Genomic DNA, 113,097 nt, shown 5'->3' with positions numbered 1-113,097 from the left:
GGCGAAATCGCCCGCCCGCGCCCGCTCACTCACCCATTCCGCGATCGGCTGCGGCAGCGGGCCGAAGGAACCGGCCAGCCCCAGCAGGCTCTGTCGCAGGGTATAGCGCACGCGGCCCGAAGGGCTGGCCTGCTCCTTGATCTCCTGCACCTGCCCGCCGGGCAGCACCACGCCCAGCGATGACCGAAATCGGATCACCTCTGCCGCGGCATCATTGCCGCTGGCCGGGGGTACGAAGCCGCGCGCATGGGCGCGCGCCGCCTTGCGCGCAGCATCCAGTTCCAGGATGCGGACCGCCTGGAGCGCCTCGAACCGGCCGGGATCGGCCAGCAGCTGGCGGATCAGAGAACGTTTCGCGCGCCAACCCGGGCCGGCCATGTCTTCCACACTCCATCACGCTGGCGGCTTTTCAGCACCAGCTGGGTAAAACTGTTGATCCCGGCATAAAGCGCCAGGAAATGCTCCAGCACAGTGGCCAGCAGAAAGGCGCTGCTGCCGATGAACTGGGTTTCATCCAGGGTCAGCGTCACCTCCGTCCCGCGCACAAAACCGCGCCAGGCCTCACTGCCGATACGGCGCACCAGCGGCCGGGCCGACAGGCTGTAAAGCCCCGCCGCCTGCTGCTGCACCTCTGCCCCGCCGCCATGGCCATAAAGGATCAGGATTTCGCGCAGCGCCCGCAGCGATGCATCCGGTGCGGTCGCATCACCCAGGGAGAGCTGGTTCAGCGACAGGGAGGAGACCAGCTGCCACAAAGTCTCCCCCTGCTGCGGGGCGGCGATCTGCCGGGTGGGCCGGTTCAGGCAGCTGACCCGCGCCACCGGGGCATCCACCTCCAGATTCAGCAGGGTGCCGGGGGCCAGCTGTTCCGCCATGCCCCGGCTGGTGCAGAGCGTATGGGCATAGAGCGTCTGGGAAGGCGGCTGGCCGGGATCGAGTTTCAAATCCACCAGCGACAGCCAGATATCGCTGCCCGGCATATCGGCCCGCACCGCCGGTCGGCGGCGGGCGATCCAGAAACAATCCGCCCCGGCACGGGCGGCGTTATGGTCATAGGAGAAGAAGGGCCGCACCAGCCGGCTGTCATCACCGGGATTGCTGACACTGGACAGTTTGGTGATGGAATGCACCTCGCACGACCGTTCCCAGCGGCTGTCCGGTGTCAGCTTATATTCCACCTGGGTCTGGTCCAGCCGCACCGGCTCGCTGGTTTTCGGAAACAGGTTGATGATGGGGGTGCAATTGGTGCGCACCTGGATACGGTCCAGCCGCTCGGCCCGGTCGGGCACCCGGTCCAGCAGGAACAGCAGTTCCGCCTCCTGCCCCGCCGGCCAGCCCGACAGGCCCGCCACATCGATGAACTGGAATTTCTGCGGAAAGCAGAAATATTCCCGGATCAGCCGATAGGCCTGATGGCTGTGGCCGGGGAACGGCAACACATCCTCATCCTCCGCGAACCCGACCGGCCGTATCGCATCAGCCGGCAGCCGGGTGATGGCGGCCGCATCCCCCGGTGCCTTCAGCACCACGCTGTGGCAATTATTCAGCAGCAATTCATAGAGGATGCCGGCCAGCATCGGCTCCCCATCCAGATAGAAACGCAGCCTGTCCGGCTGCATCTCGGCAAAGGTCAGGGTGCCCAAGGCCCGCAGCCGCAGGCGCAGCACCCCCGCCGTCGCCCCCAGCCGGGCCAGGGTGGGGAACCGTTCGGGCATCTGCAAATCCATCCCCGCCACCTCCACCGGCCAGAGCCGGAGCGGATAGCAGCTGCGGAAATGGCAGGTCAGGCCTTCCTGCGTGCTCTGCGCGAACAGGGCGATATTGTCGGGCAGCTGGAAGCCCAGGGCGGCACGGGCCTGCCCGGCATCCACCTCAAACCGGGCAATTGCCATGCTGGGCACCGGCGCCACCAGCTGGGGATATGTCGCCTCCAGCAAGGCCGCCGGGATCAGCGGGAAATCGGCATCCAGCGTGCGCTGGATGCGCGCCGTCAGAAAGGCGAAGCTTTCCAGCAGCCGCTCAGTATGCGGGTCGCGGCTTTCATGGCCGTTGAAATCCAGCCGGCCGGCCACCTTGGGATAGGTGGCGGCGAATTCCGCCCCTTCATTGCGCAGGTAGAGCAGTTCGCGCTCATAGGCCTCGAACAAGGCGTCGGCCTCCTCACGCGGCATCGCTGCCTCCCATGCCGTCACGGATGATGACGGGAAAATCCACCGGTTCAATGCGGCCGTCCAGCCGGATCTGTCCGCTGATCTCCACCAGCAGCGACTGGCGGTCATGGCTTTCCGGCAGCACGCTGAACCAGCCGCCCAGCCGGCGCAGCTGCTGGTTGGGGGTCAGCCGTGCCGCCCGTTCCGACCATTCGCGCATAAAGGCGGCGCGGCGCGCCCCATCCAGCCGGTACAGCCGGACCTTTGGCGCGATCAGCCTTGGTTCAAACGCGGCAATCGCCACCGCCAGTTCCCCCACCAGCTCGGTTTCCCGTTCATTGTCAAAGGGCTGGAAGGCGGACAGGTCGGGCACGCCATAATCCAGCACGGTGCGGGCACGGCCCCCCAGGGCCGCGCGGGCGCGCGGCAGGCGGGTGTTCAGCAGCGACGATATCTCCGCCGCGATGGACAGGATCAGCCCGTCGCGGTCCAGCGAGGGCACGCTGCCATCGCCATCGGCGATACCATCAACCAGCCGATCGAAGAGGGGCACCGGGGCGCCGGGAAGAAGTCTGGGTCCGCTCATGCCGGGCCTTCAGCAGGGGGGCGGATGGCGGGCACGCATGACCTGCCATCCGCCCGCCGCGCCTTATACTCTGTTGCCTTGATCAGAACCTATCGGCCCTGATCAAGGCCCTCAATCGCCGGCGCCAACATCCGTTGGCTTGGCTTCACGCGGCACGGGCCGCGCGGCGGCAGTCGCCGCCGTACCAACGGTCATGAATTATGACCGTTGATATTACGACACTTCCTGCTTGATCAGGTCGTGCTTGACCGGCTGGGCACCTTCGCCCGTACCGTCATCTTCCTTCTGCGGAATGTACTTATATTCGACGATGGCATAGCTCAGCGTGATGGTTTCAACCGGGATGTCACCCGTGCCGCCACCGATGGAAACATTGGAGACGATGATCTTCTCCATGGTGATTTCCAGATATTTCACCGGCTTATTGTCACCATTGGCACGGTAGGCACAGAAGACGCCCTTGGCGATGTGCTTGCCGCTCCAGCACATTTTCAGCAGATCGTCGCTGGAGGCGTCGATATATTTGGTGAAGCTGAAATCGGAATGGTTGGCCTGCTCCACCGTGCCGCCACCGGCACTGCTGCGGGTCGGCGGGGTGGGCTGGTTGAAGGAATGGCTCCAGGACAGAACCTGGATTTCTTCCTTATGCGAACTGTCGGTGCACTCACCCTTGATATCCGGGGTGGTGAGCTTCAGGAACATATTGCCGGCCATGGCAATTCTCCGTCTGAAAGGGTCGCGCTGCGATCAGGGATAGGCCCGGCCACCGGGATCAGCGGCCGGGTGATGGCCATGGATCAGGCCGCCGGGGCCGCCGGCAGTTCCGCCACCAGACGGATGGAAGCGGTCAGCTCCTCAAGCTGGAAATGCGGGCGCAGGAACACGGTGGCGCGATAGCAGCCGGGCTTGCCCGGCACGTCATAAACATCCACACGGGCTTCGCGCAGCGGGTATTTCGCCTTCAGCTCGTGCCCGGCATCATCCTTGCCCAGCACATAATCCATGATCCAGGTATTGAGGAAGCCCTGCACCTCCTCCTTGGTCATGAAGCTGCCGATCTTGTCGCGCATGATCACCTTGATATAGTGGGCAAAGCGCGAGGCGTTCAGCACATAGGGCAGCATCGCGGAGATGCGGCTGTTGGCATTGGCACTGTCGGTATTGTACTGGCGCGGCTTGTTGGCGGTCTGCCCGCCGAAAAAGGCGGCGTAATCCGTGCCCTTGCAATGAACCAGGGAGATGAAGCCCAGGTCATTCAGCTCCTTCTCCCGCCGGTCGGTGATGGCGATCTCCGTCGGGCATTTCAGCGCCACGTCGCCTTCATCGGTGCGGAACGTGTGGGTCGGCAGGCCATCGACCTTGCCGCCGCCTTCCACGCCGCGGATGGCGGCCGTCCAGCCATATTTGGCATAGGCATCGGTGATGCGCTGGGCCAGGGCATAGGCGGCATTGCCCCACAGATATTTCTTGTGGTCGCGGCCGTCCGTATCCTCCACAAAATCAACGCCTTCCACCGGCACCGTGTTGGGGCCATAGGGCAGGCGCAGCAGCATGTGTGGCAGCACCAGGGAGACATAGCGGCTGTCTTCGCTGTTGCGGAAGGACCGCCACTTCACCAGTTCCAGGCTCTCGAAAATCTTCGACAGGTCGCGCGGCACCCCCAGCTCGGTGAAGCTGTCCATATCGAACAGGCGCGGGCTGGCCCCGGCGATGAACGGCGCATGGGCCGCCGCCGCCACGTTGGAGATCAGTTCCAACAGCTTGGTATCGGCCGGGTGGCGACCGAATTCATAATCGCCCACCAGCATGGAATAGGGCTGGCCGCCAAACGTGCCATATTCCTCTTCATAGATCTTCTTGAACAGGGCGGACTGGTCGAACTCCACCGCCTTTTCCAGATCCTTCAGCAGGTCGGCCTTACTGATATTCAGCAGGCGCAGCTTCAGCTTGGTGCCGGTTTCGGTGTTGAACACCAGATAGCCCAGGCCGCGCCAGGCGGCTTCCAGCTTCTGGAATTCCTCATGATGCAGGATTTCGTTCAGCTGGTCGGAGAGAAGATCGTCAATCTGGGCGATCTTGTCATTGATCATGGCAACGACATCATTGCCGACGCTGCCACCCTCGGCCAGCACGGAATTGACGAATTCCGCCACCAAATCGCGGGCAAAGCCGCGCTGGCTTTCATCGCGCGCCAGCTTGCCTTCCACGATGATCTTGTCGAGCAGGGTTACCGACGCGGTCTCGGCAACAGCCGCGTTTTCCTCAGTCTCAGCCATTTTTTAGCCTCACGGGGAATGGGTCGGGTGCCGGATCGGGCACCTTATGGCGTTTTCTTTGGGGGACTGGGGTGCCTTAACCGGCGCTGCCCAGCTGCTTTTTCAAGGTGGACTGGTCCTCGGTGTTGCGGACCACCTGGTTCAGCAGGCTGTCCAGCTCATCATTGCCATCCAGCTTGGTCAGCAGGTCGCGCAGACGCTTGCGGGCATCCAGCAGCGCCTTCAGCGCTGGCACCTGCCCCATCACCTCCACCGGGGAGAAATCATCCAGGTGGGAGAAGGTCAGTTCCACCGCCAGCTGTTCGTCGCTGTCCTTCACCAGCTTGTTCGGCACGCGCAGCGCCAGACGCGGCGTGGCGGCCGAGAGAACCTCGTTGAAATTATCACTATCGATTTCAACGAATTTACGATCCTTCACCGGCGGCAGCGGTGCCGCCGGCTTGCCCGACAAATCGGCCATGATGCCGACAATGAAGGGCAGTTCCTTCTTATCGACTGTACCGCCATTTTCAACATCATAGGTGATCTGGACGCGCGGCGGGCGAACCCGGCTGAGCTTCTGCTGTGTACTGTCGGCCATTTATTTGCTCCTTCCGTTGAGGGGCCGGGTTGACACCGCGCCCGCGACTTTCAGGGAGATGATTGGAACATAACAACTAAAAATTACATTACCATATGACATACGCAATCGTATGCCATTTCCGCCCGGCTTTACCCTTCTTCAGGCAGGCCGAGAAGCTCAAAAATGGCAGCGACATCGCGGCGCCCCCGGCTGAGTTCCAGCAGCAGGGCCGGCAGCGGCAGGTCGCGCCATTGCACGATGCGGTGCAGCAGATAGGGGGTGGGGCTGTGCGGCTCCGTCTTGGCCAGAAAATCCGCAATCTCCGATAATTGGCGATAGGCATCGCGCCGGTTGGCAATGCCCCTGGCCGGCGACAGGGCGGCGGGGGCAGCCGCCGGCGCCGCCCGATCCTCCCCGTCTTCCATGTTCAGCACCTCCGTCGGCATGGCGTCGGGTTCCAGCGCCTCCAGCATGGCCGGTTCTTCCCCCCGTTCGCGCAGGGTGACCAGCACCCATTGCGCCATTTCATGCAGCCGTTGCGACAGGTCATGCAGGGACGGCGCCTGATCGCCCAGGGCCCCGTTCAAGGCAATTTTCAACTGGTCCAGCGCTGCCAGCGCCGCCATCAGCCCCTGATAAAGTTCCCGGTAAAAGCCGGCGGGCGTGGCGCGTGCCGTGGCGTTGAACAGCTGCAATGTCACCGGCAGCTGGCCGCCGCGCGGTGCCGGCCGGCTCTCCCGCCCTGCCAGTGTCTGCAGGCGCTGGCTGTTGAGGAAATCGCCGAAGGTCAGCCCCATCTCCCGGTCGGCCGGCGGATTGGTCACCTGCAGGGTCAGCAGCAGCACGACCAGCCGTTCATTCAGCCACTCAAAAATCAGGGCGCGGCGGGAAAGGTCGCCATCTTCATCCGGCCGAGGATGGCAATCATGGCCGAAACCATTCAACAGATGGGCCGGCAGCAGCAGGCCGGCGATCAGTCCCGGCACCCCATGGCGGGCCAGCATCGCCTCGCACAGCCAGGCCGCCACCTGCAGATCCTTGGAGCGGTCGGCCAGCACGGCGCTGGCAAGGCGGATCACCTCCGCCCAGTCGGCCCGCTTGCGGTCGGCCTTCCATACACCCTGCGGCAAGTCGATCTCCTCCCGCCGGGCTTCCTTGATCAGGTCATATTCGCCGCCATAGCGGATATCCTCCCCACTGGGATCGCCACCGGGAATGGGGGCCAGCAGCGCATCCATATCCAGCAGGCTGTTGGCATCGCGGATGCTGACCATCACATATCCCCCCCTTGAATGCCGGCCGGCGTCGGCGCCTTGGCCGGAAAGGTTGGCAGCACGTGCCGGCGGCGCACCGCCGGCTTGCCAGGTTCCGCCGCCGGCGTATCGGAACTGAGCGCCACGCGGACGAAAATCCGCGCCTCCCCTGTCGGCTGGCCGGGGCGCGGCCCGCCCGGCAGATCACGCACCACCATGGGTGCCGTCGGCACATCGAAGCGCAGCGTATGCGGCTGGCGGTCGCCGCCCTGGCCAAAATCCTGGAAACTGGCCCGGTGGCTTTGCAGCAGACGCAGCAGCGCCCACCGCCCCTCATAGGCAAAGGTCGCCGTCAGCCCATCGACATAGGGCTGGTCGCCGGCCGGTTGCGGCAGCACCGATCCATCGCGGGCCCAGCGCAGGCGCAGGCTGACCGGATCGCCGGGACGCCAGCCGATGCTGCCGGCCTCATCACCGGTTTGCAGTTCCTGCACGCCGATGCGCAGGGCCCATTCGATGATCTGGTTGGCCTCCACCTCGCGCGGGCGGTTGACGCGGAATTCCGCCGCCACCTTGTAGATGCCCGCCCCCTCCAGCGTCGGCACCAGGGGGGCCAGGAAGGCCTGCACCTGATCCATCTGGGCCAGAAACTCCACCACCGGCGCCAGTTGCCGGTCGCGCTGTGCCCGGTTGGCCATCGCCTTGCGCAGACGCTCCCCATTGGCAGCGTAATCGCGCAGGAAGCGCACAACATCATCCGGATCGGCTTCCGGCAGGTCGTCATCCAGTCGCTCACTGCCGGTGACAAAGGGGTAATGGCCGGCCAGGGTGCGGTTGAACGTTTCCGCCAGCCCGGCATAATCGGTATTCACCGACTGCCCCTGCAAGGTGCGGCAGCGGTCCAGCAGCGCCGCGCGGATCGCAGCAGCCCGCTGCTGGAAGAAGTCACCCGGACCGCCGCTGCTACCGGCCAGTTTCTCTTCACATTCATCCAGCCGCAGCTTGGGCAAATCCACGCGCAGCAGGCTTTCCAGATTTGTCAGGCTGTTGCCCGGTGCCTTGGCGGCATAACGCTGCAGCCCCTGGCCGATGGATTGCCAATAGAACAGGGTCGCCCCGTCCTGCCAGCCGCTGCCCAGTTCATTCCGGCTAATCATATCCACCAGCGGGGCCGCCAGATTATTCCAGAGATGCTCCAGCCGGCCGCGCATATTGTCCAGATACTGGGCCATGGCAACATCGTCGGCGGCATAAAAACCGGCCTCCGCAGCACTGCCATGCCCATCCCAGTTGGCGAACCCGTCCACCGGCTCGTAAAAGCTCTCCATGGTGGTCAGCTCGTCCAGTTCCGTCAGCAGGCCCCCGGCATGGGCACGCATGACCCGGCGCAACTCGTCATGCAGATCATCCAGCCGGTTCTGCGACAGGACGGACAGGATGGCGATCAGCTGTTCGGAGACTTGGCGCAGATCGGTCACCTCTGCCGTCAGGGCCGACTCCCCGAAATCCTGGAAGCGCTCGCTGCTGCGGTCGATCTTCTGGGCGGCGACCAGATGGTTGCGCAGACTGTCTTCCAGACGCTGCCGCCCCATCCGGTCCACCGCACTCTGGAAATCGGCGGGAATGCGCGGCAGGTCGACGGCGCGGAACTCCTCATAGCTGCGATAGGTCTTCAGCACCTCCGCCAGGGCCAGCGGATCCCAGCTCATCACCTGTCCTGACCCGGCCGCCAGCGGCATGGACAGGGAGACACGCGGATGTTCGCGCATGAAGGGTCGGTTCAGGGCAGGCTGGAAATGGTCCGACAGGGCATGGAGATGATCATTGAGGCGGAAGCCGGCACCGCTGCCGGAGCGCACCAGAATGCGTTCGCCATCCCCATCGGAAAATTCCAGCAACTGCCTTACCAGGGCCTTATGGGCATCCCGGATGCCGGCGGCAAACTGGTTGCGCACCTCCGCCCCCACGGAATCCGTAGCCATCATGGCCATCAGATCGGTAATGGCGGGGCTGGTGGTGATATCGTCGCTGGCCAGCCACAGCAGGCCGGGATCGTCCAGCATCCGCCGCACATCAACCAGACTGGCAGCCAGATCCTGCATCCGCTGGCCAATATCCTGGCCTTTGCGCGGCTGCTTGACATCGGCCACCGCGTCGGCCAGCCGGCGCACGCGTTCAACAATGTCCCCTTCCGAGCCGATGCGGCGGGTCAACCCCTCCGCCATGACGCCCAGGGTGGATTTCACCTGCCGGGCATGGTCGGGCGACAGTGGCGGGATATGTACCTGATGCAGACCGCGCAGATAAAGACCGGCATTATGGGCAAAATTGCCATCCAGCCGGGTGCCGAACAGGCTGTTGGACAAATTGGCCAGCTTCTCCACCGATCCCTTGTTGGCAGCGGCATATTCCGCCGCCAGCCGGTCCAGCCCCTCCACCTTGCGCAGATAGGCGGCCATCGCCTCCACATCCGGCGCACCCGACAGATGGTGGTTATTATTCTCTGACAGAGGGGCGATGGGCGGCGCATCACGCAGCAAGGTGTAACGACGCTCCAGCTCCGCCCGCAGCGCCTTCAGCACCAGATGATCCAATCCCTGGCCGAAACTGCGGGAGACGGCGGCATCGGTGCGGCCATCCCAGGAAGAGGGGATGAAGGGGAAGATCAGCCAGGAACGGCCGATGGCCTCAAAATCGGTCAACAGGCGGTGGGCCGCTTCGCTGCGGAAGGCATTATCACCCCCATGCGCCTGCTGGGCCAGTTCCTGACGGATCAGGGCCAAGGGCGGCTCCACCTCTGCCACGGTGCGTTGCAGCCACTGGTCAGCGATGAACAGCCCCACCGCCAGAACCAGGGTTGTGCCCACCAAGGCCGACTGGGCGATCAGGCTGGTGCGGGTCCGGGCGACCAGCCCGGTGCGGGCCGGCTGAGCCAACCCCTTCTCTGCAAATACCTTTTCAGCCAGCAGATCGGTGACGAACAGCAGGCGGGGGGCGGCGCTGGCAATCGCAGCATGGCTCCCGGCCGTGGTGACCAGACCGGGCGTACCCGGCCGCAGCGCCGTCAAGGCGTTGGAAAGCGGGCTGCCCCCCGCCGCCGGCACCGCCAGCAGGTCGCCCGCTTCCAAGGGCTCAGATGCCCCGGTGAACCAGATACCCCGCAGGAAATGGGTTTCCTGGAAAGCCGCCGCCCGCAGGGCCCGCGACAGGAAGGTCTTCAGCGGGGCGGCCAGAACCGGGAACTCCCCGGGGAACCGGAACATGCCATCGGGATCAGCCGGATTGTCCAGGCCGGCCGCCGCATCGACATAATGGTTCCACAGGGCGGCCGAGACATCGGCAATGGCCTGATCAACATCGGCGGCATCGAACATATGGTCGGTGGCGCGCGGGGTGGCCCAGCCCAACATGGTGCCGGTGCCACCTGCCGGAGCGGCCTGCCAAAAGGCGGCAAAACCCGGAATATGGTCGCACTGGGTGACCACGACATAGATCGGCAGGCGCAAGCCCACCCGGCGCTGCAGATCCCATAATTGGGCCTGAAAGGCATCGCCCTTGATGGCCAGCATTTCCGTGCCCAGGGCCTGCGCCCCCATCAGATCGCTGGCGGAAATGGCCAGGATCACCCCGTCCAGCCCGCGCTGCGGCCGGTACCATTGCAGGGCGCGCATCAGCCGGCGCCATTGATCATTGACCGCCGGCCGGCCATCGGGGCTGAGCGCTGCGCGGCCGGCCGCATCAATCAGGATGCCATTTTCATAGCAATGCAGCGTGGCATCTTCCCCAGCCGGGGTATCGCTTTCCGGCAACAGCCTTGGCATGGCGGCGGCACGGGCCAGCGTCGTTTTCCCCGCCCCCCGATCACCCAGCAGCAGCACCCAGGGCAGCGTGTAGGGGGAGCGCACCCCCGCCTGATCGGCCAGACGTTTCAAGCTGGTGCGGAAAGCCAGCATGGTGGGCTGGGCCGACCCGCCATTGACCAGCGCCCCGTCAACCGCCCCCGGCTCCAGCAAAGGCTGCTGCTGGACCAGCCGCCGCGCCTCACGCAGGCTGCGTTGCAGGGCCAGCAGCATCAGTGCCAGCACCAGCAAGGCCACTAGCAACAGGCCCGCCGCCACCCATCCGGCATGTGCGATCAGCCAGCCCGCCATCAGCGCGCCCCCGCGGCCGGGCTGGGAGAAACCGCCTGCGTGGGGGCGGTCTTGACCGGTTGTGTCGTCACCGGCTCCGGCACGGTCAGCGCATCCAGCCGGGCCGTCCGTTCCATCCACAGGCCATGCGCCAGCAATGTATAAAGCGCCAGCAACACCCCAAAGCCGACAATATAGGGGCGCAGATGCGGCAGCTTCACCGCCACATCCCGCGCCACCGTGGCCGTATAGGCGGTGGGGCAGAGCCGGGGCAATGTGGCGGGTTCCTGCCGACGCCCCTCCCCCCGCGCATCTTCCAGCCGTTCGGACAGCACCGCCCGATAATGGCGCAGCTGCTGGTTATCCTGCGGGCGCCAATACCGCCCCCGGAAACCCAGCGACAGAACGCAGAGATAAAGCGCCAGCATTTCCGGATCGGGCATCGGGTCGGCCAGCAGACGATCCAAATTCTGGAACACCCGCTCGCCCGCCACGCGGCTGCCGAACAGGGAGAGTTCCAGCAGATTATCCATCCAATATTCCCGCCCCTGCCACTCCTTCTCCTGCAACAGGATCTCATCGGCCAGGGCGGCCATCAGATATTGCGCCTCGCGGTAATGCATGGCGGCAAAGCTGCCGCCACCGCGCTGGGCGCTGGCCGCCTGACCATCCAGCACCCGGTGCAGGCGGCGATTGATGCGCACCGCCAGATCAGCCGGCTGCGGCCCCGGCTGGCCTTCCCCGGCCAGCCGGTCACTCAGCGCCAGGGCGTCACGCACGCCCGAGAGTTCAGCATGAAAAACGCGGAACTGGTCCAACAGGGTGGGGCCACCCGCCGGGGGCGGCCGCCTCTCCTCGGTCCGGTTCAGCATCATGCGGTTCATCATGTGCCCGGCCCGTTGGGGATGAACAGCAGAATATCGGCCGGGCGCCGCAGCCCGGCGCGATCCAGCGGATTGACGATGAAGAGGGGTTCGCCAGCGGCAACAAAATCATCGCAGGCGACGGCATAGAGCATGACATCGCGGCTGGCGGCGAAGGCGCTCGCCTCCTCCGTCGACAAGGCCCGGCGGCTGGCCCCGCGCAGGCGATAGACACCCAGCTCGTCCAGCCGTTTTTCCGTGGCGATCAAAGCCGCCTCCATCCAGTCGGCGGCATCGTCAGCCTTCTGGCCCGGCTTCAGCCGCAGACCGACAATCAGTTCGCCGGTCAGCCAGCTTTCCTCAATCCGGTGGCGGAAACCATGCTGCACCGGCTCAAATGTCATGGCGGCAAAGGCCTGGGCGACATGATCCAGCACCAGGTCGACCGCTGCCAGCAGCCGGCCGATGCAGCCGCGCGGGTCCAGATGGTCATAGGGTTCGGTCAGCGGCGGCACCAGACTGGAGCGCAGGATGGAGACATGGCCCATGACATTCAGCAGGGCCTTGTACAGTTCCAACGGGTGCAGGGCCGGCAGCCCCAGCAACCCCTCCAGCAAGGGCAGGCCCGCCACCAGACAAAGCACGGTCTGGCGGGCCTCTGCCCGATCCAGCTCCCCACCCTGGGCTTCCGCCACATAGCTGGCCTTTTCCCGCAGCTTGGCGACCAGCGCCCGACCCTCCCGGAACAGGGCGCTGGTCGGCGACAGCACGGCGCTGGGTGCCTCATAATCGGTCAGCTGGAAGGTCTGATTCTTGAACTCGATCTCCAGCAGGGGCAGTGACACCATGCCGGGGGGCAGGTCATCCTCCAGCCGCAGGCGCAGGGCCGGGCGCAGCCGGGGAATCGGTTCGGCATGGCTGCCGGTATTCTCATCCACCGCGCTCTCCCCAGGGCGGGAACGCCAGCGGGCCAGATCATCATCGGGCCGGGCCGAACCGGGCTGGTATTTCGGCAGCACCAGATGCACCCGCTGCGGGCTGGACAGCCGGTCCTTCAGCGGCGGCAGGTCCATTTCCAGCCGATCATCAGCGCCATCATGCCGGATCAGCAGCCCATCGGGCAGCACTGCCTCCACCGCCAGCAGGCGCAGACGCCCGGCCGACAAAGCCCCGCGATCCAGCTCCATCCGCACCACCCCATGGGCGAAAGGGGCGATTCGGGACAGATGGAATTGGAGCAAAGCATCCTGGCGCAGCCAGGATTGCTGGAAATGGTGGGGCTGCAGCAGCATCCCCTCATGCCACTGCACCGGGTCGGGAACAGGCGGGGCCGCGATGATCTTGCCGTTCTCGCCAGCCATCTTCCTATTGTCCCGGCTCTATGGTGAAGGCATTGCGCCCCAGGCGCACATTGACGCTTTTCAAACGGTCCACCCGGGCGCGATGGGTGCCGGGTGTGGGGTAATGGGCGAAGACCAGCGCCGCCACCCCCTCATCCGCCGCGGCCAGCGGGTAGGCCAGCGACCGGCGCGGCACCAGCTCAAAAGAGCGGACCCGCAGCCCGGTTGGATAGGCCAGCAGCAACTGGCCCTTATCCTTGAACCATTGGGCGGCGGAAAGGTTGGCAACACCTTGCAGCGCATCGGCATCCATGACAAAAACCAGATCAACCGCGACCGGTGAATCCATATTGGCTTCCGGCGCGGCGCTGACCTCAATCCTGCGCGTGTCTATATGTGGTAGATCAGAACCACAGCCCGGCAATAAACATGGAATCGCCAAAAAAAGCGGGCACAAAAACCCATGCCTTTTGCCAGTAAACAGGTTCACACGCCCCCCGCCATGACATTATCATTTATGCTTTAACCGCTTTTGCACCATATAGACTACTACGTCTACATCCCTTTGCGCTACAAATTATGACTATGACCAAAAGTATGGGTTCACTGCGCAAAGGGAAAAAAGCCAATAAGACAAAGATGTTACAAACAATCAGGCGCGGCCGTCCGGCTTACGGACACCTTTGATGGCGTCGGCAATCCGCTTCCCCAACGATTTTGCCTCCGCCTTCACAACATCAATCAATCGACGTTCAAGCCCGGCAATCGCGGCGGCCTGGGCACGTTGTTCAGCGGCAATGCTGTCCAGCCGCTCCAGCAGTTCCACCGTCACGGACGGGGGTGGGGCGGAAGGGGCGGCAAGCGGCGCAATCTCAGAGTGGGTCTGGTTTGCAGCGGCCAGCCGGACTGTCACGCTGGTATGGGTCATGCTGACCGGAACAGGGGGGGACGCCCCCTCTGCCTCCAGCCAATCCAGCACCTGCTGATAGCTGATGCCCAGGGCATCGGAAATCCGGCGATAGCTCCAACCCTGTTTACGCAGGCGGAAGGCCAGCATCTGCTTGCCGGACAGGCTCATCCGTTGCGTATCGGGCACCGGGCCCGTGGCTTCGGGCAGACCGGCGACAATCGTGATGTTGCCGTTCCGATGCTCCGCCATGGCAAGCGTCTCCCCTGATCGAGGCAGAGACAATAGCAGACAATCACAGGTCGTTAGAACCGCATTTGCCAAATTCTGTGCGAAAGAGGCAGGGCGCACGGACGGCGCTTTCCGGATAAAGATAAAGAAAAAGGGCGCCCCCAGCCTGGGGAGCGCCCTTTCTCCGTACAAACCCGGCGAACCGGGACCAAACGCGATTAGCGCTTGGAGAACTGGAAGCTACGACGGGCCTTGGCCTTACCGTACTTCTTACGCTCAACAACACGAGAATCGCGGGTCAGCAGACCAGCGGCCTTCAGCGGCGGACGCAGGCCCGGCTCGAAATAGGTCAGGGCCTTGGAGATGCCATGACGCAGCGCACCGGCCTGACCCGACAGACCACCACCGGACACGGTGGCGACGATGTCGAACTGCTCGACGCGGCTGGTGATCTGGAACGGCTGGTTGATCATCATGCGCAGCACGGGGCGGGCGAAATAAACCGCCAGCTCACGGCCATTCACGGTGATCTTGCCGGTACCGGGCTTCACCCACACACGGGCAACGGCGTTCTTGCGCTTGCCGGTGGCATAGGCGCGACCGAACGCGTCCAGCTTCGGCTCGGCCGGAGCGGCCGGGGCAGCGACGACGGAGGCGGCGGAAGCGCCGGCCTTCAGATCAGCGAGGCTGTTGATGGTGGCCATAATATTAGGCGCTCCGCTTGTTCTTGGCGTTCAGGCCGGCGATGTCCAGGACGACCGGCGACTGGGCCTCGTGCGGGTGAGCCGCACCGGCATAGACGCGCAGGTTGGTCATCTGGCGGCGACCCAGCGGGCCGCGCGGGATCATGCGCTCAACGGCCTTCAGGATGACGCGCTCGGGGAAGCGGCCGTCCAGGATCTGACCAGCGGAACGGCCCTTGATGCCGCCCGGGAAGCCAGTGTGCCAGTAGAACATGGCATCGTTACGCTTGTTGCCGGTCAGGACGACCTTCTCGGCATTGATCACGATGACATTGTCACCGCAATCCAGGAACGGGGTATAGGTGGGCTTGGTCTTGCCGCGCAGGATCATGGCGATCTGGCTGGCGAGACGACCCAGGACTACGCCTTCCGCATCGATCAGAATCCACTTCTTCTCGATCTCGGACGGCTTCAGGTTAAAGGTCTTCATCGGAGCACTCGGGCTTATACGGATGAAGGCGCCACCCACCGGGGTGGCACCGAAGCGGAGGCTTGTGTACGGGCAATAGCCCCATGACGCAAGCAAAAAATGCTGTTCTGACAAGGTACTGCGAAAAGGTATTATAATACCTTATTCGCAAACCCTTTGATTCAATGGATATTTTTCTCTGTCTTTCCGGGCCGCCGGTTTGCTGCACCCATGTTGCCAATGCATGAATGCCCCGTGACATCGCCTGCACCTGCGGGAACCCGATGGCCCTGGCGCCGTTATGCAAGCGGCCGCGCTATTGAACAGAACAGGAGATCACCATGCGTAACCAGATGGCGCTTGGCGCCGCAGCGATTATCACCGCTTCGCTGCTGCTGTCCGCCTGCGGCAATAATATGGAACAGCGGGCCGCCAGCGGGGCGCTGATTGGCGCTGGTGCGGGCGCCGTGCTGGGCGGCAGCGTCGGCAGCGCTGTCGCCGGCGGCGTGGTCGGCGCCGGCGCTGGGGCCGTGGTGAATGAAATGAAGAAGAAGCCCTGATCGCGGGCGGCCGCCGCGTCTGGTGATCCGCCGATCAGCGACCGCTGGGAATATGGAACTCCCAATTTCCGGTGGTAAAGTCGAGCACCAGACGCATATGCCGCAGCAGGTCGAGCCCGAGGGAGACCTCATAGGGGGAGGCCAGTGCGGGATCGCTGACCAGCGGAATCCGCACCTGCATTCCATTGTGGAAGGTCAAGATCCCGACCGGCTCGCCCTGAAACGCCCCGTGGCCGACAATACGGCGCAGCAGAGCAGGAGCCAGCCGCGTGACGGGCGAGGCGGTATCGAAAACCACCAAGACCTCAACATCCGGTGAATTACCTGCCCGTAAACGAAGCTTCAACAGGGGCCCTAGCTTGCTGAGGGCGCTCGGATCTTCTTGAACCTGATGACGAACCCAGCCTGCCATTGGCAGCAGGCAATCCCTGTTATCCATCTGCGCCCATCCCCTGAAATTAACCAGGCGGCATGGTGTGCAAGCGGCATCCAGGGGTCAAGCCCAAGTTGCAATCATCCCCTGGGCAAAGGTAAAAACACGAAAGGCGCCTTCCGGTTGGAAAGCGCCTTTTCGCATATCGTCACGGTTTCTGGCTTCCGTGACCCGAGAGAATGGTCGGAGCGACAGGATTCGAACCTGCGACCCCTAGACCCCCAGTCTAGTGCGCTACCAGGCTGCGCCACGCTCCGACCTCTCGATCGAACACCGTCTGTTGAACCAGCCGGCGTTCGGGCGCGGACTATATCCATCGAGTTTCCAGGATGCAACGTTTCTATCACTGAAAATCGTAATTTTTTTTAACTCATTGATATTAAATGATTTAATTCGATTTTATCCGGCCAAACCACCCCCGGCGGCGCTTTTCGCCCCTCTACGACAGCAAAATTAGCCTCACCTTGGGTAAAAATAACTGCCCGCCCCTCCCCTGACGGAGCCAGCCCATGACCGATGCAATCCTGATTTATGTCACCACCCCGGACCGGGAGACGGCGCGCCTGATCGGCCGAACGCTGGTGGAGGAAGGCCTGGTGGCCTGCGTCAATATCCTCCGGGGTATGGAGAGCCTTTATCGCTGGCAAGGAACTGTGGAGCAGGCGGAGGAATGCGTGCTGCTGATCAAGGCCCCGGCCGGGCGCACCGTCCAGGTCAGTGACCGCGTCCGCACCCTGCACCCCTATGACCTGCCCTGTATCCTGGAACTGCCCATCAGCGGCGGCAGCCCCCCATATATAGAGTGGCTGGTGCGGGCCGGTTACTGACCATCTGCCGGTCACCAAGCTCGCAGGTGCGGGATCAGGGCTTGACCCTAACGGCAAGCTGCCCCTATACCGGGCTCGCAATTGGGGAGTAGTCCGCCGCCCTGGCCCCCGCCGGGCGGTGTCCGCGTCAACAGACTCAGGTTCGGCACGATCATTCAGCCCGAACCTGTGGCGCGGACGATGGTTCCTTGGCCGGAACCGTTCGACGAGACCGATGGCGCATCCGCCCCTGACGTGGCCTGGGGGTGGCAATGCGCCTCGGCTTCACCCCAGGCCCCCGGATATCTATTGTGATCGCTTCCACCACCGTTGCGCTGGCCTTCAGCCTCGCCATGGATGCTTTTGCCGCTGCCCTTGGCAAAGGTGCCGCCCTGCGTCGCCCGAGCTGGGGGGCTGCCCTGACTGTGGGCGCCGTCTTCGGCGGCTTTCAGATGGTGATGCCGCTGATCGGCTTTGCCCTGGGGCTGGCCTTCGCCGACATCATCGACGCTGTAGACCATTGGATCGCCTTCGGCTTGCTGCTGCTGATCGGCGGCCGCATGGTCTGGGAAGCCCTGAAGGCGGATGCGGGGGAGGAGACCGGCATGACGCTGACCTTCTCCGCCCTGTTCGTCGCCGGATTCGCCACCTCGGTCGATGCGCTGGCCGTGGGCGTGCCGCTGGCCCTGTTTGACAGCCCGGTCTTTGTCAGCGCCCTGGTGATTGGCGCCGTCACCTTCGGCCTGTCAACGGCCGGCGTGTTCCTGGGCCGTGCCGTCGGCCCGCTGTTTGGCCGCTGGGCGGTGGGAATCGGTGGCATCGGGCTGGTCGCCCTGGGTGCCAAGATACTGATCGAACATACAATGGGCTGAAAGCTGTGGCAGGGCGTATGACACGCCCCGCCACATTTCACTTTACCCAACCTGGGCCAAAGCCTGTTCCAGGTCCGCGATAATGTCCTTCACGCTTTCCAGACCGATGGACAGGCGGATGACATCCGGCCCGGCCCCGGCAGCCACCTGCCCTTCCGGCGTCAATTGCCGGTGTGTGGTGCTGGACGGGTGGATGATCAGCGATTTGGCGTCGCCGATATTGGCCAGATGGCTGAACAGCTTGACCGATTCCACCAGCTTCACCCCGGCTTCATAGCCCCCCTTCAGCCCGAAGGTGAAGATCGCCCCGGCCCCGTTGGGCAGGTAGCGGTCCGCCAATGCCTTATAGGGGCTGTCGGGCAGGCCGGCATAGTTCACCCAGGCCACCGCCGGATGGGCGGCCAGATATTCCGCCACCTTCAACGCGTTGGCGCAGTGCCGTTCCATGCGCAGGGCCAGGGTTTCCGTGCCCAGAATGCCGAGGAAGGCATTCAAAGGTGCCATGGAGGGCCCCAGATCGCGCAGGCCGATGGCGTGGCCATACACGGTAAAGGCCGCCGGGCCGAAAGTTTCGGCAAAGCGCAGACCGTGATAGCCGGGCTCCGGCTCCGTCAGGGCTGGGAAGCGGCCCCCCTGCGACCAGTCGAACTTGCCGCTGTCGATCACCACGCCACCGACCGAGGTGCCATTGCCGGTCAGGAACTTGGTGGTGGAATGCACCACCAGCGTGGCGCCATGTTCGATGGGCCGGCAGAGATAGGGTGTCGCCAGCGTGTTATCGACGATCAGCGGGATGCCCGCTTCTTCTGCCACCTTGGCGATGGTGGCGATGTCGCTGACGATGCCGCCGGGGTTGGCCAGGCTTTCGATGAAGATGGCCTTGGTGCGCGGGGTGATGGCACGGCGGTAATCATCGGCGCTGTCCCCACTGACAAAGCTGCATTTCCAGCCAAAGGCACGCGGGAAGCTGTTGGCGAACTGGTTCAGCGTGCCGCCGTAGAGCTTGCGGGAGGCAACGAAATCATCGCCCGGCGTCAGCAGCGGGAACAAAGCCAGCATCTGGGCGGAATGGCCGGACGCGGTGCAGGTGCCACCGGCTCCACCTTCCAGATCGGCCAGCCGGCCTTCCAGAACGGAAACCGTGGGGTTGGTCAGGCGGGAATAGATGAAGCCGGCCTTTTGCAGATTGAACAGGGCGGCTGCGTCTTCCACATCATCGAAGACAAAGGAACTGGTCTGATAGATCGGGGTGGCGCGGGCGCCGGTCGCCTCATCCGGGGCGGCCCCGGCATGGATGGCCCGCGTTTCAAAGCCAAGAACGGGCGAAGATTGATCGCTCATAGGATGTTTCCTGTTGGTATTCCCCGTGGATGGGTCCGGTTGAACCGGCTTCCCGCTTTGTCGCTGGGAAAGATAGCTGCACAAACGTGCGGCGCACAGATGGAATTATACCAACAGGCCGCAGGGGCGGCATTTGGGCCTTTGGCCCGCAACGTTGCCCGCCGCAGGCCAAAAGCCGATGACAGATCATCCCTTTGCCTTGCGGGCGGCAGCGACCAGACCATTCAGCCAATCCTGATGACCATTGATCATCGGGTTGGGGCGGGCGGCAGCCAGTTCACGGGCAGGGGCACCGTTCTGGGTTTCCTGGGTCAGAATGCGAACACGTCCCTCCGACAGGTCTTCGATCAGCCAGGCATGATGCACATCCAGCCGATCCGCCGCACCGGGTTCGCCCGCCCAGCCATGCCAGGCGATGCGCGCCGGCTGACCCGGCACTGGTGGCACACATTCCACCACCGTGGCCGGCACGGGAAATCCGAAAGTGCGAAAGAAAAAGCTGTCGCCCAGCTGCAGCTCCGGTCCCTTACCATCATGAATTTCAACATCGGCGGCATTGGAATAATAATCCGGCCATCGCGACGGAATGGCCAGGAACGGCCAGATATCCATCGTGGTCAGACCGGCCACGATCACCTCGTTGGAAACATAATTATCGGTAAAGCCGGGAACATAGCCGGCGGGCCAGATGATATCGGACATGGTAGAGGCTTCCAATGTGATGGCACCCGGTCATTCCGGGCTGCCTGATACTGGAAAATAAGCCCCTGTGTGTTATAAGAAAAATTAGCAATCAGTATCACTGATATCAGCATGACCAATATCACCGGCTTGGATTTGAATTTGCTGAAGGCGTTGGACGCGCTGATCGACACGCGGTCGGTGACACGCGCCGCGGATCGGCTAGGGCTGAGCCAGCCCGCCGTCAGCGGCATGCTGGCCAGGCTGCGCGATGTCTTTAACGACCCGCTATTCCTGCGCACCCAGCGCGGCATCCTGCCCACGCCGCGTGCGGAAGCACTGGCGGCACCTGTGAAGCGGATGCTGACCGAGATTGAAACTCTGTTGCAGCCAGCCGCGTTCGATCCGGCCACCGTGCAGGCAACGGTTCGGATCGCAGCAACCGATTATGCGCAGACGGCGGTTATCCTGCCCCTGTTACGGGTTCTGCGGGCACAAGCGCCCGGCCTGCGTATCGCCGTTCAGCCGGTGGATGCCACTGCCTTTCCAGCACAGCTTGAATCCGGTCAGCTGGATTTGGCGCTGGTGACACCGGAGATGGCCCCTGACACCCTGCGGGCCCGCCGCCTTTTTGATGAAAACTATATCTGTATCCTCAGAGAAGGGCACCCGGCGGCAGACAGCCTGGATCTGGATCGGTTCTGTACCCTGGATCACGCCATCATGTCACATGATGGCACCCGTTTTCGCGGTGCCACTGACCATGCGCTGGAGCGTCTAGACAGAAGCCGGCGGGTGATCGCAACAGTCCCCAGCTTTCTGGTGCTGATCGAACTGGTCAAGCAGTCGGACGCCATCGCACTTGTGCCGCAGCGACTGACCCGGAATGTGAGCGGAATTGTTACCCGCCCGCCGCCGCTAACGGTGCCGGGTTTTACCAAAATCGCCGTCTGGCACGAACGGCTGCAGCACGACCCGACGCATATCTGGCTGCGCCAGCGTCTGTTTGGCGGGTAAAAGGAAAAGACAAGACAGGGAGGGAACAGAATGCACGCGCCGCAGCCTGCCATCAGCCGGGAAGAATTCATCGCCCTGCTGGATGAACATATGCCACAGGTGCGGCAAGGCGGATTCGCCGTGCGCAGCCTCGGTTACGGCTGCTGCACCATGGATGTCGCCGCCGGCCCCGGCAGCAGCCGCGCCGGCGGCACCATTTCCGGCCCCACCATGTTCGCGCTGGCCGATGTGGCGCTTTATGGCGCGGTGTTAAGCCGGATCGGTGCCGTGCCGCTGGCTGTCACCAGCAACATGACAATCAATTTCCTGCGCAAGCCGCCGCTGCGCCCCCTGCTGGGGGAAGCGCGGTTGCTGAAACTGGGGCGCAAGCTGGCCTATGGCGAAGTGCTGATCCATTCCGAAGGGGACGGCGACCCGGTGGCCCATGCCACCGGCACCTATGCCATCCCCGGATAGGACCGGGCCAGGGTGGAAATTTCAGCCCCCAACGGTTACACATCATAACAAACCCCTATCGCTGGATTTCCAAGGATAAAGCCCCATGCAGAAGCGCAGCATCGGCCCGTTCCAGATTGGCGAGATCGCCCTGGGCTGCATGAACCTGAACCATGCCTATGGCCCGCCCGTCAGCGATGCGGAGGCGGAACGGGTGCTGGTGGGGGCGCTCGATCTGGGCGTGGACCATTTCGACACGGCCGCCCTTTATGGCGGCGGGTTGAATGAGGAACTGGTGGGCCGCATCCTGTCCCCGCATCGCCAGCGCTTCATGCTGGCCAGCAAATGCGGCATGACGGCGATCAACGGCAAGCGGGTGATTGATGGTCGGCCGGCCACCCTGCGCCAGACCTGTGAACAGGCGCTGCGCAGCCTGCGCACCGATGTGATCGACCTGTATTATCTACACCGCTGGGACCGCGCGGTGCCGGTGGAGGAAAGCGTCGGTGCCATGGCCGACCTGATCCGCGAAGGCAAGATCAGGGGTATCGGCCTGTCGGAAGTCTCCGCCGCCACGCTGCGCCGCGCCCATGCCGAACACCCGATCATCGCGGTGCAGACGGAATATTCGCTCTGGACCCGCAATGCGGAGGTGGCGGTACTGGATGCCTGCCGCGAACTGGGCACGGCGTTTGTCGCCTTCTCGCCCCTGGGGCGTGGCTTCCTGGCCGGCGGCGTGCCCGACCCGACGGCGCTGCGCCCGCAGGATATCCGCCGCACCATGCCGCGCTTTGTTGAGCCAAATTTCAGCGCCAATCAGGCGCTGCTGACCGATTTCGCTACCCTGGCGCGGGAGGCCGGGGCCAGCATGGCGCAATTGGCGCTGGCCTGGCTGCTGCACCAGGCCCCGCATATCATCGCCCTGCCCGGCACCACCAGCCTGGAGCATCTGACCGATGACGTCGGGGCATCGGGCCTGAACCTGTCGGCGGATGTGCTGGCCCGCGCCGGTGCCCTGTTCGCACCGGCCAATATCCACGGCCCCCGCTATAATGATGCGGCACAGGCGGATGTCGATACAGAGGAACTGCCGGCCTGAATGGACAGGCGGGGGGCTGCGGGGCTAAGTTATTGAGAGTGCATGGTTAGAAGGAAAGCCCCCAATGCCCGCCATCATCAACCCCATGGATATGAGTGGCCGTCACCTGTTGGTGACGGGGGCATCGGCGGGGATCGGGCGGGCGACGGCCATCATGCTGTCACGGCTGGGGGCGCGGTTGACCCTGAACGGGCGGGATGAGGCCCGACTGGGGGAAACGCTGGCAGCCCTGGCCGGCGACGGCCACCGGGCCGCCGCCTTCGACCTGTCAGATATTGACGCCATTCCGGCCTGGATGAAGGAACAGGCCAAGCAGGCGGGGCCGTTCAATGGCATCGCCCATTGCGCCGGCATCCAGACCCTGCGCCCCATCCGCATTTTCCAGGCGGATTTCTTTGAACAGGTGATGCGCACCAACCTGGGCGCTGCCTTGGCCCTGGCCAAGGGGTTGCGGCAGAAGGGCGTGAAGGCGGACACGGCCAGCCTTGTCTATATCTCCTCCACCGCCGCCACGGCGGCATCGCCGGCCAATGTCGTCTATGCCGCCGCCAAGGGGGGCATTATCGCCGCCACCAAGGGCCTGTCAGCGGAATTGCTGCCCGATGCCATCCGGGTGAATTGCGTCGTCCCCAGCATCGTGATGACAGAACTGATCGAACGCGGCTTTGAAAAGCTGAATGCCGAGCAGATCCAGCATCTGGAAAAGCTGCAGCCGCTGGGCTTCGGCCATCCCGACGATGTGGCCCATGCCATCAGTTTCCTGCTGTCCGATGCCGCCCGCTGGATCACCGGCACATCCATGGTGGTGGATGGGGGCCGCACGGCATGACGGATGGCTGGGTGCTGCTGGGCCGCGCCGCTGATCTGGCCGAACCGGGGCAGTGGATCACCGGCTGGCTGGGCGCGGTGCCGGTGGTGGTGCGCAACTTTGCCGGCACGCCGCGTGGCTTCCGCAATATCTGCTCCCACCGTTTTGCCCAGATGCTGACGGCACCCACCGGCAAGGGGCCGCTGCGCTGCCCCTATCACGCCTGGGTCTATGGTGCCGATGGCGTGCCCAAGGCCATCCCCTTCAACGACACGGATTTCCATTTGGGTGATGCCGACCGGCAGGCTTTGGCCCTGTCGGCGGTGGCGGTGCTGGTGACGGGCGGGCTGGTGTTCAGCCATCTCCAACCCGATGCCAACCCGGCACCGGTAAAGGGTTGGCCGGTGACGGAAGGGCCGTTCCCCCGCCGCCTGCCCGATGGGTCGCTGATCGGACCGGATGCGGCGATTCTGGAACGCCCCAGCAGCCAACGGGGCTGTGGATGCTGAATTATGACCAGCCGCCACCCCGCCGCCACCTGTTGCCCGCCCATTGGTTTTGCGCGGCGGACAGCTTCGCGCGCGAAAGCGAGGCACTGTCGATCCGCCTGCCCTGGCGCTATGCCGGGCTGGTGGGGGACGCAGTGGCCGACGGTGCGGATGTGGAATCCTGCGGTGGATTCCTATTCCACCGTCAGCGGACGGATGCGCCGCCGCTGGCCAACTGGCTGGGGCCGTTTGCGGCGCGGCTGGAATTAATGTCCCCTGCCCTGGCGGCCCCCATGGGGTCCGATGCGGTGGAATTTGCCGCAAACTGGAAGATTTTGGTGGAGAATACCCTGGATGATTTCCACGGTTCCACCGTGCATCCGCACACCATCCACCCAGCGGTGGATGCCGATTGGCGTCAGCATCTGCACACCCAACGCCATGGCCCGCACAGCCATTCCAGTTGGAAGCTATCCGCCGCAACGGCGCAATGGTGGGAAAAACTGGTGGCGCGCGGCAACCTTTCCCGTTTTGCCGCCCAGGACCGATACGACCATACTTTCATCTTCCCCGATCTCTATATCGCCAGTTTCCATGGCACCCTGGTGATGGTGCATCGGGTGGTGCCCCTGGCGGTGGACCGGACACGGCTGGAATGGCGCAGCTTCCTGCCCGTCGACAATCCAGGCGATCGCAAGGGCGATGCCTTCCGCCGATCCCTTGCCGCCCAACTGGCCCTGTCCGCCCGGCAAGTGATTGAGGAGGATCGGCCCTTGTGTGAAATGGTGCAGGCTGGCCGGGCCAGTGCCACCGGTCCCGGCATGTTGGGCTGGCGGGAACAGCGTATCGGCGATGTGCATGACGCCCTGGCCGCCCTTCTGGAAGCGTGAGGCTGTTTGATGACCCAATCCCTGTCCTTCCGCCAGCCCACGCCCGATGATGCCGCCCTGTTGCTGGGCTGGCGGCGGCTGCCGGAAATTTCCAGCCAATCCTTTTCCGATGTGCCGGACGATCTGGACCGCCAGCGCGACTGGCTGGCCCGCAGCGCGGCGCGCAGCGACTTCCACCACCGCATCATCCAGGTGGATGGGGTGGATGTCGGCTATGGCAGCATCACCATCACCCAGCCCGATTGGGGGGTGGGCACCATCGGCGTCTATATGGGCGACCGGCGCGGGCGCATCGGCATCGGTGCCCTGAACTTCGCCCCCATGCTGAACCATTGTTTCTATACGCTGGGCCTGCGCAAGCTGGTGAACCAGATTTTCGCCGATAATGAGCGGGTGCATAAGGGCCAGGCCATGCTGGGCTATCGCCATGTCGGCGTGCTGCGCGCGCACGCGGTGAAGAATGGCGAACCGCGCGATGTGCATCTGTTTGAGATGCTGGCGGATGACTGGTTCGCCATCCGGCACCGTTTCGGCCTGATGGCGGATATGGATGGGCGGGTCTGGTAAGGGGGCTGACGGGGTGCCATTATCAATGATAGCCTATACCTCGTGCTCCTGGTGAGGCGTGCCAATGTCCACGATGACCCTGCATCTGTCAGAAAGTACCAGTGGCAAATTGGACGATGAGGCCCTGATTCTGGCAAGTATCGAAGTCGGTATTGCAGATGTGGATGCTGGACGTTTTGTCAGCAATGCAGTGGTTCAGAGCTTCTTCGCACGGTTCATGGATGAAACACCGGCGAAATAATGCGCCTGAGTGTCTGTCCGGAAAATTCCTTTGAATTTAATTTCACCGTCACCCCGGCGAAGGCAGAAGCGACACTTAATGCACTGAAAAACTGGGAAAAATATCACAACGCACCATAAAACCCGCCCTTCGCCTGTGCCCAATCACGCCCCCAAGCGTTCTCCTTCTCAGGATGAATGACGGAGAAGGGTGATGCGGTCCAATCTGATGGGAACGCTGGCCACGCTGGCGGCGCTGTTGCTGGGCTTTGGCCTGCTGCAATTGGGCAATAACCTGCAGGGCACATTGCTGGCGGTGCGCGGGGGGCTGGAGGCATTCAGCCCCACCCAGGTGGGCCTGATCGGGTCCGGCTTTTCCATCGGGTTGGTGCTGGGGTCGCTGACGGCCGGCACGCTGATTCAGTCGGTCGGCCATATCCGTACCTTTGCCGCCCTGGCGGCCCTGGCCTCGGCGTCGGCGTTGCTGCATGTGATGCTGGTTCACCCCGTCGCCTGGATCGGTTTCCGCATGGTGACGGGCCTGTGTTTTGCGGGCCTGCTGATGTCGGTGGAAAGCTGGCTGAACGCATCCGCCACACCCGCCGTGCGCGGGCAGATCTTGGGCATCTATTCCATGACCGGGCTGATCGCTGCAGTGGGCGGGCAGATGCTGCTGCCGCTGGCTGATCCGGGCGGGTTCATGCTGTTCGCCTGTGTCTCCCTGATCATCTCCATCGCCCTGGTGCCGGTGGCCCTGTCGAAATCGCAGGCCCCGGCAGAGGTGGGGGCACGGACGCGGGCCAACCTGCGGCACCTTTACCGCCAATCGCCCTTCGGGCTGGTGGCAGCCTTCCTCTGCGGTATCAGCACAGGGGCCTTTTATGCGCTGGGGCCGCTTTACGCCCAGCAGGCCGGGTTTGACGATCAGGGCATCGCCCTGTTCATGGCCTGTGCCATCCTGGGGGCCTTTGCCACCACCTGGCCGCTGGGCTTTCTTTCCGACCGGATGGACCGGCGGCGGCTGGTTATCGTGGTGGCGCTGGCCTCCGCCCTGTTGCTGGCCGCCATGATGCTGTTTCTGCCGCAGGGCATGGCGCCGGGCTGGGTGTTCTTCCTGGTCTTTGCCTTTGGCGGGGTGGTGCTGCCCACCTATGGCATTGTCGTGGCCCATGTGAATGACAGCGTACATCCCACGGAATTTATTGCCGCTTCCGGCGGGCTGCTGATCGTCCAGGGTTCCGGCATGGCGCTGGGGCCGCTGCTGGGTGGGGCCATGATGGAGGCAATGGGGCGCAACGGCCTGCCCTGGCTGGTGGTGCTGGCCCAGGGGCTGGTCGCCGTCTGGGGGGCCTATCGCATCAGCCGCCGCGCCGCGCCGGTGGAAAAGGAACAGTTCGTCAATATGACGGTATCCCCGGTGGGCACCACGCTGATCGAGGCGACGCAGGAGGCCAAACCGTCCTAACTCAAAGCGCCCAGCGCCAGCGGCCCATTGCGATCCAGGCCCTTGTAACGTGCCACATCATCCGGCACTGACCGCAGGATGGCGGCAAAATGGGCTTGCTGTTCAGGCGTCAGCGCCGCCAACGCCCGCTGATGGGTGCGGATGGTGAACAGCACGGCGCCGCTGCCGGGCAGTTTCCGCAACGTCTGTTTTTCCACCCGCAGGAACAGGCGCTGACCGGCATTCTCCACCGTCACCGGCTCATCTGCCGGGGGTGGGCGGGGGCCGCCAGGCTGGAACAGGTCGGCATCATCCGACAGGCCCCAATTGGCCCGCCAGACAAGGCGACCAGGGGTCAACCTGTCAAAGAACCGGTCTACCGGCATGGCCAGCGTGGCATCATAGCCCGGCACCGGGCGATGGATGCCGGGCAGCGGCTTGCCCAGCTTGTGCGGCAACAGCCAGTGCGATGGAAAGCACACCACCCCACCGGTCAGCCGCCAGCCCCCGGCGGATGGCGTCAGCAGACAGAGATCATCGGGCAGCAGATAGCCCAGCAGATGCAGCGGATGGTCAAAATCCGCCGGCTGCATCACGGCCCCGCCGATGGCGGAAAACAAGCCCGCCCCCTGGCGCTGGAACCATGACGAATGCTGGGTCGCCAGATGCTGGAACAGCAGTTCCAGCATCTCCTCTGCGGCTGCCTTCGCCTCTGGCATCAGGGCCAGCACATCCCATTTGCGTTGTCGCAACAGGTCGGCCCGGCGGGCCAGTTGCCCCGGCCAGCCGGCATCCGGCGACAGCCAGTCCGCCGGCGCCAGCGTGCGCAAGCCCATCGCCATGCGATAGGCAGGGCCGTCGAACGGCCAGGGGAAGGGTTCGGCGGGCAGTTGCACGGGGGCAGCCCTCACCCCACCTCCATCACCGGATAATCGGCGGGCAGTTCGGCCAGGGTGGGGGCCGGGATGGGGCCGATATCGGCCAGCACTGTGCCCCAGGACCAGCCCACCCCGAACCCCGCCAGCAGCAGCTTTTTCCGCCCCGCCGCCAGTTCCCCGCCCAGCCGGGAACAGATGGCCAGCGGGATGGAGGCGCTGCTGGTATTGCCGAACTTCTCCATATCAATGATGTATTTGTCTGCCGCACAGCCAATCTTCTTGCGGATATGCTCCAGCATCATCTTGTTGGCCTGATGCGGCACCAGGAAATCCAGATCATCGGTGGTGATGCCGCCATCGGCCAATGCCTCTTTCAGCAAACCGGGCACGGCGCGCAGGGTGAAGGCAAACACCTCCGCCCCGTTCAATTGCAGGCGGGCATCGCGGTAAAGCCGCTGCATCTCCGCCTCTGACTTGGGCGGGTCGCTAGGGATCAGGCAATCGCGCTTGCCGCCGGCCTTGACGAAAATATGCTTGGCCCCCGCCCCATCGGTGCCCAGCGCCACGCGGATCGGGGGGGCGTCCTCCGCCAGTTCCAGCGCCGTGGCCGACCCGGCATCGCCGAACAGCGGCAGGGTGGCCTTATCCTCCGGGTGCAGGTAACGGGTGGAATTGTCGCCGCACAGCACCAGCGCCCGCTTCACCTGCCCGCCCAGCAGCCGCCCGGCCATCCACAGCCCATAGACATAGCCGGAACAGCCCAGCGTCACGTCAAAACAGGCGGCCCCTGACGACAGGCCCAGATGGCGCTGCAGCACCGCCGCGGTGACCGGCAGCACATAATCCGCATCCTGGCTGACAAAGATCAGCACATCCACGCTGGCGGGATCCCAGCCCAGTTGGGCCAGCAGCCCCTCTGCCGCCGCACGGCACATGTCCGACGCGCACCAGGGCCGGGGCAGCACGCGCCTTTCATAGACGCCGATGCTGGCGTGCAGCTTGCGCGCCTCCTCCGCCGTGAAAATGCCGGGCTCCTCGACATAGGAATGGCGTTCACGCGGTACCACGGTGCGGATGCCGGCGATGCGCACCCCATTGATGACCGATTTCATCGCCCGTCCCCCTTCCCGCTACCACCTTCCCAGGTGGCATAGATCACACTGTCGAACCAGGCCGCGCCATGGTGGCGCAGGCGGAAATGATAGCCCGGCTGGATATCATCCACCAACGCCGGCAGATCGGCCAGATCGCCGGCACGGTGATAGGCGGACAGGGCCAGTTTCGGGCGATGGCGGCGGATCGTCGCCGCCGCCCCCTGCAAGGCCGCCGCCTCCGCCCCTTCCACATCCAGCTTGATCAGGCTGACAGGGCCGATATCCAGATCATCCAGCGCCCGCACCGGCACCAGCATGTCACCATCGTCGGCCAGCGCGCTGCCGGACTGGCCGGCCCCGTTAAAGCGCAGTTCCCCGCTCTGCCGCCACAGGCCGAGCCGATGCAATATCACATCGGCCCGCCCGCCCCAGGCCGCCGCCAGCTTGTCGGCATTGGCGGGATCGGGTTCAAACGCATGGACGGAACGCCAGCGCCCGCCGGTATGGCGGGCCAGATCGGCGATACTGTCGCCCGTATGGGCACCCCCATCCACCATCACCTCATCCGGACCCACATCCAACGCATCGCTGCCAAAATATATCCCGCCCGGATCGCGCAAGCCTGCCAGCCAGCGATCATCCCAGGACAGGCGATAGAGCGCCAGCCCGGCCAGGGCGGCCCGGCTGGCCGCATCCTGGAACCAGCCCTTGACGGCGATGCGTTCCAGGGCTGTCACCAGCCGATCCGGATCGGCATGGTCGATCAGGGCCGCATCGCCGGCAATATGGTGCAGGTCCAGCCGCCGCATGGCCTGGAACAGGCCCAGCACCGGCAGCCCCAACCCGTCGGCCAGCCGGGTGAAATGCGCCATGCCCCCTTCCCCGGCGGCACAGGTGACGGCGATCAGCCCCGGTGTCGCAGCAGCCACCGCCGCCAGGGCGGCATCACCGGCCATGACATGGCCGCCCATGGTCTGGCCGATGCGGGCATTATCCACCAGCAGCCGCACATCCAGCCGCGCCAGGGCCGCCGCCACAAACGGTTGGGCCAGCACCGATCCAGCCCCCAACAGGGCCACCGGGCGACCCGTCAGGTCCAGGGCAGCGGCCGCCGACTCCTCCAGCACCCGCCAATCACGGCCGGCACGATAGGCGGCCAGCCGGCGGGACAGTTCAGCCTCCAGGGCAGCAGCATTGGCCTTCATCGCATCACCGCCCGGTTGATATAGGGGTCCAACCCCGGTTGGCGGGGCAATATCGGCTGTTGCGGGGTGAAGGGGGTGCGCCAGATGCCATATTGCGCCGTCACCATCAGCCGGGATTGCGCGCGCGGCAGCAAGCCGCGATGCACGCCGAACGTATCGGCCAGGAACACCATCCCCGCCGCCCCGGTGAAGCGGCGCAAGGGCAGGTCCGCCATGGTTTGGGCGACCTTTTCATCGTCCATCCGGTTGATCTCCACCAGCCGTTCATCGCGGTGGGAGGCTTCGACAAACTCAAACGGCCCATCCTCCGGCCCGGTATCGGTCAGATATATGAACAGCTTGATGGCGCGGATATTGTCCCAGTCGCGGTGGAACCATTGCGTGCCCTTCGCCGCATCCCGCCCGGCAAAGGACCACCAGCCGCCGATATTATCGATGGTGGGCTTGCAGCCCAGATAAAGCTCTGCAACCCGCAAAACCAGCGGATGATTGAAAATTCCCAACAGGCCCGGCACGGCCAGCAACTGGTCGACCCGGTAATAACCCATATTGGTTTCCGGGCTGGGCACCGCGTCGGGCGGGAAATCCCCCAGATGCGGGCGATAGGGATCGTGGCAGGGTTGGGCCTGCAGGGCCTGGCGCATCAACGCCGCCTGTTCGGGGCTGACCAGCCCCAGCGGCTCCGTCCAGCCGCGATCTTCCAACTGCCCCAGCAGGGCCAGGGCGCGCGGATCATCCGGGGCTTGCGGGCTGCGCGGGCAGGCCAGGGCCGCCAGCCGGGCCAGCCAGTAGCGCCGCGCCGGACCGCCGGACAAGGGCAGCAGGTCATAGGGCAGGTTGCGCCAATCCGCCAGCGCGCGGCGGGCGATCTGGTCCAGGGTGCGGTTGCGGATCGTGAAGGCCATGACCGGCACAGGATGCACCCGCGCCCACCCCCGATGCAAAGCCTTTCCAAGGGCTTGGGCGCTGGCCATACTGGGCCCATGTCCATGACCGCCACCCCGAGGCCCCCACCCCTGGTGCTGATCCGCGCCGATGCCGCAGTCGACATCGGCACCGGCCATGTCATGCGCTGTCTGGCGCTGGCCGAAGCCTTGCGGGAGCTGGGGGCCGATGCGGCCTTTTGCGGCAGCCGCATCACCCCATCCCTGCGCGACCGGCTGGCGGCGGAGGGGATCGCCCATCACCTGATCGACCCCGCCCATGACGCGGCCGACATGCTGGCGCTGTATCAGCGCATCGGGGCCAAGGCCCTGGTGGTGGATAGCTACTGGCTGGATGCGGATTGGCGGGCGGCAATGCGGCAGGCCGGCGGGCCGGTGCTGGCGCTGGATGATCTGGCCGACCGGCCCCTGTTCGCCGATCTGGTCTGGAATCCATCGCCACAGGCGCACACCCTGCCCTATGACAGGCTGGCACCGGGGGCGAAGCTGCTGCTGGGGGATGCGCATGTATTGATCCGGCGGGAAATCCGCGACCGGATCAGCGCCCCCCGGCCGGCCTTGGCGGAACGCGCCCGAATCCTGGTCACCTTTGGCGGGTCTGATCCGGCGGGGCTGACCGTACCGGTGATCAAGCGGCTGGCCCCGCTGCTGCCCGACGGTGTGGGGCTGGATGTGGTGGTGGGGGGCAGCAACCCGGCGCTGGCCTGTTGCCGGGCCGCCGCCGCGCGCTTTCCCGCCGTGGCCTTGCATGTGGATACGCGGGAGATGGGGCGGCTGATCGCCGGCTGTGGGCTGGCGATTACCGCCGGGGGCGGCACGGTGGCGGAAATGGCCGCCCTGGCCACGCCCTGCCTGCTGGTCGCCGTGGTGGATAATCAGGCCGCCGCCGCCGCCGATGCCCGCGCGCGCGGCTGGGCCGCCGTGCTGGACGCGCGGGGGATGGACAAGGCCGATGCCGCCGGGGCCGTGACGGAAAGCAGCTTGCGGCTCTGGGCTGATCTGCCAGCGCGGGCGGACCTGTCCCGCCGCATCGCTGGCATCGACGGCCAGGGTGCCCCCCGCGTGGCGCGCGCCCTGCTGGACCGGATCGCCGCCTACAAGGCCCGCAACATATAGGCCGCACCAGGACCATAGGAAGCCAGCTTGGCCCGCAGCGCCGGCACATCGGTTTCTACAAAGCCAAAGCGCGCCCAATAGGGGGCCAGCCCATCCAGCGCCGTCAGTGCCAGTTGGCCAATCCCCTCCGCCTTTGCCACGGCGATCAGCCGGTCCAGCAGCCTTTCCCCCAACCCAAGGCCGCGCGCGGCGGGGTCAGTGGCGACATCGTGGATATAGAGCACATCGCGCGCCAGGGGGCCGGTCAGCACCACATCCAGCGGCACACTGGCATTCAGCGCCAGCGGATGGGAAACGGCATAGCCCAGCAAGCGCCCATCCTCCCGCTCCGCCAGCCAAAGCCCCTGGGGGAACAGGGTGAAACGGCTGTGAAACACATCCGGATGTTCCTGATGGTCCTGATGGATCTGGTTGCCGAGTTGCACCACCCTGTCCACATCGCCAGGATCGGCGGCAGGCCGCAGGGTGATGGTCTGCTGCTGCGGGGTGGTGAAGGTTACGGGCGTCATCATGGGCAAAGCGCTATCGTCTCAGGGTGGTAACGGCTATCGGCTGGCCTGTGCCCGCAACCGGGCAGCCAGCAGGGAGACGGGATAGGACCAGTCCCCCGGCACACGCTGGCGGAACTGGCGCAGGCCGGGATACCAGCCGCAATCCGGCCGATCCTTCAGCCAGCGCCAGCAGCCATCAAAACGGTTCAGCAACCAGACCGGCCGGCCCAGCCCGCCGGCCAGATGGGCGACGGCCGTATCGACACTGATCACCAAATCCAGATTGGCCACCAGCGCCGCCGTGGCGGCGAAATCCGGCAGGTCGGCCTGAACCATCCCACCCGGCCAGTCCGCCGCCTGGGCCGCCGCCGGCCCCTGTTGCAGGCAGACAAAGCGCACACCCGGCACCGCCGCCAGTGGATGCAGCGCCGCCAAGGGCAGCGACCGGCGCGCATCCACCGGGTTGGCCGGCTGGCCCGCCCAGCACAGGCCGACCCGAAGGCCCGGCCCTTCCAGCCGGTCGGCCCAGGCCGCCTGTTCCGCCGGGTCGGCCGACAGCCAGATGGCGGGGCCCGGCACCTTGTCCGCCTCCACCCCCAGCGGGCCGCACAGGCTCATCATCGCGCATTGCAGATCATAGGCGGGCAATGGGGCCCCGCGCGGCACCGCCTTGGCCACACCGGGCACACGCACCATCAGCCTTACCAGTTCCGGCTGGCATTCCACCACCAGCCGCGCGCCCCAGGCCGCCACCGCCGGCAGCAACCGGGCCAGTTGCAGCACATCGCCGCGCCCCTGTTCGGCATGGACCAGCAGGGTGCGCCCTGCCAGCGGCTGGCCGGTCCAGGCGGGGCCGGCATGGCTGGCCAGGGCGTAATCCGGGTGGTGGCGGCGCGCCTCCACCAACGGCCAGGCCTCCCGCCAGCGGCCGGCGGTCAACAGGGCGACGGCCAGATTCCAGCGCGCCGTGGCATCGCCCGGCGCCAATTGCACCGCCCGCTGCAGGTCGTTGATCGCCGTGGACAGGTCTCCCAGATCCTTGGCCACCGTGCCCAGGCTGACCAGCAGGGCCGGATCGTCGGGCCGCATGGCCCGCGATTGTTCCAGAAAGGCGCGGGCCTGGGCGAAACGGCCCTGACCATGCAGGGCCGCCCCCAATGTCGCCGCCGCGCCCGGATGAGCGGGATGTTTTTCCAGCACTTGCCGCAACAACTGTTCGGCCTCCGCCAGCCGGCCCAGCTTCACCAGGGCACCCGCCAGATTGGCGCTATGGTTGGGCTGATCCGGGGCCAGCCGCAGGGCCTGGGCGAAGCGGTCGGCCGCCAGCCGATACCGGCCCAACCCCGCCGCCACCACCCCGCCCAGCCCCCAGAGGGGGGCCGGCGCCCCCTCCCCCAGCAAGCCGGCCAGGGCCGCTTCGGCCTGATCGGGCCGGCCGGCATCAAGATGGTCCAGAACAGATTGGATATTGGCGGGGGGTGCGGCGTTCATGGGCGGCAGAGTGCGCAAACGCAGCCCCCCGATGCAAGGGTTGCTTGCACCCCACATCCGGGCAGGATATCCCGGCAGGACAGGCTCGGCAGCCGCCGCCGGGCCGCCTTTCGGGGGCCGCCCGCGCATGATCGCCAAACCCGCCCTGCTCCACCCCGCCGATTACCTGGACCCGGGCCTTTATGCCGCCGAACAGGCCGGCATCTTTACCCACCAGTGGCAGTTTGTCGGCTTTGCCGAGGAACTGGCGGAACCGGGCCGTTTCCTGACCCGGCAGATCGCTGGTGAGCCGGTGCTGGTGATCAATATGGATGGCGATTTACGCGCCTTCCGCAATGTCTGCACCCATCGATTCGCCCGGCTGAAGGCGGCAGAGGCCGGGCAGGATAGCGGATTGCGCTGCCCCTATCACGGCTGGGCCTATGATCGGGAGGGCGTTCCGCTGGGCATTCCCGGCAACGCGGATTGTTTCGGCCTGGACCGCGCGGCCAAGCAGGGGCTGGCCCTGAAACGTTTCGCGCTGGACCGGATCGGCCGTTTCATCTTCGTCCGCATCGCCGCCGAGGGGCCATCGCTGGCCGATGCGATGGCCCCGCACGGGGAATTGCTGCAACGCCTGTCCGACGGGTTCGGCCCCGCCTTCAGCCAGGTGGCCCAGCCCTGGGCAGCCGACTGGAAGATCGGCATCGAAAATGTGCTGGAGGTCTATCACGTCGATGCCGTTCACCCGGAAAGCTTCCGCAGCGTGGTGGATGGCACCTGGCGGGTGGCATATCAGGGCCCGCACTCCATCGGCCATGCCGGGATGCGGGCAGAGGCGCTGCGCTGGTGGGAGGGGGTGGGCAAGCGGCTGGGGCTGCTGGCCGTGCCAGGGCTGGACCATTATGTCCATCTGCACCTGTTCCCCAATCTGGCCATCGGCATCACTGCCGGCCGCCTGATCTCCGTCCAGACTTATGAGCCGACCGGCCCCGGCCGTTTCACGCTGCGCTACCGCCTCTGTCTGGCCCTGGGCGGCAAGCAAGGGGCCGCCCGCGCGGCGGTGGAAAGCCACCTGACCGCGCTGAACGAAACCCTGCTGGGGGAAGATCGCGCCATCGCGGCGGAGGTGCAGATCGGCACCGCCAGTGCCGACCGCCCGGCCCTGCTGGGCGCCAATGAGGATCGGTTGATGCAGTTCCACCAGACCCTGCTGGCGCTGAAAAATACGCACAGACTTGCATCCGGCACGCCGCCATCGCACCCTGCGGATGAAGAGCGGCAGGAGAACCGGATATGAAGGAAATGCGCACCCTGGGTTTTACCGAGCGGGAATCCATCCAGGCCATCATCGACCTGATGCGCAAGCAGCGGTTGCCCATTCCGGTCGGCCAAGTGGTGGCGCTGGAACTGATTGAGGAGCCGGTCTCCGCCACCCTGATCATTGAGGATAATGACGGCAAGCGCACCCCCATCCAACGCTCTGCCGCCGAACTGGCGGCATCGCTGGTGAATTTCTGCATCGAACGCAAGGTGCGGCTGCCCAGCACGGGCGACAAGTTTGTGGAGGTGATTGCCGGCAGCCTTAATCTGGTGATCTTCATGGCGGAGGTGCCGGGCGGGCGAGGCAAGATGGTCCGTCGCAAAAGCAACCCCACCGTCTCCCTGTAAAACCACCAAGGCGTTTTTTTCACCGATCCAGCAGAAAAATAGTCATGAGTAACAATTAACAAAGATCAATCTTTGCCCTGCGCCCTTCGGTCGGGAATTGCATTTTCGCATCTGCACATTTACGCAGAGTTGTTTAAAATTTATTATAAATTCTGTATTTGACCCCACATTCTTCCATCCGTTAGGCTGAATTCTCTTTCAGGAAATGGGGTTGCCAAGGAATGCGAGGGTGGATCGGCGCCATGTTGCTGGGCATGGCGGTGGTATGCGGATCGCCCGCCTGTGCCCGCCAGGGCAATCTGATCATGGCCTATGGTGATTTCAATGAACCGCCCTATGCCTGGGTGAAAGACGGCGGTCTCGCCGGCGGTTTCCTGCATGAACTGGGGCTGGCGCTGGCAGAGATACTGGACCGCGATCCCCAGTTCCGACACCTGCCCCGCAACCGGTTGGGCCCGGAACTGGTAAGCGGTAATATCGATCTCTATTGCCTGGCCAGCGCCGGCCAGGAGCCCGGCTTTGCTGAGAGCACGTTTAGCAGCCCGCTATTCATTGAACAGGACATCATTGTCCTCTCCCGTCATTTCGACGGCCCCCCGACATTGGCCGGGCTGGCGGGAAAGCGGGTCGGCTCCGTCTTGGGCGCTGTCTATCCGCCGATGCTGGAAAGCCTGTTCAACAGCAGCAGCCTGATCCGGGAAGATGCCCGCAGCGACACGGCCAATCTCCGCAAACTGGCCGGTGGCCGGCTTGATGCCGTGGTTCTGTCGGCCACGGCCTGGCGGCAGGCAACGCAGGCAAATCCGGCCCTGGCCGAAACGGCACAAACAGAGACGCTGGGCCTTCCGCCCGTGTCCCGCGCCTGTCTCGTTTCCCCTGCCGGTACTGTCACGGTGGCAGCGGTGAACAGCGCCCTTCAGACCTTGCGGGACAATGGTACCCTGGCCGCCATGGTGCAGCGGCTGGGCCCGGATGCCACAGCCGCACAAGCCGATCAGGCCGCCGAAGGGCCGGGGATCAATCCAGCAAACCGCCAATATCGGTGATCAGCCGGCGGCGGCGGCCCGCCACTTCCGGCACGACAGAAGGCGTTGCCGGCAGGGCGGCGGCGGCGGGTTCCGGCAGGGGTGGGGCGGCGATGGCCGGCGGCTGCACCACAATCGGTGCCGGCACGGCCGGCCCCTCGGCCAACAGTTCCCCCACCAGCATACGCACCTGATCCCGCTTGTCCGCCGGTACCCAGAATTCCAGACGCACAAGCCCGGCCGCCTTGCGGCGTGCCCTTGCCCTGACCTGCCTGATCGCGTCAGTCATCTGTCCCTATGCTCCCTCTGAAACCGCCCTCTCCAGATGAATACGACTTTATGGGTAAAGCGGAAACCCCAAGCGATAGGCAGGGCGTCTGATCGCAGGATTGATTCCAACTCTGTATAGGATTTCAGGAGGCCCCGAGCATAGAAGGCAAGGCATGACCGAAAGCGCCGCTCCCCCGGATTTTTCCATCTGTGACCGGGAGCCGATCCATATACCGGGCGCGATCCAGCCTTTCGGTTTTCTACTGGCCCTGGATCCGGAGACGCTTGTCATCCGCTATGCCAGCGCCAATGCCGGCACCTATCTGGGGTTGGATTGCGAATCACCCCTGGGTTTGCGGCTGGATAAGGCCATGCCAGACCTGCCCGATCCGGCGCTGGCCGCCATCCGCATGGCGGAACCGGGGCCGCCGCATCATCTCTGCACCCTGGCACCACGCCAGGGCGGCAGCAGCCCTTTGCATGTGCTGGCCCATCGCGGCGACGATCTGGTAATCTTGGAGATGGAGGAGGAGGCCGGCAGCGGCGCTTCTTCCTTCCAGGATGTCTATCCGCTGGTCCGCGCCTTTGTGGAGACCGTGCACGAGGCGGAAACCGAACAGGCCCTGTGTGCGCTGGCAGCAAGGGAAATGCGCCGCATCACTGGTGTCGACCGGGTGCTGATCTACCGTTTTGATGCGCAATGGCACGGCCAGGTAATTGCCGAGGATGGCAATGGCACCCTGCCCTCCTATCTGGGCCTGCGGTTTCCCGCCTCCGACATTCCGGCCCAGGCCCGCGCGCTTTATCAGCGCAACCGGCTGCGCATGATCCCCAATGTCGATTATCCGCCGGTGGCGCTGCTGGGGCTGGCGCCGGATGGCAGCAACGCAGGCCCGGCTCACCTGGACCTTTCCATGTCGGCCCTGCGCAGTGTCTCGCCCGTGCATCTGGAATATATGCGCAATATGGGCACGCTGGCCTCCATGTCGGTCTCCATCCTCTGCGATGGGCGGCTTTGGGGGCTGATTTCCTGCCATCATTCCGCACCTTTTCGTATTCCCTTCCATGTCCGCACCGCCTGCGACCATCTGGGCCAGATCCTGTCCCTGCAGGTGGCGGCACGGGGCCGGGTGGCACAGTCGGAACGCCGGAATGAACTGCGCGCCCTGCAGGTGGTACTGCTGGCGCGCATGGCGGAATCCGAAAACTTCCTGGATGCGCTGACCCGCAGCGAGAACGATCTGCGCCGGCTGGTGGATGCGACCGGGGTGGCCATCCTGTTTGGCGACCATATCATCCGCCTGGGGGACACCCCCGCCGAGGAACAGGTGGAGGCGCTGGCCGCCTGGCTGGTGGAACGGGGGGAGCGGGAGGTTTTCGCCACCGACAATCTGCCCGGCCTCTGGCCCCCAGCCGCCGCCCTCAAGCATCAGGCCGCTGGGATGCTGGCCATCGGCATCTCACAAATCCATCCGGCCTATGTGATCTGGTTCCGGCCAGAGGTGATCCAGACCGTGGAATGGGGTGGCAATCCCGGCGAAAAGCATGTGTCTGTCGAGGATGGCCGCCTGCACCCGCGCCGGTCATTCGAGATCTGGCGTGAAACGGTGAGCGATACGTCCGCCGCCTGGGACGAGGCGGCTCTGGCGGCGGCAGCGGAGCTGCGCTCCGCCATTGTCGGGGTAGTGCTGCGCAAGGCGGAGGAACTGGCCGCCCTGACGGCGGAGCTGAAGCGCTCCAACAAGGAGCTGGAAGCTTTCTCCTATTCCGTTTCCCATGATCTGCGGGCACCCTTCCGCCATATTGTCGGTTTTGCCGAATTGCTGCGGGAACGGGAGGGCGACCGGTTCAGCCCGCGCGGCCGTCACTATATTGACAGCATCATTGAAGCCGCCTTTGCCGCCGGCACGCTGGTGGATAACCTGCTCTCCTTCTCCCAGATGGGCCGCGCCACGCTGAACCTGCGGCGCACCGACATGAATGAGGTGCTGCGCGAAGCCCGCCACCGGCTGATCACCGATCAGCAGGGCCGCGATATCCGCTGGCAGGTGGATGATCTGGGTGTGGTGCGGGCCGACCCGATGATGGTGCGGCTGGTCATGCAAAACCTGCTGGACAATGCGCTGAAATTCACCAGGGAGCGAAATCCCGCCGAAATCGTTATCACTGCGCGACCCGGCCCGGATGAAGTGACGTTCGCGGTCCGTGACAATGGTGTGGGCTTCGACATGGCCTATGTCGACAAGCTGTTTGGTGTCTTCCAGCGCCTGCATCATGTGGAGGAGTTCGAAGGCACCGGCATCGGGCTGGCCAATGTGCGCCGCATTGTCGAACGGCATGGCGGACGTAGCTGGGCGGAGGGCAAGGAGGGTGAAGGGGCTGCCTTCTTCTTCACCTTGCCCGTCTGGAAAGGAGCGGATTGAAATGGCGGAATTGAAACCGATCCTGCTGGTGGAAGACAGTCCCAAGGATATCGAACTGACCTTGGCAGCACTGGAACGCTGTGGCCTGGCCAATGATGTGGTGGTCATGCGCGACGGGGCGGAGGCTTTGGATTACCTGCTGCGCCGGGGCCGTTATGCCGCCCGCAACAGCACCGACCCTGCGGTGGTGCTGCTGGACCTGAAATTGCCCAAGGTGGATGGGCTGCAGGTGCTGGAGGTGCTGAAAGGCACTGCCGAACTGCGCACCATGCCGGTGGTGATGCTGACCTCCTCGCGGGAGGAACGCGACCTGTTGGCCTCCTACCGGCTGGGCGTCAATGCCTTCGTCGTCAAGCCCGTGGATTTCCAGGCATTCTTTGCCGCCATCCGCGATCTTGGCATGTTCTGGGCCGTGCTGAACGAGCCGCCCCCGCGTGAGGCCGCCCGCCTATGAGCCTGTCCCATCCGGCATTGCGGCCCGGTGCGGCCGAAACCGTGCACATCCTGCATGTGGAGGATAGCCCCGCCGATGCGGAACTGGTGCGCGAACGCATCACCGAAACCGGCCTGACGGTAGAGATCAAGCGGGTGATGACCCGTGCCGCCTTCATCCAGGCCCTGGATGAAGGCGGTGTTGATCTCATCCTGTCCGATTATGCCCTGCCCAGCTTTGATGGGAACGCCGCCCTGGCCCTGGCCCGGCAGTCGGTGCCCGATGTGCCCTTCATCTTCGTTTCCGGCGTGCTAGGGGAAGAGGTGGCGGTGGAATCGCTGCAAAGCGGTGCGGTGGATTTCGTCGGCAAACAGCGGCTGCAGCGGCTGCCCGCCGCCGTGCTGCGGGCGCTGACAGAGGCGCGCCGCCGCCAGCAGCACCGGGAGACCGAGGAGGCGCTGAAGGCCAGTGAAGCGCGACTGCGCTTCGTGCTGACGGCCAGCAACCTGGGCAGTTGGGAACTGGATGTCGAAAGCAGCCGGGTGGTGATTTCCGATGTCTGCGCCCGGCATCTGGGTTTGGGCAACGCGGGACAGGCGCCGGCGACGGTCAGCAGGGCCGCCGTGCGCGCCACCATCCATCCCGATGACCTGCCGCATGTGGTGCAGAGTGTCGCCACCGCGCTGGAAAATGGCACCGAACTGGCCGTGGAATGCCGCATACCGCGCCCGGATGGCAGCCTCTGCTGGCTGCAACTGCGCGGGCGCGGCACCTATGATGCGCTGGGCCGGCCCCTGCGGATGGCCGGCATCACCCTGGACACCACCGAACGACGCGCGGCGGAGGAACGCCAGGCCCTGCTGATGCAGGAGGTGGATCACCGCGCCAAAAACATGCTGGCGGTGGTGCTGGCCATGGTGCGGCTGACGCCAATGACATCGCGCGACAGTTTCGTGCAAACCATCGAAGGCCGCATCGCCGCCCTGGCCCGCGCCCATACGCTGCTGGCCCGGTCACGTTGGGAAGGGGCGGAACTGGGGCAGTTGGTGCGGGAGGAAATGGCCCCCTATGCCAGCCATGTCAGCATCCAGGGGCCCCAATTGCTGCTGGTCCCGGAGGCGGCCCAGGCCTTCGCCATGGTGCTGCATGAACTGGCCACCAATGCCGCCAAGCATGGGGCGCTGTCACTGCCCGAGGGTCGGCTCTCCATCGACTGGGGCTTTACCGATCAGGGGCGACAATTGACCCTGGAGTGGCGGGAAAGCGATGGGCCGCCGGTGACGCCGCCGGAACGCCGGGGCTTTGGCACATTGGTTATCCGCCAGAACATGGAACATCAATTGGCCGGCAAGGCGGAAATCGACTGGCAACCCGACGGGTTGCAGGTGCGGATGCGCGTGCCAACCGCCGCCGTGGTACGGCGGCGGGGGCCGGGTGATGGGGCATGAGCCGACTGCTGGAACGGCTGCGGGTGGAGACAAGGCCGCAGCATGAAGCGCTGGAAAGGACACTGAACCTGCTCTCCCCCACCCTGGAGATGGCGCGCTATCACGCCATTCTGCGGCAGTTTCACCGTTTCTGGTGCGGCTGGCAGCCGCTGGCCCACGGGCTGTTGTCGGACGAGCGCGACCTGCTGACCGGACGTGACCGGACACCCTTGTTGAGCGACGATCTGGCCCATTTTGGCCTGGCCCCCTTGCCAGCGGACGGCCCCCTGCCGCCGCTGGCGGATGCCGACGCGGCCATGGGATCGCTTTATGTGCTGGAAGGGTCCACCCTGGGTGGGCAGGTGATCGCCCGGCATCTGGAAACGCGGCTGGGCCTGCGCGATGGCGCCGGCTATGCCTATTTCCAGGGTTATGGGCGGCAGAACGGGCCGATGTGGGCAGCGATGCGGGAACGGCTGGCCCGACATCCAGCGGAAGGGCCGGCGGCCGACCGGTTGGTAACGGGTGCCAAACAAACCTTTGCCATTCTTGAACAAAGGCTTGTGATCTGATCCTCACAAGTATCATCAATAAAAAAAGGGCGGCCCCGCGGGACCGCCCTTTTCATTTCCAAGATCGCGGGGCTTACTCCCCATCCACCACATGCGGACGCAGCGGCAGTTCCGGTTCCTTCGGCGTGATCAGCCGGCTGAACAGCGGGCTCATCTTGCGCTGAAGATCATCCATCAGGGTGAAGAAGGTCGGCACGAACACCAGCGACAGCAGGGTGGAGGTCACCAGACCACCGATCACCGCCACCGCCATCGGCTGACGGAATTCCGTATCCGCGCCCCAACCCGCCGCAATCGGCACCATGCCGGCGATCATGGCAATCGTGGTCATGATGATGGGGCGGGCACGCTTGGCACCGGCATCCGTCAAGGCTTCCAGCCGGCTCATCCCATGGTCACGCATGGCGACGATGGCATATTCCACCAGCAGGATGGAGTTCTTGGTGACGATCCCCATCAGCATCAGGATACCGATCAGCGCCGGCATGGAGATGGACATGCCGAAGATCAGCAGGAAGATCACCGCCCCGCCCAGCGACAAGGGCAGCGCCATCATGATGGTAACCGGCTGGAAGAAGTTATGGAACAGCAGAACCAGCACCGCGATGATCAGCAAGAAGGCAGTGCCCAGCGCCACGATGAAGCCCATGAACAGGATCTGCATCTGCTCCGACCCGCCATAGGCCGGCTTCGACACGCCGGCCGGCATGTGCGACATGGAGGGCAGCGCATTGATCGCCTTCATCGCATCGCCCAGCTCTGCCCCGTTCAGGTCAGCCTGGATGGAGACGCGGCGGGCACGGTCGAAACGGTCAATCTGCACCGCGCCGGAACCCATGCTGATTTCCGCCACCGCACTGACCGGCACCGTGGCACCGGTATTGGTGCGGACCCGCAGATTGGCCAGCACATCCAAATCGCCGCGCATATCCTGGTCCAGCTGCACCCGGATCGGCACCAGCCGGTCGCCCAGGTTGAACTTGGCGGAATTGGTGTCGATCTCGCCCAGCGTCGCCACCTTGGCCACCTGGCCGATGGCGAAGACAGAGACCCCCTGTTCAGCCGCACGGTCAAACATCGGCTTGATCTGGATTTCCGGCCGCTGCAACGGCGCGGTGGTGGAGACATTCTTCAAGATCGGCAGTTGACGCATTTCCGCCAGCACCTTGGCGGCATGTTCATCCAGCAGCGGGCCATTTTCGCTGGTCAGCATGATGGAGACATCACGGTTGCCGAAGCCGCCGGTGGAATTGAAGCTGAAGCGGATGCCCGGCAGCTTCTGCAATTCCGGCATCACGCGGGTTTCGAAATCCTTCTGATGCACGCGCTCCGACCGGTCCTTCAACAGCACGATGATGGAGCCTTTGCGCACCTGCCCGCCGCGGCCAGCCCGCGCCCAGGTGGCATCCACCTCCGGCTGGGCCCTGAGGATCAGGGCGGCGCGCTGCACCATCTCATCCATCTGCTGCAAATTCGTCCCCGGCGGCATTTCCATCTGCAGGTTGGAGAAGCCGATATCCTGGCTGGGCAGAAAGCCGGTGGGCAGGGCCGTCATCAACCCGATGGAGGCAACGAAGAACAGGAAGCCGCCCGCAATGGTCGATTTGCGATGATGCAGGCACCAGTTCAGCGCACCCAGGTAACGGCGTGTCCAGCGGCCGGCTTCCGGTTCCGGATGGGCCACCGGTTTCAGCAGATAGGCTGCCATCAGCGGTGTCAGCAAACGTGCCACCAACAGGGAGAACAGCACCGCCACCGCCACCGTGATGCCGAAGGAGCGGAAATACTGGCCGGCCACACCGGGCATGAAGGAGACGGGCACGAACACGACCACGATGGTCATGGTGGTGGCCACCACCGCCAACCCGATCTCGTCCGCCGCCTCCAGGGCCGCCTTGTATGGCCGTTTGCCCTGGTTCATGTGGCGAACGATATTCTCGATCTCCACGATGGCATCATCCACCAGAATGCCCACCACCAGGGCCAAGGCCAGCATGGTGATGCCATTCAGCGTGAAGCCCAGCATATCCATCGCCAGGAAGGTGGGGATGGTGGACAAAGGCATGGCCAGGGCGGAAATCAACGTCGCACGGCTGTCCCGCAGGAACCACCAGACGACACCCACCGCCAGCACGGCACCGACCAGCAGCGCCTCGATGGAGGCGTGATAGCTGTCCACCGTAAATTTGACGTTGGAGATGATCAGCTTGAAGGTCAGGTCGGGATATTGCTTCTTCAGTTCCTCCAGCGACTTGACCACCCCATTATAGATGGTGACCTCGCTGGAATTGGGGGAACGGTTGATGGCAAAACCCACGGCCGGCACGCCGTTCAGGCGGGACACGTTGCGCAGTTCCGACGTGCCGTCCACCACATCCGCGATGTCGGACACCCGCACCTTGCGCCCGCCGGGAAGGGCGATTTCCAGGTTGCGCAGATCATCCACCGACTGGGCACGGCCCAGCGTGCGGATGGATTGTTCCGTTGCCCCCACGGTGCCCCGGCCACCCGGCATATCCACATTCAATTGCTGTAACTGCTGGTTCACCTCACCGGCGGTCACGCCCAGCGCCATCATCCGCGTGGGGTCCAGATTGACGCGGATTTCGCGCTGCAGACCGCCGATCCGCTCCACCTCGCCCACGCCATCGACACGCTTCAGGGCCCGCCCAATCTCGCTGTCGATCAGCCAGGAAAGCTGTTCGACCGACCGGTGGGGGGAAGATACCGTGTAATAAAGGATGCTGTCGCCAGTGACATCCAGCCGCTGAACCTGCGGTTCATAGATATCCTGCGGCAGATCGGACCGGATACGGCTGACCGCATCGCGCACGTCATTGACGGCGCGGTCGGTGTCATAGCCGATCTTGAATTCGATCGTGGTGTTGGAATTGCCGTCCGTCACCGTCGACTGCACATGGTCGATGCCGGTGATGTTGGAAACCGCATCCTCGACCTTCTTTGTCACCTCCTGTTCCAGTTCCGACGGGGCGGCACCGGGGCGGCTGACATTGACATTGACGACCGGGAAATCGATATCCGGGTTACCGGTAATATCCATCCGCCAGAAGGAGATCAGGCCCGCCAGCGTCAGGATGATGAACAGAACGATGGTGGGCACCGGGTTGCGGATGGCGACCGCTGAGATATTGCCACGGCTCATGACCGGGTTCCTTCGCTTAGGAATGGCGTGCGTGCGGGCGGCGTGGTTATTTCTGTACCGGCAGCGGCTTGATATCGCCGCCGCCGGGGGTGGGGGTGACGTTCACCTCCTCCCCATCCTTGAGATAGGCGGCACCGGTCAACACGACCTCTTCCCCGGCCTTCAGGCCCTTGGTAATGGCGGCTTGCCCGTCGGCGCGGCTGGCCACTTCCAGCTCGCGCGCTTCCACCGTGCGGTGCCCGTTGGCGGCGGTCTCTGCGGAGGCGACGACGGCATAGGTGCGGGCATCGCGGTAAACCAGCGCTGCCTCCGGCACCACCGGGGCCTGCTGGCTGCCGGTGGTGACGCGGGCGGAAACAAACATGCCGGGGCGCAACTGCGGATCATGCGGCACGGCGATCTTCACCGTGCCGATGCGGGTCTTCACATCCACCACGGGGGAGATCAGGCGCACCGTACCGACAAAGGGTTTGCCCTGCGCATCGGTCATCGACAGTTCGGCCGGCTGGCCCACCTGCATGGAACGCAGGTCGATTTCCGGCACATCGGCCACCAGTTCCACCCGATCATCGCGGATGATGCGGAACAGTTCCGTGCCACCGGCCGACATCACCGCGCCCAAGCGGGCATTGCGACGGGCAACCGTGCCATCGGTGGGGCTGCGCACCTCGGTCTGTTTCAGGCGCACGGCCGCCTGATCGCGCGCCGCCTCCGCCACGCGCACGCGGGCCTTGGTGGTCAGCGCCGTGGAGCGGCGGGCATCCAGATCGCGGGTGGAGATGGCACCGGTGCGGGCCAGATCCTCTGCACGGCGGATATTGGCATCGGCCTCCGCCGCCAGCGCCTCAGCCTCGCGCAGCGATGCCTCGCGTGAGGCGAGATCGGCGCGCAGCACGCTGTCATCGAAGCGGGCTAGCAACTGGCCCGCCTTCACGCTGTCGCCTTCATCCACCAGCACCTCGACAATGGCCAGACCGGATGTCTGGGTGCCGATGGGCAGTTCATCCCAGGCGGCCAGCGAGCCGGTCACCAGCATGGAGCGGGCGACCGTCTGTTCAGTCACCTTGGTGGTGGTGACGGTCAGCACGCTGCTGCCCTTTTGCTCCCCAGCGGCGGGCGCGGCCCCCGGCTTGCCCTGCGGCTTCAGCGCCAGCCAGGTGCCGGCCCCGATCAGGGCCACCAGAACCAGCCCCCCGATGATCCATTTCAACTTGCCATGGGCAGGCCGGGCCGGCGGCTGACGCAGGGCGAAAGGGGGGTGGCTCTGCTCGGCGCGGGAGGGCAGCGGCTGAATGCTCATGGGGATCACCATATTATCGTCCCCGGCTGCGGGCGGGGTTTCCGGATAAGGGGAACCCTTCGCCGGCAACAGCTTTCACAGCGCCCCGTCGTCCCCCAACCAATCGGGACAATACAACCGGCATATGCCCAGGGAAAGCAGCGGATGGTTTCCGGCGTGTAACGTTATTTTACAGACCACACCTTCGGTTAAAGACAGTGCTGTTGTCATGCATCAACAGCATTGCCTGTGGCGGCACCTGGACATGTCAGCGCCTGATAACCCCCTGGAATGCACCGCCACAGGCGGTAATGGCCGCATCACAGGGGATTGTAACACCTTGAAACAATAACGCTCTCTGTTCAGGCATGGCGGCGCATGGACAGGGCCAGCAGCAGGGCCAGGGCCAGCAGGCCCCCCACCAGCGCGACCACCCCACCCCAGCCCGCCCGTTCCCAGGCGAGGCCGGCACCACTGCCGACAAAGCTGGAGCCCATGTAATAAAAGAACAGATAAAGCGAGGATGCCTGCGCCTTGCCGGTCGTCGCCCGCGCGCTGACCCAGCTGCTGGCCACCGAATGGGCGGCGAAGAAGCTGAAGGTCATCAGCGCAATGCCGGCAATGATGGCGGGTAGCGGCGTCATGGCCGTCAAACCCATGCCAACAGCCATCAGGGTGATGCCCACCGGCAGCACGCGGTGCCGCCCCACCCGCCCGGCCAGTGCCCCGATCCAGGCCGACCCGCCCATGCCCAGCAGATAGGCGCTGAAGATCAGGCCGATAGCGCTTTGCGACAGGTTGTAAGGCGGCTGTAACAGATGGAAACCGATGAAATTATAGATAGCGACAAAGCTGCCCATCAGCAGAAAGGCCAGGGCGAACAGGATGCACAGGCCCGGATCGCGGAACTGGGCCAGCAGGCTGCCAATCAGTACCCGGGGATCAGGCGACTGGCGCCGGAACTGGCGCGAAGGCGGCAGCAGGCGCCAGAGCGTCGCGCCGGAAATCAGCCCCAGCATCCCGATCCCGGCGACAATCCAGTGCCAGTCCAGATGATCGGCGGCAATGCCCGTCACCAGCCGCCCCACCATGCCCCCCAGGGCAGAAGCGGCAATATACAGCCCCATGGCCAGCCCCAGGGCCTTGGGCTGCATCTCCTCCCCCAGATAGGCCATGGCGATGGCTGGCAGCCCGGCCAGCGCCACACCGGTCAACATGCGCGCCAGCAACAGCGCGTGCCAGGACGGGGTGAGCGCCACCGCGATGGTGAGCAGGGAGGAGAGCAGCAGGGAGCCGACCATCACCGGCTTGCGCCCCACCACCTCTGACAGGCTGCCCGCCAGCAGCAGGCAGATGGACAGGGCCCCGGTGGAGAGCGACAGGGACAAGGCGCTTTCCGCCGCCCCCACCTTGAACGTGTCGGCCAGCAGGGGCAGCAGCGGCTGCACATGGTACAGCAGGGCGAAGGTGGTCAGGCCCGCGCCGGCCATGGCCAGACTGGTGCGCCGGAACGCAGGCGTGCCGGCGGCGATCCGCCCATCGGCCACCGCCCCCTGCCCCTTTTCGCCCTGTGTCACGGGCGTCCCCTTAACGGTACTGGATCGTCACCTTGCCGGCAGCCTCGGCCGCGGTGGCCCGCGCCTCATCCGTGTCGGTGCCCAGCGCCAAGGCCACGCCCATGCGGCGATAGGGGCGGGTAACCGGCTTGCCGAACAGGCGCAGATCGACATTCTGGTCTGGCCGGCCGGTGGCCAGCGCCTCTGCCACGCCGTTGAAGGCGAAATCATCGGCATTGCGGTCGGCCAGAATCACCGCACTGGCCCCCGCCCCAAGCAGGGAGACGCCGGGAATCGGCAGGCCCAGAATGGCGCGGGCGTGCAGATCAAATTCCGACAGGTTTTGCGTGGCCAGCGTCACCATGCCCGTATCATGCGGACGGGGGCTGAGTTCGGAGAAGATCACCTCATCCTGGGTGACGAAGAACTCAACACCGAAAATGCCGTGACCGCCCAGGTCGTTGACCACCTTGGCCGCCATGTCCTGCGCCGCTTCCAGCAGGTCAGCGCGCATGGCCATCGGCTGCCAGCTTTCCTGATAGTCACCGCGTTCCTGGCGGTGGCCGATGGGCGGGCAGAAGACGATACCATCCTTGGTGCGCACGGTCAGCAGGGTGATTTCATACTCGAACGGAATGAATTCCTCGACGATCACCTTGGCGCGGTCGCCGCGCATATTGGCGACCGCGTAATTCCAGGCGGCTTCCAGGCCCGCCTCTTCCTTCACCGTGCTCTGCCCCTTGCCGGAGGAGGACATCACCGGCTTGATGACGCAGGGCAGGCCGGTATGGGCGATGGCGGCCTGCACCTCATCAAAGCTTTCGGCGTAGCGGTAACGGCTGGTGCGCAGGCCCAGATCGACGGCGGCCAGTTCGCGGATACGGTCGCGGTTCATGGTCATCTGCGTGGCGCGCGCGGTGGGCACCACGCGGAACCCCTCCGCCTCCAGCTCCGCCAGCATTTCAGTGCGGATGGCCTCCACCTCCGGCACGATGAAATCCGGGCGATGCTTTTCCACGGCGGCACGCAGCTTCTCCCCATCCAGCATGGGGAAGATTTCCCGCCCATCGGCCACCTGCATGGCCGGCGCATTGTCATAGGCGTCGCAGGCGATCACCTGCGCCCCCAGGCGCTTGGAGGAGATGACGAATTCGCGGCCCAGCTCGCCGGAGCCCAGAAGCAGGATTTTCGCCGTGAAGGACATGACAGGTCGTTCCGTCCGATAGGAATTTGGTTGCCATCGAAATACAGCCAATCGCCGCCCGCAAACAGCCTAAGAAATGACACACGGCCCCAGCCCATGGGGCATGGCTGGGGCTGCCTCTGTGACAAACGGTGGAAGGGGGAACCGATTATGGCGGGGTCGACCAGCCCTTCAGCAAATCTCAATCGAACCTCCACGCTTGTAGCATATGACTCGCCGCGCAGGTTTCCCTGACCCTGCGAAACCCTGGAGGACATGATGGCTGAGAGAGACCCGCACTGGAGCGAGACAAGCGCGGCGATCGAACGGAGCTTGAGCAGTTTCAAATCACCCGATGGCGACCTGACGCCGACAGCGAATACACCGGCCAGCGTAACCGGCCAAATACACTCCCACGAACAGGTCGATTTCATCGATGTGCATCTGGTGGCCGGCCAGACCTATTCCTTTTCTTCCACCTCTCCGGATTTTCCAACCGACCTTTCCGTGTTCGACAATGACGGCTATCTGCTGACCACCACGGATGGCAGCAAGGCCGGCATCACCGAAGCAGACCATCAGGATACGGTTGTCGGCTTCACCGCCAGCTATACGGGCGTCTACAAGCTGGCGGTCAACAGCAGCGATCTGCTGCATCGCACCGGCAGCTACAGCGTGACGGCGGAACTGGCATCAACCGGCACGCAGCCAACCGCGTCGACAACAGGGCAAGCCCTGACCGGTGGTACGGGTGACGATGTGCTGTTGGGCAGCAGCGGAAACGACACAATCCATGGCGGGGCCGGTAATGATGTACTGGTCGGCGGTCCTGGCAATGACGAACTGCATGGCGATGCCGGCATTGATGCGGTGGTTATCAACAACCAGGGTGAACCGGCCACAATCACCACCGTCGGCAACCATACCACGATTGTGACGGCCAATGGTGGCACCGACAATCTCTATGATGTCGAGGTGCTGGTGGTGGACGGCAAGGTGAACGTGCTGGACCCGGTATCCGTCAAAATGACCACGGGCGGCCTGTTCGATGAGCAATATTACCTGGCCCACAACCCGGACGTCGCCGCCGCCGTGGCCAGCGGCCGGTTGGCGAGTGGGCAGGAACATTACTTGGCCTATGGGCAGTTCGAAGGCCGTGACGCCGTGCCGCTGTTCGACAGCCGCTACTACCTGGAACATAACCCCGATGTCGCCGCAGCCGTGCAGCAGGGTGGCATAACTGCCTGGAAGCATTACGAGTTGTATGGCTGGCGTGAAGGGCGCGACCCATCGGCTTATTTCAACGGGGCCGCCTATCTGCACGACAATCCCGATGTTGCCGCGGCAGGGATGAACCCTTTGGACCATTATCTTGAACATGGCCATGCCGAGGGACGAGACGTCAGCGTTGCCAGCCCCACCGGACATGACGTCTGGTTTTGATGCAAAACCGGTAAGGGATGGACGCTGACAGGGGTGGCGGGCCGGGGCCGAAGGGGCGATCCCGGCCCGTCATTTCCTGATTTCCACTCTACCAGGGAATTTCGCGGAATAGGCTTAATTCAAAATTAAATCTGCCACAATCAGACGCCAATATCCCGCCATGGGCAAACCCCAGACCGCCACAAAGATGGCGGCGAATGCGGGAGTAAATGGATCATGACGGGCCGGAACCCCTATTGGACGGATCTGGATGCCAGCGACACCAGGGCCTTGGAATCATGGCGCTTCCCGGATGGGACGCTGGTACCCGGTGCGCAAAACAACGGCAGCATTTCCGACAGCCTGGGCGGTACACTGACCACATCTGAAATCACCGATTTCATCAGCGTCTATCTGACGGCTGGCGAAACCTATAATTTCGTCTCCGTCTCCAGCGATTATACCACCCGGCTGTCCATCTATGACAATCAGGGCTACCTGATGGATTTCAAGGATGGGGGCGATTACGGCATCGTTGAATCCGCCCGGTCAGACACGATTATCGACTTCGTGCCCAACAGCAGCGGCACCTATAAACTGGCCGTCGGCTTCCAATATGTGCCCGGCAGTTTCGGATATTACGGCGTTGCCGTGGCACAGGTGCCGACACAGGCAACCAACACTGTGAATGGTACAGCCCAGGCTGATACCCTTTATGGCACCACCGGCGATGATGTGATCAACGGGCTGGGCGGCGATGATATCCTTTATGGCGGGCAGGGGAATGACAAGTTCGATGGCGGCAGCGGCATCGATGCCGTGGTGATCGCCACCACGGGTACCGCCACCATCTTCACCGACAAGGGCACCACCCGTGTCACCACGGCGTCGGAAGGCACGGACACGCTGACCAATGTGGAACTCCTGGTCATCAATGGCAGGGTCAACGTGCTGGATGCCCCGCATGTGAAGCGGGTGGAAGGTGGCCTGTTCGACGAGAATTTCTACCGCCAGCAAAATCCCGATGTGGATGCCGCCGTCAAGGCCGGCTTCCTGGCAAGCGGGGAGGAACATTTCGTCAAATATGGTCGGTTTGAAGGCCGCGACCCGCATGTGCTGTTCGACGAGGATTATTATCTGTCCACCAACAAGGATGTGGCCGACGCCGTCAACAAGGGGCAAATCACAGCCTGGCAGCATTTCCAGGATTATGGCTGGCGGGAGGGGCGTGACCCGTCCGCTTTCTTCGACACGTCCGACTATCTGACCCGCTATGGTGATGTGAAAGCGGCCGGAGTGAACCCGCTGGACCATTACCTGATCTTTGGTGAGGCGGAAGGACGCATCGTCACCGTTTCCTCCCTGTCTGACCTGATCTGATCATCCGATCCGGTTGACGAAGCCGGGGTGGCGGACGTACATGCTGGTCCCATGACCGACGATACAACCCCAGCCGCCGCCCCGGCGCTCGAAACCCTGTTCGCCACCCGCATCTATCGCGCCCTCCTGGCCGAGATGCTGCCGCTGAATGACGAGCTGGCCGCCTGCTGCCGCAGTGCAGCGGAGGATGATGCCGCCGGACAGAAATGGTCGGCCAAGAATGGCTATCCCGGCTACACGTCCTATTCCTCCCTGGATGATCTGCCCTGGCGCTTCCCGGCGGTGAAGACGCTGAAAAGCCAGCTTGACCGGCATGTGAAGGCCTATGCCAAGTTGCAGGAATGGAACCTGGGCGACCGCAAGCTGGAGCTGGACAGCCTGTGGATCAATGTGCTGGACCCCGGCGGGTTCCACGGCTCGCACATCCATCCCAACAGCGTCATCAGCGGCACCTATTATGTGGAAATCCCGGAAGGGGCCAGCGCGCTGCGCTTTGAAGATCCCCGTCTGGCGCTGATGATGGCTGCCCCGCCGCGCAAGCCCAAGGCCCCCCGCGACATGCAGCCCTTCGTCCCCATGCAGCCCACCCCCGGCACGCTGCTGCTGTGGGAAAGCTGGCTGCGGCACGAGGTGGTGCTGAACCAGGCGGAAAGCGAACGCATTTCCATCAGCTTCAATTACGCCTGGCGCTAAAGCCGCGACGTCAGCCAGGTACAGATTATCGGAATCCTGCGGGAGCGGGGGCCGGTCTCAAATTTTCGCCTCGCTGCACAGCGCCCTGTCCTTTCAACCCGGTGATAGTCAGTCGTGCATCCGCTTTTTCTGATTGCCGGTGAGAGTGATTTGCAGTATCTAGGCGGGGCCGCCAGATGAAGGTGGCAAAAGGCCGGGGAATGGCATGTACGTCTGTGTCTGCAACGCCATCAACTGCAAGTCTGTGCGCCGCACCGTGGAAAATGGGGCGTCCAGCGTCGCATCGGTTTTCAAGGCCTGTGGCAAGACCCCGCAATGCGGCCGCTGCGTCAGCATGATCCGCGACATGGTGGGGGCTGCCCGCCCCACCGCCTGCAATGATCATGGCCATGACATGGCTCCCGCCATCGCAGCGGAATGAATGGCTTAGCCGCCAAGTTTAAAGTTATGGGTGACGTGATCAGGGGGTTGGGGCTGGCACCCCCGCCCGGATACGGTTGATCTGTTTCCAGGCCGCCTGCCCCATCGGCTCCCCTTCCATCCCGCCGGGCAGGGGTAGCGGGTCGGTTACCCCCTCTACATAAATCACCCGATACTGGCGCTCCGCATCCTGGGGCCGGCCGACCTTTTCATAGATTTCCGCCAGCCGGTAATGGGCCAGCATGTCCTGCGGTTCGTCGCGTACCCGCTCCTCATAAAAACGCTGGGCCATGACATAATCATGTGCAGCCAGTGCGGCCTCCGCCCGTTCGCGGTTCAGGTCGCGCCAGGGCATGATCGGCATCCGTGGCAGGGAGCAGCCGCCCAGCAACAGCAGGCCCAGCATTCCGGTCACCACAAGCCTGCTTGCCCGCATCATCCCCTCCCCGCTGGTCATTTCCGGCAGGGTCGCGCGGAACGGATCGGCCGGCAAGCTCAATGCGCGGGCTGAAAGCGGAAAGCGACAGAACGGCACAGCAGTATCCAGGCCACCCCGAAGGTCCAGCCGCCCAGCACATCGCTAGGCCAATGCACCCCCAGCACCACCCGGCTGAGGCCGATGGCCAGCGGCAGGCCGCAGCCCAGTGCCAGCACATAGGTCTTTACGGCGGGCCGGCTCACCCGGTCGGCCACAATCAAGGCCAGGCTGAGATAGGTGACGGTTGACATGGTGGCGTGGCTGCTGGGAAAGCTGGAGGTCAAGACCTCCACCGCATGGGGCACCAGATCGGGCCGGGGGCGCACGAAGGCCAGCTTCAACCCCATCCCCAGCAGCAGCCCGCCCCCGGCACTCACCAGCATCAGGGCCGCGTCGACCGGCCGCTCCAGCAGCCGCAGCAGCAGGGCCGCCAGCAGGGCAACAGTGAGGGTAACCGGCAGGCCCCCCAGGGCCGTCAGATCCTCAACATAGATCAACAGCCAGCGCGGCAGGCGATAAAGTGCGGGATCGGTGGCATCACGCCACACGGTCAGCATCATCCCTTCCACATGATCACCGGCCAAACCCACGATGACAAGACCGGTCAGGCAGAGCGCCGCCACCAGCATCAGCAACCGTCTCTCTGCCCGCATCATCTCTCCCGCTTCAGCGACCTGATCCAACGGTATAACCCGGCGGATAGGCCGGTTGATCCGCTATTGTCGGTCCGGTCGCAACCGTCCATTGTTGAAAAAATAACCAGGATCGGGGCGTTTCACCTAACGGCTCCCGATCCAAAATCATCTGCATAGATGCGGAGAGGGCGGAACGTTTCAATGGCACTGGCGCAGAAAAGCTGGATCAGAGAGAGGATCAGCACCGTGCCCACGGCCAGCGAACCGCTGGCCGATTTCCCCGAATTGCGCGCGCTGCTGACCATCTGGCGTCACGCCTGGGCCGATGCCGGCGGGCAGGTTCCCGACCGCCGGCTGATGGACCCGGTGGACCTGCCCCGACCCCTGCTGCCCTGCATGTTCATCTATGAGCGGGAGGGGGAGCGGTTCCGGTGCCGGCTGGCGGGATCGCGCCTGCGGGAAGTGTTCGGCCATGCCATGGAAGGCCGTTACCTGGACGACATGGTGAAGCCGGAATCGGCCCCCCGGCGTAATGCCATCTTCAACATGGTGTTGGACGAAGGCAAGCCCCTGATCTATAGCGGATTTCTGGTGGCCGAGGGCAAGGAGTGGCGCTATTTCCGGCGCCTGCTGCTGCCCATGCGCAAACAGGCCGGCGGGCCGGTTGACCAGATCATGGGCGCGGTGCATTTCTGCGACCCGCCGCCCGGCCTGCGACAGAACCCGCATGATCCCGATGGTCAGATCATCTTGATGATTCTGGAGCCACAGCCGCCCGACCGGTCTGTTTAAAGGCTGCGGCGGGAGCGCAGCGCCGCCGTCAGCGTGCCATCATCCAGATAATCCAGTTCCCCGCCCACCGGCACGCCATGGGCCAGCCGGGACAGGGCCACGCCGCAATGCGCCAGCCGGTCGGACAGGTAATGTGCTGTCGTCTGCCCACCCACCGTGGCGTTCAAGGCCAGAATCACCTCCCGCACCTCCGGGTGTGAGGCCCGTTCCAGCAGGCCGGGGATGGCCAGATCGTCCGGTCCCACCCCTTCCAAGGCGGAGAGCGTGCCGCCCAGCACATGGTAACGGCCCCGGAAGGCACCGGTACGTTCCAGCGCCCAGAGATCACCCACCTCCTCCACCACGCACAGCAGAGCGGGGTCGCGGCTGGTGTCGGTGCAGATATGGCAGGGATCGCGGCTATCCAGATTGCCACAGACCGAACAGGTGCGGATATTGGCGGCCGCATCAGCCAGGGCAGCGCCCAGCGGGGCCATCAGGCCATCCCGCCGCTTGATCAGATGCAGGGCGACACGGCGCGCCGAACGCGGCCCCAAACCGGGCAGCTTGGCGAGCAACTGGATCAGGCGGTCGATTTCAGGTCCAATCATGCGGCGGAGCCTAGCCGATGTTCAGCAATTGTTCCAGTGTTTAGCAACAGCCCGGCTGCCCATACAATAACGCCCCGGACGGGCCGGGGCGTTATCGTGGGATCAAAAGGACAGATCAAAACGGCATCTTGAAGCCGGGGGGCAGCTTCAGCCCGCCCATCATGGCGTTGGTCTGTTCCGACATATAGGCCTCGACCTTCGCCTTGGCATCATTGAAGGCGGCGGTGATCAGGTCTTCCAACACCTCGACATCCTCAGGATCAACGACCGACTTGTCGATCTTGATGCCGCGCAGGTCGCCCTTGCCGTTCAGCGTGACCTTGACCATGCCGGCACCGGAAACACCGGTCGCCTCATGCTCGGCCAGCTTGGCCTGCATTTCCTGCATCTTGGCCTGCATCTGCTGGGCCTGCTTCATCATCTGGCCGATATTCTTCATGGCTCAGAAGTCTCCTTCATAATCGCCCTCGTCCATGGGCGGTGGGGCATCGAAATAAGGGTTGTCGGGCATCTCGTCACCCCCAAAAGCGTCCAGCGCTTCGGGAATATCGGGCAGGGCCGCCGGTGGCGGCGCCATGGTGACGGCGGAGAGGTCACGGATCGTGTCAATCTTCGCGCCGGGAAAGGCCTCCAGGATGGCCTTGACCAGCGGATGTTCCGCCGCTTCGGCCCGCACGCGCAGTTCTTCGGCCTTTTCCTGCTCGGCCAATGTCGGCTCACCGGCAGCACCGGAGACGGAGACGACCCAGCGCCGCCCGGTCCATTCCGTCAGCAGCTGGCCCACCCGGCCCGGCAGATTCTGCGGGGCCGAGGGTTGCAGGCGCAGCTCAATCAATCCTGGCTCAAACTTCACCAGATGCACGGCGGCTTTCAGCGTACCGGCCAGCACCCCTTCCCGCTTGGCCAGGAACAGCTCCGCCACCTCGCGGAAATTCTGCGGGTCTTCCAGGATGACAGCCGCCGGCTGGGCGGCCGGGGCCACCGCCGGCACCGGCTGGGCCAGGGCCGCCATGGCGCGGCCGCCGCCATTCACCAGTGCCATCGGGGCGCCGCCCGCCGGGGCCGCCGCCATCACCATGCCGCCCCCCAGGGCCGTGGCACCACCACCCTGGCCGCCCCCACCCGCGCCATGCAGGGCGCGGGCTGCCGCTTCGGCCCCGCCCGCCTCGTTGATCTTCTTGATCAGATCGCCGGGGGTAGGCAGGTCAGCAGTATAGGACAGGCGGATCAGCACCATTTCCAGCGCCTGCATCGGCACCGGCGCATGTTGGATTTCACCCAGCCCCTTCAGCAGAATCTGCCAGGCCCGCGCCAGGGCCGGCATCCCCAGCCGACCGGCCAGGGCCACACCGCGCGTGCGCTCCTCCTCCGGGATGGAGGGATCGTCGGCAGTACCCGCCACCACGCGGGCGCGGGTCAGGAAATGGGTAAGGTCCAGCAAATCCTGGGTGACGACAATGGGGTCGGCACCGCGCTTGTGCATATCTTCCAGGATATCCAGCGCCTCGGCCGGCTTGCCCGTCATCGTCGCTTCGAACAGGTCCAGCACGCGGGTACGGTCGGCCAGACCCAGCATGTCGCGCACCTGAGCCAGTGTCACCGATCCGCCACCCAACGCGATGGCCTGATCCAGCAGCGACAGGCCATCGCGCACCGACCCATCGGCGGCGCGCGCGATCTGGGCGATGGCATCGGCCTCCACCGGCACCTGTTCCTTGTCGGCGATGCGGGTGAAATGGCCGACCAGCGTGCCATGATCCACCCGGCGCAGGTCGAATCGCTGGCAGCGCGACAGCACCGTCACCGGCACCTTGCGGATTTCCGTGGTGGCGAAGACGAATTTCACATGCGGCGGGGGCTCTTCCAGCGTCTTCAACAACGCGTTGAAGGCGCTTTTCGACAGCATGTGCACTTCGTCGATGATGTAGAGCTTATAGCGCGCCGAAGAGGGGGCATAGCGCACCCCCTCAATGATCTCGCGCACATTATCGACGCCGGTATTGGACGCGGCGTCCATCTCGATCACATCGACATTGCGGTCAGCGGCGATGGAGACGCACATCTCACAGACGCCGCAGGGGCTGATGGTCGGCCCGCCGGCCCCGTCCGGGCCGATGCAGTTCAACGCGCGGGCGATGATACGCGCCGTCGTCGTCTTGCCCACGCCGCGCACGCCGGTCAGCATATAGGCCTGATGGATTCGGCCAGACTGGATGGCATTGCGCAGCGTGCGCACCAGCGCATCCTGGCCCACCAGCTCATCAAAATTCTGCGGCCGGTACTTGCGTGCCAGCACACGATAGGCAGCACCGGCGGCGGGGCTGGTTGATGTCGTCTCGTCGGTCACAGGCCTGATCTTCGGCAACGGGCTTGGGAAAGCGTCGGGCTGTAATGTAGTGCCCCCCAGGGCCGGACGCCATGGGCAATTGCGCGATACAGCAAACGGCGGCATTGGCGCTGAAAGACAGCACCCTGCATTGGACAAAATTTGTGCTGAAGGTGGGAGGCTGGACGAACGACCCGAGCCGAAACTCGTTACGGCTGCTTCCTTCCGGACCTGACCGGGTTGGCGAGGGACTCGCCCGCTGCCAACCTCCCGCCGCCTATATCGGCGCACCGCGCCGCCAAGGCAAGGGGAAAATTGCACCGTTGCCGTTTGGGCACAGGGGCGGATTTGTTGCAACGCGGTTACAACAGCGCCTTTGCATGTTGCGGCGCAAAGCATTATCCGTCGCCGCCATCCGATCCCGGCCCGCAAAGCCGGGCTTGACCCCCGCAAAATCCATTCAGGCAAACCATGTTGAACCACCGTACCCGTACTGCCGCACTGCTGTCTGGTGCTGCCGCTGCTGCCATGCTGATGGCCGCCCCCGTGCTGGCCGCCGAGCCTGCCACGCTGGACGAAGTGATCGTCACCGCGCAGAAGCGTTCGCAGAACCTGCAGGAAGTACCGGTGTCGGTGGCGGCCATCACGGCCGATCAGCTGGCGAATTTCGCTGCCGGTGGTGCGGATATCCGCTTCCTGGCCGCCCGCACCCCGTCGCTGAATGCCGAGTCCTCCTTCGGCCGCACCTTCCCGCGCTTCTATATTCGCGGCCTGGGCAACACCGATTTCGACCTGAACGCCTCCCAGCCGGTCAGCCTGGTCTACGACGAGGTGGTGCTGGAAAACCCGATCATGAAGGGTTTCCCGGTGTTCGACGTGGAGCAGATCGAAGTGCTGCGCGGCCCCCAGGGCACGCTGTTCGGCCGCAACACGCCGGCCGGTATCATCTCCGTCAGCTCCGTGAAGCCGAGCTTCGAGACCAATGGCTATGGCAAGGTCTCCTATGGCCGCTGGAATGCCATTGAGGCAGAAGGTGCTGTCGGCGGTGCGCTGATCGACAATGTGCTGGCGGCCCGTATCTCCCTCTCCCACCAGCGCCGCGACGGTTATGTCGATAACGACTTTACCGGCGAGAAGGACGCGATGGAGGGCTATGAGGACACGGCCGGCCGCGTCCAGTTCCTCTATACCCCGACCGAGCGCTTCACGGCCAACCTGAACGGCCATTTCCGCTCGATGAACGGCACGGCCCGCGTGTTCCGCGCCAATATCATCAAGAAGGGCAGCAACGATCTGGTGCCGGGCTTCTCGCCCTACCATGCCTACACGGATGGTCAGAACACCCAGGACGTCAATTCGCGCGGCGCCAACCTGAACGCCCAGTATGAATTCGATGGCGTCACCCTGACCTCCATCACCGCCTATGAATATGTCGACGCCTTCTCCCGCGGCGACGTGGATGGCGGCGTGGCCGGCAAGGGCCCCGGCGTTGTGCCCTTCTCCGTCGAATCGGCCAGCAAGATCAATGGTGTGGACCAGTTCACCCAGGAACTGCGCCTGGCGTCGAGCAATGACGGCCCGCTGAAGTGGCAGACCGGCCTGTACTATTTCAACGAAAAGGCCGATTTCGCCAACCTGTCCTATGGCGCTTCCTCCAGCGACGTGCTGAAGCGCACCACGGTGGCCAATTCGGTGCAGGATAACGATACCTGGGCCGCTTTCGGCCAGCTGTCCTATGCCGTGACCGAGCAGCTGACCCTGACCGGCGGCCTGCGTTACACCGAGGACGACAAGACCCTGGTGCGCCGCGAAGTTGCTTACAATTCCGGCAATCCGGTGGCGGGTGCGGTCTCCCGCGCCAAGACCAGCGACGAGCGCGTCAGCTGGGATCTGGCCGCCGATTACGCCTTCACCGATGACGTGCGCGGCTTCGTGCGCGTTGCCAGCGGCTTCCGCGCCCCGACCATCCAGCCGCGCAGCGTGAACATCACCACCGCCAATTCGGAAAAGGTGATGTCCTATGAAGCCGGCGTGAAGTCCGACCTGCTGGGCAAGCGCGCCCGCGTCAACCTGACCGGCTTCTATTATGAAGTGAAGGATCAGCAGTTCACCGCCGTCGGCGGCGTCAGCAACAACAACACCCTGCTGAATGCCGACAAGGGCATTGGCAAGGGCTTTGAAGCCGACATCGAACTGCTGCCAGTGGAAAACCTGCTGCTGACCATCGGCACCAGCTTCAACGATACTGAGATCAAGGACGCCTCGCTGTATGTGCCGGCCTGCTCCGGCGGCTGCACCGTGCTGGACCCGATCCGTACCGTCGCCGGCTCGCGTCAGGCCAGCATCAACGGCAACCCGTTCCCGCAGGCCCCGCGCTGGATCTTCAACACCACCGCCCGCTATGGCATCCCGGTGGGTGAGAATGACGAGGTCTATGCCTTCACCGACTGGTCGTACAAGAGCACGGCCAATTTCTTCCTGTACGAATCGGCGGAGTTCCACTCCGACGCCCGCTGGATCGGTGGTCTGCGCGTTGGTTACGCCTATGATGGCGGCCGCTTCGACCTGTCCGCCTTCGTCCGCAACATCACGGACAAGCGCGGCCTGGAAGGGGCGATCGACTTCAACAACCTGACCGGTTTCATCATCGAGCCGCGCACCTATGGTGTGACCGCCCGCATGAAGTTCTGATCGGGCGACTATCAGGGGGCATGGTTCATGCCCCCTGGTATAATTCGCTTGTTCTTTGCGAAGGGGCGTCCCGCGTGGGGCGCCCCTTTTGCTTTTACGGCTGCGGGCGTATGGCTTGTTGGCACAGGCAACAGCAAAGGCCGCCACATCATGGCGAAGCTGAACTTTTATGCCGGCAGCGGTCTGGACCGCGCAGCCCACTTACGCAAAGACCCTGACTGGCTGGCCGGCCAATTGGCGCTGGCCGGGCCGCAGACCCGGCTGGTGCCTTACTGGCGCGGCAAGCATCTGGTGGCGGGAAGCGATGATCAGCCCCTGCCCGTCTTTCTGTCACCGGACCATGGCTGGTGGCGCGATCTGGCCAGTGCCGCCCCCATCTTCCTGGGCGTGGAGGGTGAGATCAGCTATTTCGCGCTGGATTTCTCCGCCCGTGAGGATGCGGAGACGGCCGCGCCCTTTACCGCCCTGGGCCGATTCCAGGAAATCCGCGCCGTGGCGCGACTGATGGACCGGCAGACGGCCGCCCTTTATGCCTATGTGCGGGCGCTGATGCTGTGGCATGAACGGCACCGATTCTGCGGCACCTGCGGGGCCGCCACGGAGGTGGCGGAAGCCGGGCACAGCCGGCGCTGCACCAACCCCGCCTGCGGGATCAGCCACTTTCCCCGCCACGATCCGGCGGTCATCATGCTGGTGCATGATGGCGACCGCTGCCTGCTGGGCCGCCAGTCGCGCTTTCCGCCCGGCATGTATTCCACGCTGGCCGGATTCGTGGAACCGGGTGAAAGCCTGGAAGAGACGGTGGCACGGGAATGCTGGGAGGAAGCGGGCGTGCGGGTGGCGGATATCACCTATCATTCCAGCCAGCCCTGGCCCTTCCCCTCCTCCCTGATGCTGGGCTTCCATGCCCGCGCCACCACGCTGGATATCCGTGTTGACGGGGAAGAGCTGGAGGATGCGCGCTGGTTCAGCCGGGATTTTCTGCTGGCCCAGCATGAGCCGGAAACATTCCGCCTGCCGCCGCCAGACAGCATTTCCCGGCAGCTGATCAACAGCTGGCTGTTTGGCTGACGCTTAATAAAAAAGGCCGGCATGGGGTGCCGGCCTTTTTTATACGAGTTCCCTCAATCGCCGGGGGCGGCATCCGCCGCCTTGGCTCACGCGGGCGCGCGCCTGCGGGCCAGCAGTCGCTGGCCTCCAAGGGGCATGGAACATGCCCCTTGGTTTTACTCAATCGTCGCGCTGGGTGCGCTCCATCCGCTCATGCCGTTCCTGGGCTTCCAGGCTCAGCGTGGCGATGGGGCGGGCTTCCAGGCGGCGGACGCCGATCGGGTCGCCCGTCTCCTCGCAATAACCGTAATCGTCATTGGCGAGACGTTCCAGGGCGCTGTCGATCTTGGAGATCAGCTTGCGTTCCCGGTCGCGCGTGCGCAGTTCCAGGGCCCGGTCGGTTTCCAGCGTCGCACGGTCGGCGATGTCCGGCTCTTGCAGGCCGCCATCCTCATGCAGGCTGTTCAGGGTTTCGCTTGATTCCCGCAGCAGTTCCGCCCGCCACTGCAGCAGCTTGTGGCGGAAATACTGCTTCATCACGGGATTCATATATTCCTCGTCCTCGCTGGGACGATATCCGGCGGGCAACAGAGGCAACGATGATGACGACATCTTCAGCGGTCCGATCCTGGGCCTCGAAACGGGGCGGAGTATAGGGAGAGGCATCCATCCCCGCAACATTCCTGCAGGGCACTCATGCAATCTTCTTAAATCCCACTGGAACAAAGGGTTAAAGCCCGGATTCTCCGCCCGGAAACAATAAGGGCGGCCCGAAGGCCGCCCCCATAACCCACCGGCACCGAACAACCGGGGCCGTATCAGCCGCCGCTGGTCAGCTTGGCAATCTCCACCTGCGCCCGCAGGTCAATCTCATCCAGCACTTCCTGCAGGCGAGGATCGTCCAGATTCTCCCGCTGCACCTGCACCATGCGCACCAGATCGTGCAGCTTTTCCACCGGAAAGCTGCCGGTCAACAGGCCAAGGCGCAATTCTTCCAGCCGGTCCAGAATATCTTCCCCCCGCGCCTGGGCACGGCGGCGCTTGCCAGAGAGGGCGTCATCCACCTCCTGCAAGGCAAACAGGGGATTGATGCCGACAGCCGCCTGCGAGCCGGAAGAGCGGACAGCCCCTTCCTCCTCCCCCTCATTCAGGTGGCTGGCGAACATGCCGCCGCCGCTTTTCTGCGCCTTCCGGACCTGGCCGGGGCGGGCGGAACCTGGACCCTCGATCTTCATGGCCGTGGCAACAACTTCCCATCAAAGCGACTAAGGAACCGACACCTTGGTATCGGCAGCTCGGATCATACATCATATAGGTATCATCCCGCCGCCTTGGACACATAGGGCAAATTTTTCCCAAAGGATCAGGGCGGCGGTGAAATACCCTCGCCACCCGGCAGAAATCGGATGCTGGAGGCCGCCAAGCCCCGTAAAAGCCGCACGATGGCTCAACTGGCATAGAAATGGCATAGTTGTTGGCGAGACGAGGCGACAATGCCCGCCGGAACCGAATGACTTTCTGAAGAATCGGATCGACGCCATGGTGACGACCCAGCCCCAGCGCCCCACCCGCTCCCGCCCGCTGCCCATGCTGCTGCTGGCCCTGGTGGCGGCGCTGACCGTGATGCTGATGCCCGGCACCGCCGGGGCGCAGAGTCGCATCAAGGATATCGCGAACATCGAAGGTGTGCGCGACAATATGCTGATCGGCTATGGGCTGGTGGTCGGCCTGAATGGCACGGGCGATACGATCAACAATTCCCCCTTCACCGAACAGAGCCTGATCGGCATGTTGGAGCGGCTGGGCGTCAATGTCCGTGGCGACACGATCCGCACCAAGAATGTCGCCGCCGTGATGGTGACGGCCACCCTACCGCCCTTCAGTTCACAAGGCTCGCGCATCGATGTCTCGGTGGCCGCCATGGCGGATTCCAAGAACCTGCTGGGCGGCACCCTGCTGGTGACGCCGCTGCTGGGTGCAGATGGTGAGGTCTATGCCGTGGCCCAGGGGGCCGTGGCCGTCGGCGGCTTCTCCGCCCAGGGTGCCGCCGCATCCGTCACGCGCGGGGTGCCCACCAATGGCCGGATCGCCGGCGGGGCCATCGTGGAACGGGAGATTGATTTCGCCCTGTCCGACCTGCCCTTCCTGCGCCTGTCCCTGCGCAACCCGGATTTCACCACCGCCATGCGCACGGCGGAGGCCATCAACCAGCAGTTCGGTCGCAATACCGCCAAGGCTATCGACCCCGCCGCTGTGGTGATCGACGTGCCGATGGCGCGCAAGGCCGATCTGGTCTCCTTCATCCGCGATGTGGAGCAATTGCGGGTACAGCCCGACCAGACCGCCCGCGTGGTGATCGATGAGGCGTCGGGCGTCATCGTCATGGGTGAAAATGTACGGATCAGCACGGTGGCCATCGCCCAGGGTAACCTGACCATCCGCATCACCGAAACGCCCCAGGTTTCCCAGCCCGGCCCGCTGTCGCAGGGTGGCCAGACGACAACGGTGCCCCGGACCAATATCCAAGTGGATGAGGGGGCCGACAAGAAGCTGGCCGTCATGCCCTCAGGCGTCTCGCTTCAGGAACTGGTCAATAACCTGAATGCGCTCGGCATCGGCCCGCGTGATATGATCTCCATCCTGCAATCCATCAAAGCCGCTGGCGCGCTCCAGGCTGAGATCGAGGTGATGTGATGAGCGACTTCAAACTCTCCCCCCCCGGCTTTGATGCCCAGGCCCTGGCCCAGGTGCGCAGTTCCGCCCTGCCCCGCACGCCCACCACGAAATCCCCCGACGCACAGGGGGAAACCGCCCCCGGCGTGGATAAGGCCGCGCAGGATTTCGAAGGGGTGTTCCTGTCGCAAATGATGTCGCAGATGTGGACCGACGTGGATACCGACCCGAATTTCGGCGGCGGCGAGGCGGAGAAAACCTGGCGCGGCATGATGATCGAAGAATATGGCAAGCAGATCGCCAAGGCTGGCGGCGTCGGCATTTCCAGCGAGGTCAAGCAGGCCATGCTGCGGATGCAGGAACAGGCCCAGAGCAGCAATCCATTGGCCGGGATGATGACAAAGGGGGAAAAATGAGTGCAAACAGCCGCGCGCAAGCGCTGGTGGAAGCGATGCAGCGTCTGGCGACCTTGTTCGAGGAGGAGAACGCCGCCATCCGCAGCCGCAACCTGCCAGCCCTGACGGACATTGCCAGCCGTAAAACCCTGATGGTCCGCACCTATGAGGATTGTGTCCGGTCGATCAAATATGACCCGGACGAACTGCGTACCCTGGATGAGGCGGTGCGGGAGAGCCTGAAACAGGAAACGGAACGTTTCATCGACCATACGCTGACCCATGCACGGTTGGCCCGCGCAGCGGCACAGGTGACGCAATCCACCGTCAACACCATGGTCAATGCCATCAACCGCGCCCGGGCGGAGGAAGGGGCCTATACGCGGCGCGGTGGCATGGTGATGCCGGCAGCCTATGCCCGCAAGACGGCCCCCAGCATGACGCTCGACCGGCGGCTTTGATCCCTCTCGGGATCCGGCCCCCGTATTTCACCGCTTCACCAGAAAGGCGCCCCGCCACCGGCCGGGCGCCTTTTGCTTGGGGGCTCCCTGTCCCCCGGCAAGCCTTGCCGGGGGACAGGGCAGTAACTACCGCCCGGCAGAACTGCCGAGCGGGACAGACCCGCCGGCATATAGGCTTTCCAAGGCCCGCCGATTGGCACGCTGGCTGCATCCCTGTGAAGCCGACACAAGCGCAGGAAGCCCATCATGGACATCGCCAGCCTCTTCACCACCCCGACCGCACCCACCGGTGCCACGGTCGGCCTTGGCACAGCGGCAGGCGATAAGACAGCTGCAACGGGCAATGAGGCGGTTGAAAGCTTCAACCGCCTGCTGAAAGGCTTCCTGGACAATACCAGCACCACCGGCGGCACCGGCAGCGGTGCCAGCCTGCGCGCTGGTTCTGAAAAACTCGGGCTTGCGCCACCGGCCGATGTGGCCGAAACGAATTCCGTGTTTCCGGCAAGCCTGGGGGATGCGCCTGCTCTGGTGCCGACCGACACCGCCGCATTGCCATCGCAAATGCCCGCGTCAACCGCCGAAATGCGCTGGCAGCAAGCGGGCCTGAACCTGCTGGCCATGGGCGAGGCGAGTGAAGCCGCACCGACGCTCAGCGATGAGGTAACCTCTTTTCTGAACGACCTCAGCGCCCTGATGCGGCAGCAGGGGGCGTTCGCCGACAAAGCCACGGCCAAGACGGGCCAAGCGGCCACCGCCGCCGCGACGCTGCAGGACGCCGCCGCCACAGGCACGGGTGCCGCCGGCCCGGTTCTGGAAACCGTCGCCCTCCCCATCAGTACCAGCACGATAACCGGCCTGCGCCCCGGTGTGCCCCCCTCCGCCACCGGGCCAAAGCTGGCCGGGGTGAGCCAGCATAGTGCGCCGATCCCTGTTGATTTCACCAGGGAACAGATCACCGTTGAAAGCATCGTGCAACGGGCACGCGCGCTGGTGGCCGGTACATCGGACGTCGAAGAGGCTTCTCTCCCGACCTTTCAGCCTGCCAAGGCTGGCGCGGACGTGAAGGAAGGTGAACTGAAGCCTACGCAGGCGGCACCGGCATCAGCATCCGACAATGGGTTGATGCCCTCCCCCGTCCCCGTCATGGTGACAGCACCGGCAACGACTATTGTGGAAACACCGGTTGGTGTCTCCAACGACCTGACCCCAGTGGCAGCAGGCAAGGCTGATACAGCGCCTGTGGCCATGCCGGCACCTGTGCCGATGCCGCCGACGGCGGTGCTTGGCCAAGAGAAACCGACCATTCAAGCGGAACAGCCGGTGTCTGTCCCGGTCAAAGAAGCCGGTACGGCGGCGACGTCGGGACAGGACACCCCCCTGGGTCGGCCGGGTACGCCGGCCGCGACAGGGACGGTTGCCGCACCATCGACCGTCGCCAGTGGACAGCAACGGCCCGTCCCCCCGCCCAACGCCACGGGACCGGCACCCGCAATCATTGCCCCCAGCGCAGCAGCGACAACGCAGCAGGGCATTACCAGCACCGCAGATCGTCCCCAGGCAGCCACATCACAGGTTCAGGCCACCGTCATCCCCGGCGAGCAGGAACGGCCAGCGGCCCGCCCGGATATGGCGACGGCTACCGCCGCCGCCATGCCCCTCACTTTGCCCGTTGGCCAGCCGGACAATACCGCCCGTCCGCCCGAACCGTCGGCGGCACTGCCCCAGCCTGCACCGCCATTGACAGGGGCATCGGCGCTGAACCCCACCCGCGCTGCGGTGGCGGCGATGGGGCAGGAACGTCCCATCACCCCGTCAGACCAGCGCAGCCCGACCGGCGACGCAGCCGTGCCGGGCATCATGAAGCCGACAGCGGAGAATGACCCAGCCTTGGTCAAGGCTGCGCCGGCAAACACCGTCCCCGGTCAAGCCAGCCCGCCGGCCACCGCCACGGCACCCGGCAGCACGGAGACCGCAGCGGCGGCACCGACCGGCCGGATTGTTCTGCCCGCGGGTATGCAGCCGGTTGCCCCCGGTGACCCGATCGCGGCCACGGTCCTGGCCTCGGCGAAGCTGGCCCAGCCTGCACCGGCACAGCCCCAGGCAACGTCCATGGGCGCCGCCCCATCCCCCCTGCCGGGGGATGTCAAAGCGGGTAACGGTTCTGCCGTCGCGCAGCCAATGACGGCTGGCATGGCCGTGCCGACTTCCGGGGCGGCATCCAGAACAAGCATTGGCACCGACACTTCCCCCCTGCCGGGGGAGGCCAAAACGGGTAATGGTTCTACCATCGCGCAGCCGATGACGGCCGGCACGACCGTGCCGACTTCCGGGACGGCATCCAGCAACCTGGACCCGATCATCGTACCCGCTTCAGCCCCTGCTTCCAACAGCATGACCGATAAGGTGGCACCAACTGCCATCGCCGGGGTTAAGGCCGCAACTGTCGCTGACACCCCGATTGCAATGCCCCCGGTGACCACCACTGCCCCGACCGCAACACAAGCCGGCCCGACCACCCCGGCCGTACCGCCGCAAATGACGGCACAACCGGTTGTACCGGAACAGACGGCATCAGCCTCTACCGTTGCGGCGGCCCCACAGCCCGCCGTGACAATCTCGGTGCAAAAGACGGAAAGCGGAAAGGCCAATATCCATCAGTTTGATACGGCCCAGACAGCCCCCGCAAGCCCCGTGAGCGGGCCCGCGCAGCAGTCGACAATGAAGGATCAGCAGCCGGCAATTTCTGCCGCCCCGGCTAACAAGGGTGAGATGGAAATGCCGACCTCCCCCACCCCTGTCACCATTGCCCCATCCGACCAGCCGGCAGTGAAAGGGCAAACAATACCGCAACAGCAGCCGCAACCGGTGACCAGCGTCGCGCAACCGACGCCGAAAGCCAGCGCTACCGCGCCGGCCCCGGAAGCAGCAGCGGGTGATGTACCCGTAATGGCCGCCGCAACAGCCCCCGCGCCGGATGATGAAACGGCGGCCACAGCAACAACCACAGCCGCCCCGTCAACCGGCCTCAACCGGCCGGTGGGCAACGGCATACGCCAGCAGGCCGCCACCCCCGCCAACCGCCAGCAGGCTGAAACGGGGGCCGGACAGGCCGCAAAGGACGTGGCGGTGACGGAGCATGACAGCCCGGCCCCCTACAAGGCGGAGGTAAAGGAAGCCAGTAAGCAGCGCCGGATGCTGGCCCCCCAGCACACCGATCCCGACGCCATGACACGCCCGGCCATGGAGGCGGCCGCAGAGCGGCCGCAACAGGCAGCCCCACGTCCCGCCAGCGCCAGCCCGAGCGCCGTCGGTGCGGCTGATACCCTGCTGGCCCGCGCCGTCGGGGAGGCTGATGCCAGCACGGGGGGCGAGTTGGGGGCAGAACAGCAGGGGGCACAAGGCCACGCCAGCAGCCTGGCTGTGGAAGAGAGCAGCCTTAACGTCGCCGCCGATGGCAACAAGATCGGCACAACGGATTTCAGCCAGCATCTGAAGCAAGCCACGGCCCCCGGCGCCGCCCATCGCCCTGGGAGCAACCCACCCGTCACCTATCAGGTGGCCGTTCAGCTGCAGCGGGCGGCCCAGGATGGGCATGACAAGATTTCCATCCAGCTCCGCCCCCACGATCTGGGGCGGGTCGATGTGCAGCTGGAATTCAACAATGATGGCAAGCTGCGGGCCAAAGTGACGGCGGATAGCGTCCAGACCCTGGAATTGCTGCAAAAGGACAGCCGCAACCTGGAAAACGCGCTGCGGGAGGCTGGACTAAGCACCGATCAGAACAGCCTCAGCTTCTCCTTGCGCGATGATGGCGATCAGGCGCAGCGCCAGCAGCAGGATAAACAGCGGGACCAGAAGTCTGGCACGCGGTTTGCTTCTGAAGATGCCGAGGAAGAGACCCCGGCAACCCCTGCCTATCGCCCCGTCCTGGGGCCTGGACGGGTGGATGTCAGGATCTGAGATAACCCCGAGCGGGAAAGAACGACGCCATGTCCATCTCTGGCATTTCCAACAGTACCACCAACACGTCTAACACCAGTGCCGGGACCAGCTCTTCCGCCACCACCAACTCCCTGAAGGATCTTTCGCAAAATTACGAAACCTTCCTGCGGCTGTTGACGGCCCAGCTGCAAAATCAGGATCCGCTGCAGCCACAGGACTCGGCGGCCTTCACCAACCAGTTGGTGCAGTACTCCCAGGTCGAACAGCAGATCGCAGGCAACAAGAAACTGGACGAGATGGTGGCCGCCATTAATAACGGGCAACCCAACCAGGCCCTGGGCTATCTGGGAAAGACAGTGGAAATCCAGTCCAATGGCTGGTCATTACAGGATGGCAAGGCCCACCTGACCGTCAGCACCGACGTGCCGGCCGACCGCTCCGTGCTGGAGATCAGCGACAGCAAGACCAACAAGGTGGTTCGCACGATTGAACTGACGAAGAATGCCGGAACTCAGGATGTCGATTGGGATGGCAAAGACGCCAGCGGTAACCAGCTGACTGACGGTACCTATGTCGCCAAAGTCAAGGCCACCGGGTCTGACGGCAAGGCCATCGAAGCCCAGGTTCTGACCTTCGGCAAGGTAACGGGTGTCGATCTGACGGGAACCGAACCCCATCTGATGTTGGGCACTCTGCCGATCAAGATGTCGAACGTCCTGTCCATTAAGTAATGGTAACCAAAGTTATTTTACAGTCTTTCACTGTTTGTTAATGGCGCTGACCTTATCGATGGGGGTACCCCGTTGATTGAGGTCAACAATGACCATTTTAACCCGCAACGGCGCGGACGAAGTTGCCGACGCCAGCCCCCAGGCCTCCAACGTCACCAGCCTGACGCTGGACGATCTGCCGCCGCCTGACACACGCCGCTGGGTGATGCGTCGCAAGGCGGAAGTGGTGGCCGGCGTGCGCGCCGGCCTGTTGAGCTTCGCCGAAGCCTGCAACCGCTACAGCTTGTCAGAAGAGGAGCTTGCCTCCTGGCAACGGCTGATCGACCGCCATGGCGTGAAGGCGCTGCGCGTCACCCGCCTGCAGGATTATCGTCGCCCTGTGGGTATGGAGTGAGCAGTCGTCACCGACCCACATCCATACAAATGAGTTCAGCGTAGATTGTCGGCGATGCTGTGCAAACCATGGGCGCGCAGCAGCGCCTCCCGCTGACGCAGGCGCCGACGCTCAATGGATTGGCGCGTCACCTCGCCGCCCAGGATGGTGCCATCCTCGCCCGACAGCGCCATCACCAGGCGTTCCAACAGCGCCGGGTCACGGGTAGGGTCACGGCTATCCAACGGCTTGTCGGCATTGATCTCCCGCAGCAGACGCTCAGCCAGGGCGGCTTGGCTTTGCGGCAGATGCCCCTCCTGGATCAGCCGGGTTATCTGCTTCATTGCCGGGCTGACCAGCGATTCGCCAGCCCCCTTGCGGCATAGCACGACATCAGCCAACCGCAACAGCGCCTCCCCCAGCGTGGGCTGTGGGGCGAGCAGTTCCTGCACGACATCGGCAAAAATCAGTAAGTCGGCAAGAATGGCATCCACCTGCCGGATAAGCCCATTTTCCACATTGGCCCCCGCAAGCATGGACAAAGCCTCCACCTTGCCCAGCAGGGAACGGTAATCGAACAGCCAGATGCTGATCAGCGAATTCAGCACGTAATCGTGCAAATCCAGCGAAGTACGTTCCAGGATATGGTTGCTGAAGCCCCCCAGATCCTTACCCCGGAAATCGGGGTAGGAACCGCGTTCGGCAGCAAACGCACGCGCCTTCTGTTGTGCCTGGGTGATCAGGCCATCCAGCAGGGTCAGGCGTTGTTTCGGGGTTTGCCCGGACACGGAGGCCTGAACGCCGGCAACACGGTGCAGGGCCGCATTCACAAGCCCCTGCGCATCCTGCAGCTTGCGTATATGGCTGTAGCAATGCAGCAATTCACTGGCGCCGATATTATTGCGCTGCAGATAATCCCGCATCACCTGGCTGATGGTCCGGCGGCCTTCCGTTGTATAGAGGTCCTCCAGCTGCTGGCACAGGGCCACCTCCCCCACCGGGGTGCAAACCGTCAGTGGTTTCACCGTGCGGGCAGGGCGCGACTGCTCATAAACCACGGTTTCGGAGCCCACGCCATTGACCAGCGTGCGCAGTCGGACAACCTTCACATCATGCGTTCTGTCGGTGATCAGCAGATGTCTGGCCTCGGCAATCGCATCTTCTTCCGTATCGCAGAGCATATGCAGCTGCCATCGGTCTTCCACTTTCAGGAAGACTTCAAAGGTCAGACGCTTGTTCCAGAAACCAAGACCGAAAAACATGAAAGCCCCCATGAACAGGCTTAGTCTATGGAATATAGGGGGAGAGGCAATGCACTGTTGAGCACAGGATGAGTTCAAAAGAATAGCGGCGCCCCCAGGGGAGGGGGCGCCGCGTCGGTAATATTGCTGAAAACCATTCCCGGCTTAATCAAAGGGATTGGAACTGCCCTTGCGCAGCAGCATCCGGATGGGGATGCCCGGCAGATCGAAACTCTCCCGCAGCCCGTTCACCAGATAGCGGGAATAGTTTTCCGGCAGGTCCACCGGCTTGCTGACGAACAGGGCGAAGGTGGGCGGCCGGCTCTTCACCTGGGTCATATAGCGAATCTTCAGGCGGCGGCCATCCACCAGCGGCGGCGGATGCGATTCCGTCATCCCCGCCAGCCAGCGGTTCAGCTGCGAGGTGGGGATACGCCGGTTCCACACACCATAGGTGGTCACCACGCAATCCAGCAATTCCGCCAGCCGCTGGCCCTTCAGGGCGGAAATGGTGACGGTGGGGATACCCTTCACCTGCGGCAGCGAGGTCTGCAGCCGGTCGGTCAGGCGGCGCAGGGCGGCATTCTTGTCCACCACCGCATCCCATTTGTTGAGCGCGATGACCAGGGCGCGCCCCTCCTCCACCACCAGCCGGGCGATGGTCAGATCCTGCTTGTCCAGAATGCCATCGGCATCCAGCACCAGCACCACCACATGGGCCATGCGGATGACGCGCAGCGTATCCTGATTGGCCGCCCGTTCCAGCTTGTCATCCACGCGGGCCCGCTTGCGCAGGCCGGCCGTGTCGACCAGCCGGACAGCCCGGCCCTTCCAGTTCCATTCCACCGCGATGGCATCGCGGGTCATGCCGGCCTCAGGCCCGGTCAGCACCCGCTCCTCCTGCACCAGCGCGTTCAACAGGGTGGATTTGCCAACATTGGGACGCCCGACAATGGCCATCTGCAGGGCCTTGGGCTCCGGCTCATCCGGCACATCGTCGGTCTTCTCTGCAGCGATGGCTTCAACCAGATCATCCTCGGGCAGGTCGTCTTCGACCTCCGCCTCCGGCGCCGGCTCTTCCTTCGGCATATGCGGCAGCAGGGCATCGACCAGATCGGCCATGCCCTCGCCATGTTCGGCCGACAGCGGCACCGGCTCACCCAGGCCCAACTCATAAGCCTCGATCAAGCCGGGCTGGCTGGCCGCCCCCTCGCACTTGTTGGCCACCAGAATCGTCGGGGTCTTCACCCGCGCCCGCAGCCAGGCGGCAAAATGCTTGTCCATCGCCGTGACACCGGCGCGGGCATCAATCAGGAACAGGCAGACATCGGCGCGTTCGATGGCACGCTCGGTCTGGACACGCATCCGCGCCTCCAGGCTGCCATCGAACACATCTTCCAGACCGGCCGTATCGACCACCGTGAATTCCAGCCCACCGACTCGGCCATCAGCCGCACGCCAGTCGCGGGTCACGCCCGGCGTGTCATCAACCAGGGCAATCTTCTTGCCGACCAGCCGGTTGAACAGGGTGGACTTGCCGACATTCGGTCGCCCGACAATGGCGACCGTCAGCCGGTGCGTGGCCTTTATCACTTAAAACACTCCAATTACTGATAGGCGACCACGTCGCCGTCCTCGGTGAGAATATACAGGGTCTCACCGGCAACGACAGGGGCCTGGATCGCAGGGCCGGGCAGCTCTGTACGCCGGATCACCTTGCCATCCGTCACCGACAGTTCCACCATCTGGCCGGTGCTGTTGGTCAGGATCAGGCGGCCACCGGCCACCAGCGGACCGGTCCACAGGATCGGGTCTTCCCGGTCCTCCGGATCTTCATAGCGATCCAGCTCGGCAATCCAGCGGACACGGCCATCCTTGCGGGTCAAGGCTACCACCTGGCTGTCATTGGTGGTGACGAACACCCAGTCGCCCACCACGGCCGGGGTGGTGATGCCGCCAATATCCTGTTCCCAGACGCGCTGGCCGGAGCGGATATCGATGGCGGCCATGCGGCCGGAATGGCTGATGGCATAGGCCACGCCATCGGCAATCACCGGCAGACCACGAATGTCGGCCAGGCCGGTCAGGTTCTCACCCCGGCGCACCGACGCCAGACTGTCCTGCCAGGCCTGTCGGCCATTTTCCACGCGCAGGGCGAAGACCTCGCCAGACGAATAGGGGACAATCGCCGTATCCCCCTCAATCGCGGCGGCAGAACCGCCCAGCAGGGCCGCCGGCTCCAGGAAGCCGGTGTGATACCATTCCAGGGCACCAGTCTCCGCATTCAGGGAGATCAGCTGGTTATCCACCGCCGAGACGAAGACGCGGTTATCCACCACCGTGGGGGCGGAACGGATCGGACCGGCGATTCGCCGCCGCCAGACCACATCCCCCTTGTCGACATCCAGGGCCACCGCCTCACCAAAGCCATTGGTGGCATAGAGGCGGCCATTGGCCACCGTCACGCCACCGCCAAAGGCTTCGCCATCCTGCTTTTCCCGCAGGATATTGCGGCGCCAGACGCGCGCCCCGCTCTTGGCATCAAAGGCGTGCAGGTCATAATCCGTGTCCAGCACGTAAAGCCGGCCATTGGCCACCACCGGGCCGGCCAGCAGACGCGCGCTGGAAGAGGAACCCTGGATGCTGGCCGACCAGACGCGACGCAGCGGACCATTGCTCAGGGCCACATTACCGGGATAATGCGCCGGGTTGCCGCCGGGCTGCGCCCAGTCGGCATTGGCCTGGGCTTCCGGCAGGGCAACCGCCTGATCCGCCACCTGGGGGTCGACTTCCAATTGCTGCTGAAGCTGCAGCACGGAGATGCGGTTGCCGCCCAGCTTGGGGCCCTTATCCTCGCTGAACCAGTCGCCGATACCGCAGCCGGACAGCAGCAGACAGGCAAGCAAAGGCGCCGCCACCCGGCGAGCCATCACATAACGGGAAGACCGGGCGGAAGACGTGGCGCGCGGGGCGCCGAAACGGGTGCTGCTGACCATGATATCCTGGTTCTCGGGCGTCATTTCGGCGCCGCGAACAGCGCGGCGAGTTCGGTGGCACGGCTGCGCACGCCCTGCGGGGCCTGGGCATCCTCGGCAAGCTGCTTGAACAGCTGTTCGGCGCGGGCATTGTCGCCCGTCTTGGCGGCCAGCAGGCCGGCCAGTTCGGTGGCAGAGGCCCGCCAGGGGTTACCAGCCGTCAACAGCGGGGCAATGCGCTGGCCCAGCTTGGCCGGGTCGCCCGCATCCATCTGCAACTGCACCGACAGCAGGGTGGCCATATCGCGCAACAGGGCATCGCTCTCCCCGCTGCCGGCGATCTGGTCATACAGCGCAACCGCCTCGTCCCGCTGCCCGTTGCGGGCGCGCAGGCCCGCCTCATACAGGCGGGCGATAACGGCCTGGCTCTGCCCCAACTGGCTGGCAGCAGCGGCCAGCGCATCGCCGGCGACCTTCACGTCGGGCGCGCCTTCTTCCGGCCGGGCCTTGGCCAGCGCCGCGCTCAGCACGGCGGTACGCTTCTCCATCTCACTGGCGCGCCACTCTTTCCAGCCTACATAGCCGGCCGTGGCCACCACGATCAGAACGGCCCCACCCACCACAGTCGCGCCGTAGCGCTTCCAGAAGGAGACCAATTGATCGCGACGGAGATCCTCGTCAACTTCGCGAAAGATGTCGGACATGCATCACCCTCGGCCGGTCGCCGAACCGAATAAACAAAGGGGGGCGATACCAGACACCCCGCCCCGGGTCAAGGCGGCTGCCCCTTCCCTTCACCGCCCTTGCACGACCGGAACGGATAATCCCAGCGGCCAAGGCGGTGATAACAATACGATGCTTTCAGGCAATTGCGGGGCAAAAAGCGAATGAATGCCGGAAATCAGCGCTGCGCGGCAGGCTGAAGGCGCGGATACAGCTTCTGGCGATGTGGCTGTTCAGTCGCCCACCGGTTCCGGCGGATTGAGGTTCAGCCAATCGGCCGCCACCATGGCCTGGGTCCGGTTGCGCACCCCAAGGGCCTTGAAAATTGCAGTGATATGGATTTTCACCGTTCCAACGGTCAAATCCAAAGTCTCTGCTATTTCGATATTGGAGCGCCCCTGGCGGATCATCACCAGGATTTCCCGCTGACGCGGCGTCAACTGCTTGCCCGCATCCTCACGGAAAAAGCCGGCCGGAACCGGGCCGGCGACGGTCATTAACGGTTCCCCGCCCGGACGCATCGCCACAACGGGCGGCACAAAGATGCCACCATCGGCCACCACCTGCAGGGCGTTGGCCAGTTCCGCATCCACATCGGCACGCCGGACGTAAGCCCGCGCGCCCTCGCCCAAAGCGGCGCGCATCCGCTCCGGATCATTCCCGCCCACAGCGATCAAGGGCAAAGCAGGACAGACAGCAACGAAATCCCTGATGGCCCCCCGTGACACCATGGTCATGGACAGGACAACAACATGGGCGTCCGGTTGCAACCCGGCCAAGGCACGCGCCTCCGCCAGATCCGCCACCTCATCCACACGGTCAGTGACACCGGCCCGCCGGGCAATCTGCCGTACCCGCTGGCAAAAGCCAGCCTCATGATCGATCAATAGAATACGCATTCGTTCCGACCCCTTGGGCCATCCCGCAACCTGTCATGGGTGGTGTGGGATGGCACAGACCCACTATACACGGGGTTTCGCGCTCCTACAATTTTATGCATCAGCAAAACGCAAAATCTTTGGGTGCAGCTTAAAAGCATCGCGCTCAACCATAACGAGCCGTTAACCGATTTTATCGGGAAACAGTGAGGATGGACAAATCTACGCCTAGTGATAACCCCGCGAATATCAATAAGCGTTAACCAAGATTAGATAGGCTCGAACGGGTTAGGTCATGAAACACGGCCTCCCTCATTTGCCCATCTTGCGGTGCTCGTTCTTAAAACATTCCATAGCCATAGTGTCATAAATATCGGGGATGTCATATGCAACCCGTCAACGGGCAAGCCGCAACCCAGAAATCATATTATAGTATGAAACAACGGCGAGAGACTCGATCTCAACAGGTTCGGGAATGCCGGATATGACGTCCCGTGTGGCCATTCTGGTTTCCAGTGCAGCCATCGATTCTGCCTTGTCGGAAGGGCTGTGGGATCATGTCCAAGAGCTGTCACATTATCCGAGCGTGGGCGCCCTGCTGCAGGCGGCCATTCAACCCGATATCTTATTGATCGACCTGCCCCATTTCAGCCTGCTGCGGGAGCGGGAGCCGGTGGCTTGCCTGCGCCTGTCACGGCGGGGACGAATCCTGCTGGTGCTGTCCCTGGCAGAAACGCTGGATGCCGCCCCCTTGCTGCCTTTCGCTGATGCCTGGATTTTTACCGACAGTATCCGCGGCCGCGCCCGGCCGCTGGTCACGCTGGGACGGGAGGCGCATACGGCCTTACCGCCCCAACTGCTCAGCCAGTCGGGAATCGATCAGATGCGGCTACCCTTGCTGGATCGGCTTTCCCCGGCCGAACATCGGTGTCTGCTGGCGTTGGGGCAGGGACTGAACAACAGAAATATCGGCAAGGCACTGGGCCTGCCGGAAGCGACGGTCAAGTCGCTGGTACGATCAATGCTGAGTCGGCTGCATTTTCGCAACCGTACAGAAGCGGGCGTCTTTGCCGCCCGCAACCAAGCCACGATCCAATCAGCCGGGCATGACCGTATTCTACATTGAGAAGCCCCCCGACACAGCCGGGGGGCGGAAACAGACGGGTCAGCCAGCGGCAGCCAAGGACGGGGTTTCGCCCACGACGCCGTTCAATTCCCCCCCGATCCCATTGTTCAGCGCCCAGATGGCCGCCTGGGTCCGGTTGGAGGCGTTGATCTTCCGCAGCAGGCTCTTCAAATGCACCTTCACCGTTGCTTCGGTGATGGAGAGCTGGTTGGCAATCATCTTATTGCTGTCACCGCTCAGCAGGCAGCGCAGAATCTGCACCTCACGCTGGGATAGGCCCTTGCGGGAGGTCGGCATTTCCGGGGCGGGTGCTGTGGATACCCGCCCGCTGATCAGCAGGGCCGCCAGATGGGTGGGGAACACCTTTTCCCCCAGCATCACCAGCCGCAGCGACTGGGTAAGAGCATCGGATGAAAGATCCTTCATCAGATAGCCATCGGCCCCCGCCTCCAGCGCGCTGGAAAGACGACGGGTGCAGAGTTCCGACGTCAGCACCACCATGCGCGCCTCTGGCAAGGCATGGCGCAGACGGCGCAGGGCTTCGGCTTCGTCATCAGCGCCGGTGGCCAGATCCAGCAGCACGAGTTCCGGCCGGTGCCCCTGCTCGGCAACCAGGAGCCCTTCCCGCACATTGCCGGCCTCCGCCAAGATCTGGAACGGCGACTCTTCCAGCAGGCGCTTCAGCCCTTCCCGGAACAGCTTGTTCGCGTCGATGAGAAACGTGCTGACATTGTCCATTGCCATCTCCTGCGCTTTTTGGTTCCCACCATTGGCGGGGTCCAGCCATGGCCTCCTCCATCCGGGAGTCTCTTCCGGTTCGCCGCCGTGAGGCCGATGCGCCCGGAGAGCCCAAATGAACGACCCTCTTTCGGATTGAACCTTACCCCGAAAAGCGCGGAACTGAACATCTCTCGAAGGCAGTAATTGCCGTCCGCTTTAGGCATATACCGTAAAATCAGCCCCATTTTTGTCTCAATCGACCACAATCCACCTGAAAGCAAATATGTAACAAGTACAAATCACCCCTTTAAAGATCGCGCCATAATTTTTCAGTGGCTTTCCCGATCCCGCTGGTTCGTCCTATAACGGCTTTCAACTTAACTAAATTGATTTGTTTTCTTAACCACAATTCAAAAAATGGGAGAAAACATAGCCGAACGCACCTTGATCTACATGATGGGATGGACACCGGCACGCCAGTGGCCCGAAGCCGGCCAAAAGCCGCCTATGACCCGCCATATTTCCGCCCCATCCGGGGGGCCTATACCCCTATACCTCCGGGGTAGACAGCCACCCGCTTGTGACTTTTTCGCGCCGCGATTTCGGGCGGCCCCCCGCCCGCCGGATAGGATTGCACCCCATAGAATGGGGGGAACGACAGAGAAAACGGGACCGCCCGCCCAGGTTCATCCTGCCGTTGCAGCCTGGTCGCGCACCGCCAGACGCTGCAACAGCAATTTCACGGCCGCAACGTCGGGAATATGCAGGGTGGCGGCTGTGGGGCGGTCGAGTTCTCCCACCCGGATGCCCAGACCGGACGCCGCCACCGCCCGGAAACCATCCTCATCCGTCACATCATCCCCCAGAAACAGGGGGGGGTGGCCGGCCAGCAGATCGGCCAGCAGCCAGCTGATGGCCGATCCCTTATGCCAGTCCAGTACCGGCCGCAGCTCGTGCATCTCCTTGCCATCCATATGGCGCAGGGTGGGTTCGCCGGCCAGCACCTGCTGTACAATGGCGGCCACACGCGGCTTCTCCGCTGGCGCCACCAGCCGCGTATGCACGGTGATGGCGTAGCGTTTGGATTGCACAAAGGCGTTGGCGATGGGCGCCAGCCGGCTCTCCAGTTCCGCTGCTGCGCGCTGGATGGCTGCCCGGAAGGGTTCACCGGGCTGATAAAGCCGGTCGGGGGTGGCGATGTCCAACCCATGGCTGCCGACATAAATGATATTGTCGATGGCAACCAGCCGCCGCACGTCCGCCACATCGCGCCCGCTGACAATGGCCAGCGGATAGGACCCAGCCAGATGCTGCAGCAGGTCACGCATCGCAGGGGCTAGGAAGGCCTGATCCGGACGATCAACGATGGGGGTCAGTGTGCCGTCATAATCCAGCAGAAGCGCCACAGGGCGTTTTGCCCCGCGTTCGAGTTCTGCGACATGCGCAAGGGCACCTTCGACAGAACGCATATCTTGGGCGGTAGCGGCTGGCATGGATATCGATCCCCATCCTGGCGTAACAGAAAATTCCGACGGTTTCAGAGGGACTTAACCCCCTAACCGCCTGTCTGTTCCATCAGCCTGCCCCAGACCGGCACAAGATGATACCAGGATGTTAATCATATAAATGTCGACGGCCCCGTGAAGGGGCCGCCAAAACACTTGCCATTCCCAGCACCCGGGGGCATATTGTGCATCGCAGCACACGTGCTGTATGCCCTTTTCGGGCGTTTCCTCCCTAAACTCAGGCCGCTCCCGTAGCGGCCTTTTCTTTTTTCGGCCTTGGGGGAGCTTCCCAACCGGTCCTTGCCTTGCTGTGTGGGTTTGCCACTGGCGAAGCTTGTTACCGTATCGGGCCCTCGTGAGGACTATTTGTTTCAAATCACCCCGGCCGGTCAAGCCGTTTCGATCCAAACAATGCGGTCGGGGCGTCATTTCGCCACCGCGATCATACCGCTTTTTCGGTAAATGCTGCTGACGGGCTAAATAGGCCGCGCATAGGCAGGATTCTGCCGCCACCGGCATCGTACCGATAGCATGTCCCCGTCGCAGCTTTATACAATCCGAGGCAGCCTGTATCGGCACCGGCTATGGCCTCTCCACCCTGCGGACAAAAAAATCCCCGCAACCGACATGCGGTGCGGGGATGTTGAAGTTTAATAAGGGAGGAAACGCAACATGGTTGCGGGTGTCTTTATATCGGCCACAAACTAACAATCCGTTAACAGACCAATATATATCCAATATGTAACCTGCGTTCGGCGGTTGGCAGCCCTGCACCAGATGCGCTATGCAGCCTGCTTCCGGCCTGTCCCCGCTATCGAGACATCATGATCAGCATCGCCGCCCGCATCGCCCAGGAACTCTCCGCCCGCCCGCAGCAGGTGGAAGCGGCCATCGCCCTGCTGGACGAGGGCTCGACCGTCCCCTTCATCGCCCGTTACCGCAAGGAAGTGACCGGCGGGCTGGATGATACGCAGCTGCGCACCCTGGATGAGCGGCTGCGTTACCTGCGAGAGTTGGAGGAGCGCCGCGCCACCATTCAGGCCAGCATTACCGAACAGGGCAAGATGACCCCCGATCTGGAAAAGCAGATCGCGGAGGCTGACACCAAGACCCGGCTGGAAGACTTGTACCTGCCCTATCGCCCCAAGCGCCGCACCAAGGCGATGATCGCACGGGAGGCGGGGCTGGAACCGCTGGCCGATGCGCTGCTGGCCAACCCGGCCCTGGCGCCGGAGACGGAGGCCGCCCGTTTTGTGGATGCCGAGAAGGGTGTGGCCGATGTGAAGGCCGCCCTGGATGGGGCGCGCGCCATCCTGGTGGAACGGATGGGAGAGGATGCCACCCTGGTCGGCCGCCTGCGCGACTTCGCCCAGAATCAGGGTGTGCTGGCCGCCAGCTTGGTAGATGGCAAGGCCGAGGAAGGGGCCAAATTCTCCGATTATTTCGCCTTCAGCGAACCCTTGTCCAAGATCGCCTCTCACCGCGCGCTGGCCCTGTTCCGGGGCCGCGCCGCCGGCGTGCTGGATTTGAAGCTGGCGGTGGGTGAGGATCAGGCCGCCACCGGCCCGCACCCGGCGGAGCAGATGATCGCCGCCAGCTTTAATATTGCGGATCGGGGTCGGCCGGCGGATCGCTGGCTGCTGGATACCTGCCGCTGGGCTTGGCGCACCAAGATCGCCCTGCATATCGAACTGGACCTGATGAATGTGCTGCGAGAAAAGGCGGAGGATGAGGCCATCCACGTCTTTGGCCGCAATCTGAAGGATCTGCTGCTGGCCCCGCCCGCCGGCCAGCGTTCAACCCTGGGGCTGGACCCCGGTATCCGCACGGGTGTGAAGGTGGCGGTGGTGGATGCCACCGGCAAGTTGCTGGACACCGCCGTGATTTATCCGCACGAGCCCAAGCGGGATTGGGAAGGCTCCCTGGCCGCACTGGGGGCGCTGGTGATACGCCATGATGTGGACCTGATCGCCATCGGCAACGGCACCGCCAGCCGGGAGACGGACAAGCTGGCTGCCGACCTGATCGCCCGCCTGCCGGATGTGAAACTGACCAAGGTGATGGTGTCGGAGGCCGGCGCCTCCGTCTATTCCGCCTCGGAAGTGGCGGCGCTGGAATTCCCAAAGTTGGATGTTTCCCTGCGCGGGGCCGTCTCCATCGCCAGGCGTCTGCAAGACCCGCTGGCCGAACTGGTGAAGATCGACCCGAAATCCATCGGCGTTGGCCAGTATCAGCATGATGTCAGCCCGGCCAAGCTCTCGCGCACCCTGGATGCGGTGGTGGAAGATTGCGTGAACGGCGTCGGCGTGGATTTGAACACCGCATCGGTGCCGCTGCTGGCCCGCGTTTCCGGCCTGTCGGAAAGCGTGGCCAAGAATGTCGTCACCTTCCGCGATGAAAAGGGGGCCTTCCGTTCCCGCCGGCAATTGCTGGATGTGCCGCGCCTGGGGCCGAAAGCGTTTGAACAGGCGGCGGGCTTCCTGCGTATCCGCGACGGGGAAAACCCGCTGGATGGCTCCTCCGTCCACCCGGAAGCCTATCCGGTGGTGGAACGCATCCTGAAGAAGACCGGCCGACCGCTTTCCAAGCTGATTGGCGATGTCGCCTTCCTGCAATCGCTGGACCCGGCCGATTTCACCGATGAGAAATTCGGCATCCCCACCGTCACCGATATTCTGAAAGAGCTGGAGAAGCCCGGCCGCGACCCGCGCCCGGAATTCAAGACCGCCCAGTTCAAGGATGGGGTGGAAGAACTGAAAGACCTTCAGCCCGGCATGGTGCTGGAAGGGGTGGTCACCAACGTCACCGCCTTTGGTGCCTTTGTTGATGTCGGCGTGCATCAGGATGGGCTGGTTCATATCAGCCAACTGTCGCACAGCTTCGTGAAAGACCCCCATGCGGTGGTTAAGGCCGGCGATATCGTCAAGGTCAAGGTCATGGAAGTGGACCTGAAGCGCAAGCGCGTGGGCCTGACCATGAAGCTGGATGAGCGCCCCGCCCCCGCCAAGCCCGCCGCCGGCCAGCCGCAACGTCCGGAACGGCGTGATGATCGCCGCGACGACCGGCGCGGCCCGCCCCCGTCGCAGGCCCCGCGCAACAATGCGCCGCCGCCGAAGCCGAAAGCCGCACCGGCACCGGAAGATAATGCCTTTGCCGCCGCCTTCCTGGCTGCCAAGGCAAAGACCAAGCGCTGACCGCGACGCCCCGCATCCGCCATAATTCAGGGGGAAAAACCCAAGGGGTTTACCACCTGGATTATGGGGACGGGGATGATGCGGGGATGCGGGATGTTGCCGGTTCTGCCGGCGCTGTTGCTGTTGGCCGCCTGCGGGTCGGCACCCCCTGCCCCGCCGCCGGCCAAGGCAGTGCCGCCACTGCCCCTGACCGTGGGGGGCGGCAAGGGCAGCCAGCGGGGCAATTACCCCACCTTCGTAACCGGCGACATCCATGACAGCCCGGATGGCCCCTGTGCCGTTTACGCCTGGGACCGGATGCTGAGTAGCGGACAGGTGGTACGCTACCTCTCCGCCGCCTGCCCCTATCCGGGCCGCCCCGGCTATTTCCGCATGGTGGAACTGGGCCGTTCCCTGCTGCCGCCGGGTGAAAGCCCGCTGACGGCGGAATGATGACCAGGGTTGCAGGCGTGCCCCCAAACCGGGTTTGACAGGGGCCGCCTGATCCAATATACCCCCCGAATTCCTGGGAAGGCGGGTGCCGGCGGTTCGGCGCCCCGTCCCCGTTTTTGTCTTTTCCAACCGGTGAAGGCAAAGGGCGGGGAACTACCGGGACAACAAGCCGCCAATCATGGCGGTGCTGTGGAGTTTGTTATGAGCAAGCGTCAAGAAGCCAAGTATAAGATTGACCGCCGCTTGGGCGTGAACCTGTGGGGCCGTGCCAAGTCCCCGGTCAACAAGCGTGAATATGGCCCCGGCCAGCATGGTCAGCGCCGCAAGAAGCCGTCCGATTACGGCCTGCAGCTGATGGCCAAGCAGAAGCTGAAGGGCTATTACGGCAATATCGGTGAGAAGCAGTTCCGCAAGCTGTACCAGGAAGCCGTTCGTCGCAAGGGCGATTCGGGCGAGAACCTGATCCAGCTGCTGGAACGCCGCCTGGACGCCGTTGTCTACCGCATGAAGTTTGCGCCGACCCCGTTCGCCGCCCGCCAGATCATCAACCATGGTCACATCCTGGTGAATGGCAAGCGCCTGAACATCCCCTCCTACCAGGTCAAGGACAATGACGTGGTGGAAGTGCGGGCCAAGGCCAAGAACTTCGCCCTGATCATGGAATCCATCCAGTCCGGCGAGCGTGACTTCCCGGATTACGTGACCGTCGACACCGGCGCTTTCAAGGGCACCTTCCTGCGCGCCCCGGGCCTGTCGGACGTTCCGTACCCGACCCAGATGGAACCGAACCTGGTCGTGGAATTCTATTCCCGCTAAGGTTCATTCCAGCCGGAATGATCAAGGCCGCACCTTCGGGTGCGGCCTTTTTCTTTTCGATCAACAGGGGTTGTTTAACAGCGCTTCACGCCGCCTTGGCACCATTAACCTCGTCCATGGCATGGCGAACCACCTGCACCAGTTCATGGCGCAAACTGCCGATGGAGCCGGCTACGGATCGGCTGGCATCCAGCATGGCGCTAGCACGGTGGCCGCTCTGCTTGGCTTCCAGCGAGACATCACCGATGCGGCTGGATACTTCGCGGGCGGCATCGGCAGCCTGCAACACATTGCGGCTGATCTCCTGCGTCGCGGCACCCTGTTCCTCTACAGCGGCGGAGATGGAATGGGTAATCTGGCTCATTTCCCCGATAGTGCTGCCCATTTCCTGTACGGCTGTAACGGCGGAATGGGTCACTTCACGGATATCAGCGATCTGGCGACCGATTTCTTCCGTCGCGCGTGCTGTCTGACCGGCCAGCGCCTTCACTTCCGACGCCACCACCGCGAAACCCTTGCCAGCCTCACCCGCCCGCGCCGCCTCAATGGTGGCGTTGAGCGCCAGCAGGTTCGTCTGGCCGGCAATCTCGCTGATCATTTCAGCCACGTCGCCGATACGCGCCACGGCCTCGGTCAAGCCGGTAATGGCGGTCCTGGCACGTTCGCCAATCTCTTCGGCGCGGCGGCTGACCTGCCCGCCATGATTGACCTGCTGGGCGATTTCCCGGATCGACATGGACAGTTCCTCTGCCGCTGAGGCAACGGTTTCCGCATTGTGCAGCGCTTGAGTGGCCGCTGCGGCCACATTCTGGCTGTTCTCTGCCACCAGACCAGCGGAGCCGGCCACGGCATCGGCATGGCCGCCCATGTTATCGGTCTGGCGCACCACCTCGCCCACGGCGCGGTCGGCTTCACTCTCCACTTTAGCTGCCATCGCCTCCAGGGCAGACCGCTTCTGCCGCTCCGCAGCTTCGCGCGCCATTTCCTGCTGCTGGCGAAGGCGCTGCGCGTCTGCTCCATTTTCCTTCAACACATCCACAGCACGCGCCATCTCCCCGATCTCGTCAACCCGCCGGGTATCGGAGACGGAGACACTGAAATCCTGCCCGGCCAAGACACGCAACGTAGCTGTCAGCCGGTCCAGCGGGCGCAGCACCCGGCGCTGCACAGTCAGCACACCAATCGCAAAGGCCAGCAATCCCGCCCCCAGCATGACCTTGCCGACCAGAATGGCCCGCTGTCCCTCATCGTGAGTTTCTTTAAAGACATCGCCCGCCACATTGACCTGAAGCGTGGTCAGCGCGGCGATAATATTCGTCAGCGGATCGATGGTTTGATAAAGCCGATCCCGAACAAAATGGGACAGTACATCCTTCTCCCGGCTTTGCAGGATGGAAACCAGTTCGGTCACTGCCGCATCCGCAGGGCTCATTGCTTGCTGCGCTTGCTCCACCAGGCGCTGTTCCTCCGCCGTCAATTGGGTCGCCAGATAGGCGCTCCAGGTATCGCGGATGCGAACACGCGCACCGGTCACAGCCTCCAGCCCCTCTGCCCAGCTCATACCGCCATTATTCACCTTGTGTGTCGCATCGACGATGGAAACCGCATAATCGTCGGAAACACGCTTCAGCTGTTCCAACGGCACAACACGGTCCAGATATACCGTACTCAGTCCGCTATCAGCGGTTTGAATGGCGGCAATATTGATGGCATTCGAGACCAACAAAGCACCACCCAGAACGGCCAAAACTGTCAGCAACGTTAGCTTGATGGTTACTTTCATTTTGGTACCCCTCCACGCATCAAATCAAAAATGAAAAATGCACCACACCATATGGCGATGCTCCCAGAATCATCCAAAGTAACCAAATTTGAAATCTATTCATTAGTATGAAAACGTTGTCACGTTAGAAGTTAATGAAAATTAACTATTCATTTTATCAGATAAAACAATTGGCTATCGGATAAATCGTAGCAACGTCATCTTTAGCGCAAAAGGATAGTTTCATTTTATGCAACAATATTTTCTGATTATGGAAGATTGTCCCATTCACCGCTTGGCGATAGCTTTTCCCCATCAGCGGACGACGCCGCACACGGCCCCGCTTCCCGGAAAAAGGATCGCCATCATGATCGGCTTCAACAAAATCTCTGACTTCATCCCTGTCATCGGCCGCGTTCTGCTCTCGGCCATTTTTCTGACCAGCGGCTTGGGCAAGCTGCTGGCGTGGGATGCTTCGGTGGGCTATGTCGCCACGGCGGGCCTGCCGCTGCCGTCCGACCTGTTGCTGGCGGCAGCGGCGGTGACGGAGATTGTCGGCGGCACAATGGTGCTGTTGGGCTTCCAGGCGCGGTTGGGTGCCTTGGCGCTGGCCGGTTTCTCCATCCTGACCGCCATGCTGTTCCATAATTACTGGGCGCTGGCCGATGCCCAGGCCGCCTATGTGCAGCAGATCATGTTCTGGAAGAATATCGCCATGGCCGGCGGTTTCCTGCAAATCGTGGCCTTCGGTGCCGGCCCCTTCGCGCTGGATAATGCCGAGCCGGTCAGCAATCACCAGACCGCTGCCATCTGAAGCACTGAAGAACCAAGAAGGGGGGATGCGGCGTGGACCGCATCCCCCCTTCTTGGCACTGCATCACAATCCATCCAGGCCAGGATCAGGCGGCGCGCACCGTGGAAATGAAGTTCTCCACCTCATGGCGCAGGATTTCGGCTTCCTTGGAAAGACCATTGGCCGATCCCAGCACCTGGGTGGCTGCCGATCCTGCCTCCGCCGCAGCCTGGCTCACCCCGGTAATGTTGGAATTCACCTCATAGGTGCCGTGGGCAGCCTGCTGCACGTTGGAAGAGATTTCCCGCGTTGCCGCCCCCTGCTGCTCAATCGCCGCCGCAATATTGCCGGCAATCTCATTCAGGCGGGCGATGGTTCTTTCCACCCCTTCCACGGCGGATTTGGCGCCGCCCGTGGCCGTCTGAATTTCGTTGACCTTCGCCTGGATGTCCTCAGTGGCGCGGGCAGTCTGGGTGGCCAGCGCCTTCACCTCCGACGCTACCACGGCAAACCCCTTGCCGGCATCACCGGCGCGCGCTGCCTCGATGGTGGCATTCAGGGCCAACAGGTTAGTCTGGCTGGCAATCTCATTGATCAGCTTGATGATGTCACCAATCTGCTGGGCGGCAAGCACCAGCGCCCCCATCGTATCGGAGGTGCGCTTGGTCTCCGCCACCGCCTGATTGGCGATCTGGGTGGAATTGGCCACCTGCCGCCCGATCTCCTGGATGGAGGAGGAGAGTTCTTCCGTGGCGCTGGCCACGGTCTGAACATTGGCAGAGGCCTGTTCAGAGGCCGAGGCCACCACCATGGCCTGCCGGCTGGTTTCTTCCGCCGTGCCCGACATGGCCGAAGCCGTGGCCTGCATCTCTGTCGCGGCAGAGGCCACGGTTTCCACCACGCCCTTCACCCGTGCTTCGAACGCATCGGCAAGCTTCAACATGCCGGCCCGGCGTTCGGCCTCGGCAGTGGCCTTCAGCTTTTCCTGTTCGGCCTGCAGCCGGTCCATCTCAATGGCGTTTTCCTTGAACACCTGCACGGCCAGCGCCATCTTGCCGATCTCATCCCCCCGGTCACGATAGGGTACCTGTACGGTTTTATCGTTGGCGGCCAGCGCCCGCATCACATCGGAAATGCCGGTGATGGGCAGGCTGAGACCGCGCGCCAGCAGGAAACCCAGCAGGGTCGAGAGCAGGGCTGCCGCGATCATGCCCATCCAGGTCGCGGTGCTTGAGGCCGAGATCGCGCCATCCTGTTCCGCCGACCTTGTTTTCAGCAGGTCGCTTTCAACAGAACGGATTTCTGCGGCAATGCGGCGCAATGCGTCGAACGAGGCTTTGCCGGCCCCGCTCGCCTCCATCTCACGTGCCGCCTGAACGGTGGCCGCGTCGCCCATCAGGGCAATTTCTCGCTCGGCCACATTATTCTGCCATTGGTCAATGGCGGCCTTCAGATCGTCCAGGCGCCGCTGCTGGGCGGCATTATCCGCCGTCAGTTCCTTGGCCTGCTGCCAGGCCTCTGCCGTCCGCTTGCGCCCACCGTGATAGGGTTCCAGAAACTCCTTCTTGCCTGCCAGCAGATAACCGCGCAGGCCGGTTTCCTGATCCACCATGCCGGCCACAACATCGTCAATGCGGGCCAGAACCTTGTAGGTGTGCGTGTTCCATTGGCTGGTCTTCGCCACCACCGCAATCTGCGTGTTGAGGTAAAGCCCCATCAAAATGATGACAACCAGCACGCCTGCGAAGGAAAGGCCGATCCTGGTTTTGACTGACATATTGTTTGCGAATGAGAACATCGCCCACCCTTGGATTTTCTAATCGACGAACGAAGGACAAGCGCAGTCAGAAGGCGGAGTATCTTTACCAGAAAATAACCGCACGACTGGCTCTTGAAAAAACCTACGTCCGTATTCCAAATACGGTCAACATGACCTTACGCATACAAATATTTTCTCCTTCAGCAGCATTGATGATTTATAGTATTTTTACCTTATTTCTGATTGACAGAAACATGTCAGAATTTTCTGACAATCCCCTGTTATTGCATCATTTTTTCAAGATGCATTCCCCCCCGATACCGGTCATGGCTGTGCCATGGCCGGTGTCATAATCCCCCCTGTAACCTGTCGGATAGATAGGGCTGCTTCTCAGGCTGCGGCACCATCGTGCCAGATGCCAAGGCGCGGAACCAACCGGCAAGGGGCATCAATAATGCCCGTCACCGCCTTGCTTCTTTTCAACCCGCAACTGACCTTCCGCCCCCAGATAGATCGCCAGAATCCTCACCGGCTCCCGCCCCTCATTGCGGCCATTATGCCAGACGGAGGTTTCCACGAAGGCCTCACCCGCCTTAAACACCCGCGGTGCCATACCCTCGGCGGAGACCGTCACCTCGCCGGAAACGATGTAGCCCACCACCGGCATCGGGTGACGATGCAGACCGGTTTCCCCGCCGGGGGCCAGTTCCACCATCAGGGCGGTCAAATGGGCATCACCGGTGGGATAGCGCAGCGGCACCCCATCCCCCAAGGTCTTCGTGTCCAGCAGCGATGTCGCCGTCAGCCCCGTTGCGTCACCCGCATAGGCCGGAAACGTCACCGCCAGCAGACTGGCGGCAACGATAATAGAAATCGACTTCATCTTTCCCCCCTATTCTTTGTGGGGAGAGAATGAAGCAACGGATACCGATTGTAACCCTCAGTCTTCTTCCGGCAATTCCAGGAAACGCATTCGATTGCCGAACGGATCGGTGACCTGAAGCATCAGCATGTCTTCCAGCATCTCCAGGTCTGGCTTCATGTAGCGGTATTCTTTTTCCGCCAATTCCTGCTGAAAAGCCCGGATGCCGGTCATATAGACCACCATGTTCCCGCCCGGCGTGGCGTCGCCGGCATGTTCGGACAGGTGCAGCCGCAGGGGGCCGCGCGACACCTGGCAATAAAGCGGGAAATTGTCGCCGAACCGATGTTCCCAATCCAGCGCAAAGCCCAGAAAATCCAGATAGAATTCACGTGCCTTGGCCACATCAAAGATGCGGACAATCGGTACGGCCGGTTCAAAAAGGATGGGTTCCAGGCTCTCTGTCATGGCTCCCCCAATGCCTGGAAGAACCGGTCGAAGAACGCCGCCGGATCGGGCACGCGCAGCATGACGCGCACGGCCCCCGCCGGGTCCGGCACGCGCAGGCAGGCACCTGCACCGGCCCCGGTTGTCATCACGGTCACCTGGGATTGCTCCCCTTCGAACAGATCGGGATGCAGCAGATTGGCCAGCACCGTCATGTCATGCTGGAAGGCGCCATCGGCGCCGAATTTCGGCCGGTCCAAATGGGATGCCGCATCCAGCATCAGCGCCACCTCCTCCCCATAGCGCGGCAGGGCACGGGCGCGAGCCAGACGGTCGGGTGTGCTGACCAGCTGGTGCGTCAGGTCCAGCGGCATCAGGGTGATGGGGATGCCGCTGTTCAGCACCTGCTGGGCCGCCAGCGGGTCCATGTAGAAATTGAACTCCGCCCACTCGGTGATATTGCCCCGCCGTACATGGTTGGGCGGCAACAGATCGCAGGAACCGCCCATCACCGCCAGATGGCCGATACGGGCAAAGGCATCCGGTGCGCGTTCCAGCAGCCGGGCCAAATTGGTCAGCGGGCCGGTGGCGCAGATGGTCAGGCTGCGCGGCGGGTGGCTGCGCAGCGTATCGGCCATCCAGCCCACCGCGTCATAGGAGGCCGGCTTCCGCGTGGCCGGCGCCAGCACCAGGGCACCCAGCCCGCTTTCGGCAAAGGCGCCATCGCCGGCCGGCGGTTCCGCCCGGCCCAGCGGTGCCTTTTCCCCGGCATGGACGGGGATGGCGGGGGCATCCAGATGGTCCAGCAGGGCCAGGGCATTTTCCGTGGTGCGGGACAGGGCCACATTGCCGTGCACGGTGCAGATGCCCAGCACATTCACCCGGTCCGGCACGGCCAGCGCCCACATCCAGGTCAACAGGTCATCGGTGCCGGGATCGCCATCAAGGATCAGGGGAAGCAGGTGAATCATGGTGCCGGGGTCCGGTTGCGGATCAATCCCCGGCACCATAGAACGGGCGGCAATCAGAACTCAATCAACATGGTTTTGGATTTCAGGTTCGCCTCATAGGCCTCCCGCCCCAGATCCTTGCCGATGCCGGATTTCTTGAAGCCGCCCGTGGGCAGGATGAAATCATTGGAACGGCCATAGCGGTTGACCCAGACCGTCCCCGCCTCCAGCGCGCGCAGGGCCCGCAGCGCGCGGGAAACGTCGCCGGTATGCACGCCTGCCGCCAGCCCGAAGCCGCTGTCATTGGCCAAGGCAAAGGCCTCTTCTTCCTCCCGGAAGGTCTGCACGGTCAGCACGGGGCCGAAAATCTCCTCCCGCACTGCCTCATGCTCCCGCGTCACCCCGGCCAGGATGGTGGGTTGATAGAAGGCGCCATCCTGCGGGCCCGTTGCCCGGCCGCCGCCGGTCAGCACCTCCGCCCCCGCCGCCACAGTCCGGCTGACGATCCCGTCGATCCGGTCGGCCTGGGGATGGGAGATGATGGGCGACAGGCTGGTGCCCGCCTCCCAGGTGGGGCCGGGGCGCAGCGCCTGGAACCGGTCACGGATGGCCGACACCACCCGGTCGGCCACCTGTTCCTGCACCAGCAGGCGGGAACCGGCGACACAGACCTGGCCGGCATTCAGCGTGATGGCGCGGGCAACAATGCCGGCCGTCTTGTCCAGGTCGCTGGCATCGGCGAAGACCAGTTGCGGGCTTTTGCCGCCCAATTCCAGCGTCACCGGCTTCGGCCCCGTCTCGGCACAGGCCTGCATGATGGCGATGCCGGTGCGGGTGGAGCCGGTGAAGGTCACCTTGGCGACCAACGGATGCCGGCACAGCCGGTCACCCACGTTCCGCCCGTCACCCTGCACAATATTGAACAGGCCCGGCGGCAGCCCCGCCTCTATCGCCAGTTCAGCCAGCCGCACCACGCTGAAGGGCGTCATCTCGCTGGGCTTCAGCACCACGGCATTACCGGCCGCCAGCGCCGGGGCGACCTTCCAGCCAGCCATGACCAGAGGCAGGTTCCAGGGCGCCACCGCGGCGATCACGCCATAGGGCTGGGTGATGGTCAGGCCCAGCTTGTCGGCACTGGTGGCGGCGACATCGCCGCCCACCTTGTCGGCGAACTCCGCAAAGAAGCGGATTGTTTCGGCCGTGTACCAGACGTCCCAGGCCCGCGTCTCCGCGATGGTGCGGGTGGAGCCGGCGGCCTCCAGCGGGGCCAGCACCTCCATATCGGCTTCAATCAGATCGGCCCAGCGGCGCAGCACCTTCATGCGCTGGCGGGGCTCCACCCGGGCCCAATCGCTGTGCTGGAAGGCATGGGCGGCATCTTCCACCGCCTGATCCACCTGATCGGCGCTGGCCGTATCCAGATCAGCGAACGGTCGCGCGTCAGATGGGCGCAACACCGTCAGCGCCGGCCCCTGCCCCACCACACGGCGCCCGCCGATGATGTTGGAACCGATGGCATGGGCGATCTGATCGGGATTGAAGCTGACCATGGGCAAGGCTCCTGTCGGCGCTGGCGTGAAACTGCTGCCCAGATTATGCGTCTGTGACGGCATTTGTTCGGGATCACGCCAAAGCAGGACATTAGATTCTTCCGAATAAACCGACAGGGCGGCAGCGAATGCCACGCGAGCCGGCTTACTGTCATACCAGTCGTTCAGGGGCGACACGGCAGATGCTGCGGCAGACCATGCCGTCACCGCCCCCTATCAAGGAGTGCATGGCATGGAGAAGGGGACGCCACCCGCCATTCAATTGCGGGCGATGAACCAGGATGATCTGCCCCAGGCGCACGCGCTTTCCCGGGAGTTGAACTGGCCGCACCTGCTGGAAGACTGGAGCTTCTTCCTGGAAATCGGGGAAGGCGTGGTGGCTGAGCGCGATGGCGAGGTGGTGGGGACGGCCATGTGCTGGCCGTTTGGGCCGGAAATGGCCACGCTGGGCATGGTCATCGTCTCTCCCTTCTGCCAGGGGGCTGGACTGGGTCGCAAGCTGATGCAGGCGGTGATGGACAGGTTGGGCGACCGCACCATCATTCTGCACGCCACGACAGAGGGCGCACCGCTTTATCGCAGCCTGGGCTTCGATGCCGATGGAGTGGTGCTGCAACATCAGGGCACGGCCTTTTCCGTGCCGGTGCCGGACCTGATCACCGATGAACGGGTCCGCCCAATGGGGCAGAGCGACTGGCCCGTGATTACAGCCATGGATGCCCGCGCCACCGGTATGGATCGCAGCCACCTGATCAGCACCCTGGATAAAAGTGCCGTGGGCGTGATGCTGACCCGCGCGCATGAGCCGGCGGGCTTTGCCCTGTTCCGCCGGTTCGGGCGCGGCTATGTCGTCGGCCCCACGGTGGCGCCGGATGAAGGCGGGGCCAAGGCCTTGATCTCCCACTGGCTGGGGGCCAATGCCGGCATGTTCTGCCGTGTCGATATCCCGGAAGATAGCGGCCTGTCGCCCTGGTTGGATGGGCTGGGCCTGCAATGTGTCGGCCGCGTCACCCGCATGGTGCGCGGGCCGAAGCCCAAGCGCGACAGCGCGTTGCGCACCTTCTCCCTTGTCACCCAAGCCCTGGGATGATCATGAAGCCGACCCTTGCCGACCCCACCTTGTTCATCCAGGCCAATCTGATCGGTGGCCAGTGGGTGGGTGCTGCCTCTGGCCGCACCCTGGATGTGGATAATCCCGCCAAGGGCGCCATCATCGGCACCGTGCCGGACGCGGATGAGGCGGACACAAATGCCGCTATCGCTGCCGCCCATGCCGCCTGGCCGGCCTGGCGGGCGCTGCCGGCGGCGGCGCGGGCCGATATGCTGGAACGCTGGCACGCGCTGATGCTGGCCAATGGCGATGATCTGGCCCGCATCATGACAGCCGAGCAGGGCAAGCCCCTGGCCGAAGCGGCGGGCGAAGTGCGCTATGCCGCCAGCTTCGTGAAATGGTTTGCCGGTGAGGCGCGGCGCGTTCTGGGCGGCATGGTGCCGGCACCGGAAGCCGACCGCCGCATTCTGGTGATGAAGGAACCGGTGGGCGTTTCGGCCATCATCACGCCCTGGAACTTCCCCGCCGCCATGATCACCCGCAAATGCGGTGCCGCCCTGGCGGCCGGCTGCCCGGTGGTGGTGAAGCCGTCGGAGATGACGCCGTTCACCGCGCTCGCCCTGGCCAAGCTGGCGGAACAGGCCGGTATTCCGCCGGGCGTGTTCAATGTCGTCACCGGGCGGCCGCAGGGCATTGGTGCCGCCCTGACCGGCAGCCCGCTGGTGCGCAAGCTCTCCTTCACCGGGTCCACCCGTATCGGCAGCCTGTTGATGGCGCAATGCGCCGACACGGTGAAGCGCCTGTCGCTGGAACTGGGCGGCAATGCGCCGCTGATCGTGTTCGACGATGCCGATCTGGATGTAGCGGTGGCCGCCACCATGGCCAGCAAGTTCCGCAATGCCGGCCAAACCTGCGTCTGCGCCAACCGCATCCTGGTGCAGGATGGCATTCACGATGCCTTTGTGGAAAAGCTGGGCCGCGCCGTGGCGGCGCTGAAGGTGGGGCCGGGCGACCAGCCGGGTGTCACCACCGGCCCGCTGATCAACAAGGCCGCCGTGGCGAAGGTGCAGGCCCATGTGGATGACGCACTGTCGCGCGGCGCCCGCCTGACCGCGCAGACCAGCGGCTATCAGGGTGAACGGTTTGCCACGCCGGTGCTGCTGACCGGGGCCGATCCGTCCATGCGGCTAGCGTCGGAGGAAACCTTCGGCCCCGTCGCCCCCATCTTCCGCTTCCAGGCAGAGGAAGAGGCGATCCGCATTGCCAATGACACGCCCTTCGGGCTGGCCAGCTATTTCTACACCGAAAATCTGCACCGCGCCTTCCGGGTGGCGGAGGCGCTGGAAACCGGCATGGTGGCGCTGAATACCGGCTCCATCGCCATGGAAATGTCGCCCTTCGGCGGCATCAAGCAATCCGGTCTGGGCCGCGAGGGCGGGCCGACCGGCATTGATGAATATCTGGAAACCAAGACCTTCCACATTGCGGGCCTGAAACTGGGACACGGAGCATGAGCAGCAAGCGCAGCTATAAGATTGCCGTCATCGCCGGCGACGGGATCGGCAAGGAAGTGATGCCGGAGGGCGTGCGCGTGCTGGAACGCGCCGCCAGCCTCTATGGCTTCACCATCAACCAGCAATGGCATGATTTCGCCAATTGCGATTATTACGCCCGCCATGGCCGGATGATGCCGGAGGATTGGAAGGCACAGATCGGCAAGCCCGACGCCATTTTCTTCGGCGCCGTCGGCTGGCCCGCCACGGTGCCAGACCATATCTCGCTCTGGGGCTCCCTGCTTCAGTTCCGCCGCGAATATGACCAATATATCAATCTGCGCCCGGTGCGGCTGATGCCGGGCGTGCCCTGCCCGCTGGCGGGCCGCCAGCCGGGCGACATTGATTTCTGGATCGTGCGGGAGAATACGGAGGGCGAATATTCGTCCATTGGCGGTCATATGTTCCCCGGCACCGACCGGGAAATCGTCATCCAGGAAACGGTGATGACCCGCCATGGTGTGGACCGGGTGCTGCGCTATGCGTTTGAACTGGCCAACCGCCGGCCCAACCGGCACCTGACCTCGGCCACCAAGTCCAATGGCATCTCCATCTCCATGCCCTTCTGGGATGCGCGGGTGGAGGCGATGGCGGCACAGTACCCGGATGTGCGCTGGGACAAGTACCATATCGACATTCTGACGGCCCAGTTCGTGCTGAACCCGGACCGGTTCGATGTGGTGGTGGGGTCCAACCTGTTCGGCGATATCCTGTCCGATCTGGGGCCAGCCTGCACCGGCACCATCGGCATCGCCCCTTCCGGCAATATCAACCCGGAAGGCACCGGCCCGTCATTGTTTGAGCCGGTGCACGGGTCGGCCCCCGATATTGCCGGCAAGGGCATCGCCAACCCGATCGGCCAGATCTGGTCGGCCGCCATGATGCTGGACCATCTGGGTGAGGCGGAGGCCGCCGCCGGCATCATGCGCGCAGTAGAAAGCGTGCTGGCCGAACCGGACTTACGCACCGGCGACCTGAAGGGCAAGGCCAATACCATCACCTGTGGCAAGGCGGTGGAAGCGGCCCTGGGCTGATCCGTAGCGGGCGGCCCCCTCAAGCCGACAGGATAAACAGGGCCAGCACCAGCAGGCCGGCCAGCACGGCCCCGGCCAGGACCAGCAGCAACAGGCGGGGGTGCCAGCGCACCTCCCCCGCCGGGTCACGGAAAGCGGCATCACCACCCGGTTCTGGCGGGGTGGTGATGTCTCCGCCCGCCGGATTGCCGGCGGTGGCGGTCTGGCCCGCCGCCTCATCATCCGTGCCCAGCGGGGCGGCGGCGGGATCGGGGAAGGCCACCTTATCCTTTGTCTGTCCCGCATTGATGGCGACTTTCAGCCGGTGGCCCTGGGCGGCAGGTGGCTCAGCCCCGGTCATGGCTGTCCCGGCTGATGAATTTGTTGAACCGGCTGTCTTTGCCCTGTCCGTCTTTTTCCTGATAAAGGAAGCTCAGGCCGTTTTCATCGAACTTGGCGAAGAATTCTTCCCAGTCGATCGCTTCCAGCGCGTCATCCGGGGCGCCGAAATCGATGCGCAGGATGCCGGGATCATCCTTTCCACCTGTCCCCTTCACATGGGCCGGCCGGCCGCCCCGCGCCTCCACCCAGCGGCGGATGGTTTCATGATCCGTCGTGTTTTTCGTCTCTGCCATCGCATGATGTCCCTTGGCTATCACAGGCGTGATGCCTACCACCGCATGTAACGGCGGTGACGGGCCAGTCGTGCCCCGGCGAAAAGGGGAACAGGCGGGTCATCCTGGTTTCCTCTTCGGATACATAAAGCCCTTACGGATCACGGACCGGCGCAAGGGGGTTCACGTCCCTTGGGCGGGGGGAAGGATCGCCCATCTGGCGAGTGGGCCCGCATTGACCATGCGGCCCACCCTTCCCATCCCCCATAGCAAAAGGGCCTGACAAATGAAGATCAGCGAGATCATGTCCCGTGATGTCACCCTGGCCAGCCCGGATGACACAATCCAGCACGCCGCCCGACAAATGCGCGACATTGATGCCGGCTCCCTGCCGGTGGGCGAAGGTGACCGCCTGGTTGGCATGGTCACCGACCGCGATCTGGTGATCCGCGCCCTGGCCGAGGGCCGCGCCCCCGACACGCCGGTGCGCGACGTGATGAGCAGCGAGCTTTGTTATGTCTATGAGGATGAGAATACCGACAGCCTGGGCGATAATTTCATCAATAACTGCATCCGACGTTTCCCTGTTGTCAACCGTGACAAGCGGCTGGTCGGGATCGTCAGCATCGGCGATCTGGCCAGCCGCAGCGCGGACCGGCGCAATGTCGCCGCCGTGATGAGTGCGGTTTCCAGCAACCGGCAAGGCTGAGAGGGAGAGCCCAGATGCCAGATGATCCGCGCCAGAACGCCCCACAACCGCCACAGCCGCGCCAGCAACAGGAGATGCCGGGCGAAACCGACCAGATGCAGCCAAAACCCGACCATGGGGAGGCAAGCTACCAGGGCCATGGCCGGCTGAAGGGGCTGGCCGCCATCATCACCGGGGGTGACAGCGGCATCGGCCGCGCCGTGGCCATCGCCTTTGCCCGGGAAGGGGCCGATCTGCTGATCTCCTACCTCAGCGAGGAGGAGGACGCGCAGGAAACGGCCCGCTGGGTGGAACAGGCGGGCCGCAAAGCCGTGCTGGTACCGGGTGACATTGGCGACCCCGCCCATTGCCTGCATCTGGTGCAGCAGGCGCTGGACCGGTTGGGGCGGCTGGATATTCTGGTGAATAATGCCGCCCATCAGGCCAGCTTCCAGCAGATCGGCGACATTTCGGATGCGGAATGGGAACTGACCTTCCGCACCAATATCCACAGCCAGTTTTACCTGTCCAAGGCGGCGGTGGCGGTGATGAAGCCGGGCTCCAGCATCATCAATACTAGTTCCATCAATGCCAAAGACCCCAACCCGCATTTGTTGGCCTATGCCACCACCAAGGGGGCAATCGCCAATTTCACCGTCGGGCTGGCAGCCCTGGTGGCGGAAAAGGGTATCCGGGTCAATGCCGTGGCCCCTGGCCCGGTCTGGACCCCGCTGATCCCCTCCACCATGCCGGCGGAAAAGGTGGAAAGCTTCGGGTCCAACACGCCGCTGGGCCGGGCCGCCCAACCGGCGGAGCTGGCCCCCCCTTATGTAATGCTGGCCTCAGCGGAGGCGTCCTATATCACCGGGGCCATCATCGCCGTCACCGGCGGGCGGCCGATGCTGTAAGGCTCTCTCCCCTCCCCGTGCCGGTGACCTGCCCGGCACGGGGCTTTCCCTTTTCCGCGATTTCCCCGATCAGCGCCACCAGCCGCGCCGCCCGGGCCCGCCCCGTATGGGCCGACAGGATGCGGCTGCGGGCCCGCTCAGCCTGGGCCAAACGGTGGGCTTCCCGCATGTCCCGCAGTGCCTGCACCACATCATCGGTGCTGCGGGCGATGGTGATGCAGTCACCCTCCGGCAGCAGGTCGGTCAGGCCGGGCCATTCATCGCTGATGATGGGGGTGCCACAGGCCGCCGCCTCAAACAGCCGCACGCTGGGCGACCAGCCGGCAGCCACCATGTCGGCGCGGGTGACATTCAGGGTGAAGCGCTGGGCAGCGTAGAAATCCGCGTGCGCCTGTGGGGCCAGATGCTCGATCCGCTCCACATTCGCCGGCCAGTCGATCCCGTCGGGATATTGCGGGCCGGCGACGACAAAGCGCCGATCCGGCAGGCGGCGCGCCGGTTCCAGCAGCAAACGCTCCAGCACCGGCTGACGGTCGGGGCTGTAGGTGCCGAGATAGCCCAGATCCCAGCGCTGCGGCACGGTGCGGGGGCTGTAGCACTCCTCATCCACCGCGCAATAAAACGCCGCTGCCCGTATCGCAGCGAATTCCTGTTGCAGCACCTGCAGCACTGGCCCGCCGGTGAAGGAGAGGTAGAGATCCAGCAGCGGGATCTGCCGCCGGGCCAGATAGGCAGCGTCACAATCCCGGCGCAGGGTGGTCAGCGTCACCGGCGTGTCGATATCGTAAAAGGCCAGCCGGGGCACACTCAGCCCCAGCACATGGTCCAGCACGGCCACCCCATCCGGCACATAGGAACCGACGATCACCAGATCGGACTCGCGCAGCAGCGGATCGAACCGGGCTAGCCCCTCCAGCCCGTCATAAAAATGCAGGTCGCAGAAAGCCGGCCGGGGCAGATCGCGGTTGGCGGCGTACCAGGGCACATCGCGTTCCAGGAACGTCACCTGATGCCCCAGCCGTTGCAACCCGCCGATCAAGGCCCGCCATGTGGTGGCATGTCCATTCCCCCAGGAGGAGGAGAGCGACAGCCCGATAATACTGATCTTCATGCCCTCATCTCCTGCCGTTTGGCCGCCAGCAGCGCGCCTAGCAGCCGGTCCACCTGCTGGGCGCGGCGGTCATAGGTATGGTCGGCCAGCACGCGGGCCAGCGCACGCTGGCCGATGGCGGCCGCCTGTTCCGCCGTCAGGGTCCGCAGCATGTCGGCCACGTCGCGCCCGTCGCGGGCCACCAGCACCTCTTCCCCCGGTGCCAGGAACATATCGACACCCGGCCAGTCATCGGTGATCAGGCAGGCGCCGGCCCCCGCCGCCTCAAACACGCGCGTCGGCGGGGAAAAGCCGGTGGCGGCCATGCTGGCCCGGTTGATGTTCATCACCGCGCGCGGACTGGTGTTGAAGGCATTATGGGCGGCGGTGGGCACATGGCCCAGCCGGGCCACATTGGCCGGCAGGGTCACCCCATCCCATCCCGCCCCGCCCAGCAGAAAGCGGGCCTGCGGCAGCATCGCGGCGGGTTGGAGGAAGAAATCCGCCACCCGTTCATCCCGGTCCGGCAGGCGGTTGCCCAGAAAGCCCAAATCGCCCTGAAAACGGGGATCGGGGGGAACGGGATGGTGGGTGGCCGGGTCCAGGCCATTATAAATCGGCTCGCATAACCAAGCCCCCAGCCGGCGATAGGTCTGCACCACCGGCGCGCCGCCGCCATAGGTGAAAACCGCATCCAGCCGGGGCAGCGCCAAGCGCAGCGCGTGATGCGGATCTGGGGTGATTTCCGCCAGGGTGGCGGGGGCATCGACATCCCAGAAGATCATCAGCGCATCCAGGCGGCTGTTCACCAGCAAGCGTTCCAGCAGCACATCATCGGCAAAGCCCACCCCGCTGGCCTTCACCACCACATCAGCGTCGGCGGCCTGCGCCGTAACGTCCAGCAATGCCTGGGCAGTCGGTGGATAGACCACCACGCGCGCCCAGTCCGGCGGATCGATATCCCGGTGCTGCTGGCGGTCATAGACATCGGGTTCATAGAAGGTGATGGCATGGCCCAGCCCCGCCAGTGCCCGCAGCAGCCCCCGGTAATAGGTCGCCGCCCCGTTCCAGTAGGAGGAGAGCAGGCTGGACCCGTAAAAGGCAATCCGGCTCATGCCACGCCTTCCAGCGCCAGCGGCGCCACCAATGGCCCGCCCCGCACCTGCGCCACAATGCCCAGCAATTCAGCGGCACGGTGGCGGCAGGTATGGGCGGCCTGGATGGTGGCGAGGCCCGAGGCTGCCAGTTCCGCCGCCATCGCCCGGTCGGCCAGCAAGGCCGACAGGTGGCGCTGCATTTCCCAGCCATTGCGGGCAAACAGGAAATCCCGACCGGGTCGGAACAGCCCTTCCACATCCTGCCAGGGGGCGGAAACCAGCGGGATGCCGCAGGCCAGCGCCTCAAACATCCGGATGGTGGGAATACCGGGCAGGCTTTCCACATAGGGCCGGCGCGGGATATGCACCGTTACCCGATGCCGGGCGAAGGCATGGGGCACATCGGCATTGGCGATCCAGCCCCGGTAACGGATGCCGGCCCCCGCCAGTCGCGTCAGTGCATCGGCGGGATAGCGCACGCCATGCACACAGGCGGCAAGGCCCAGGCGGCGCACCGGTTCCACCAGATATTGGTCAATCTCGGCACTGCGTTCATCATCGCCCCAATTGCCGATCCAGACCAGATCGCCCTGTTTGTCCAGGTCAGGCCAGGGCCGGAACAGGGCGGTATCCGCCGCTTCATGCCAAGTGAAGACCCGGCGGCCCCAGCCGGCGGACAGGTAACGCTGGCGCAGCGCCTCCCCAAAGGCCAGCACCCCGTCATAATCGCCCAGGTTCAGCCCGGCGATCTCCGGCAGGGCGGAAACGGCGCGGTGATGCGTGTCATGGAACAACAGGGTGAAGCCCCCGCCCTGGCGGCGCAGCCGGCCCAGCAGCGCCACCAGGGCAGGGGCCGTCCATTCATGCACGATCACCAGATCGGCATCGGCGGTGGCCGCCGCATGGTCGAAATCCGTGCCATAGGTCTGGCTGGCCAAACCGGGAAAATCAGCGCTGAAACGGGCCAGCGCCGCCGGCCCCTGGTCGGCCAGCAGGTTGGCCCGGCTCCACCCGTCCGCCGGTTCCAATGCCAACACTTCATGGCCCAGCCGGGCCAGTTCCCGCATCACCCCGCGCAGGAAATGCGCGTTGCCGTGGTTCCAGTCCGACATCAGAGAATGGGTGTAGAATATTATTTTCATTGGATATTATCCCTGTCCAAAGGGCGTTGCATCGAATGGCCCAGCGCCATGGCGTAGAAGCCGGCCACGCTGTCCAACTGGCGTTGCAGGCTGAACTGTTCAGCCCGGCGCTGGGCACGGCGGCCCAGCACGGCCCGCCCATTCGGGTCGGCGATCAAGGCGCGGGCGGCATGGCCAAAGGCGGCAGGGTCGCGGGCATCAGCGAAGATCGCCACCCCGTCCCACAATTCCCGATATGTCGGGATATCAGCCAGCAGCAGGGCCGCCCCAGCCGCCGCCGCTTCCAGCGCCGCCAGCCCGAACGGCTCGCACAGCGAGGGGGAAGCGAAAATCGCCGCCCGCCCCACCAGCCCGGCCAGCCGCTCGTGTGCCATCGGCCCCAGCGCCTCCGCATGGTGCGGGCGGAAGGATTGGCCGTGCGGCCCCTCCAGCGACCCCGCCATCAGCACCGGCCAGGGCAGGCCGGCGGCGGCCCGGTCCAGCGCGATGCCGTTTTTCGCCTCATCCCACCAGCGCCCGGCGGCCAGGATGAAGGGTTCCTTGGTTGGGCTGGCCGGGATGGGGGCGACGGCATTGGGCAGCACATGCAGCCGGGCAATGGGGCCATAACAGCGCACCATGGCATCAGCGTAAGAGGTACTGGGCGCCAGGATGATATCCGCCCGCTCAAATCCGGCGCGGTTGCGGCGGCGATGCCAATCCCATTCCGGCGGCGGCCTGGTGCGGCGCATCGCCTCCCACCAGGTCACGACACAGGAATGGGCGGCGGCCACCACGGGGAATTCCAGCGGCAGGCCCACCGCCAGACCGGGCAGATGCAGATGCAGCAGGTCGGCCCGGTGGTCCAGCGCGATGGCGGTCAGTTCCGCCACCGTGCCGGCCAGTTCCGCCTCTGACACCGCCATCCAGTCCAGCGGGCCGCCCATCCAGACCAGTTCCGCCCCCGGAATGGCGGCCAGTTCCCGCCTTTGTTCTGCCGCAGGGGCCGGCCCCTGCCCCGCCAACAGCACCTGGGTGCCGTTACGGGCCAGCGCGCCGGCGAGATCGACCACATGGCGCCAGACGCCGCCCACGGCATCGAGCGTCATCAGTACGCGTTGCGGCCTCATGCCCGCCCCCCGGCACAGCAGGGGCGTTCCAGTTCGACCAGCGGCAGCGGCCGGTCATCCTGGATATCGCTGAACCGGTCGAAGGCCGCCAGATAATGCTGATGCGCGCGTTCCCAGGCTTGATCATCCGGCATCCCCCACAGCGCCCGGTAGCTGGGGCTGCTGGGATAGGGGTAGAGCGGTACCGGTTCATTCGCCCACACCCCCCGGTCGATCAGATGGCGGCGCCAATGCGCCACCAGATCGGCATCATCCTGCACCATGCCGATCAGATTGGCCTGGACAAAGGGCACATGGCGGCGTGCCTCCACCAGCAAAGCCGCCAGTTCCGGCGTATCCAGCCGGCAGCGCTTGGCCAGCGCCTCCCGCCCCTCCACGGTCAGGCTTTCCAGCCCTGCCTCGATGGAGACGCAGCCGGCCCTTCCCAGCAGCGCCAGCAGGTCGGGCTTCCACAGGTCGATCCGGGTCTGGATGCCGAACTGGATGGGCCGATCCACCAGCGCTTCCAGCAGCGGTCTCTGCGGCAGGAAGATTTCATCGATGAAATAGATGTAGGTGACGCCCTGGGCGATCAGCCCATCAATTTCCGCCAGCAGAGGCGCCAACCGGCGCCGGCGATAGGCATCGCGGAAATCGATTTTGGCGCAGAAGCTGCACTCATAGGGGCAGCCGCGCGATGCCTCCACCTCCGCCCCCTGCCCCTGCTGGCCCTGATCGAACCGGTGGTGATGATGGTGATGGGCGGCCAGCCAGTCGGCGGGCCAGGAAAGCGGCGGGTGATCGACAAAGGCACTGGCATGGCGCCCCCCATTCACCCGCACCTGCCCGCCCACCAGCATGGCAGTGGATGGCACGGCGGACCAGTCGGGGGTGTTGGCAAGGGCGGCCACCACCTCCTCACACTCCCCCAGCACCACCAGATCGGCCCCCAGCTTGCGCAGGGTGGCCCCCGGTGTGGCGGAACCGTGCGGCCCCACGGCCACGCAGCGCCCGCCCTGCCCATCCAGCAGGGCCAGCAATTCCGCCGGCACCGTCAGTTCCGGCGGGGCGCAGCGCCAGAACAGATAGGTCGGCGCTGTCGTCACCACGGTGAAATCCGGCGCGAAACCGGCCACTTGGGCAGCCAGGGCCGGATTGTCCAGCCCCTGCAACTGCCCATCCAGCAACAGCACCTGATGCCCCGCCGCCCGCAGCAGGGCGGCGCTGTAGCCCAGTTCCAGGGGCAGATGCGGTTCCCGGCAACCGAAATAGATGCTGCCATCATAGCGCCAGGCGGGATTGACCAGGGCCACCTTCATGCCGTCACCTTCCATGCCTGCCTGTCGGTTGCTTCGGAAACGGCCTGTTCTTCCAGGCGATGGCGGCGCAGCCAGCCGGCCAGATCACGCAAGCCGTCACGCCAGCCGATGCGCGCCCGCCAGCCCACCGCCTGTTCCAACCGGCGCGTATCGGCGACGAAATAAAGCTGGTCACCCTGCCGCCAGTCATGCAGCGACCGTTCCAGCCGCCGGCCCGTCAGCTTCTCAATCTCCTGCAGGATCAGGCGCAGGCTGACGGCATTGCGTGGGCCGCCGCCCAGGTTGAAGGCCCGGCCCTGCAGGTGGCCGATATTGGCCAGCACGGCGCGATAGGCTGCCACCGTATCGGCGACATGCAGGATGTCGCGCACCTGCTTGCCATCGCCATAAAGGCTGATCCCCTGCCCGGCCAGGGCGCGGATCAGGAAATGGGCCACCCAGCCCTGATCCTCCGTGCCGAACTGGCGGGGGCCATAGATGCAGCTCATCCGCAGCACAGCCGTGGGCAAGCCGAAGGATCGGCCATAATCCAGCACATATTGATCGGCCACCCCCTTGGAACAGCCATAGGGGGTGTGGAAATCCAGCGGGCGGCCCTCGTCGATACCATGGGCGCGGATATCGGCATCCTGCGGCACATAACGATCATCCATCTGGATCAGGCCCAGATCTTCCAGCCCGCCATAGACCTTGTTGGTGCTGGCAAAGATCACCGGCAGTGCCCGGCCGGTGGCGCGGGCACTTTCCAACACATTCAGTGTGCCGCGCGCATTCACCTCAAAATCATGCTCAGGGGCTGTCAGGCTGCTGGTCACCGCCGTCTGGGCGGCGAAATGGAACACCGCCTTGGCATCGGCAACAACAGGGCGCAGCGCGTGCCCGTCGCGGATATCGCCCAGCACCGGATGCACCCGTTCCCCATAACGGTCGCGCAGCCAAGCCAGATTACCCTCCACACCGGAGCGGTAGAGATTATCCAGCACCAGCACCTCTTCCCCATCCGCCAGCAAGCTCTCGGCCAGATTGGCGCCGATGAAGCCGCTGCCGCCAATGATCAGGGTGGGTTTCACCCTGGCGGCCAGATAGGGGCGGGACAGGCCCGCCGTCTCCACCGCCTTGGCTGGCCCGCCTTGGGCCAGCAGGCGGGCCAGCAGCTTGGGCCGCCCTTCGGCATCCTTCACCCCCAGATGGTAATGGCGCGGATCGAAGCGCAGCCCTTCCTGCACCGCCGTATCGGGGGCGATATCGCGCCAGCCATACCAATAGAAACGCTGGGCCGGCACCTGCATGGCCTGCACGAAACGGCTGACCTGTTCCACCTCGTCATTGCGCCAGGTGGAATAGCCGGTTTCGGTGATCCAGATTTCCGTATCCGGGTTGTGCCGGTCCAGGATGGCGCGCATCTCCCCCAGATGCAGATCCCAGCCATCCCAGGTACCCTGTTCACTGTCCCAGGTGCCGGGAAAGCCATGGAAACCCATGGCATCGATATGGGCCAGCACCCCGCGCGTGCCGATCAGGTTCAGCCAATAGGGATCAAAGGGCGACAGACCGCCCAGCACCGTCTTCCAGCCGCGCTTGCGCGCCCAGAAGGCGGCCCCGCCGACCATTTCGGAAAACAGCATGAAATCGCTGTCGATCCGCCAATCCCAGTCCAGCAGGTTATTCGGCTCGTTCCACAGCTCCACCGCCGGGAAATGCCGTCCATAGCGGGTCAGCACATGGTCAACGAAATCGGCATAATCGGCCAGCCGCCTGGGCGGCCCCGACGTGCGACCCGTGCGGGAGAGCGAGGGCGGCGTGTAATGCAGGCAGGGCAGCAGGTCCATTTGCGTGCCCAGCATGGGGATCAGCCAATCATACCAGGCCTGCCCTTCCGCCGTGTGGTAATCCGCCCAGGAGAGATGGGTGCGCAGGCGGCTGGCCCCGGCGGCCTGCATGGCGGCTACCGCCGCTTCCGCCCGCTCCCGCTCCCCGATGCGGAACCATTCGACAAAGCCGAAGGGACGGCTGGTTTCTGTAAAACCATCCGTCATGACACCAGGCCCCGCTGTTCCAACTGGCGGCGCATTTCGCTGCCCCGGTCATGTGCCTCCATCTGCGCCACCCAGCCGGCCATTTCATACAGGCTGTCTTCCAGCAGATAGCGGGGCTGATAGCCCAGCATCTCGCGAGCACGCGAGATATCGGCAAAGCAATGGCGGATATCGCCGGAGCGGGCGCGGCCCAGAATATCGGGCAGGATCAGCCCCGCCCCCATGGCATCCGCCAGCATCCGCGCGACATCGGCAATGGCATAGGAACGCCCGCTGCCGATATTGAACAGGTGGCCGGCAATGCCGGGCCGTTCCATGGCCAGCCGGAAGGCGCAGGCCACATCGCGCACATGCACGAAATCCCGCCGCTGCCGGCCATCTTCAAAAATCATCGGCGCCTGCCCATTGGCCAGGCGGGAGGCGAAATTGGCCAGCACCCCCGTATAGGGGTTGGACAGCGCCTGACCCGGCCCGAACACGTTGAATAGCCGCAGCGCCACCGCCTCCACCCCATAGGCGCGACCGAAGATCAGCACGGCCTGTTCCTGGGCATATTTGGTCAGCGCATAGATGGAGGCGAGATCGACCGGCTTTTCCTCTGCCGTGGGCACCGGTGTCAGCTCGCTGCCCAGCGGGTTGACCGGGTTCCACTGACCCTGTTTCATGCGACCGCCATCGCGGCGCACCCGGTCATGGGTCAGGCCGGTGCTGTCAACATAAACCCCTTCGCCATAGACACTCATGGAGGAGGCGACGACGATGCGGCGCACCGGCTTGTCGATCATCGCCTGCAACAGCACGGCGGTGCCGACATCATTGCCGCTGACATAGCGTTCAATCTCATACATGCTCTGGCCGACACCGACCTCAGCCGCCAGATGATAAACGCCATCCACCCCTTCCAGGGCCCGGGAAACGGCGGCCATGTCACGCAAATCGGCCTGAATGAACTCCACACCCTCGGGCAGATCCGGCAGCCCGTCGCCATGTACCTGCTGCACCAGCGCATCCAGGATGCGGACCCGGTGGCCATGGGCAAGCAACTCACGCGCCAGATGCCGGCCGATAAAGCCGGCACCACCGGTAATGAGGAAAGTCCCCAACATTGCGCCCCCGCTTTCATGGGAATTTCATGGGAAGAAGAAGATGGGTTTCCGCATGAACAGGGGGCCGCTGCGTTGGTTTCCTTAAAGATACAAACTATATCGGATAGAGATGTTTCGTTTGGGGTAACGCCGGTGAATTCCCTCACAAATCCTTGATAAACAGCAATGTCGGATGGATTCTGCCCGCGGGGAGATATTTCCATTAAGAAACACTCCTGTTATTCAACAGCTTACGGCGATGGCGTGACCGCCCAGGGTTCATGAACCGGTTCCAGCCGCCCCCGCCCATCCGGGTGAACGGGCGGCAGAACCGCAAAAATGGGGCGATCGGGCAGGCGTGTTGCCCCGTTTGGAGACGGAACGTCACCTCCCAGCCGGGGTTTAGCACCATGGACGGCCCCACACCGACGGGGCGTCATCACCCCCCAAAATCCAGGAGCTTTTCATGGCCAAGCAGCCCAAGGAACTGACCGATCTGTTCCATGAGACCTTGAAGGACATTTATTACGCCGAAAAGCAGATCCTGCGCGCCCTGCCCCGCATGGCAAAGAATGCGCAGTCCGACGAACTGCGCCAGGCCTTCGAACAGCACCGCAGCGAAACCGAAGGCCAGATCGAACGGCTGGACAAGGTGTTCGATCTGATCGGCAAGGCCCCCCGCGGCAAGACCTGTGATGCCATTGTCGGCATCATTGAGGAATGCAAGGAGGTGATGGAGGATTTCAGCGGCAGCGAGGCGCTGGATGCCGGCATTCTGGCCGCCGCCCAGGCGGTGGAGCATTACGAGATCAGCCGTTACGGCACCCTGCGCACCTGGGCCCAGCAATTGGGCCTGGAGGAGGCCGCCGACCTGCTGGGCCAGACGCTGGAAGAAGAAAAGCGCACCGACGCGCTGTTGAGCAAGCTGGCCACCGGACAGGTCAACGCCAAGGCGGCGTGATACGACGCAAAGCCCAATCGCCACGGGCACCACCGGATCGCCGGTGGTGCCTGAACGCCTGTTCATCGCGGCGCTGCGGCACACCACGCCCCAATGCTGTTTCCTGTTCGAAAACAACACCCATGGAGATGAGAATGAACACCGCCCGCGACCATCTGATCGACTGGCTGCGCGATGCCTATGCCATGGAAATCCAGGCGGAAAAGATGATGCAGAACATGCATGGCCGCCTGCGCCAATATCCCGCCCTGGCCGCAAGGCTGGAACAGCATATTGCTGAGACGAAAAGCCAGGCGGAGCAGGTAAAGCAGTGCCTGCACCAGCTGGGGGCCGATACATCCGCCCTGAAAACCGGGCTGGCAGCACTGACCGGCTTTGCCCAGGCCATGTCCGGTGCCATCGCCGAGGATGAGGTGGTGAAGGGCGGCGTCTTCAGCCATGCCTTCGAACAGTTCGAGGTGGCGAACTATACGGTGCTGGTCGCCGCCGCCACCGCCGCCGGGGAGCCCGGCATTGCCGCCACCATGGATGCGATCCGGCGGGAGGAAGAGGCGATGGCCGGCTGGCTGCGCGATAATCTGGAAGCCATCGTGCAGCAATATCTGCTGACAGGTGAAAAGCGATGAAAGCGGTCACCGATGTGCTGGAAGCCTATCGCCAGTTCGACCTGCGCCGGCCCGGCTGGGTGCCGGCTGGGTGAAAGTGGCATTGCGGCCGTGATGAGCCCCGGCATCAGGGGCCGCAGGCCGGTGCCGCCGGAACGGGGGGTGGGGCGGGCGGCGTTTTGGTCGGCGCCAGCGCCTCCCATTCCTGCACACCGATGGCGGCGGGGGCATCCGGTCTGCCAGCAGCGGTGAAAACGGCCCGCAGGCAGCGGGTCGTGACAGGATTGAACCGAACCTCCTGAAACCGCCCCGATGCCGTACCATAGGAGGCACCCAGCGGTTCCAGCCGTTGCCAGCCCCCCTGCCCCCACACCTCCAGATGCCAGGCGGCGGGCGGTGCCATGCCTATGGCGGCGCCCGACTGCTGGTCGGCCACAAACCAGATTCGGCTGGCATTCAGCCGCACCGGCGCGAACCAGCGATATTCTATCCAGGTTTGGGTGGGCCAGGTTTGGGCAGGCTTGTCGCCAAGCCCGCTGCCCCACATGTCCGGCGGCAGGGGGGCGGGCCGGACAATCCCGTCATTCAACGCCTTGATCCAATAGCGCACGGGGATCGGATCATTGGCGGCCACCGCGGTGGCCGCCCCGGCAATATTGCGGCTGGGCAGCGGTGGGACTTGGCGTGCCCGCGTGGGCTGTACCGGCAGGATGGCGGCGGGCTTGCGCGTGTCATCCCATTCCAACCGGTCCAGCGCCACGGCGCGGCGGAAATGCCCGCCGCCCCTGGCATCCGCCGTATGATAGGCGAGATACCATTGCCCCTTGAACATCACCGCCCCCGCATGGGAGGTGGTGGAGGAGACCGGCCGCAGCAGCACCCCGCGATAGGTCCAGGGCCCCAGCGGTGATGGTGCGGTGCCATAGGCCTGGCAGGCATGGTACAAGGCGGGGGTGCAGGCGCTGCGCGGTCCGGCATTATTGCCAGCATACAGCAGATAATAGGTACCCTTGCGCTTCATGATCCAGGGTGCTTCGAAAAAGCCGGTCAGCGTGTCGATCACCTGCGGCGGCCCTTTGGGCGTCACCATGTCAGCCGCCAGTTCCATGGCGCGCAGCCGCCCGAACGTGCCCCAATAGATGAAAACGCGGCCATCATCATCCACCAGCACCGTCGGGTCGATATTCTGGATACGGTTGGGCACCGGCACCTGCTGGGAGATAATGGGGCCGGCGGGATGCGCATCCCGCCACGGCCCCAGCGGGCTGTCCGCCACCGCCACGCCAATGGCGAACCGATCTTCCGCCCCGCTATCCCGCTGCAACACCGGGGCATAGAGATAGAAGCGGCCATCCCGCCCCTGAACAATCTGCCCGGCATAGGCCCGTCCGGGTTCCGCCCAGGCAAAAACCGCCTCCGGTCGCGCAATGGCGGGATAATGGGTCCAGTGCCCGGAATCCGGATCGCTGGTGCTGAGCAACTGCCATTCCTTCATGATGAAATCATTGACGTCCGCCGGCGCCTCATCCCGGCCGGCCAGGATATAGAGCCTGTCCCCCACCACCAGCGGGGCCGGGTCGGTTGAATAATAACGCCCATCGGACAGGATCGGGTTGCCGGTGACCCTGAAGCTCTGCGGGGTGGCTGTTTGCGCAACGGCGGACATAATCCCCAGCAACAGCAGCGCCAGACCGGAAACCCGCCATTTCATCTCACCCCTCCCGACTTCTGGGCCGTTCATCCCAACATCCCCCATATTTTATATCGTATAATATTTATTGCGTCACGCCCCCATCAACGGTAGCTTTTTTCCCGACAGAGACTGACGCGCGGGAGACGGCCCCGGCCCGCCCTTCCCCCAACAATGAGAGGCAGTATGAAGCCCGCACGCCTGTTTGCCGCCGCCCTGCTGGCCGGTACGGTGATCGCCGCCCTTCCCGCCCCCACCCCGGCCCAGGGAAAGCCGCAGCAGCAGGAAAAGCCGGTCTACGCTCCGGTGGCCACCAGCGATCATCATGTGGGCAGCTTTCACCTGGCCCTGCGCCGCGATACGCAGACGCTGGCCCGCCTGTCACCGGCGTCGGAACCGGGTTTCAGCTTCGTGCCCACCGCTCGCCTGCCCGAACGGGCGGGCGACGGCTATAACCATCTGGGCGATTTGAACCTGCGGTTACGGCAGGCCGGTGGGGAATGGCGGGATTTCGCGTCTGCCCAAACGCGCAAACCCATCCGGACGCTGGCCACCGGGGGCGATGTGATCGCGGCGGCCGATATCAGCGCCAGCATGGGCGACGGCATTCCGCTGGCGGTGGAACGGCGCTGGTTGAATGAGGGCGGCAGCCCCGCCCTGGTCTTCCGCCTGACCAACAGATCCACTCAGCCGGTGGAGATTGGCGCGCTGGGGATGCCGATGGTGTTCGACAATATCCTGACCGGCCGTTCGCTGGAAGAGGCGCACGCCCAGGCAAGTTTCGTCGATCCCTATATTGGCCGCGATGCCGGCTATCTTCAGGTGACCCGCCTGAATGGCCATGGCCCGGCTTTGCTGGTGTTGCCCCGCCCCGGCACGCCGCTGGAGGCCTATAGCCCGCTGAAAAACCCTAAGGAAGCCGCCGGCTCCCTGTTCACCGACAAAAGCCCGCGCGGCCAGACGTCGGAAGGGTTCTACGACTGGATGGTGCATTCCGCCGGCATGGCGGAACGAGAATGGCAACAGGCCGGCGAACAATGGAACCGCCCCACCAGCCGCACCCTGGCACCGGGGGAAGTGATGGAAGTCGGGGTGCGGCTGGTGGAGGCCCCCAGCATCCGCGCCATTGAGGATGTGCTGGCGGCACAGGGCCGGCCGGTGGCGGTGGGCATTCCGGGCTATGTGTTGCCAACCGACCAGCGCGGCACCCTGTTCGTGAAGGCGCCCAGCCCGATCAAGACGGTAGAGAGCGAGCCGGAAGGCGCCCTGCTGGCCAGCCGCGACGGGGAGGTGAATGGCTGGACACGCCTGTCCCTGCAGGCCAAGGGCTGGGGGCAAGTCCGCCTGACGCTCACCTATGAAGACGGGCAGAAGCAGACTATCAGCTATTTCCTGACCAAGCCGCTGGCCCAGGTGATGGCCGATCTCGGCCGTTTTTCCACCCGCCAGCAATGGTATGAAGGCAAGGGCGACCCGTTCGGCCGTTCCCCCGCCATCCTGACCTATGACAAGGAAGCCGGGAAGATCGTCGATGTCGAACCGCGCGTCTGGATCGCCGGGATGAGCGATGAGGGTGGTGGCGGCAGTTGGGTGGCCGCCACCCTGAAACAGCTGGATAATCCCGACCCGGCGGAGGTCGCCAGGATCGAACAGCTGGTCAATGAAACGGTGCTGGGCGACCTGCAGGTCGCCGACGGGCCGCAGGCGGGTGCCGTCAAGAAAAGCCTGTTCTATTACGATCCTGCGCGCTTTCCCGACCTGTACAAGAACCCAGAACAATGGCGAAGCTGGACCTCCTGGGACAAGAAGGGGGCCGGCGATCTGGGCCGTTCCTTTAACTACCCGCATGTGGCGCTCGGCCATTGGGTGCTGTACCGCACCGCCCGCAACCATCCGGGTATGGTAAAGCAACATGACGCCGCCTTCTATCTGCGCTGGGCCTGGCGCACCATCGTCGCCATGATGCGCGACGCGCCACATTATGCCGAATTCGGTCAGGTGGAAGGTGATGTCTTCGTCGATATCCTGCGCGATCTGCGGCGCGAAGGCATGGCAGAAGAAGCCGCCACCCTGGAACGGCTGATGAAGGGCCGGGCCGATCACTGGAAATCGCTGAAATACCCGTTCGGCTCCGAAATGCCGTGGGATTCCACGGGGCAGCCGGAAGTCTATGCCTGGATGCGCTATTTCGGCCATGCCCAGCAGGCGGATACCACCCGGGAAGTGATCCTGGGCTATGATCCCACCCTGCCCAGCTGGGGCTATAATGGCAATGCCCGCCGCTATTGGGATTTCCTCTATGGCGGCAAATATGCGCGGGTGGAGCGACAGATTCACCATTATGGCTCCACCCTGAATGCGGTGCCCCTGTTCGATGCCTATCGCCGTGACCCGGCTGATTTCCATCTGCTGCGGGTTGCCTATGGCGGGTTGCTGGGCGGCATCACCAATATCGATCAGGACGGCTTCTCGTCAGCCGCCTTCCATGCCTGGCCGGACATGATGAAATGGGATCCCTATAGCGGGGATTACGGCATGGGCTTCTTCGGCCATGCCTATGCCACGGCCTCCTATCTGGTCAATCACCCTACCTTTGGTTGGCTGGGCTTTGGTGGCGATGTCAGCCAATCGGGGGAGGAGATCATCATCACGCCCAAGGACAGCGCCCGCAGCCGGCTCTATATCGCGCCAGCCGGCCAATGGATCACGCTGGAGGCGGGCAAGATCGCCCGCGCTACCTATAATCCTGCCAGCGGCCAGATCAGCTTGACCCTGGACCCGGCCACACCCCATACACCGGTCGCCCGGCTGTATCTGGAGGCGATGACCCCATCGGCCAAGCGGCTGACCGTACCGGGGGCGGTTCTGGAGCGGGAGGGCTACAGCATCCCGCTGGGCCAGACACCGCTGACGCTGCGCCTGACCGCCCCCTGATCATTCCTGCTTGGCAAAGCGAGAATTTATATAGTATACGATTATCAATTCAACGGAGGATTTACGATGGCGGAGCTTACGTGGCGTGGTGTTTACCCTGCGGCGACCACGCAGTTTGCGGAAGATTT

At 64.1% G+C, this 113,097-nt stretch carries 104 protein-coding genes, 1 tRNA gene and 1 other RNA gene (1 of these 106 only partly in view); 46 read left to right on the top strand and 60 right to left on the bottom strand.

The window, feature by feature from the left end:
• The 14 genes from tssG to rplM all read right to left on the bottom strand — a co-directional run.
• Positions 1-378, bottom strand: partial view of a type VI secretion system baseplate subunit TssG gene (tssG, locus tag CHB97_RS05770; protein WP_089287017.1) — the 5' portion only. 681 nt of this gene lie to the left of the window's left edge; the window shows 378 of its 1,059 coding nt (coding positions 1-378); the start codon lies at positions 376-378; its stop codon lies off the left edge, out of view.
• Positions 342-2,171, bottom strand: coding sequence for a type VI secretion system baseplate subunit TssF (gene tssF / locus CHB97_RS05765; RefSeq protein ID WP_160105599.1), 1,830 nt, complete (start codon positions 2,169-2,171; stop codon positions 342-344). Before tssF ends, tssG begins: the two co-directional genes overlap by 37 nt.
• Entirely contained in the window at positions 2,161-2,736 is a 576-nt protein-coding gene (locus CHB97_RS05760) for a type VI secretion system baseplate subunit TssE (protein WP_089287015.1), read from the bottom strand. The genes tssF and CHB97_RS05760 overlap by 11 nt, the downstream gene beginning before the upstream one ends.
• A 213-nt stretch (positions 2,737-2,949) precedes the next feature.
• The gene (locus CHB97_RS05755; protein ID WP_089287014.1) at positions 2,950-3,450 is read right to left on the bottom strand and encodes a type VI secretion system tube protein Hcp; all 501 of its coding nucleotides are present in this window, start codon (positions 3,448-3,450) and stop codon (positions 2,950-2,952) included.
• Between the two features lie 83 nt (positions 3,451-3,533).
• Positions 3,534-5,012, bottom strand: coding sequence for a type VI secretion system contractile sheath large subunit (tssC, locus tag CHB97_RS05750; RefSeq protein ID WP_089287013.1), 1,479 nt, complete (start codon positions 5,010-5,012; stop codon positions 3,534-3,536).
• Between the two features lie 76 nt (positions 5,013-5,088).
• On the bottom strand, positions 5,089-5,592 hold the full coding sequence (gene tssB / locus CHB97_RS05745; protein ID WP_089287012.1) for a type VI secretion system contractile sheath small subunit: 504 nt from the start codon (positions 5,590-5,592) through the stop codon (positions 5,089-5,091).
• Positions 5,593-5,723: 131 nt separating this feature from the next.
• The gene (gene tssA, locus CHB97_RS05740) at positions 5,724-6,848 is read right to left on the bottom strand and encodes a type VI secretion system protein TssA (protein WP_089287011.1); all 1,125 of its coding nucleotides are present in this window, start codon (positions 6,846-6,848) and stop codon (positions 5,724-5,726) included.
• On the bottom strand, positions 6,848-10,978 hold the full coding sequence (locus CHB97_RS27030; protein WP_089287010.1) for a type VI secretion system protein: 4,131 nt from the start codon (positions 10,976-10,978) through the stop codon (positions 6,848-6,850). Before CHB97_RS27030 ends, tssA begins: the two co-directional genes overlap by 1 nt.
• Positions 10,978-11,844 (bottom strand): DotU family type IV/VI secretion system protein, encoded by an 867-nt coding sequence (locus CHB97_RS05730; RefSeq protein ID WP_089287009.1) that lies wholly within the window; start codon positions 11,842-11,844, stop codon positions 10,978-10,980. Before CHB97_RS05730 ends, CHB97_RS27030 begins: the two co-directional genes overlap by 1 nt.
• On the bottom strand, positions 11,841-13,181 hold the full coding sequence (tssK, locus tag CHB97_RS05725) for a type VI secretion system baseplate subunit TssK (protein ID WP_089287008.1): 1,341 nt from the start codon (positions 13,179-13,181) through the stop codon (positions 11,841-11,843). Before tssK ends, CHB97_RS05730 begins: the two co-directional genes overlap by 4 nt.
• Before the next feature lie 4 nt (positions 13,182-13,185).
• On the bottom strand, positions 13,186-13,509 hold the full coding sequence (locus CHB97_RS05720) for a hypothetical protein (RefSeq protein WP_089287007.1): 324 nt from the start codon (positions 13,507-13,509) through the stop codon (positions 13,186-13,188).
• 303 nt (positions 13,510-13,812) lie between these two features.
• On the bottom strand, positions 13,813-14,319 hold the full coding sequence (locus CHB97_RS05715; RefSeq protein WP_089287006.1) for a helix-turn-helix domain-containing protein: 507 nt from the start codon (positions 14,317-14,319) through the stop codon (positions 13,813-13,815).
• Positions 14,320-14,516: 197 nt separating this feature from the next.
• On the bottom strand, positions 14,517-15,002 hold the full coding sequence (gene rpsI / locus CHB97_RS05710; RefSeq protein ID WP_089287005.1) for a 30S ribosomal protein S9: 486 nt from the start codon (positions 15,000-15,002) through the stop codon (positions 14,517-14,519).
• A gap of 4 nt (positions 15,003-15,006) precedes the next feature.
• Complete coding sequence (rplM, locus tag CHB97_RS05705; RefSeq protein WP_089287004.1) at positions 15,007-15,471, bottom strand: 50S ribosomal protein L13; 465 nt, start codon at positions 15,469-15,471, stop codon at positions 15,007-15,009.
• A 320-nt stretch (positions 15,472-15,791) separates the two neighbouring features.
• Between rplM and CHB97_RS26315 the strand changes: the two genes are divergently transcribed.
• Positions 15,792-16,010, top strand: a complete 219-nt coding sequence (locus CHB97_RS26315; protein ID WP_089287003.1) for a glycine zipper family protein — start codon at positions 15,792-15,794, stop codon at positions 16,008-16,010.
• Positions 16,011-16,044: 34 nt separating this feature from the next.
• On the opposite strand, the gene CHB97_RS05695 is transcribed toward CHB97_RS26315, so the two are convergent.
• Together CHB97_RS05695 and CHB97_RS05690 are read right to left on the bottom strand one after the other, a co-directional pair.
• Positions 16,045-16,449: a hypothetical protein gene (locus CHB97_RS05695; RefSeq protein ID WP_089287002.1), complete on the bottom strand. Its 405-nt coding sequence runs from the start codon at positions 16,447-16,449 to the stop codon at positions 16,045-16,047.
• Positions 16,450-16,623: 174 nt separating this feature from the next.
• A tRNA-Pro gene (locus tag CHB97_RS05690) sits at positions 16,624-16,700 on the bottom strand.
• A gap of 252 nt (positions 16,701-16,952) precedes the next feature.
• Here CHB97_RS05690 and cutA point away from each other — a divergent pair.
• Positions 16,953-17,270, top strand: coding sequence for a divalent-cation tolerance protein CutA (gene cutA, locus CHB97_RS05685; RefSeq protein WP_089287001.1), 318 nt, complete (start codon positions 16,953-16,955; stop codon positions 17,268-17,270).
• A gap of 251 nt (positions 17,271-17,521) precedes the next feature.
• Positions 17,522-18,121, top strand: a complete 600-nt coding sequence (locus CHB97_RS05680) for a manganese efflux pump MntP family protein (RefSeq protein WP_200819830.1) — start codon at positions 17,522-17,524, stop codon at positions 18,119-18,121.
• Between the two features lie 42 nt (positions 18,122-18,163).
• Here CHB97_RS05680 and CHB97_RS05675 read toward each other — a convergent pair whose 3' ends face one another.
• Both CHB97_RS05675 and CHB97_RS05670 read right to left on the bottom strand, forming a co-directional pair.
• Positions 18,164-19,462 (bottom strand): O-acetylhomoserine aminocarboxypropyltransferase, encoded by a 1,299-nt coding sequence (locus CHB97_RS05675; protein WP_089287000.1) that lies wholly within the window; start codon positions 19,460-19,462, stop codon positions 18,164-18,166.
• 186 nt (positions 19,463-19,648) lie between these two features.
• Positions 19,649-20,164: an SRPBCC domain-containing protein gene (locus CHB97_RS05670; protein WP_089286999.1), complete on the bottom strand. Its 516-nt coding sequence runs from the start codon at positions 20,162-20,164 to the stop codon at positions 19,649-19,651.
• Between the two features lie 111 nt (positions 20,165-20,275).
• Here CHB97_RS05670 and CHB97_RS05665 point away from each other — a divergent pair, with 111 nt between their 5' ends.
• From CHB97_RS05665 to CHB97_RS05630, 9 genes are all read left to right on the top strand, one after another.
• Positions 20,276-21,160 (top strand): LysR family transcriptional regulator, encoded by an 885-nt coding sequence (locus tag CHB97_RS05665; RefSeq protein ID WP_089286998.1) that lies wholly within the window; start codon positions 20,276-20,278, stop codon positions 21,158-21,160.
• 30 nt (positions 21,161-21,190) lie between these two features.
• Positions 21,191-21,616 (top strand): PaaI family thioesterase, encoded by a 426-nt coding sequence (locus CHB97_RS05660; protein ID WP_089286997.1) that lies wholly within the window; start codon positions 21,191-21,193, stop codon positions 21,614-21,616.
• Positions 21,617-21,701: 85 nt separating this feature from the next.
• Positions 21,702-22,694 (top strand): aldo/keto reductase, encoded by a 993-nt coding sequence (locus CHB97_RS05655; RefSeq protein ID WP_089286996.1) that lies wholly within the window; start codon positions 21,702-21,704, stop codon positions 22,692-22,694.
• Positions 22,695-22,758: 64 nt separating this feature from the next.
• A complete protein-coding gene (locus CHB97_RS05650; protein ID WP_089286995.1) occupies positions 22,759-23,523 on the top strand; it encodes an SDR family NAD(P)-dependent oxidoreductase in 765 nt (254 codons plus the stop codon).
• Positions 23,520-24,011 (top strand): Rieske (2Fe-2S) protein, encoded by a 492-nt coding sequence (locus CHB97_RS05645; RefSeq protein ID WP_089286994.1) that lies wholly within the window; start codon positions 23,520-23,522, stop codon positions 24,009-24,011. The genes CHB97_RS05650 and CHB97_RS05645 overlap by 4 nt, the downstream gene beginning before the upstream one ends.
• Positions 24,005-24,880, top strand: a complete 876-nt coding sequence (locus tag CHB97_RS05640; protein WP_089286993.1) for an RHO alpha subunit C-terminal catalytic domain-containing protein — start codon at positions 24,005-24,007, stop codon at positions 24,878-24,880. Before CHB97_RS05645 ends, CHB97_RS05640 begins: the two co-directional genes overlap by 7 nt.
• 9 nt (positions 24,881-24,889) lie before the next feature.
• Complete coding sequence (locus CHB97_RS05635; protein ID WP_089286992.1) at positions 24,890-25,447, top strand: GNAT family N-acetyltransferase; 558 nt, start codon at positions 24,890-24,892, stop codon at positions 25,445-25,447.
• Between the two features lie 64 nt (positions 25,448-25,511).
• Positions 25,512-25,688, top strand: a complete 177-nt coding sequence (locus tag CHB97_RS26310; protein WP_160105597.1) for a hypothetical protein — start codon at positions 25,512-25,514, stop codon at positions 25,686-25,688.
• 192 nt (positions 25,689-25,880) lie between these two features.
• A complete protein-coding gene (locus CHB97_RS05630; RefSeq protein WP_089286991.1) occupies positions 25,881-27,131 on the top strand; it encodes an MFS transporter in 1,251 nt (416 codons plus the stop codon).
• Here the strand turns inward: CHB97_RS05630 and CHB97_RS05625 are convergent.
• The 4 genes from CHB97_RS05625 to CHB97_RS05610 are packed head-to-tail and all read right to left on the bottom strand — an operon-like array spanning position 27,128 to position 31,192.
• Positions 27,128-28,021, bottom strand: coding sequence for a DUF3445 domain-containing protein (locus CHB97_RS05625; protein ID WP_143270730.1), 894 nt, complete (start codon positions 28,019-28,021; stop codon positions 27,128-27,130). The genes CHB97_RS05630 and CHB97_RS05625 overlap by 4 nt on opposite strands.
• The gene (locus tag CHB97_RS05620) at positions 28,018-29,100 is read right to left on the bottom strand and encodes a 3-oxoacyl-ACP synthase III family protein (protein ID WP_089286989.1); all 1,083 of its coding nucleotides are present in this window, start codon (positions 29,098-29,100) and stop codon (positions 28,018-28,020) included. The genes CHB97_RS05625 and CHB97_RS05620 overlap by 4 nt, the downstream gene beginning before the upstream one ends.
• A complete protein-coding gene (locus tag CHB97_RS05615) occupies positions 29,097-30,287 on the bottom strand; it encodes an FkbM family methyltransferase (RefSeq protein WP_089286988.1) in 1,191 nt (396 codons plus the stop codon). The genes CHB97_RS05620 and CHB97_RS05615 overlap by 4 nt, the downstream gene beginning before the upstream one ends.
• Complete coding sequence (locus tag CHB97_RS05610) at positions 30,284-31,192, bottom strand: hypothetical protein (RefSeq protein WP_143270726.1); 909 nt, start codon at positions 31,190-31,192, stop codon at positions 30,284-30,286. The genes CHB97_RS05615 and CHB97_RS05610 overlap by 4 nt, the downstream gene beginning before the upstream one ends.
• A gap of 84 nt (positions 31,193-31,276) precedes the next feature.
• On the opposite strand from CHB97_RS05610, the gene pseG reads away from it, so the two are divergent.
• Positions 31,277-32,347 (top strand): UDP-2,4-diacetamido-2,4,6-trideoxy-beta-L-altropyranose hydrolase, encoded by a 1,071-nt coding sequence (gene pseG / locus CHB97_RS05605; RefSeq protein WP_160105595.1) that lies wholly within the window; start codon positions 31,277-31,279, stop codon positions 32,345-32,347.
• Here pseG and CHB97_RS05600 read toward each other — a convergent pair.
• Entirely contained in the window at positions 32,326-32,859 is a 534-nt protein-coding gene (locus tag CHB97_RS05600) for a GNAT family N-acetyltransferase (protein WP_089286985.1), read from the bottom strand. The genes pseG and CHB97_RS05600 overlap by 22 nt on opposite strands.
• A gap of 33 nt (positions 32,860-32,892) precedes the next feature.
• On the bottom strand, positions 32,893-34,329 hold the full coding sequence (locus CHB97_RS05595) for a tetratricopeptide repeat protein (protein ID WP_160105593.1): 1,437 nt from the start codon (positions 34,327-34,329) through the stop codon (positions 32,893-32,895).
• 127 nt (positions 34,330-34,456) lie between these two features.
• Between CHB97_RS05595 and CHB97_RS05590 the strand changes: the two genes are divergently transcribed.
• The 3 genes from CHB97_RS05590 (at position 34,457) to CHB97_RS05580 (ending at position 37,025) form a co-directional block, all read left to right on the top strand.
• Positions 34,457-35,608: an SRPBCC family protein gene (locus CHB97_RS05590; RefSeq protein ID WP_089286983.1), complete on the top strand. Its 1,152-nt coding sequence runs from the start codon at positions 34,457-34,459 to the stop codon at positions 35,606-35,608.
• The gene (locus CHB97_RS05585) at positions 35,605-35,979 is read left to right on the top strand and encodes a hypothetical protein (protein WP_089286982.1); all 375 of its coding nucleotides are present in this window, start codon (positions 35,605-35,607) and stop codon (positions 35,977-35,979) included. Before CHB97_RS05590 ends, CHB97_RS05585 begins: the two co-directional genes overlap by 4 nt.
• A 221-nt stretch (positions 35,980-36,200) precedes the next feature.
• On the top strand, positions 36,201-37,025 hold the full coding sequence (locus CHB97_RS05580) for an ABC transporter substrate-binding protein (protein WP_089286981.1): 825 nt from the start codon (positions 36,201-36,203) through the stop codon (positions 37,023-37,025).
• Here the strand turns inward: CHB97_RS05580 and CHB97_RS05575 are convergent.
• The gene (locus CHB97_RS05575; protein WP_089286980.1) at positions 36,997-37,293 is read right to left on the bottom strand and encodes a hypothetical protein; all 297 of its coding nucleotides are present in this window, start codon (positions 37,291-37,293) and stop codon (positions 36,997-36,999) included. The genes CHB97_RS05580 and CHB97_RS05575 overlap by 29 nt on opposite strands.
• Positions 37,294-37,447: 154 nt before the next feature.
• Between CHB97_RS05575 and CHB97_RS05570 the strand changes: the two genes are divergently transcribed.
• From CHB97_RS05570 to CHB97_RS05555, 4 genes are read left to right on the top strand one after another with little or no spacing between them, the layout of a single operon-like run.
• On the top strand, positions 37,448-39,697 hold the full coding sequence (locus CHB97_RS05570; RefSeq protein WP_089286979.1) for an ATP-binding protein: 2,250 nt from the start codon (positions 37,448-37,450) through the stop codon (positions 39,695-39,697).
• Position 39,698: 1 nt separating this feature from the next.
• Positions 39,699-40,151 (top strand): response regulator, encoded by a 453-nt coding sequence (locus tag CHB97_RS05565; protein WP_089286978.1) that lies wholly within the window; start codon positions 39,699-39,701, stop codon positions 40,149-40,151.
• Positions 40,148-41,578 carry an HWE histidine kinase domain-containing protein gene (locus tag CHB97_RS05560; protein ID WP_089286977.1) on the top strand — a complete coding sequence of 477 codons (1,431 nt, stop codon included), beginning with the start codon at positions 40,148-40,150 and terminating at the stop codon, positions 41,576-41,578. Before CHB97_RS05565 ends, CHB97_RS05560 begins: the two co-directional genes overlap by 4 nt.
• Positions 41,575-42,129: a biliverdin-producing heme oxygenase gene (locus CHB97_RS05555; RefSeq protein ID WP_089286976.1), complete on the top strand. Its 555-nt coding sequence runs from the start codon at positions 41,575-41,577 to the stop codon at positions 42,127-42,129. Before CHB97_RS05560 ends, CHB97_RS05555 begins: the two co-directional genes overlap by 4 nt.
• Before the next feature lie 73 nt (positions 42,130-42,202).
• On the opposite strand, the gene CHB97_RS05550 is transcribed toward CHB97_RS05555, so the two are convergent.
• From CHB97_RS05550 to purT, 4 genes are all read right to left on the bottom strand, one after another.
• Positions 42,203-45,292 carry an efflux RND transporter permease subunit gene (locus CHB97_RS05550; RefSeq protein WP_089286975.1) on the bottom strand — a complete coding sequence of 1,030 codons (3,090 nt, stop codon included), beginning with the start codon at positions 45,290-45,292 and terminating at the stop codon, positions 42,203-42,205.
• Between the two features lie 46 nt (positions 45,293-45,338).
• Entirely contained in the window at positions 45,339-46,592 is a 1,254-nt protein-coding gene (locus CHB97_RS05545; RefSeq protein ID WP_160105591.1) for an efflux RND transporter periplasmic adaptor subunit, read from the bottom strand.
• Between the two features lie 341 nt (positions 46,593-46,933).
• The gene (locus tag CHB97_RS05540; protein ID WP_244559416.1) at positions 46,934-48,148 is read right to left on the bottom strand and encodes an MFS transporter; all 1,215 of its coding nucleotides are present in this window, start codon (positions 48,146-48,148) and stop codon (positions 46,934-46,936) included.
• Positions 48,149-48,158: 10 nt separating this feature from the next.
• Positions 48,159-49,331: a formate-dependent phosphoribosylglycinamide formyltransferase gene (purT, locus tag CHB97_RS05535; RefSeq protein WP_089286973.1), complete on the bottom strand. Its 1,173-nt coding sequence runs from the start codon at positions 49,329-49,331 to the stop codon at positions 48,159-48,161.
• 255 nt (positions 49,332-49,586) lie between these two features.
• Here purT and CHB97_RS27025 point away from each other — a divergent pair, with 255 nt between their 5' ends.
• The 4 genes from CHB97_RS27025 to CHB97_RS05515 all read left to right on the top strand — a co-directional run bounded on the left by CHB97_RS27025 (position 49,587) and on the right by CHB97_RS05515 (position 53,226).
• On the top strand, positions 49,587-50,753 hold the full coding sequence (locus tag CHB97_RS27025) for a calcium-binding protein (RefSeq protein ID WP_089286972.1): 1,167 nt from the start codon (positions 49,587-49,589) through the stop codon (positions 50,751-50,753).
• Positions 50,754-50,969: 216 nt separating this feature from the next.
• Complete coding sequence (locus CHB97_RS05525) at positions 50,970-52,112, top strand: hypothetical protein (RefSeq protein ID WP_089286971.1); 1,143 nt, start codon at positions 50,970-50,972, stop codon at positions 52,110-52,112.
• A 51-nt stretch (positions 52,113-52,163) separates the two neighbouring features.
• On the top strand, positions 52,164-52,805 hold the full coding sequence (locus tag CHB97_RS05520; RefSeq protein WP_089286970.1) for a TIGR02466 family protein: 642 nt from the start codon (positions 52,164-52,166) through the stop codon (positions 52,803-52,805).
• Positions 52,806-53,010: 205 nt separating this feature from the next.
• The gene (locus tag CHB97_RS05515; protein WP_089286969.1) at positions 53,011-53,226 is read left to right on the top strand and encodes a bacterioferritin-associated ferredoxin; all 216 of its coding nucleotides are present in this window, start codon (positions 53,011-53,013) and stop codon (positions 53,224-53,226) included.
• Positions 53,227-53,265: 39 nt separating this feature from the next.
• On the opposite strand, the gene CHB97_RS05510 is transcribed toward CHB97_RS05515, so the two are convergent.
• Together CHB97_RS05510 and CHB97_RS05505 are read right to left on the bottom strand one after the other, a co-directional pair.
• Positions 53,266-53,718, bottom strand: a complete 453-nt coding sequence (locus CHB97_RS05510) for a lipopolysaccharide assembly protein LapB (RefSeq protein ID WP_089286968.1) — start codon at positions 53,716-53,718, stop codon at positions 53,266-53,268.
• Between the two features lie 2 nt (positions 53,719-53,720).
• A complete protein-coding gene (locus CHB97_RS05505; protein ID WP_143270722.1) occupies positions 53,721-54,386 on the bottom strand; it encodes a phosphatase PAP2 family protein in 666 nt (221 codons plus the stop codon).
• A gap of 153 nt (positions 54,387-54,539) precedes the next feature.
• Between CHB97_RS05505 and CHB97_RS05500 the strand changes: the two genes are divergently transcribed.
• The gene (locus CHB97_RS05500) at positions 54,540-55,130 is read left to right on the top strand and encodes a PAS domain-containing protein (protein WP_160105589.1); all 591 of its coding nucleotides are present in this window, start codon (positions 54,540-54,542) and stop codon (positions 55,128-55,130) included.
• Here the strand turns inward: CHB97_RS05500 and recR are convergent.
• From recR to ffs, 4 genes are all read right to left on the bottom strand, one after another.
• Complete coding sequence (recR, locus tag CHB97_RS05495) at positions 55,127-55,720, bottom strand: recombination mediator RecR (RefSeq protein ID WP_089286965.1); 594 nt, start codon at positions 55,718-55,720, stop codon at positions 55,127-55,129. The genes CHB97_RS05500 and recR overlap by 4 nt on opposite strands.
• 115 nt (positions 55,721-55,835) lie before the next feature.
• Positions 55,836-56,159, bottom strand: coding sequence for a YbaB/EbfC family nucleoid-associated protein (locus tag CHB97_RS05490; protein ID WP_089286964.1), 324 nt, complete (start codon positions 56,157-56,159; stop codon positions 55,836-55,838).
• 3 nt (positions 56,160-56,162) lie between these two features.
• Positions 56,163-58,172 carry a DNA polymerase III subunit gamma/tau gene (locus CHB97_RS05485; RefSeq protein WP_089286963.1) on the bottom strand — a complete coding sequence of 670 codons (2,010 nt, stop codon included), beginning with the start codon at positions 58,170-58,172 and terminating at the stop codon, positions 56,163-56,165.
• A gap of 47 nt (positions 58,173-58,219) precedes the next feature.
• An RNA gene (gene ffs, locus CHB97_RS05480) (signal recognition particle sRNA small type) lies at positions 58,220-58,317 on the bottom strand.
• 200 nt (positions 58,318-58,517) lie between these two features.
• Here ffs and CHB97_RS05475 point away from each other — a divergent pair.
• Complete coding sequence (locus CHB97_RS05475; protein ID WP_089286962.1) at positions 58,518-60,737, top strand: TonB-dependent receptor; 2,220 nt, start codon at positions 58,518-58,520, stop codon at positions 60,735-60,737.
• A 150-nt stretch (positions 60,738-60,887) separates the two neighbouring features.
• Positions 60,888-61,808 (top strand): NAD(+) diphosphatase, encoded by a 921-nt coding sequence (nudC, locus tag CHB97_RS05470; RefSeq protein WP_089286961.1) that lies wholly within the window; start codon positions 60,888-60,890, stop codon positions 61,806-61,808.
• 159 nt (positions 61,809-61,967) lie between these two features.
• Here nudC and dksA read toward each other — a convergent pair whose 3' ends face one another.
• On the bottom strand, positions 61,968-62,336 hold the full coding sequence (gene dksA / locus CHB97_RS05465; RefSeq protein ID WP_371332962.1) for an RNA polymerase-binding protein DksA: 369 nt from the start codon (positions 62,334-62,336) through the stop codon (positions 61,968-61,970).
• Between the two features lie 269 nt (positions 62,337-62,605).
• Positions 62,606-63,022 carry a flagellar assembly protein FliX gene (locus tag CHB97_RS05460; protein ID WP_089286959.1) on the bottom strand — a complete coding sequence of 139 codons (417 nt, stop codon included), beginning with the start codon at positions 63,020-63,022 and terminating at the stop codon, positions 62,606-62,608.
• Between the two features lie 304 nt (positions 63,023-63,326).
• On the opposite strand from CHB97_RS05460, the gene CHB97_RS05455 reads away from it, so the two are divergent.
• From CHB97_RS05455 to CHB97_RS26760, 6 genes are all read left to right on the top strand, one after another.
• Positions 63,327-64,481 (top strand): flagellar basal body P-ring protein FlgI, encoded by a 1,155-nt coding sequence (locus tag CHB97_RS05455; RefSeq protein ID WP_089286958.1) that lies wholly within the window; start codon positions 63,327-63,329, stop codon positions 64,479-64,481.
• A complete protein-coding gene (locus CHB97_RS05450) occupies positions 64,481-64,876 on the top strand; it encodes a rod-binding protein (RefSeq protein WP_089286957.1) in 396 nt (131 codons plus the stop codon). Before CHB97_RS05455 ends, CHB97_RS05450 begins: the two co-directional genes overlap by 1 nt.
• Positions 64,873-65,316 (top strand): hypothetical protein, encoded by a 444-nt coding sequence (locus tag CHB97_RS05445; protein ID WP_089286956.1) that lies wholly within the window; start codon positions 64,873-64,875, stop codon positions 65,314-65,316. The genes CHB97_RS05450 and CHB97_RS05445 overlap by 4 nt, the downstream gene beginning before the upstream one ends.
• A 246-nt stretch (positions 65,317-65,562) precedes the next feature.
• Positions 65,563-69,276, top strand: a complete 3,714-nt coding sequence (locus tag CHB97_RS05440; protein ID WP_089286955.1) for a flagellar hook-length control protein FliK — start codon at positions 65,563-65,565, stop codon at positions 69,274-69,276.
• A 29-nt stretch (positions 69,277-69,305) separates the two neighbouring features.
• Positions 69,306-69,989 (top strand): flagellar hook assembly protein FlgD, encoded by a 684-nt coding sequence (locus CHB97_RS05435; RefSeq protein WP_089286954.1) that lies wholly within the window; start codon positions 69,306-69,308, stop codon positions 69,987-69,989.
• 88 nt (positions 69,990-70,077) lie between these two features.
• Entirely contained in the window at positions 70,078-70,383 is a 306-nt protein-coding gene (locus CHB97_RS26760; protein ID WP_089286953.1) for a DUF1153 domain-containing protein, read from the top strand.
• Positions 70,384-70,418: 35 nt separating this feature from the next.
• On the opposite strand, the gene CHB97_RS05425 is transcribed toward CHB97_RS26760, so the two are convergent.
• The 5 genes from CHB97_RS05425 to CHB97_RS05405 form a co-directional block, all read right to left on the bottom strand.
• Positions 70,419-71,624 (bottom strand): hypothetical protein, encoded by a 1,206-nt coding sequence (locus tag CHB97_RS05425; protein ID WP_089286952.1) that lies wholly within the window; start codon positions 71,622-71,624, stop codon positions 70,419-70,421.
• Positions 71,625-71,768: 144 nt separating this feature from the next.
• Positions 71,769-73,193, bottom strand: coding sequence for a ribosome biogenesis GTPase Der (gene der, locus CHB97_RS05420; RefSeq protein WP_371332966.1), 1,425 nt, complete (start codon positions 73,191-73,193; stop codon positions 71,769-71,771).
• Positions 73,194-73,210: 17 nt separating this feature from the next.
• On the bottom strand, positions 73,211-74,623 hold the full coding sequence (locus CHB97_RS05415) for a PQQ-binding-like beta-propeller repeat protein (protein WP_244562498.1): 1,413 nt from the start codon (positions 74,621-74,623) through the stop codon (positions 73,211-73,213).
• The gene (locus CHB97_RS05410; protein WP_089286950.1) at positions 74,620-75,282 is read right to left on the bottom strand and encodes a tetratricopeptide repeat protein; all 663 of its coding nucleotides are present in this window, start codon (positions 75,280-75,282) and stop codon (positions 74,620-74,622) included. Before CHB97_RS05410 ends, CHB97_RS05415 begins: the two co-directional genes overlap by 4 nt.
• 252 nt (positions 75,283-75,534) lie before the next feature.
• Complete coding sequence (locus tag CHB97_RS05405) at positions 75,535-76,200, bottom strand: response regulator transcription factor (RefSeq protein WP_089286949.1); 666 nt, start codon at positions 76,198-76,200, stop codon at positions 75,535-75,537.
• A 463-nt stretch (positions 76,201-76,663) separates the two neighbouring features.
• Here CHB97_RS05405 and CHB97_RS05400 point away from each other — a divergent pair, with 463 nt between their 5' ends.
• A complete protein-coding gene (locus CHB97_RS05400) occupies positions 76,664-77,305 on the top strand; it encodes a helix-turn-helix transcriptional regulator (RefSeq protein WP_160105587.1) in 642 nt (213 codons plus the stop codon).
• A 39-nt stretch (positions 77,306-77,344) separates the two neighbouring features.
• Here CHB97_RS05400 and CHB97_RS05395 read toward each other — a convergent pair whose 3' ends face one another.
• Positions 77,345-78,043, bottom strand: coding sequence for a response regulator transcription factor (locus tag CHB97_RS05395; RefSeq protein WP_089286947.1), 699 nt, complete (start codon positions 78,041-78,043; stop codon positions 77,345-77,347).
• A gap of 668 nt (positions 78,044-78,711) precedes the next feature.
• Complete coding sequence (gene otsB / locus CHB97_RS05390; protein ID WP_089286946.1) at positions 78,712-79,518, bottom strand: trehalose-phosphatase; 807 nt, start codon at positions 79,516-79,518, stop codon at positions 78,712-78,714.
• An 836-nt stretch (positions 79,519-80,354) separates the two neighbouring features.
• Between otsB and CHB97_RS05385 the strand changes: the two genes are divergently transcribed.
• The 3 genes from CHB97_RS05385 to rpsD all read left to right on the top strand — a co-directional run bounded on the left by CHB97_RS05385 (position 80,355) and on the right by rpsD (position 83,972).
• Entirely contained in the window at positions 80,355-82,724 is a 2,370-nt protein-coding gene (locus CHB97_RS05385) for a Tex family protein (RefSeq protein ID WP_089286945.1), read from the top strand.
• A 93-nt stretch (positions 82,725-82,817) separates the two neighbouring features.
• Complete coding sequence (locus tag CHB97_RS05380) at positions 82,818-83,156, top strand: hypothetical protein (RefSeq protein ID WP_089286944.1); 339 nt, start codon at positions 82,818-82,820, stop codon at positions 83,154-83,156.
• 201 nt (positions 83,157-83,357) lie between these two features.
• Positions 83,358-83,972 (top strand): 30S ribosomal protein S4, encoded by a 615-nt coding sequence (rpsD, locus tag CHB97_RS05375; RefSeq protein WP_089286943.1) that lies wholly within the window; start codon positions 83,358-83,360, stop codon positions 83,970-83,972.
• 85 nt (positions 83,973-84,057) lie between these two features.
• Here rpsD and CHB97_RS05370 read toward each other — a convergent pair whose 3' ends face one another.
• Positions 84,058-85,755, bottom strand: coding sequence for a methyl-accepting chemotaxis protein (locus tag CHB97_RS05370; protein ID WP_089286942.1), 1,698 nt, complete (start codon positions 85,753-85,755; stop codon positions 84,058-84,060).
• Positions 85,756-86,101: 346 nt separating this feature from the next.
• Between CHB97_RS05370 and CHB97_RS05365 the strand changes: the two genes are divergently transcribed.
• Positions 86,102-86,548: a DoxX family protein gene (locus CHB97_RS05365; RefSeq protein ID WP_089286941.1), complete on the top strand. Its 447-nt coding sequence runs from the start codon at positions 86,102-86,104 to the stop codon at positions 86,546-86,548.
• An 85-nt stretch (positions 86,549-86,633) separates the two neighbouring features.
• On the opposite strand, the gene CHB97_RS05360 is transcribed toward CHB97_RS05365, so the two are convergent.
• The 5 genes from CHB97_RS05360 to CHB97_RS05340 all read right to left on the bottom strand — a co-directional run bounded on the left by CHB97_RS05360 (position 86,634) and on the right by CHB97_RS05340 (position 92,158).
• Positions 86,634-88,304, bottom strand: a complete 1,671-nt coding sequence (locus CHB97_RS05360) for a methyl-accepting chemotaxis protein (protein ID WP_244559414.1) — start codon at positions 88,302-88,304, stop codon at positions 86,634-86,636.
• Between the two features lie 430 nt (positions 88,305-88,734).
• The gene (locus tag CHB97_RS05355) at positions 88,735-89,169 is read right to left on the bottom strand and encodes a cupin domain-containing protein (RefSeq protein WP_089286939.1); all 435 of its coding nucleotides are present in this window, start codon (positions 89,167-89,169) and stop codon (positions 88,735-88,737) included.
• Positions 89,170-89,226: 57 nt separating this feature from the next.
• On the bottom strand, positions 89,227-89,616 hold the full coding sequence (locus tag CHB97_RS05350; protein ID WP_089286938.1) for a glyoxalase superfamily protein: 390 nt from the start codon (positions 89,614-89,616) through the stop codon (positions 89,227-89,229).
• Positions 89,613-90,566, bottom strand: a complete 954-nt coding sequence (locus tag CHB97_RS05345) for a nucleoside hydrolase (RefSeq protein WP_160105585.1) — start codon at positions 90,564-90,566, stop codon at positions 89,613-89,615. The genes CHB97_RS05350 and CHB97_RS05345 overlap by 4 nt, the downstream gene beginning before the upstream one ends.
• Positions 90,567-90,619: 53 nt before the next feature.
• Positions 90,620-92,158 (bottom strand): aldehyde dehydrogenase, encoded by a 1,539-nt coding sequence (locus tag CHB97_RS05340; protein WP_244559413.1) that lies wholly within the window; start codon positions 92,156-92,158, stop codon positions 90,620-90,622.
• Between the two features lie 169 nt (positions 92,159-92,327).
• On the opposite strand from CHB97_RS05340, the gene CHB97_RS05335 reads away from it, so the two are divergent.
• Genes CHB97_RS05335 through CHB97_RS05325 form a run of 3 tightly spaced genes read left to right on the top strand, consistent with a single transcriptional unit; the run spans position 92,328 to position 95,733 of the window.
• Entirely contained in the window at positions 92,328-93,185 is an 858-nt protein-coding gene (locus tag CHB97_RS05335) for a GNAT family N-acetyltransferase (protein ID WP_089286936.1), read from the top strand.
• 2 nt (positions 93,186-93,187) lie between these two features.
• Entirely contained in the window at positions 93,188-94,660 is a 1,473-nt protein-coding gene (locus tag CHB97_RS05330) for an NAD-dependent succinate-semialdehyde dehydrogenase (protein WP_089286935.1), read from the top strand.
• Positions 94,657-95,733, top strand: a complete 1,077-nt coding sequence (locus CHB97_RS05325) for a tartrate dehydrogenase (protein ID WP_089286934.1) — start codon at positions 94,657-94,659, stop codon at positions 95,731-95,733. Before CHB97_RS05330 ends, CHB97_RS05325 begins: the two co-directional genes overlap by 4 nt.
• A gap of 19 nt (positions 95,734-95,752) precedes the next feature.
• Here the strand turns inward: CHB97_RS05325 and CHB97_RS05320 are convergent, their stop codons facing one another.
• Together CHB97_RS05320 and CHB97_RS05315 are read right to left on the bottom strand one after the other, a co-directional pair.
• Complete coding sequence (locus tag CHB97_RS05320; protein WP_089286933.1) at positions 95,753-96,073, bottom strand: hypothetical protein; 321 nt, start codon at positions 96,071-96,073, stop codon at positions 95,753-95,755.
• Positions 96,060-96,347 carry a hypothetical protein gene (locus CHB97_RS05315; protein WP_089286932.1) on the bottom strand — a complete coding sequence of 96 codons (288 nt, stop codon included), beginning with the start codon at positions 96,345-96,347 and terminating at the stop codon, positions 96,060-96,062. Before CHB97_RS05315 ends, CHB97_RS05320 begins: the two co-directional genes overlap by 14 nt.
• A gap of 265 nt (positions 96,348-96,612) precedes the next feature.
• Between CHB97_RS05315 and CHB97_RS05310 the strand changes: the two genes are divergently transcribed.
• Both CHB97_RS05310 and CHB97_RS05305 read left to right on the top strand, forming a co-directional pair.
• Positions 96,613-97,035: a CBS domain-containing protein gene (locus CHB97_RS05310; protein ID WP_089286931.1), complete on the top strand. Its 423-nt coding sequence runs from the start codon at positions 96,613-96,615 to the stop codon at positions 97,033-97,035.
• A 14-nt stretch (positions 97,036-97,049) separates the two neighbouring features.
• Positions 97,050-97,922 carry an SDR family oxidoreductase gene (locus CHB97_RS05305; protein ID WP_089286930.1) on the top strand — a complete coding sequence of 291 codons (873 nt, stop codon included), beginning with the start codon at positions 97,050-97,052 and terminating at the stop codon, positions 97,920-97,922.
• Here the strand turns inward: CHB97_RS05305 and CHB97_RS05300 are convergent.
• The 7 genes from CHB97_RS05300 to CHB97_RS05270 are packed head-to-tail and all read right to left on the bottom strand — an operon-like array spanning position 97,897 to position 106,800.
• Positions 97,897-99,033, bottom strand: coding sequence for a glycosyltransferase (locus CHB97_RS05300; RefSeq protein WP_089286929.1), 1,137 nt, complete (start codon positions 99,031-99,033; stop codon positions 97,897-97,899). The two genes, CHB97_RS05305 and CHB97_RS05300, sit on opposite strands and share 26 nt — an antisense overlap.
• Positions 99,030-100,127 carry a glycosyltransferase gene (locus CHB97_RS05295; RefSeq protein ID WP_089286928.1) on the bottom strand — a complete coding sequence of 366 codons (1,098 nt, stop codon included), beginning with the start codon at positions 100,125-100,127 and terminating at the stop codon, positions 99,030-99,032. Before CHB97_RS05295 ends, CHB97_RS05300 begins: the two co-directional genes overlap by 4 nt.
• Positions 100,124-101,251: a glycosyltransferase gene (locus CHB97_RS27020; RefSeq protein ID WP_089286927.1), complete on the bottom strand. Its 1,128-nt coding sequence runs from the start codon at positions 101,249-101,251 to the stop codon at positions 100,124-100,126. The genes CHB97_RS05295 and CHB97_RS27020 overlap by 4 nt, the downstream gene beginning before the upstream one ends.
• On the bottom strand, positions 101,248-102,360 hold the full coding sequence (locus CHB97_RS05285) for a glycosyltransferase family 4 protein (RefSeq protein WP_200819829.1): 1,113 nt from the start codon (positions 102,358-102,360) through the stop codon (positions 101,248-101,250). The genes CHB97_RS27020 and CHB97_RS05285 overlap by 4 nt, the downstream gene beginning before the upstream one ends.
• Positions 102,357-103,658: a TIGR04295 family B12-binding domain-containing radical SAM protein gene (locus CHB97_RS05280; protein ID WP_089286925.1), complete on the bottom strand. Its 1,302-nt coding sequence runs from the start codon at positions 103,656-103,658 to the stop codon at positions 102,357-102,359. Before CHB97_RS05280 ends, CHB97_RS05285 begins: the two co-directional genes overlap by 4 nt.
• The gene (locus tag CHB97_RS05275) at positions 103,655-105,694 is read right to left on the bottom strand and encodes an NAD-dependent epimerase/dehydratase family protein (RefSeq protein WP_089286924.1); all 2,040 of its coding nucleotides are present in this window, start codon (positions 105,692-105,694) and stop codon (positions 103,655-103,657) included. The genes CHB97_RS05280 and CHB97_RS05275 overlap by 4 nt, the downstream gene beginning before the upstream one ends.
• Positions 105,691-106,800 (bottom strand): NAD(P)-dependent oxidoreductase, encoded by a 1,110-nt coding sequence (locus tag CHB97_RS05270; protein WP_200819828.1) that lies wholly within the window; start codon positions 106,798-106,800, stop codon positions 105,691-105,693. The genes CHB97_RS05275 and CHB97_RS05270 overlap by 4 nt, the downstream gene beginning before the upstream one ends.
• Before the next feature lie 445 nt (positions 106,801-107,245).
• Between CHB97_RS05270 and CHB97_RS05265 the strand changes: the two genes are divergently transcribed.
• Positions 107,246-107,740: a ferritin-like domain-containing protein gene (locus tag CHB97_RS05265; protein ID WP_089286923.1), complete on the top strand. Its 495-nt coding sequence runs from the start codon at positions 107,246-107,248 to the stop codon at positions 107,738-107,740.
• A 134-nt stretch (positions 107,741-107,874) separates the two neighbouring features.
• Positions 107,875-108,366 (top strand): ferritin-like domain-containing protein, encoded by a 492-nt coding sequence (locus CHB97_RS05260; RefSeq protein WP_089286922.1) that lies wholly within the window; start codon positions 107,875-107,877, stop codon positions 108,364-108,366.
• A gap of 106 nt (positions 108,367-108,472) precedes the next feature.
• Here CHB97_RS05260 and CHB97_RS05255 read toward each other — a convergent pair whose 3' ends face one another.
• On the bottom strand, positions 108,473-110,056 hold the full coding sequence (locus CHB97_RS05255) for a family 43 glycosylhydrolase (RefSeq protein WP_089286921.1): 1,584 nt from the start codon (positions 110,054-110,056) through the stop codon (positions 108,473-108,475).
• Between the two features lie 165 nt (positions 110,057-110,221).
• Between CHB97_RS05255 and CHB97_RS05250 the strand changes: the two genes are divergently transcribed.
• Positions 110,222-112,969, top strand: coding sequence for a DUF5695 domain-containing protein (locus CHB97_RS05250; protein WP_244559412.1), 2,748 nt, complete (start codon positions 110,222-110,224; stop codon positions 112,967-112,969).
• The last annotated feature ends 128 nt before the right edge of the window (positions 112,970-113,097 follow it).

Origin of the sequence: Azospirillum sp. RU38E (assembly GCF_900188385.1) — a bacterium.
Taxonomy (GTDB): Bacteria; Pseudomonadota; Alphaproteobacteria; order Azospirillales; family Azospirillaceae; genus Niveispirillum.
Note: the sequence above shows the minus strand (reverse complement) of the source record. Positions and strands in the feature narration are given on the sequence as shown.

Bases quoted from the DNA above. Each gene is read 5' to 3' on its own strand.
- tssF (WP_160105599.1), bottom strand. From the start codon at position 2,171: ATGCCGCGTGAGGAGGCCGACGCCTTGTTCGAGGCCTATGAGCGCGAA.
- CHB97_RS05760 (WP_089287015.1), bottom strand. From the start codon at position 2,736: ATGAGCGGACCCAGACTTCTTCCCGGCGCCCCGGTGCCCCTCTTCGAT.
- CHB97_RS05755 (WP_089287014.1), bottom strand. From the start codon at position 3,450: ATGGCCGGCAATATGTTCCTGAAGCTCACCACCCCGGATATCAAGGGT.
- tssC (WP_089287013.1), bottom strand. From the start codon at position 5,012: ATGGCTGAGACTGAGGAAAACGCGGCTGTTGCCGAGACCGCGTCGGTA.
- tssB (WP_089287012.1), bottom strand. From the start codon at position 5,592: ATGGCCGACAGTACACAGCAGAAGCTCAGCCGGGTTCGCCCGCCGCGC.
- tssA (WP_089287011.1), bottom strand. From the start codon at position 6,848: ATGGTCAGCATCCGCGATGCCAACAGCCTGCTGGATATGGATGCGCTG.
- CHB97_RS27030 (WP_089287010.1), bottom strand. From the start codon at position 10,978: ATGGCGGGCTGGCTGATCGCACATGCCGGATGGGTGGCGGCGGGCCTG.
- CHB97_RS05730 (WP_089287009.1), bottom strand. From the start codon at position 11,844: ATGATGAACCGCATGATGCTGAACCGGACCGAGGAGAGGCGGCCGCCC.
- tssK (WP_089287008.1), bottom strand. From the start codon at position 13,181: ATGGCTGGCGAGAACGGCAAGATCATCGCGGCCCCGCCTGTTCCCGAC.
- CHB97_RS05720 (WP_089287007.1), bottom strand. From the start codon at position 13,509: ATGGATTCACCGGTCGCGGTTGATCTGGTTTTTGTCATGGATGCCGAT.
- CHB97_RS05715 (WP_089287006.1), bottom strand. From the start codon at position 14,319: ATGGCGGAGCATCGGAACGGCAACATCACGATTGTCGCCGGTCTGCCC.
- rpsI (WP_089287005.1), bottom strand. From the start codon at position 15,002: ATGGCCACCATCAACAGCCTCGCTGATCTGAAGGCCGGCGCTTCCGCC.
- rplM (WP_089287004.1), bottom strand. From the start codon at position 15,471: ATGAAGACCTTTAACCTGAAGCCGTCCGAGATCGAGAAGAAGTGGATT.
- CHB97_RS26315 (WP_089287003.1), top strand. From the start codon at position 15,792: ATGCGTAACCAGATGGCGCTTGGCGCCGCAGCGATTATCACCGCTTCG.
- CHB97_RS05695 (WP_089287002.1), bottom strand. From the start codon at position 16,449: ATGGATAACAGGGATTGCCTGCTGCCAATGGCAGGCTGGGTTCGTCAT.
- cutA (WP_089287001.1), top strand. From the start codon at position 16,953: ATGACCGATGCAATCCTGATTTATGTCACCACCCCGGACCGGGAGACG.
- CHB97_RS05680 (WP_200819830.1), top strand. From the start codon at position 17,522: ATGCGCCTCGGCTTCACCCCAGGCCCCCGGATATCTATTGTGATCGCT.
- CHB97_RS05675 (WP_089287000.1), bottom strand. From the start codon at position 19,462: ATGAGCGATCAATCTTCGCCCGTTCTTGGCTTTGAAACGCGGGCCATC.
- CHB97_RS05670 (WP_089286999.1), bottom strand. From the start codon at position 20,164: ATGTCCGATATCATCTGGCCCGCCGGCTATGTTCCCGGCTTTACCGAT.
- CHB97_RS05665 (WP_089286998.1), top strand. From the start codon at position 20,276: ATGACCAATATCACCGGCTTGGATTTGAATTTGCTGAAGGCGTTGGAC.
- CHB97_RS05660 (WP_089286997.1), top strand. From the start codon at position 21,191: ATGCACGCGCCGCAGCCTGCCATCAGCCGGGAAGAATTCATCGCCCTG.
- CHB97_RS05655 (WP_089286996.1), top strand. From the start codon at position 21,702: ATGCAGAAGCGCAGCATCGGCCCGTTCCAGATTGGCGAGATCGCCCTG.
- CHB97_RS05650 (WP_089286995.1), top strand. From the start codon at position 22,759: ATGCCCGCCATCATCAACCCCATGGATATGAGTGGCCGTCACCTGTTG.
- CHB97_RS05645 (WP_089286994.1), top strand. From the start codon at position 23,520: ATGACGGATGGCTGGGTGCTGCTGGGCCGCGCCGCTGATCTGGCCGAA.
- CHB97_RS05640 (WP_089286993.1), top strand. From the start codon at position 24,005: ATGCTGAATTATGACCAGCCGCCACCCCGCCGCCACCTGTTGCCCGCC.
- CHB97_RS05635 (WP_089286992.1), top strand. From the start codon at position 24,890: ATGACCCAATCCCTGTCCTTCCGCCAGCCCACGCCCGATGATGCCGCC.
- CHB97_RS26310 (WP_160105597.1), top strand. From the start codon at position 25,512: ATGTCCACGATGACCCTGCATCTGTCAGAAAGTACCAGTGGCAAATTG.
- CHB97_RS05630 (WP_089286991.1), top strand. From the start codon at position 25,881: ATGCGGTCCAATCTGATGGGAACGCTGGCCACGCTGGCGGCGCTGTTG.
- CHB97_RS05620 (WP_089286989.1), bottom strand. From the start codon at position 29,100: ATGAAATCGGTCATCAATGGGGTGCGCATCGCCGGCATCCGCACCGTG.
- CHB97_RS05615 (WP_089286988.1), bottom strand. From the start codon at position 30,287: ATGAAGGCCAATGCTGCTGCCCTGGAGGCTGAACTGTCCCGCCGGCTG.
- CHB97_RS05610 (WP_143270726.1), bottom strand. From the start codon at position 31,192: ATGGCCTTCACGATCCGCAACCGCACCCTGGACCAGATCGCCCGCCGC.
- pseG (WP_160105595.1), top strand. From the start codon at position 31,277: ATGACCGCCACCCCGAGGCCCCCACCCCTGGTGCTGATCCGCGCCGAT.
- CHB97_RS05600 (WP_089286985.1), bottom strand. From the start codon at position 32,859: ATGATGACGCCCGTAACCTTCACCACCCCGCAGCAGCAGACCATCACC.
- CHB97_RS05595 (WP_160105593.1), bottom strand. From the start codon at position 34,329: ATGAACGCCGCACCCCCCGCCAATATCCAATCTGTTCTGGACCATCTT.
- CHB97_RS05590 (WP_089286983.1), top strand. From the start codon at position 34,457: ATGATCGCCAAACCCGCCCTGCTCCACCCCGCCGATTACCTGGACCCG.
- CHB97_RS05585 (WP_089286982.1), top strand. From the start codon at position 35,605: ATGAAGGAAATGCGCACCCTGGGTTTTACCGAGCGGGAATCCATCCAG.
- CHB97_RS05580 (WP_089286981.1), top strand. From the start codon at position 36,201: ATGCGAGGGTGGATCGGCGCCATGTTGCTGGGCATGGCGGTGGTATGC.
- CHB97_RS05575 (WP_089286980.1), bottom strand. From the start codon at position 37,293: ATGACTGACGCGATCAGGCAGGTCAGGGCAAGGGCACGCCGCAAGGCG.
- CHB97_RS05570 (WP_089286979.1), top strand. From the start codon at position 37,448: ATGACCGAAAGCGCCGCTCCCCCGGATTTTTCCATCTGTGACCGGGAG.
- CHB97_RS05565 (WP_089286978.1), top strand. From the start codon at position 39,699: ATGGCGGAATTGAAACCGATCCTGCTGGTGGAAGACAGTCCCAAGGAT.
- CHB97_RS05560 (WP_089286977.1), top strand. From the start codon at position 40,148: ATGAGCCTGTCCCATCCGGCATTGCGGCCCGGTGCGGCCGAAACCGTG.
- CHB97_RS05555 (WP_089286976.1), top strand. From the start codon at position 41,575: ATGAGCCGACTGCTGGAACGGCTGCGGGTGGAGACAAGGCCGCAGCAT.
- CHB97_RS05550 (WP_089286975.1), bottom strand. From the start codon at position 45,292: ATGAGCCGTGGCAATATCTCAGCGGTCGCCATCCGCAACCCGGTGCCC.
- CHB97_RS05545 (WP_160105591.1), bottom strand. From the start codon at position 46,592: ATGAGCATTCAGCCGCTGCCCTCCCGCGCCGAGCAGAGCCACCCCCCT.
- purT (WP_089286973.1), bottom strand. From the start codon at position 49,331: ATGTCCTTCACGGCGAAAATCCTGCTTCTGGGCTCCGGCGAGCTGGGC.
- CHB97_RS27025 (WP_089286972.1), top strand. From the start codon at position 49,587: ATGATGGCTGAGAGAGACCCGCACTGGAGCGAGACAAGCGCGGCGATC.
- CHB97_RS05525 (WP_089286971.1), top strand. From the start codon at position 50,970: ATGACGGGCCGGAACCCCTATTGGACGGATCTGGATGCCAGCGACACC.
- CHB97_RS05520 (WP_089286970.1), top strand. From the start codon at position 52,164: ATGACCGACGATACAACCCCAGCCGCCGCCCCGGCGCTCGAAACCCTG.
- CHB97_RS05515 (WP_089286969.1), top strand. From the start codon at position 53,011: ATGTACGTCTGTGTCTGCAACGCCATCAACTGCAAGTCTGTGCGCCGC.
- CHB97_RS05500 (WP_160105589.1), top strand. From the start codon at position 54,540: ATGGCACTGGCGCAGAAAAGCTGGATCAGAGAGAGGATCAGCACCGTG.
- recR (WP_089286965.1), bottom strand. From the start codon at position 55,720: ATGATTGGACCTGAAATCGACCGCCTGATCCAGTTGCTCGCCAAGCTG.
- CHB97_RS05490 (WP_089286964.1), bottom strand. From the start codon at position 56,159: ATGAAGAATATCGGCCAGATGATGAAGCAGGCCCAGCAGATGCAGGCC.
- CHB97_RS05485 (WP_089286963.1), bottom strand. From the start codon at position 58,172: ATGCCGCCGTTTGCTGTATCGCGCAATTGCCCATGGCGTCCGGCCCTG.
- CHB97_RS05475 (WP_089286962.1), top strand. From the start codon at position 58,518: ATGTTGAACCACCGTACCCGTACTGCCGCACTGCTGTCTGGTGCTGCC.
- nudC (WP_089286961.1), top strand. From the start codon at position 60,888: ATGGCGAAGCTGAACTTTTATGCCGGCAGCGGTCTGGACCGCGCAGCC.
- dksA (WP_371332962.1), bottom strand. From the start codon at position 62,336: ATGAATCCCGTGATGAAGCAGTATTTCCGCCACAAGCTGCTGCAGTGG.
- CHB97_RS05460 (WP_089286959.1), bottom strand. From the start codon at position 63,022: ATGAAGATCGAGGGTCCAGGTTCCGCCCGCCCCGGCCAGGTCCGGAAG.
- CHB97_RS05455 (WP_089286958.1), top strand. From the start codon at position 63,327: ATGGTGACGACCCAGCCCCAGCGCCCCACCCGCTCCCGCCCGCTGCCC.
- CHB97_RS05450 (WP_089286957.1), top strand. From the start codon at position 64,481: ATGAGCGACTTCAAACTCTCCCCCCCCGGCTTTGATGCCCAGGCCCTG.
- CHB97_RS05445 (WP_089286956.1), top strand. From the start codon at position 64,873: ATGAGTGCAAACAGCCGCGCGCAAGCGCTGGTGGAAGCGATGCAGCGT.
- CHB97_RS05440 (WP_089286955.1), top strand. From the start codon at position 65,563: ATGGACATCGCCAGCCTCTTCACCACCCCGACCGCACCCACCGGTGCC.
- CHB97_RS05435 (WP_089286954.1), top strand. From the start codon at position 69,306: ATGTCCATCTCTGGCATTTCCAACAGTACCACCAACACGTCTAACACC.
- CHB97_RS26760 (WP_089286953.1), top strand. From the start codon at position 70,078: ATGACCATTTTAACCCGCAACGGCGCGGACGAAGTTGCCGACGCCAGC.
- CHB97_RS05425 (WP_089286952.1), bottom strand. From the start codon at position 71,624: ATGTTTTTCGGTCTTGGTTTCTGGAACAAGCGTCTGACCTTTGAAGTC.
- CHB97_RS05415 (WP_244562498.1), bottom strand. From the start codon at position 74,623: ATGACGCCCGAGAACCAGGATATCATGGTCAGCAGCACCCGTTTCGGC.
- CHB97_RS05410 (WP_089286950.1), bottom strand. From the start codon at position 75,282: ATGTCCGACATCTTTCGCGAAGTTGACGAGGATCTCCGTCGCGATCAA.
- CHB97_RS05405 (WP_089286949.1), bottom strand. From the start codon at position 76,200: ATGCGTATTCTATTGATCGATCATGAGGCTGGCTTTTGCCAGCGGGTA.
- CHB97_RS05400 (WP_160105587.1), top strand. From the start codon at position 76,664: ATGACGTCCCGTGTGGCCATTCTGGTTTCCAGTGCAGCCATCGATTCT.
- CHB97_RS05395 (WP_089286947.1), bottom strand. From the start codon at position 78,043: ATGGACAATGTCAGCACGTTTCTCATCGACGCGAACAAGCTGTTCCGG.
- otsB (WP_089286946.1), bottom strand. From the start codon at position 79,518: ATGCCAGCCGCTACCGCCCAAGATATGCGTTCTGTCGAAGGTGCCCTT.
- CHB97_RS05385 (WP_089286945.1), top strand. From the start codon at position 80,355: ATGATCAGCATCGCCGCCCGCATCGCCCAGGAACTCTCCGCCCGCCCG.
- CHB97_RS05380 (WP_089286944.1), top strand. From the start codon at position 82,818: ATGTTGCCGGTTCTGCCGGCGCTGTTGCTGTTGGCCGCCTGCGGGTCG.
- rpsD (WP_089286943.1), top strand. From the start codon at position 83,358: ATGAGCAAGCGTCAAGAAGCCAAGTATAAGATTGACCGCCGCTTGGGC.
- CHB97_RS05370 (WP_089286942.1), bottom strand. From the start codon at position 85,755: ATGAAAGTAACCATCAAGCTAACGTTGCTGACAGTTTTGGCCGTTCTG.
- CHB97_RS05365 (WP_089286941.1), top strand. From the start codon at position 86,102: ATGATCGGCTTCAACAAAATCTCTGACTTCATCCCTGTCATCGGCCGC.
- CHB97_RS05360 (WP_244559414.1), bottom strand. From the start codon at position 88,304: ATGTCAGTCAAAACCAGGATCGGCCTTTCCTTCGCAGGCGTGCTGGTT.
- CHB97_RS05355 (WP_089286939.1), bottom strand. From the start codon at position 89,169: ATGAAGTCGATTTCTATTATCGTTGCCGCCAGTCTGCTGGCGGTGACG.
- CHB97_RS05350 (WP_089286938.1), bottom strand. From the start codon at position 89,616: ATGACAGAGAGCCTGGAACCCATCCTTTTTGAACCGGCCGTACCGATT.
- CHB97_RS05345 (WP_160105585.1), bottom strand. From the start codon at position 90,566: ATGATTCACCTGCTTCCCCTGATCCTTGATGGCGATCCCGGCACCGAT.
- CHB97_RS05340 (WP_244559413.1), bottom strand. From the start codon at position 92,158: ATGCCGTCACAGACGCATAATCTGGGCAGCAGTTTCACGCCAGCGCCG.
- CHB97_RS05335 (WP_089286936.1), top strand. From the start codon at position 92,328: ATGGAGAAGGGGACGCCACCCGCCATTCAATTGCGGGCGATGAACCAG.
- CHB97_RS05330 (WP_089286935.1), top strand. From the start codon at position 93,188: ATGAAGCCGACCCTTGCCGACCCCACCTTGTTCATCCAGGCCAATCTG.
- CHB97_RS05325 (WP_089286934.1), top strand. From the start codon at position 94,657: ATGAGCAGCAAGCGCAGCTATAAGATTGCCGTCATCGCCGGCGACGGG.
- CHB97_RS05320 (WP_089286933.1), bottom strand. From the start codon at position 96,073: ATGACCGGGGCTGAGCCACCTGCCGCCCAGGGCCACCGGCTGAAAGTC.
- CHB97_RS05315 (WP_089286932.1), bottom strand. From the start codon at position 96,347: ATGGCAGAGACGAAAAACACGACGGATCATGAAACCATCCGCCGCTGG.
- CHB97_RS05310 (WP_089286931.1), top strand. From the start codon at position 96,613: ATGAAGATCAGCGAGATCATGTCCCGTGATGTCACCCTGGCCAGCCCG.
- CHB97_RS05305 (WP_089286930.1), top strand. From the start codon at position 97,050: ATGCCAGATGATCCGCGCCAGAACGCCCCACAACCGCCACAGCCGCGC.
- CHB97_RS05300 (WP_089286929.1), bottom strand. From the start codon at position 99,033: ATGAAGATCAGTATTATCGGGCTGTCGCTCTCCTCCTCCTGGGGGAAT.
- CHB97_RS05295 (WP_089286928.1), bottom strand. From the start codon at position 100,127: ATGAGCCGGATTGCCTTTTACGGGTCCAGCCTGCTCTCCTCCTACTGG.
- CHB97_RS27020 (WP_089286927.1), bottom strand. From the start codon at position 101,251: ATGAAAATAATATTCTACACCCATTCTCTGATGTCGGACTGGAACCAC.
- CHB97_RS05285 (WP_200819829.1), bottom strand. From the start codon at position 102,360: ATGAGGCCGCAACGCGTACTGATGACGCTCGATGCCGTGGGCGGCGTC.
- CHB97_RS05280 (WP_089286925.1), bottom strand. From the start codon at position 103,658: ATGAAGGTGGCCCTGGTCAATCCCGCCTGGCGCTATGATGGCAGCATC.
- CHB97_RS05275 (WP_089286924.1), bottom strand. From the start codon at position 105,694: ATGACGGATGGTTTTACAGAAACCAGCCGTCCCTTCGGCTTTGTCGAA.
- CHB97_RS05270 (WP_200819828.1), bottom strand. From the start codon at position 106,800: ATGTTGGGGACTTTCCTCATTACCGGTGGTGCCGGCTTTATCGGCCGG.
- CHB97_RS05265 (WP_089286923.1), top strand. From the start codon at position 107,246: ATGGCCAAGCAGCCCAAGGAACTGACCGATCTGTTCCATGAGACCTTG.
- CHB97_RS05260 (WP_089286922.1), top strand. From the start codon at position 107,875: ATGAACACCGCCCGCGACCATCTGATCGACTGGCTGCGCGATGCCTAT.
- CHB97_RS05255 (WP_089286921.1), bottom strand. From the start codon at position 110,056: ATGAAATGGCGGGTTTCCGGTCTGGCGCTGCTGTTGCTGGGGATTATG.
- CHB97_RS05250 (WP_244559412.1), top strand. From the start codon at position 110,222: ATGAAGCCCGCACGCCTGTTTGCCGCCGCCCTGCTGGCCGGTACGGTG.